Annotated in this window: 103 protein-coding genes, 1 tRNA gene, 1 other RNA gene, 1 riboswitch and 2 other annotated features (2 of these 108 running past the window's edge); of the genes, 10 read left to right on the top strand and 95 right to left on the bottom strand. The window is 49.4% G+C overall.

All coding sequences use genetic code 11. The features are described from left to right. From DWW13_RS01680 to DWW13_RS01665, 4 genes are all read right to left on the bottom strand, one after another. A protein-coding gene (locus tag DWW13_RS01680) for a pseudouridine synthase (protein WP_117801045.1) crosses the window boundary here: on the bottom strand, nucleotides 1–63 show its 5' end (the start). The gene continues 696 nt to the left of window position 1, outside the view; only the first 63 of its 759 coding nucleotides appear in the window; the start codon lies at nucleotides 61–63; its stop codon lies beyond the left edge, outside the window. Next, the gene (locus tag DWW13_RS01675; protein ID WP_117509156.1) at nucleotides 60–1,433 is read right to left on the bottom strand and encodes an RsmB/NOP family class I SAM-dependent RNA methyltransferase; all 1,374 of its coding nucleotides are present in this window, start codon (nucleotides 1,431–1,433) and stop codon (nucleotides 60–62) included. The genes DWW13_RS01680 and DWW13_RS01675 overlap by 4 nt, the downstream gene beginning before the upstream one ends. 24 nt (nucleotides 1,434–1,457) lie before the next feature. Further along, on the bottom strand, nucleotides 1,458–2,270 hold the full coding sequence (locus tag DWW13_RS01670; protein WP_055218019.1) for a GTP pyrophosphokinase: 813 nt from the start codon (nucleotides 2,268–2,270) through the stop codon (nucleotides 1,458–1,460). Between the two features lie 158 nt (nucleotides 2,271–2,428). Then, entirely contained in the window at nucleotides 2,429–3,889 is a 1,461-nt protein-coding gene (locus DWW13_RS01665) for an aminoacyl-histidine dipeptidase (protein WP_118719028.1), read from the bottom strand. A 76-nt stretch (nucleotides 3,890–3,965) separates the two neighbouring features. Here DWW13_RS01665 and DWW13_RS01660 point away from each other — a divergent pair, with 76 nt between their 5' ends. Continuing rightward, nucleotides 3,966–4,916: a nucleoside recognition domain-containing protein gene (locus DWW13_RS01660; protein ID WP_117801039.1), complete on the top strand. Its 951-nt coding sequence runs from the start codon at nucleotides 3,966–3,968 to the stop codon at nucleotides 4,914–4,916. Here DWW13_RS01660 and DWW13_RS01655 read toward each other — a convergent pair. From DWW13_RS01655 to DWW13_RS01640, 4 genes are read right to left on the bottom strand one after another with little or no spacing between them, the layout of a single operon-like run. Continuing rightward, nucleotides 4,890–5,513 (bottom strand): hypothetical protein, encoded by a 624-nt coding sequence (locus DWW13_RS01655; RefSeq protein ID WP_055265193.1) that lies wholly within the window; start codon nucleotides 5,511–5,513, stop codon nucleotides 4,890–4,892. The two genes, DWW13_RS01660 and DWW13_RS01655, sit on opposite strands and share 27 nt — an antisense overlap. An 11-nt stretch (nucleotides 5,514–5,524) precedes the next feature. After that, nucleotides 5,525–6,037: a pantetheine-phosphate adenylyltransferase gene (gene coaD / locus DWW13_RS01650; protein WP_055265195.1), complete on the bottom strand. Its 513-nt coding sequence runs from the start codon at nucleotides 6,035–6,037 to the stop codon at nucleotides 5,525–5,527. Continuing rightward, complete coding sequence (rsmD, locus tag DWW13_RS01645) at nucleotides 6,034–6,612, bottom strand: 16S rRNA (guanine(966)-N(2))-methyltransferase RsmD (RefSeq protein ID WP_022461889.1); 579 nt, start codon at nucleotides 6,610–6,612, stop codon at nucleotides 6,034–6,036. Before rsmD ends, coaD begins: the two co-directional genes overlap by 4 nt. Before the next feature lie 40 nt (nucleotides 6,613–6,652). After that, the gene (locus DWW13_RS01640) at nucleotides 6,653–7,054 is read right to left on the bottom strand and encodes a methylglyoxal synthase (RefSeq protein ID WP_022461890.1); all 402 of its coding nucleotides are present in this window, start codon (nucleotides 7,052–7,054) and stop codon (nucleotides 6,653–6,655) included. 296 nt (nucleotides 7,055–7,350) lie between these two features. Between DWW13_RS01640 and DWW13_RS01630 the strand changes: the two genes are divergently transcribed. After that, nucleotides 7,351–7,572: an alpha/beta-type small acid-soluble spore protein gene (locus tag DWW13_RS01630; RefSeq protein WP_022461891.1), complete on the top strand. Its 222-nt coding sequence runs from the start codon at nucleotides 7,351–7,353 to the stop codon at nucleotides 7,570–7,572. 112 nt (nucleotides 7,573–7,684) lie between these two features. Here the strand turns inward: DWW13_RS01630 and DWW13_RS01625 are convergent, their stop codons facing one another. The 4 genes from DWW13_RS01625 to DWW13_RS01610 form a co-directional block, all read right to left on the bottom strand. Continuing rightward, nucleotides 7,685–8,203, bottom strand: a complete 519-nt coding sequence (locus tag DWW13_RS01625; RefSeq protein WP_118719024.1) for a DUF6465 family protein — start codon at nucleotides 8,201–8,203, stop codon at nucleotides 7,685–7,687. 263 nt (nucleotides 8,204–8,466) lie between these two features. Continuing rightward, the gene (gene recG, locus DWW13_RS01620) at nucleotides 8,467–10,521 is read right to left on the bottom strand and encodes an ATP-dependent DNA helicase RecG (RefSeq protein WP_055265201.1); all 2,055 of its coding nucleotides are present in this window, start codon (nucleotides 10,519–10,521) and stop codon (nucleotides 8,467–8,469) included. 18 nt (nucleotides 10,522–10,539) lie between these two features. Continuing rightward, a complete protein-coding gene (locus DWW13_RS01615) occupies nucleotides 10,540–12,219 on the bottom strand; it encodes a DAK2 domain-containing protein (RefSeq protein WP_022461894.1) in 1,680 nt (559 codons plus the stop codon). 24 nt (nucleotides 12,220–12,243) lie between these two features. Beyond that, a complete protein-coding gene (locus DWW13_RS01610; RefSeq protein ID WP_022461895.1) occupies nucleotides 12,244–12,600 on the bottom strand; it encodes an Asp23/Gls24 family envelope stress response protein in 357 nt (118 codons plus the stop codon). Nucleotides 12,601–12,844: 244 nt separating this feature from the next. Here DWW13_RS01610 and rpmB point away from each other — a divergent pair, with 244 nt between their 5' ends. Next, nucleotides 12,845–13,030: a 50S ribosomal protein L28 gene (gene rpmB, locus DWW13_RS01605; RefSeq protein ID WP_022461896.1), complete on the top strand. Its 186-nt coding sequence runs from the start codon at nucleotides 12,845–12,847 to the stop codon at nucleotides 13,028–13,030. A 393-nt stretch (nucleotides 13,031–13,423) separates the two neighbouring features. Here rpmB and DWW13_RS18940 read toward each other — a convergent pair whose 3' ends face one another. The 11 genes from DWW13_RS18940 to ruvA form a co-directional block, all read right to left on the bottom strand. Continuing rightward, nucleotides 13,424–13,570, bottom strand: coding sequence for a hypothetical protein (locus DWW13_RS18940; protein WP_167622772.1), 147 nt, complete (start codon nucleotides 13,568–13,570; stop codon nucleotides 13,424–13,426). Between the two features lie 6 nt (nucleotides 13,571–13,576). Next, nucleotides 13,577–13,981: a GerW family sporulation protein gene (locus DWW13_RS01600; protein ID WP_117760321.1), complete on the bottom strand. Its 405-nt coding sequence runs from the start codon at nucleotides 13,979–13,981 to the stop codon at nucleotides 13,577–13,579. 3 nt (nucleotides 13,982–13,984) lie between these two features. Beyond that, nucleotides 13,985–14,968 carry a DUF2953 domain-containing protein gene (locus DWW13_RS01595; protein WP_118594755.1) on the bottom strand — a complete coding sequence of 328 codons (984 nt, stop codon included), beginning with the start codon at nucleotides 14,966–14,968 and terminating at the stop codon, nucleotides 13,985–13,987. Further along, nucleotides 14,965–15,294: a hypothetical protein gene (locus DWW13_RS01590; protein ID WP_022461899.1), complete on the bottom strand. Its 330-nt coding sequence runs from the start codon at nucleotides 15,292–15,294 to the stop codon at nucleotides 14,965–14,967. Before DWW13_RS01590 ends, DWW13_RS01595 begins: the two co-directional genes overlap by 4 nt. Further along, nucleotides 15,278–15,754: an NUDIX hydrolase gene (locus tag DWW13_RS01585; RefSeq protein ID WP_117508996.1), complete on the bottom strand. Its 477-nt coding sequence runs from the start codon at nucleotides 15,752–15,754 to the stop codon at nucleotides 15,278–15,280. Before DWW13_RS01585 ends, DWW13_RS01590 begins: the two co-directional genes overlap by 17 nt. 203 nt (nucleotides 15,755–15,957) lie before the next feature. Further along, on the bottom strand, nucleotides 15,958–17,316 hold the full coding sequence (locus DWW13_RS01580; RefSeq protein WP_179964624.1) for a peptidoglycan D,D-transpeptidase FtsI family protein: 1,359 nt from the start codon (nucleotides 17,314–17,316) through the stop codon (nucleotides 15,958–15,960). A gap of 55 nt (nucleotides 17,317–17,371) precedes the next feature. After that, nucleotides 17,372–18,886 (bottom strand): FtsW/RodA/SpoVE family cell cycle protein, encoded by a 1,515-nt coding sequence (locus DWW13_RS01575; protein WP_117508997.1) that lies wholly within the window; start codon nucleotides 18,884–18,886, stop codon nucleotides 17,372–17,374. 26 nt (nucleotides 18,887–18,912) lie between these two features. Next, entirely contained in the window at nucleotides 18,913–21,126 is a 2,214-nt protein-coding gene (locus tag DWW13_RS01570) for a U32 family peptidase (RefSeq protein ID WP_117508998.1), read from the bottom strand. A gap of 57 nt (nucleotides 21,127–21,183) precedes the next feature. Next, the gene (gene zapA, locus DWW13_RS01565; RefSeq protein WP_055226374.1) at nucleotides 21,184–21,615 is read right to left on the bottom strand and encodes a cell division protein ZapA; all 432 of its coding nucleotides are present in this window, start codon (nucleotides 21,613–21,615) and stop codon (nucleotides 21,184–21,186) included. 130 nt (nucleotides 21,616–21,745) lie between these two features. Continuing rightward, nucleotides 21,746–22,756 (bottom strand): Holliday junction branch migration DNA helicase RuvB, encoded by a 1,011-nt coding sequence (ruvB, locus tag DWW13_RS01560; protein ID WP_022461905.1) that lies wholly within the window; start codon nucleotides 22,754–22,756, stop codon nucleotides 21,746–21,748. Nucleotides 22,757–22,796: 40 nt separating this feature from the next. Beyond that, nucleotides 22,797–23,411 carry a Holliday junction branch migration protein RuvA gene (ruvA, locus tag DWW13_RS01555; RefSeq protein WP_118719022.1) on the bottom strand — a complete coding sequence of 205 codons (615 nt, stop codon included), beginning with the start codon at nucleotides 23,409–23,411 and terminating at the stop codon, nucleotides 22,797–22,799. 172 nt (nucleotides 23,412–23,583) lie between these two features. Here ruvA and DWW13_RS01550 point away from each other — a divergent pair, with 172 nt between their 5' ends. Beyond that, the gene (locus tag DWW13_RS01550; RefSeq protein WP_118600634.1) at nucleotides 23,584–24,672 is read left to right on the top strand and encodes a ribonuclease H-like domain-containing protein; all 1,089 of its coding nucleotides are present in this window, start codon (nucleotides 23,584–23,586) and stop codon (nucleotides 24,670–24,672) included. Between the two features lie 64 nt (nucleotides 24,673–24,736). Here the strand turns inward: DWW13_RS01550 and DWW13_RS01545 are convergent, their stop codons facing one another. The 11 genes from DWW13_RS01545 to DWW13_RS01495 all read right to left on the bottom strand — a co-directional run bounded on the left by DWW13_RS01545 (nucleotide 24,737) and on the right by DWW13_RS01495 (nucleotide 37,807). Beyond that, nucleotides 24,737–25,813, bottom strand: a complete 1,077-nt coding sequence (locus DWW13_RS01545; RefSeq protein ID WP_055226378.1) for a putative ABC transporter permease — start codon at nucleotides 25,811–25,813, stop codon at nucleotides 24,737–24,739. A 147-nt stretch (nucleotides 25,814–25,960) separates the two neighbouring features. Continuing rightward, complete coding sequence (locus DWW13_RS01540; RefSeq protein WP_117509002.1) at nucleotides 25,961–27,862, bottom strand: bifunctional 4-hydroxy-3-methylbut-2-enyl diphosphate reductase/30S ribosomal protein S1; 1,902 nt, start codon at nucleotides 27,860–27,862, stop codon at nucleotides 25,961–25,963. 32 nt (nucleotides 27,863–27,894) lie between these two features. Next, nucleotides 27,895–28,560, bottom strand: coding sequence for a (d)CMP kinase (gene cmk, locus DWW13_RS01535; protein WP_118719020.1), 666 nt, complete (start codon nucleotides 28,558–28,560; stop codon nucleotides 27,895–27,897). A 44-nt stretch (nucleotides 28,561–28,604) separates the two neighbouring features. Then, nucleotides 28,605–29,852 carry an NAD(P)/FAD-dependent oxidoreductase gene (locus DWW13_RS01530; protein ID WP_118719018.1) on the bottom strand — a complete coding sequence of 416 codons (1,248 nt, stop codon included), beginning with the start codon at nucleotides 29,850–29,852 and terminating at the stop codon, nucleotides 28,605–28,607. After that, nucleotides 29,849–30,823 (bottom strand): MurR/RpiR family transcriptional regulator, encoded by a 975-nt coding sequence (locus DWW13_RS01525; RefSeq protein ID WP_117509159.1) that lies wholly within the window; start codon nucleotides 30,821–30,823, stop codon nucleotides 29,849–29,851. Before DWW13_RS01525 ends, DWW13_RS01530 begins: the two co-directional genes overlap by 4 nt. Before the next feature lie 231 nt (nucleotides 30,824–31,054). Next, complete coding sequence (locus DWW13_RS01520) at nucleotides 31,055–32,464, bottom strand: oxaloacetate decarboxylase subunit alpha (protein WP_022462334.1); 1,410 nt, start codon at nucleotides 32,462–32,464, stop codon at nucleotides 31,055–31,057. A gap of 49 nt (nucleotides 32,465–32,513) precedes the next feature. After that, nucleotides 32,514–33,665: a sodium ion-translocating decarboxylase subunit beta gene (locus tag DWW13_RS01515; RefSeq protein WP_022462333.1), complete on the bottom strand. Its 1,152-nt coding sequence runs from the start codon at nucleotides 33,663–33,665 to the stop codon at nucleotides 32,514–32,516. A 33-nt stretch (nucleotides 33,666–33,698) separates the two neighbouring features. Further along, nucleotides 33,699–34,076, bottom strand: a complete 378-nt coding sequence (locus DWW13_RS01510) for a biotin/lipoyl-containing protein (protein ID WP_117509004.1) — start codon at nucleotides 34,074–34,076, stop codon at nucleotides 33,699–33,701. A gap of 14 nt (nucleotides 34,077–34,090) precedes the next feature. Then, complete coding sequence (locus tag DWW13_RS01505) at nucleotides 34,091–34,864, bottom strand: OadG family protein (protein WP_118659149.1); 774 nt, start codon at nucleotides 34,862–34,864, stop codon at nucleotides 34,091–34,093. Nucleotides 34,865–34,879: 15 nt separating this feature from the next. Further along, nucleotides 34,880–36,313, bottom strand: coding sequence for an acyl-CoA carboxylase subunit beta (locus DWW13_RS01500; RefSeq protein ID WP_022462330.1), 1,434 nt, complete (start codon nucleotides 36,311–36,313; stop codon nucleotides 34,880–34,882). A 270-nt stretch (nucleotides 36,314–36,583) separates the two neighbouring features. Further along, nucleotides 36,584–37,807, bottom strand: coding sequence for a 6-phosphofructokinase (locus DWW13_RS01495; RefSeq protein ID WP_055226388.1), 1,224 nt, complete (start codon nucleotides 37,805–37,807; stop codon nucleotides 36,584–36,586). Between the two features lie 268 nt (nucleotides 37,808–38,075). Here DWW13_RS01495 and DWW13_RS01490 point away from each other — a divergent pair, with 268 nt between their 5' ends. Then, nucleotides 38,076–39,458, top strand: a complete 1,383-nt coding sequence (locus DWW13_RS01490) for an MATE family efflux transporter (protein WP_118719016.1) — start codon at nucleotides 38,076–38,078, stop codon at nucleotides 39,456–39,458. Here DWW13_RS01490 and DWW13_RS01485 read toward each other — a convergent pair. Beyond that, nucleotides 39,443–40,678 (bottom strand): D-alanyl-D-alanine carboxypeptidase family protein, encoded by a 1,236-nt coding sequence (locus DWW13_RS01485; protein ID WP_226906314.1) that lies wholly within the window; start codon nucleotides 40,676–40,678, stop codon nucleotides 39,443–39,445. The genes DWW13_RS01490 and DWW13_RS01485 overlap by 16 nt on opposite strands. Before the next feature lie 278 nt (nucleotides 40,679–40,956). On the opposite strand from DWW13_RS01485, the gene DWW13_RS01480 reads away from it, so the two are divergent. The 4 genes from DWW13_RS01480 (at nucleotide 40,957) to DWW13_RS01465 (ending at nucleotide 45,354) form a co-directional block, all read left to right on the top strand. Then, nucleotides 40,957–41,496: a cupin domain-containing protein gene (locus tag DWW13_RS01480; protein ID WP_055226534.1), complete on the top strand. Its 540-nt coding sequence runs from the start codon at nucleotides 40,957–40,959 to the stop codon at nucleotides 41,494–41,496. A gap of 72 nt (nucleotides 41,497–41,568) precedes the next feature. Further along, nucleotides 41,569–42,642: an ABC transporter ATP-binding protein gene (locus tag DWW13_RS01475; RefSeq protein WP_118719014.1), complete on the top strand. Its 1,074-nt coding sequence runs from the start codon at nucleotides 41,569–41,571 to the stop codon at nucleotides 42,640–42,642. Continuing rightward, nucleotides 42,614–43,456: an ABC transporter permease gene (locus DWW13_RS01470; RefSeq protein ID WP_118666265.1), complete on the top strand. Its 843-nt coding sequence runs from the start codon at nucleotides 42,614–42,616 to the stop codon at nucleotides 43,454–43,456. Before DWW13_RS01475 ends, DWW13_RS01470 begins: the two co-directional genes overlap by 29 nt. Before the next feature lie 23 nt (nucleotides 43,457–43,479). Beyond that, nucleotides 43,480–45,354, top strand: a complete 1,875-nt coding sequence (locus DWW13_RS01465) for an extracellular solute-binding protein (RefSeq protein ID WP_179964625.1) — start codon at nucleotides 43,480–43,482, stop codon at nucleotides 45,352–45,354. 99 nt (nucleotides 45,355–45,453) lie between these two features. Here DWW13_RS01465 and DWW13_RS01460 read toward each other — a convergent pair whose 3' ends face one another. The 41 genes from DWW13_RS01460 to DWW13_RS01260 all read right to left on the bottom strand — a co-directional run bounded on the left by DWW13_RS01460 (nucleotide 45,454) and on the right by DWW13_RS01260 (nucleotide 90,693). Next, nucleotides 45,454–46,242, bottom strand: a complete 789-nt coding sequence (locus DWW13_RS01460; RefSeq protein ID WP_055226396.1) for a zinc dependent phospholipase C family protein — start codon at nucleotides 46,240–46,242, stop codon at nucleotides 45,454–45,456. A 33-nt stretch (nucleotides 46,243–46,275) separates the two neighbouring features. Then, nucleotides 46,276–46,899, bottom strand: coding sequence for an SMC-Scp complex subunit ScpB (gene scpB / locus DWW13_RS01455; RefSeq protein WP_055226398.1), 624 nt, complete (start codon nucleotides 46,897–46,899; stop codon nucleotides 46,276–46,278). Then, nucleotides 46,877–47,698: a segregation and condensation protein A gene (locus DWW13_RS01450; RefSeq protein ID WP_022462320.1), complete on the bottom strand. Its 822-nt coding sequence runs from the start codon at nucleotides 47,696–47,698 to the stop codon at nucleotides 46,877–46,879. Before DWW13_RS01450 ends, scpB begins: the two co-directional genes overlap by 23 nt. 15 nt (nucleotides 47,699–47,713) lie before the next feature. Beyond that, complete coding sequence (locus DWW13_RS01445; RefSeq protein ID WP_070103705.1) at nucleotides 47,714–48,514, bottom strand: metallophosphoesterase; 801 nt, start codon at nucleotides 48,512–48,514, stop codon at nucleotides 47,714–47,716. A 53-nt stretch (nucleotides 48,515–48,567) separates the two neighbouring features. Further along, a complete protein-coding gene (locus DWW13_RS01440; RefSeq protein WP_022462318.1) occupies nucleotides 48,568–49,302 on the bottom strand; it encodes a ribonuclease H1 domain-containing protein in 735 nt (244 codons plus the stop codon). Nucleotides 49,303–49,335: 33 nt separating this feature from the next. Then, nucleotides 49,336–50,619 (bottom strand): D-alanyl-D-alanine carboxypeptidase family protein, encoded by a 1,284-nt coding sequence (locus tag DWW13_RS01435; RefSeq protein WP_226906861.1) that lies wholly within the window; start codon nucleotides 50,617–50,619, stop codon nucleotides 49,336–49,338. Nucleotides 50,620–50,678: 59 nt separating this feature from the next. Beyond that, a complete protein-coding gene (gene cls, locus DWW13_RS01430; protein ID WP_117760330.1) occupies nucleotides 50,679–52,259 on the bottom strand; it encodes a cardiolipin synthase in 1,581 nt (526 codons plus the stop codon). A gap of 94 nt (nucleotides 52,260–52,353) precedes the next feature. Further along, nucleotides 52,354–52,530 (bottom strand): 30S ribosomal protein S21, encoded by a 177-nt coding sequence (rpsU, locus tag DWW13_RS01425; protein ID WP_004222305.1) that lies wholly within the window; start codon nucleotides 52,528–52,530, stop codon nucleotides 52,354–52,356. 205 nt (nucleotides 52,531–52,735) lie between these two features. Further along, complete coding sequence (alaS, locus tag DWW13_RS01420; RefSeq protein ID WP_118719012.1) at nucleotides 52,736–55,375, bottom strand: alanine--tRNA ligase; 2,640 nt, start codon at nucleotides 55,373–55,375, stop codon at nucleotides 52,736–52,738. A 78-nt stretch (nucleotides 55,376–55,453) separates the two neighbouring features. Then, a complete protein-coding gene (gene tyrS, locus DWW13_RS01415; RefSeq protein ID WP_055218066.1) occupies nucleotides 55,454–56,677 on the bottom strand; it encodes a tyrosine--tRNA ligase in 1,224 nt (407 codons plus the stop codon). A gap of 453 nt (nucleotides 56,678–57,130) precedes the next feature. Further along, nucleotides 57,131–57,775 (bottom strand): precorrin-8X methylmutase, encoded by a 645-nt coding sequence (locus DWW13_RS01410; protein ID WP_055218068.1) that lies wholly within the window; start codon nucleotides 57,773–57,775, stop codon nucleotides 57,131–57,133. 2 nt (nucleotides 57,776–57,777) lie between these two features. Continuing rightward, the gene (locus DWW13_RS01405) at nucleotides 57,778–59,289 is read right to left on the bottom strand and encodes a cobyric acid synthase (RefSeq protein WP_117760332.1); all 1,512 of its coding nucleotides are present in this window, start codon (nucleotides 59,287–59,289) and stop codon (nucleotides 57,778–57,780) included. A gap of 11 nt (nucleotides 59,290–59,300) precedes the next feature. After that, nucleotides 59,301–60,347 carry a threonine-phosphate decarboxylase CobD gene (cobD, locus tag DWW13_RS01400; protein WP_117760333.1) on the bottom strand — a complete coding sequence of 349 codons (1,047 nt, stop codon included), beginning with the start codon at nucleotides 60,345–60,347 and terminating at the stop codon, nucleotides 59,301–59,303. Between the two features lie 48 nt (nucleotides 60,348–60,395). Then, nucleotides 60,396–61,361, bottom strand: coding sequence for an adenosylcobinamide-phosphate synthase CbiB (gene cbiB, locus DWW13_RS01395; RefSeq protein WP_118719010.1), 966 nt, complete (start codon nucleotides 61,359–61,361; stop codon nucleotides 60,396–60,398). Continuing rightward, a complete protein-coding gene (locus DWW13_RS01390) occupies nucleotides 61,358–62,767 on the bottom strand; it encodes a cobyrinate a,c-diamide synthase (RefSeq protein WP_117760335.1) in 1,410 nt (469 codons plus the stop codon). Before DWW13_RS01390 ends, cbiB begins: the two co-directional genes overlap by 4 nt. Further along, nucleotides 62,764–64,743 carry a precorrin-6A reductase gene (cobK, locus tag DWW13_RS01385; RefSeq protein WP_117760336.1) on the bottom strand — a complete coding sequence of 660 codons (1,980 nt, stop codon included), beginning with the start codon at nucleotides 64,741–64,743 and terminating at the stop codon, nucleotides 62,764–62,766. Before cobK ends, DWW13_RS01390 begins: the two co-directional genes overlap by 4 nt. Further along, complete coding sequence (gene cobJ / locus DWW13_RS01380; RefSeq protein WP_022462307.1) at nucleotides 64,736–65,467, bottom strand: precorrin-3B C(17)-methyltransferase; 732 nt, start codon at nucleotides 65,465–65,467, stop codon at nucleotides 64,736–64,738. Before cobJ ends, cobK begins: the two co-directional genes overlap by 8 nt. Continuing rightward, the gene (locus DWW13_RS01375; RefSeq protein ID WP_118719008.1) at nucleotides 65,464–66,495 is read right to left on the bottom strand and encodes a cobalt-precorrin 5A hydrolase; all 1,032 of its coding nucleotides are present in this window, start codon (nucleotides 66,493–66,495) and stop codon (nucleotides 65,464–65,466) included. Before DWW13_RS01375 ends, cobJ begins: the two co-directional genes overlap by 4 nt. Before the next feature lies 1 nt (nucleotide 66,496). After that, nucleotides 66,497–67,255, bottom strand: coding sequence for a precorrin-4 C(11)-methyltransferase (gene cobM / locus DWW13_RS01370; RefSeq protein ID WP_022462305.1), 759 nt, complete (start codon nucleotides 67,253–67,255; stop codon nucleotides 66,497–66,499). After that, entirely contained in the window at nucleotides 67,256–67,948 is a 693-nt protein-coding gene (gene cobI / locus DWW13_RS01365; protein ID WP_022462304.1) for a precorrin-2 C(20)-methyltransferase, read from the bottom strand. It lies immediately after the preceding gene. Nucleotides 67,949–67,955: 7 nt separating this feature from the next. Next, nucleotides 67,956–69,128, bottom strand: coding sequence for a cobalt-precorrin-5B (C(1))-methyltransferase CbiD (gene cbiD, locus DWW13_RS01360; protein ID WP_055226415.1), 1,173 nt, complete (start codon nucleotides 69,126–69,128; stop codon nucleotides 67,956–67,958). Nucleotides 69,129–69,262: 134 nt separating this feature from the next. Beyond that, a complete protein-coding gene (locus DWW13_RS01355; RefSeq protein ID WP_117812893.1) occupies nucleotides 69,263–70,963 on the bottom strand; it encodes a MutS-related protein in 1,701 nt (566 codons plus the stop codon). A 53-nt stretch (nucleotides 70,964–71,016) separates the two neighbouring features. After that, nucleotides 71,017–71,850 carry a class B sortase gene (locus DWW13_RS01350; RefSeq protein WP_158565010.1) on the bottom strand — a complete coding sequence of 278 codons (834 nt, stop codon included), beginning with the start codon at nucleotides 71,848–71,850 and terminating at the stop codon, nucleotides 71,017–71,019. 52 nt (nucleotides 71,851–71,902) lie between these two features. Beyond that, nucleotides 71,903–74,545, bottom strand: a complete 2,643-nt coding sequence (locus tag DWW13_RS01345) for a SpaA isopeptide-forming pilin-related protein (protein ID WP_118594739.1) — start codon at nucleotides 74,543–74,545, stop codon at nucleotides 71,903–71,905. Further along, nucleotides 74,542–75,714 (bottom strand): hypothetical protein, encoded by a 1,173-nt coding sequence (locus tag DWW13_RS01340; protein ID WP_022462299.1) that lies wholly within the window; start codon nucleotides 75,712–75,714, stop codon nucleotides 74,542–74,544. Before DWW13_RS01340 ends, DWW13_RS01345 begins: the two co-directional genes overlap by 4 nt. Beyond that, nucleotides 75,711–76,244 carry a hypothetical protein gene (locus tag DWW13_RS01335; RefSeq protein ID WP_022462298.1) on the bottom strand — a complete coding sequence of 178 codons (534 nt, stop codon included), beginning with the start codon at nucleotides 76,242–76,244 and terminating at the stop codon, nucleotides 75,711–75,713. Before DWW13_RS01335 ends, DWW13_RS01340 begins: the two co-directional genes overlap by 4 nt. A 22-nt stretch (nucleotides 76,245–76,266) precedes the next feature. Beyond that, nucleotides 76,267–76,971 (bottom strand): SipW-dependent-type signal peptide-containing protein, encoded by a 705-nt coding sequence (locus DWW13_RS01330; RefSeq protein ID WP_022462297.1) that lies wholly within the window; start codon nucleotides 76,969–76,971, stop codon nucleotides 76,267–76,269. Between the two features lie 44 nt (nucleotides 76,972–77,015). Continuing rightward, on the bottom strand, nucleotides 77,016–77,585 hold the full coding sequence (locus DWW13_RS01325) for a signal peptidase I (RefSeq protein ID WP_022462296.1): 570 nt from the start codon (nucleotides 77,583–77,585) through the stop codon (nucleotides 77,016–77,018). A gap of 116 nt (nucleotides 77,586–77,701) precedes the next feature. Further along, nucleotides 77,702–78,571 (bottom strand): amidohydrolase family protein, encoded by an 870-nt coding sequence (locus tag DWW13_RS01320; RefSeq protein ID WP_022462295.1) that lies wholly within the window; start codon nucleotides 78,569–78,571, stop codon nucleotides 77,702–77,704. Nucleotides 78,572–78,577: 6 nt separating this feature from the next. Continuing rightward, complete coding sequence (locus tag DWW13_RS01315; RefSeq protein WP_022462294.1) at nucleotides 78,578–79,174, bottom strand: histidine phosphatase family protein; 597 nt, start codon at nucleotides 79,172–79,174, stop codon at nucleotides 78,578–78,580. Further along, complete coding sequence (locus DWW13_RS01310; RefSeq protein WP_118600614.1) at nucleotides 79,167–79,574, bottom strand: bifunctional adenosylcobinamide kinase/adenosylcobinamide-phosphate guanylyltransferase; 408 nt, start codon at nucleotides 79,572–79,574, stop codon at nucleotides 79,167–79,169. Before DWW13_RS01310 ends, DWW13_RS01315 begins: the two co-directional genes overlap by 8 nt. Next, nucleotides 79,571–80,347, bottom strand: coding sequence for an adenosylcobinamide-GDP ribazoletransferase (locus DWW13_RS01305; protein ID WP_118719006.1), 777 nt, complete (start codon nucleotides 80,345–80,347; stop codon nucleotides 79,571–79,573). The genes DWW13_RS01310 and DWW13_RS01305 overlap by 4 nt, the downstream gene beginning before the upstream one ends. Before the next feature lies 1 nt (nucleotide 80,348). Beyond that, nucleotides 80,349–80,870 carry a bifunctional adenosylcobinamide kinase/adenosylcobinamide-phosphate guanylyltransferase gene (locus DWW13_RS01300; protein ID WP_022462291.1) on the bottom strand — a complete coding sequence of 174 codons (522 nt, stop codon included), beginning with the start codon at nucleotides 80,868–80,870 and terminating at the stop codon, nucleotides 80,349–80,351. A 17-nt stretch (nucleotides 80,871–80,887) separates the two neighbouring features. Then, the gene (cobT, locus tag DWW13_RS01295) at nucleotides 80,888–81,937 is read right to left on the bottom strand and encodes a nicotinate-nucleotide--dimethylbenzimidazole phosphoribosyltransferase (RefSeq protein WP_022462290.1); all 1,050 of its coding nucleotides are present in this window, start codon (nucleotides 81,935–81,937) and stop codon (nucleotides 80,888–80,890) included. A gap of 35 nt (nucleotides 81,938–81,972) precedes the next feature. Then, a complete protein-coding gene (locus tag DWW13_RS01290; RefSeq protein WP_118719004.1) occupies nucleotides 81,973–84,204 on the bottom strand; it encodes a cell wall hydrolase in 2,232 nt (743 codons plus the stop codon). A gap of 81 nt (nucleotides 84,205–84,285) precedes the next feature. Beyond that, complete coding sequence (thrC, locus tag DWW13_RS01285) at nucleotides 84,286–85,770, bottom strand: threonine synthase (protein ID WP_117760348.1); 1,485 nt, start codon at nucleotides 85,768–85,770, stop codon at nucleotides 84,286–84,288. Nucleotides 85,771–85,979: 209 nt separating this feature from the next. Then, nucleotides 85,980–86,585, bottom strand: a complete 606-nt coding sequence (locus DWW13_RS01280) for a hypothetical protein (protein ID WP_055218094.1) — start codon at nucleotides 86,583–86,585, stop codon at nucleotides 85,980–85,982. A gap of 15 nt (nucleotides 86,586–86,600) precedes the next feature. Then, a complete protein-coding gene (locus DWW13_RS01275; RefSeq protein WP_173815153.1) occupies nucleotides 86,601–88,262 on the bottom strand; it encodes a 2-isopropylmalate synthase in 1,662 nt (553 codons plus the stop codon). A 100-nt stretch (nucleotides 88,263–88,362) separates the two neighbouring features. Further along, nucleotides 88,363–88,626 (bottom strand) — a binding site (T-box leader). A gap of 125 nt (nucleotides 88,627–88,751) precedes the next feature. Next, nucleotides 88,752–89,204 (bottom strand): extracellular solute-binding protein, encoded by a 453-nt coding sequence (locus tag DWW13_RS01270; RefSeq protein WP_158568304.1) that lies wholly within the window; start codon nucleotides 89,202–89,204, stop codon nucleotides 88,752–88,754. Between the two features lie 291 nt (nucleotides 89,205–89,495). Beyond that, the gene (locus tag DWW13_RS01265) at nucleotides 89,496–90,524 is read right to left on the bottom strand and encodes a LacI family DNA-binding transcriptional regulator (RefSeq protein WP_118600608.1); all 1,029 of its coding nucleotides are present in this window, start codon (nucleotides 90,522–90,524) and stop codon (nucleotides 89,496–89,498) included. A gap of 95 nt (nucleotides 90,525–90,619) precedes the next feature. Continuing rightward, nucleotides 90,620–90,693 (bottom strand) — tRNA-Pro (locus DWW13_RS01260). A 265-nt stretch (nucleotides 90,694–90,958) separates the two neighbouring features. Between DWW13_RS01260 and DWW13_RS01255 the strand changes: the two genes are divergently transcribed. Continuing rightward, nucleotides 90,959–91,315 (top strand): sporulation initiation factor Spo0A C-terminal domain-containing protein, encoded by a 357-nt coding sequence (locus tag DWW13_RS01255; RefSeq protein ID WP_022462283.1) that lies wholly within the window; start codon nucleotides 90,959–90,961, stop codon nucleotides 91,313–91,315. A gap of 158 nt (nucleotides 91,316–91,473) precedes the next feature. Here DWW13_RS01255 and ilvC read toward each other — a convergent pair whose 3' ends face one another. The 19 genes from ilvC to acsV all read right to left on the bottom strand — a co-directional run. Next, entirely contained in the window at nucleotides 91,474–92,493 is a 1,020-nt protein-coding gene (gene ilvC / locus DWW13_RS01250) for a ketol-acid reductoisomerase (RefSeq protein ID WP_022462282.1), read from the bottom strand. Nucleotides 92,494–92,650: 157 nt separating this feature from the next. Next, the gene (ilvN, locus tag DWW13_RS01245) at nucleotides 92,651–93,157 is read right to left on the bottom strand and encodes an acetolactate synthase small subunit (protein ID WP_055226439.1); all 507 of its coding nucleotides are present in this window, start codon (nucleotides 93,155–93,157) and stop codon (nucleotides 92,651–92,653) included. 121 nt (nucleotides 93,158–93,278) lie between these two features. Continuing rightward, nucleotides 93,279–95,081, bottom strand: coding sequence for a glycoside hydrolase family 2 protein (locus tag DWW13_RS01240; RefSeq protein ID WP_118719000.1), 1,803 nt, complete (start codon nucleotides 95,079–95,081; stop codon nucleotides 93,279–93,281). Between the two features lie 107 nt (nucleotides 95,082–95,188). Then, complete coding sequence (locus tag DWW13_RS01235) at nucleotides 95,189–96,133, bottom strand: AEC family transporter (protein ID WP_117760351.1); 945 nt, start codon at nucleotides 96,131–96,133, stop codon at nucleotides 95,189–95,191. Continuing rightward, entirely contained in the window at nucleotides 96,130–97,155 is a 1,026-nt protein-coding gene (locus tag DWW13_RS01230; protein WP_117760352.1) for an aldo/keto reductase, read from the bottom strand. The genes DWW13_RS01235 and DWW13_RS01230 overlap by 4 nt, the downstream gene beginning before the upstream one ends. A gap of 318 nt (nucleotides 97,156–97,473) precedes the next feature. After that, nucleotides 97,474–98,121: a histidine phosphatase family protein gene (locus DWW13_RS01225; protein ID WP_117509036.1), complete on the bottom strand. Its 648-nt coding sequence runs from the start codon at nucleotides 98,119–98,121 to the stop codon at nucleotides 97,474–97,476. A 5-nt stretch (nucleotides 98,122–98,126) separates the two neighbouring features. Beyond that, entirely contained in the window at nucleotides 98,127–100,571 is a 2,445-nt protein-coding gene (gene pheT / locus DWW13_RS01220) for a phenylalanine--tRNA ligase subunit beta (protein WP_117760353.1), read from the bottom strand. 31 nt (nucleotides 100,572–100,602) lie between these two features. Next, nucleotides 100,603–101,649 (bottom strand): phenylalanine--tRNA ligase subunit alpha, encoded by a 1,047-nt coding sequence (gene pheS / locus DWW13_RS01215; RefSeq protein ID WP_022461828.1) that lies wholly within the window; start codon nucleotides 101,647–101,649, stop codon nucleotides 100,603–100,605. A 165-nt stretch (nucleotides 101,650–101,814) separates the two neighbouring features. Continuing rightward, nucleotides 101,815–102,067: a binding site (T-box leader), on the bottom strand. A 72-nt stretch (nucleotides 102,068–102,139) separates the two neighbouring features. Beyond that, on the bottom strand, nucleotides 102,140–103,009 hold the full coding sequence (locus DWW13_RS01210; protein ID WP_055218106.1) for a YihY/virulence factor BrkB family protein: 870 nt from the start codon (nucleotides 103,007–103,009) through the stop codon (nucleotides 102,140–102,142). A gap of 114 nt (nucleotides 103,010–103,123) precedes the next feature. Then, entirely contained in the window at nucleotides 103,124–104,968 is a 1,845-nt protein-coding gene (locus tag DWW13_RS01205) for an alpha-amylase family protein (RefSeq protein ID WP_118718998.1), read from the bottom strand. A gap of 256 nt (nucleotides 104,969–105,224) precedes the next feature. After that, nucleotides 105,225–106,202 carry a LacI family DNA-binding transcriptional regulator gene (locus DWW13_RS01200; protein WP_055218363.1) on the bottom strand — a complete coding sequence of 326 codons (978 nt, stop codon included), beginning with the start codon at nucleotides 106,200–106,202 and terminating at the stop codon, nucleotides 105,225–105,227. 78 nt (nucleotides 106,203–106,280) lie between these two features. Continuing rightward, nucleotides 106,281–107,663 (bottom strand): SpoIID/LytB domain-containing protein, encoded by a 1,383-nt coding sequence (locus DWW13_RS01195; RefSeq protein ID WP_158579730.1) that lies wholly within the window; start codon nucleotides 107,661–107,663, stop codon nucleotides 106,281–106,283. A gap of 158 nt (nucleotides 107,664–107,821) precedes the next feature. Beyond that, nucleotides 107,822–108,022, top strand: a riboswitch (cobalamin riboswitch). Nucleotides 108,023–108,597: 575 nt separating this feature from the next. Further along, nucleotides 108,598–109,641, bottom strand: a complete 1,044-nt coding sequence (locus DWW13_RS01190; RefSeq protein WP_055218365.1) for an aldose epimerase family protein — start codon at nucleotides 109,639–109,641, stop codon at nucleotides 108,598–108,600. A gap of 70 nt (nucleotides 109,642–109,711) precedes the next feature. Beyond that, a non-coding RNA gene (gene ssrS, locus DWW13_RS01185) (6S RNA) lies at nucleotides 109,712–109,906 on the bottom strand. A gap of 104 nt (nucleotides 109,907–110,010) precedes the next feature. Continuing rightward, nucleotides 110,011–111,480, bottom strand: coding sequence for a stage IV sporulation protein A (gene spoIVA, locus DWW13_RS01180; RefSeq protein ID WP_022461834.1), 1,470 nt, complete (start codon nucleotides 111,478–111,480; stop codon nucleotides 110,011–110,013). A 171-nt stretch (nucleotides 111,481–111,651) separates the two neighbouring features. After that, on the bottom strand, nucleotides 111,652–112,503 hold the full coding sequence (locus DWW13_RS01175) for a bifunctional 5,10-methylenetetrahydrofolate dehydrogenase/5,10-methenyltetrahydrofolate cyclohydrolase (RefSeq protein WP_117509041.1): 852 nt from the start codon (nucleotides 112,501–112,503) through the stop codon (nucleotides 111,652–111,654). A gap of 87 nt (nucleotides 112,504–112,590) precedes the next feature. Next, nucleotides 112,591–113,223 carry a cyclodeaminase/cyclohydrolase family protein gene (locus tag DWW13_RS01170; protein ID WP_055218112.1) on the bottom strand — a complete coding sequence of 211 codons (633 nt, stop codon included), beginning with the start codon at nucleotides 113,221–113,223 and terminating at the stop codon, nucleotides 112,591–112,593. A gap of 61 nt (nucleotides 113,224–113,284) precedes the next feature. Then, nucleotides 113,285–113,956, bottom strand: coding sequence for a DUF3786 domain-containing protein (locus DWW13_RS01165; protein WP_055226447.1), 672 nt, complete (start codon nucleotides 113,954–113,956; stop codon nucleotides 113,285–113,287). Between the two features lie 94 nt (nucleotides 113,957–114,050). Continuing rightward, on the bottom strand, nucleotides 114,051–115,343 hold the 3' portion of the coding sequence (gene acsV / locus DWW13_RS01160; protein WP_118600600.1) for a corrinoid activation/regeneration protein AcsV. 633 nt of this gene lie beyond the right edge of the window; 1,293 of the gene's 1,926 nt are visible here — the last part of the coding sequence; its start codon lies off the right edge, out of view; its stop codon occupies nucleotides 114,051–114,053.

Raw genomic sequence — 115,343 nt, 5'->3', positions numbered from 1 at the left:
TACTTCCTGGCGTGTTCCCACACCCATGTCCGCCAGATATTTATCGAGTCGTAATTTACTCATACCATCCGCCATCCTGCATAATATTTATTCTTTAACGTTCCGTTGTTTATTTTTCCCCAGCCAAGTGGGAAATCATCCAGGCACACAAGCACCCAGTCCTTTTTCCCCTGACACTCTTCCTCGGAAAACGAGAGTGTCTCACCCTTTAAGTAGCGCATGACACGGTCATCTCCCTTGGGAATGGTCAAACACGAAACGTATTCTTCTTTTTTCAGATACGCCGCCAGCGCCTGGGACGGCTCGAAGCGGTTTTTCTTAACGGTGCCAAGCGAAAGTCCGGTCCGCAGATAGCGCAGACCCTTTGCCGCACAGACACCTTCCGGCAGAAAATAGAGCTGGTCTTTCACAAGGGCAAACGAACCATTCTTCCAGTCCATGCGCACGCCAGCAAGAAACTCTTCCGCCTCTTTCGGCAGCTTCTTTGTCGTTTCCAAAAGGCGGGAAGGCTGCCGTTTCCGGCTCTCTCCCTGCTTTTTCAGGAGCGCCACGAAATGGCCTTCTCCCTCCATCCGCTGCGGGAAAATATGAACGCACCGGGAAAGATCGCGGCCATTCACGGATACTCCCGGCGCAAACCCTTCGTAACCCGGGGTAATTTCCTGCACTTCCATATCCGGATGCGCATCCAGCAGCCCTGCGATGACCTCTTCGTTCTCCTTTACAGAAAACGTACAGGTAGAGTACAGCAGCTCTCCGCCCTCTGCAAGCATCTGATACGCCTGCTCGATCAGTTTTTTCTGGATCGGCACATAATGCTCCGGCCCATTTTCACTGTAGTAGCGCAGCATTGAGCTCTCTTTTCGGAACATGCCCTCCCCAGAGCACGGCGCGTCAAGAAGGATCTTGTCAAAAAAGGCCGGATACAAGGTTACTAATTTTTCCGGATCCTCGCTCGTCACGAGAAGACGTCCCACTCCCTGGATTTCCAGGTTGCGCAGCAGCGCCTTCGCCCGCGAATTGCTGATATCGTTTGCCAGCAGCATGCCGCCCTCACCGATCCGGCTTCCCAGCTCCGTTGCCTTTCCGCCCGGTGCCGCACAGAGATCGAGCACACGGTCATCCGGCTCAATTGGAAGGCGGGATGCCGGTGTCATCGCACTCGGCTCCTGCAGATAATACAGGCCCGCATAGTAATCGGCATCCTTTGCCGGATTGCAGCTCTCTTCATCGTAATAAAATCCATTGGGGATCCACGGAACCTTCTTAAGCGGAATATCGGTCCGCCTAAGAAACTCTTCTGTCGAAATTTTTCCGTTGTTTACCCGCAGTCCTCTATGTACCGCCTCGTCAAATGTCTTGCGGTATGCCTCATATTCTTCCTCACCGAGCAGCTGTTTCATCTCCTGCTCAAAGGCTTCCGGCAGTGTGATCATATCCGTTTATCCCCTTTTGTTCTAAAGTTCGTCTGTAATTGCCTGTGCGCGGTATCCCTCTGCAATCAGATCCAGTTCTTTGTGGAACCGTTTTAACTCCTGCAGATCGTTCTGCGCATAGATGTGATAAAACTCATCCTGAATTTTTTCTACTTCGCGTTTGTTCGTCACCTTGTAAAGATTCTCGATATTATTCAGGATATCCGTGATCAGATTCCGCTGTATCTGGGAGGAATTCTGTGCATCCATAATCTCACTCCGCACAGAGGACATCTCATTATCCAGCACAATAATCGCCTTTGCAGCTGCACTTAAGCGCTCCCGGATGTGATCCGGAATGTTTGCCTTATATTTGTACTGCAGCGAGTGCTCAATCGTCGCCCAGAAATCCATCGCCATCGTGCGGATCTGGATTTCCACCTGGATGCGCTTCGGGCCGTTCATCGTCTCCACGGTATAGTAAACAATGAGGTGATAGCTCCGGTAACCGCTGTCCTTCATGTGGCGGATGTAGTCTTTCTCGCTCTTAATCTCAATATCCGACCGCTTCTGGATCAGGTCGGCAACCTTTTCGATATCTTCAACGAACTGGCAGATGATGCGGATGCCCGCGATATCCTCCACCTGCTCCTCCATCTCTTCGGGCACAATGCCCTTTCTCTGCATTTTTTCCAGAATACTGGAAACACTCTTCACACGGCCGCTCACGCTCTCGATCGGTGAGTACAGCCCTTTTCCGTGGTGCTCCTTGATCAGATGCCGGAATTTCACCTGTAATTCCTTGACAGCCAGCTCGTATGGTTCCAGAATCTCATGCCATAACAGTATATCCATGTCCCCTAATCTCCTTTTTTGCTCCTGCTTTCAGCCATTTTTCTTATCGGATGGTAAACGCTTTGGAAATTCAATCCCCACCCTGTTACTTTATGCCTGTCTTTTCTGTTTTATGACTGTTTTTCAGAAACTTTTTTGAAATAGACACGGGCAGTTTTTTATGCCTGCCGTTTCGAAAGCTGCTCCAGAACGCGGCACAGGTACTGATACGTTCTCTCCACGGAGGAAATCGAAAGCCGCTCCTCGGTCGTGTGGATTGCTTTCATGTTCGGGCCGAAAGATACACAGTCAAGACCGGAAAGCTTTTCATAGAACAGACCGCATTCCAGTCCGGCATGAATCGCTTCCACTGCCGGTTTCTGTCCATACATGGCTTCATATTCCACCACCATCAGATCGCGGAGGGCAGAATCCTCTTTATACTCCCATGCCGGGTACGCGCCCTCTACGTGGAACTCACCGCCCAGGAAACCGATCAGATACTCCAGCTTGTCGGAAAGGGCTTCTTTTGCACTTCCCACGGAGCTCCGCACACTCGCACACGCATGCAGGTGATCCGGCTCTAATTTCAGAATACCGAGGTTCAGGGATGTTTCCACCAGTCCCGGGATCTGGCCGCTCATCTTCTGTACCCCGTTCGGAAGATTCATCAGGAAAAAGACGGTTTTCTGCAGGCTGACCGGATGAAGCGCCGGTGCAGCGCCCTCGCCTGTTTTCTCTACCGTAACGGTAATACCGTCATCTGTTCCGCTGTACTCTCTGCAAAGATTTTCGGTGAAGCGTGATGCTTCCTCTTTTAAGATCTCTTTCTCTCCGCCGTCGATGGCAAGAAGCATGCGGGTTGTCCGCGGAATGGCGTTGTCTTTTAAACCGCCCTCCAGCTCGATCAGGGCATAATCCATCTTTCCTGCCAGTTCGTACAGGAAACGGCCCGCCAGAATGTTGGAGTTGGCACGGTTTTTGTGGATTTCCGTACCGGAATGGCCACCGGCAAGACCGGAAATCGTCACTTCCATCTGCTCACCCATCACTTCGCTTCTGCGCACCGGCAGATCCATCATGGCTGTCATACCGCCTGCGCACGATACGGTGAGAATGCCTTCCTCTTCAGAATCCATATTTAACAGTGTTCTTCCCTTTAACTCATTCCCGTTTAATGCTGCTGCGCCGAGCAGTCCGATCTCTTCATCCGTCGTAATCAGTGCCTCGATGGCCGGAAGCTGCAGATCATCCGATTCCAGCACAGCCAGCATATAGGCAACGGCAATTCCGTCGTCTCCGCCAAGCGTCGTGTCCCTGGCATAAATCTCATCGCCGTCGATGTGAAGCTCAAGGCCGTCCTTCGTAAAATCGTGGCTGCTGCCCGGCTTCTTCTCGCAGACCATATCGCAGTGGCCCTGCAGAATCACGGTCGGAGCCAATTCACATCCCTTCGATGCCGGGCGGCGGATGATCACGTTGTTGGACGCATCCTGATACCAGGATAATTCATGGTCCCTTGCAAACTGAACCAGATAGTCGCTCACTTCTTTTGTGTTTCCGGAGCCGTGCGGAATGCGGCAGAGCTCTTCAAAATAATAAAATACCCGTTCCGGTTTTAATCCTGCTAATACGCTCATTTTTTCTTCTCCCATCTTCTTTTTTTCAAAGCTTCGTCATACTCTATTTTAGAAAGCGGGAGGAGGTTCGAACGTCATGAAAAAATCACTTTTATTTCTCTCTTCCCTGCTTCTTTTTTTCTGTCTTCTTATCTTTCCCGCGCGGACTTTTTTCTATGCCTGCGAGGGTGTCAATCTCTGGTTTCATACCATTCTTCCGTCACTTCTGCCGTTTCTGATTCTGACATCTCTTCTTCTGGAAACAGGAGCCGCGCGGCGGATCTCTGCCCGTGCAGAAGTTTTTTTTCAAACGGTTTTCGGTCTTTCCCCGGCTGGGTTTTATGCACTTTTTCTCGGTCTTTTCTGCGGTTTTCCCATGGGAGCGCGCATCACTGCCCAGCTCTATGAGGCAGAAGAAATTGACCGGAACGAAGCGTGCTATCTTTTAACCTTCTGCAGCAGTCCGAGTCCTGCTTTTCTGTCTTCCTATGTTATCTTAACTGCGTTTTCCGGACAGATCCATCCCGGGTTCGTCTTCGGCGTGCTCTACGGTTCCAATTTTCTAACTGGTTTTCTGTTCCGGCTTGTTTTCCGCCGCTTCCGCCTGCACCGGCACACCGCCCATCGGACACATTCCGTGGAAAAAAAAGAGATGTCAAAACAGACTTCCAAAGGAAACCTGCTGGACACCTCTATCATGAACGGATTTGAAATCATTACACAGCTTGGCGGATACATCATCCTGTTTTCCATTCTGTCCGGACTTCTGATGGATCTGCATCCGTTTGGTTCCGCCTCGCCCCTGCTCTGCGGCGTGCTGGAAATCACGACGGGAATCGCACAGCTTGCCGCGTCCTCTCTTCCTTACGCCGGAAAAGTCTCTGCTGTCCTTACCTGCGCCGCCTTCGGCGGTCTCTCTGTCGCTGCCCAGACAAACTGTATGATCCATAACAGCGGTCTGCCCCTCTGGCCTTATCTTGCCGGGAAGCTCTGCTGTGCTGCTTTCGCAGGAACGCTTGGTTTATTCCTCTTCGCTTTCCTCTTCTGATGCCGGATCATATTCCGGTACGACAACTTCTTCCTCTGGCTGCTCTTCTTCCGGAGCACCCTGCGGGGAGAGCTCACTTCTGTTCTGAACAACGGTATTGTAGCAGCTTGTCAGGGATTCTACAAAGCTGTTGTATTTCTCTCCTGCATCGTTTAATGCAGTCGTCATAATATTGCTTAAGTTGGCAAGCATATCATCGGTATATCCGATGGCACCGAGACGGATGCTGTTGGCATCGTTGGTTGCAGCATCCAGGATTTCCTGTGCCTGCTGGTTTGCATTGTTGACGGTCTCATTTGCCTGTGCGTATGCTGACTGCATCACTTCACTCTGCTCTACCATCTCTCTTGCCTTTGCCTGTGCCTCTGCAATGATGGCATCTGCCTTGTTCTGTGCATCTGCCAGAATCGCATCTTTGTTGCTGATGATCTTCTGGTACCGTTTGATCTCGTCCGGTGTTTTCAGACGGAGCTCACGGAGAAGCTCTTCTAATTCTTCTTTATTTACAACGATTTTGGTGGTAGACAGCGGCTGATATTTACAGCTCTCTACATACTCCTCAATTTCTTCGATGATCTGTTCAATTCTGCTGCTCATTTTAATTCTCCTTATCTTTTATCCTGCGGCATTCCTTCTGAATTTCGGGCGGCATACTTTGCGCGGATTTCTTTTTCCACAAAATCCGGAACAAATTTGTGAATGTCGCCGCCAAAAGCAGCTACTTCTTTTACTACCGTGGAGCTGAGGTACGCATACTCCAGCGAGGTAATCAGAAACGTGGTATCTACTTCCGGTTCCAGAACGCGGTTCGTCTGTGCCATCTGCAGTTCATATTCAAAGTCTGTGATCGCGCGGAGTCCGCGGACGATCGTATGCGCCTGGCATTCCTTCGCAAAATCAACAGCGAGCCCGCTGAAAGAACGGACTTCGACATTTGGAATGTCCTGGGTCGCTTTCTTTAGTATATTAACACGTTCTTCCACAGAAAACAACGGAGATTTTGAGGAATTATGTAAAACTCCCACGATTACGCGGTCAAAAAGCTTGGATGCACGCAAGATAACATCCAGATGACCATACGTTACAGGGTCAAAAGTTCCCGGGTATACGGCTGTCTTCATGATTCTTTTACTCCTTCGTGTTTGCTTTTCGGGGTAAGGAATACATGGACATTTGTCTTATAGATTTTTTTCTTCAGAATTTCGTATCCGGCATCCTCCGCCCAGTCGAAATCAGTATTCAGCGATGCTTCTACAATAATTAAGGTATCCTCACCGATAAAAGAGGCGTCGCGGAACGCATACAGCACGTCCTTTTCCAGTCCCTTATCGTATGGCGGGTCCATAAAAATGCAGTCAAAAGGCTCCTGTCCCTGAAGCGACTGCAGAGCTGCATGCGCTTCCATGGGCAGGAGCACTGCCTGCTGTTCCAGCTTCGTAAATTTTAAATTCTGCCGGATACAGTCTGCTGCAGCTTTGTTCTGCTCTACGAACCACGCGCGCTCGGCGCCGCGGCTCAACGCCTCGATTCCGATCGCCCCGCTTCCGGCGAACAGATCGAGAAAACGCGCATCCGGCAGATACGGCTGAAGCATGTTAAATAAGGTTTCTTTGATCCGGTCCGTCGTCGGCCGGGTCTGTCTGCCGGGAACCGTCTTTAATGGAAGACTCCGGCATTTTCCTGCTATTACTCTCATGTTGGTCTTATTTTCGTCCTTACTGTTTTTGTTTGATGGATCAGTCGGCTTTCAACTGCTCTCTCCAGTCCAAATCTCCTCTTGCAAGTCCCAAAATCAGAGACTCCGCAGTTCCGATATTTGTTGCAATCGGGATATTGTACTGGTCGCAGGTACGGATAATTTTGTAGACATCCGGCTCTTTCGGATTGATCATCGTCGGATTGTAAAAGAAAATTACCATATCCATATCGCCGCGTTCAATCATCTCGGTAAACTGTTTGTCTCCGCCTACGCTTCCAGGCAGAAACTTGTGTACATGAAGGTTCGTCACCTCTTCAATCCGCCGTCCGGTGGTTCCGGTGGCGTACACCTCATGTTTCATGAGGATTCCCTTGTATGCAATACAGAAATCCTCGATCAGACTCTTCTTGCTGTTGTGTGCTATGATTCCAATATTCATTACTGCAAACCGCCCCTTCTCCTGTTTTTACTACCATGTACAGCAATTATAACAAATTTATTTTCAATACGCAATTCTTTTTGTGAATTTTTTACACAATTTTTATATTTTTTTCTGCCGTTCCATTTTTCCTTCTTCTTTTACTTTCTCCGCTTTTCCGGAAAAAATACAGAATCTGGAAGTTTATTTTTGTTTTCTTTCCACATACTATGACCGTAGCAGAACAGATGAAAAACACATCCGGATCTGCTTCACAGCAGCTTTTAACAAGCACAAAGATAAAGGAGGGAATGAACATGGCGAATCGTTCATCGAATACCGCAGCAGTACCAGAAGCAAAAGGCGCTCTGGACAAATTCAAATTTGAGGTGGCAAGCGAACTCGGCGTGCCGCTCAGTGATGGCTACAACGGTAACCTGACTTCCAAACAGAATGGTTCTGTCGGAGGTTATATGGTCAAAAAGATGATTGAGCAGCAGGAACGCCAGATGTCCGGCGGTTCTTCTGGCCAGTACTAATCATCCCGGTATAACATCCTGATGCCGGAACAGGCATCAAAAAGCGTGAGCTCTTTTCTTTTCGGAAAAGCTCACGCTTTTTTCTTGCTCCTGCAGAGCTGGTACATAATACTTACAGATCAATGCTTCCGGTTACATCATCATTGATTACGTAGTAAGCAGTAAATTCCTCCGGTTTTACATAAACCTTCAGGCTCTTTAATTCCTCTGCCTTCTTGCCATATCCTTCGATCCAGATCTGCTGGATTCTCTCGTACAGATCTTTCTCCTTGATTTCTCTTCCGCCGAACTGCAGAATCATCTCCTGCTCCGCTTCTTTCTTTGCTGCTTTTGCAGGTGATTTTTTCTCTGCCGGCTTTTTCACTGCTGCTGGTTTTTTCGGTGCAGCCGCTTTCTTTGTCGTTGTTTTCTTTGCTGTTGTGCGGGTTGTTTTTGCAGCTTTTGCTGCCGGTTTTTCTTCTGCTTTTGCAGGTGCTTCCTCTGCTGCTGCAGTTTCCTTTACAACTTCTTTTGCAACTTCTTTTACAGCTTCTTTCTCTGCTGCGGTTGTTTTTTCTGCTGCTTTGGTCTCTACTTTTACTGTCTCGTTCTCTGCTGTCTTATCCTGGGCAGCTGGTTTTTTCTTTACCATATCTGTTTCCTCCCATTTAGACCGGCCCTGTATATTTTGGAAGAGCCGTCCTGCGAACTATCATTCAGGCGAACGCTTGACACTCACGGTCCGCACATTTTTTGATTCCTTGTTTATGATACATGAATTTTTTTGTCATTTCAAGTAATATCTGATTTCGCACGAATTTTCCACGAAATTGTACAGTCATTTTCCACACTATCCAATCAGGCTGTTATTTTTATCCGATTTTGCATTTTAAAGCCGGATTTTTTTGTAATTTTTCACAATCCAATGTCGTGGTTTTCCAGATCAAGATACGATTTCATTACCTTTTTCAGCAGTTCATGCTCCGGTTTTTCAAAATAAGGATCGTCGGCAAGCAGTTCTGAAGCCGCCTCACTCGCTTTCTGCAGGATATCGGCATCCCGGAAAATATCTGCCATCTGGAATTCCATATCCCCGCTCTGGCGCGTTCCCAGCAGATCGCCGCTGCCGCGCAGTTTCAAATCTTCCGAAGCAATATAAAACCCGTCGTTCGAATGGTTCAGGATTTCCAGACGTTTGGCGGTCTCCTGATCTTTGTTTCCGCGGATGAAAATACAGTAGGACTGATGCTCTCCTCTTCCGACACGTCCGCGGAGCTGATGGAGCTGTGCAAGGCCGAACCGTTCGGCATTTTCCACCATCATCACCGTCGCATTCGGCACGTTGACACCGACCTCCACGACTGTCGTCGAGACGAGTACCTGGATTTCTCCGCTGGCGAACCGCTCCATGATCTCGTTTTTCTGCGCCGCCTTCATCTGTCCGTGCAGCATCTCTACTGTGATGCCCGGCAGCTCTTTTTTCAGGAGCTGTGTATAGTCGGTGACGTTTTCCGCTTCCAGACCCTCGCTCTCCTCCACCATCGGGCAGATCACATACGCCTGACGACCCAGTTCGACCTGACGCGTGATAAAGCGGTAAGCTTTTGGACGGTAAGACGTATCCACCACACAGTTTTTGATCGGCAGACGCTTCGCCGGAAGTTCATCAATCACAGAAATCGAAAGATCTCCGTACAGAATGATAGCCAGGGTTCTTGGAATCGGCGTTGCACTCATAACGAGAACATTCGGCGGTTCCCCTTTTTCAGCAAGTGCCGTTCTCTGCCGGACACCGAAGCGGTGCTGTTCGTCTGTGATGACAAGCGCCAGATTTTTGTACTGTACCTTTTCCTGAATCAGTGCATGTGTGCCGATCACCATTTTGCAGCTTCCGTCTTCCAGACTGGCATAGATTTCCCGGCGTTCTTTTGCTTTCGTGGATCCAGTCAGAAGGCGGGGATTGTATTCCGTCAGATTGTTTTCTTTCAGCAGTGTGCAGAGCGATTCATAGTGCTGCCGCGCCAGAACCTCCGTCGGAACCATCAGCGCCGACTGGTAGCCGTTCTCAGCTGTCATAATCATTGCAAGGAATGCCAGAATCGTCTTTCCGCTTCCGACATCTCCCTGTACCAGCCGCGCCATGCGGGTATGGCCTTTTAAGTCCCGCTCCAGTTCGCCCCACACGCGCATCTGTGCATTTGTGAGACGGTACGGCATATTTTCGATGACTTCCTCCGTCTTCCAGACGGCGCGGATCGGGAACGCATTGGTAATTCCCTCCGTCTGCTCTTTTAACTGCCGCAGGGACAGGATGAAGAGAAAAAACTCTTCGAACACAATTCTGCGCCGCGCCGTTGCCAGATGCTCCTGGTCTTTTGGAAAATGAACCTCATGGAGGGCATAATTGATTTCACAGAGTTCATACCGGGCACGGATTTTCTCCGGCAGATAGTCCTGCGCAGGTGCGCATCGTTCCAGCACCTGTGCGACGGCCTTGCTCACCATCTTGTTCGTGAGACCGGCTGTCAGTCCATAAACCGGCTGAAGACTTGCCAGAAGCTCATGGTATGCGGCAGGAGTGAAGATTTCCGGCTGCTCCATCACGAGACGGCCTGATTTTTCCTGTATCTTTCCGCGGAAGATAAAAACACTGCCTTTCTTCAGCGTGCTCCGCAGAAACGGCATATTAAACCAGGTAAGCTGCAGCCGCACCGGCTCCTCGTAGAGTTCCAGGACAACGACGCTCTTTCTCTGGTTTCCTTTTACCGACGGACTGTGGACAATTCTTCCGTATACCGCATTCTTTTCCTCTTGTCTGCATTCGCGAAGGGGAACCGGCTCTGCATAGCAGTCATAATCTCTTGGATAATAATGCAGAAGCTGCTGCAAATTGTAGATTCCTACTTTTGCAAACAGCTTCTCCGTTTTTTCACCGATCCCCTTCAGTGTTGTCAGGGGTTCCGTATTCATATTTTTCTTTCCTTACTCTTATTCAACCGAAACGACACAGTAGTAAATCGGCTGTCCGCCATAGTTTACTTCCACATCGCAGTCCGGATATGCCTGCTCGATTTTTTCGCCAAGGCTTTCGGCATCTTCCTCACTCATATCTTCACCGTAGTAGATGCTGATCAGCTCGCTGTCCTCATCGACCATGGCGCGGATGGTTTCTTCTGCAACGGTAAGAATATCCTGTCCGACAGCGAGAAGTCCGTGATCGCCAAGTCCCATGATGTCGCCCTGATGGATCTCTTTCTCATCGATGTGGGTATCACGTACCGCGTACGTTACCTGACCGGTTTTCACCATCTGGATGCCCTCTGTCATGGCCTCCTCGTTCTCTTCTGCAGATTTCTCCGGCACATAGCTGATCATGGCTGTGATGCCCTGCGGAACGGTTTTGGTCGGAACAACGATGATATTTTTGTCCTCAGTCATGGCTTTTGCCTGATTTGCTGCGAGGATGATATTTTTGTTGTTCGGCAGAATAAAGATATTCTTTGCATTGACCTTCTCAATTGCAGTCAGCATATCCTCGGTGCTCGGGTTCATGGTCTGACCGCCCTCGATCAGGTAATCAACACCGAGTCCCTGGAAGATCTCTTTGATTCCCTCTCCGATGGACACGGCGATGAATCCGTTCTCCTTCGGCGGCTGTTTTGCTGCTTCTTTTCTCTTCTTATCTTCCTCTGCCTGCTGTGCTGCGATTTTTTCTGCGTTCTTGATCAGGCGCTCCTGATGCTCCTCACGCATGTTGTCGATCTTCATTCTGGTCAGCTGTCCGTACGTCAGCGCCTTGGAAATTGCTTTTCCAGGATCGTTGGTATGTACGTGTACCTTAACCAGCTCATCGTCTGCAACGAGAACGATCGAATCTCCGATTCCGTTCAGGAAATCTTTGAATGCATAAACCTCTTCATCCGGAAGCGGGTTTTCCAGCATAATGATAAACTCGGTGCAGTAGCCGAATTTGATTTCTTTTTCTGTCTCTTTGGACGGTCTGACAAATTCTGTCTTTGCTTCCGGCATCTCGAAATTCAGATCAATCTCTTTCCCGAGGAACGCGTCATATGCGCCCTGCAGTACGGTTAAGAGACCCTGTCCGCCGGAATCCACAACGCCTGCCTCTTTTAATACCGGCAGCATCTCTGGTGTCTGGGAGAGCACGTACTCTGCATGCGCGAGAACGTCCTCGATGAATGCGTTCAGATCTTCGCTTTCCGGTGCAAGCTCTGCTGCTTTCTCTGCTGCTCCCTTTGCCACGGTCAGGATGGTACCTTCTTTTGGCTTCATAACGGCTTTGTATGCAGTCTCGACTGCTTTTTCCATTGCCTCTGCAAGAATCTCTGCATTCAGCTCTTGATAGTCGCGGATCTTCTTGGTAAAGCCACGAAGGAGCTGGGAAAGAATAACGCCAGAGTTACCTCTGGCACCGCGCAGAGAACCGGAAGAGATTGCCTTGGAAAGGTTGTACATGTTCACTTCTGTGAGCGAGTTTACTTCCTTGACTGCGGACATGATCGTCAGCGTCATGTTGGTACCTGTGTCGCCGTCCGGTACCGGGAACACGTTCAGCTCATTGATCCACTCTTTCTTTACTTCCAGATTTTTTGCACCAGCCAGAAACATTTTTGCCAGTAAGCCGGCATCAATTGTATTTGTAGCCACTTTCTTCATTTCCTCCTATTACCATCAGTCGATGACGCGAACGCCTTCAACCAGGATGTTGATTTTTTCAATTTCCATTCCGGTGAACTCTTCCACCTTGTATTTCACATTATTGATCAGGTTATCTGTTACGGCAGAAATACTGACTCCGTAAGAAACAATCACGTGGAAATCCAGGGAAATTTTATTTTCCGAAATCGATACATTGATTCCGTGTGTCAGACTCTCTTTTTTCAGAAGTTTGACCAGTCCATCTTTCATGTTTACCGCTGCCATTCCGACAATGCCGAAGCACTCCACAGCAACGCTGCCCGCATACAGGGCGATTACATCCGGATTGATTACGATTTCTCCCAAGCCTGTATTCATACGACCTTTCATGCCTTGTATCCTCCAATTCCATCATACTATTCAAAACACATGGAGACAGGAATAACTGACTCCACTCTACGATACATTATAACCGCTTTTCCGCAAAAAAGAAAGTTTAAAATGAAAAACCTTCAAAATTCATATAATTTTTTCATTTTTTACTTGCAAAACCGGTATAGATCTGTTAGAATGACTTATGTTGTGAGTCTAAAATGCGTTTTGACTCAAGTACGTATGTCAAGGAGGTGCAATCATGGCAAAGTGTGCAATTTGTGAGAAGGGTGCTCATTTCGGAAACAACGTAAGTCATTCACATAGAAGAAGCAATAAAATGTGGAAATCTAACGTAAAATCTGTCAAAGTTAAAGTTGACGGTGTACCGCAGAAAATGTACGTATGTACTTCCTGCTTAAGATCCGGAAAAGTAGAGCGTGCATAAGTTGAATGGTTAAAAGGCCTTTCCAGTCCGGGAAGGCTTTTTTGCTGTTTAAAAATAGAATTAAGATTTTAAAAAAAGTTCTGGGAAGAGCAAACAGGACATAAGTTTTCGCTTATGCCCTGTTGTGCTCTATTTTTTATATTTTAAAAGGGAGAAAAAAATAGCGTGGTCTCTTAAGCTGAACCTGCCAACGATCCATATGCTTAGCAAAAGAAAAAGAGCATCCTACCGAAACTTTCATTCTGGTAAGACGCCCTCGTCTTGATCTATGATATTAGTATAGTTGGCTGATTCATTTAAGATGGACTTATTATAGCGCAGCTTTCTTCATTTTGCAAGTATTTCTCTGTACAAATCAGCCAGTTCATTTCCGATCTTTTTGTGCATCTTTCACTATTCCCCTGTATTGCAGAACAGATGATATCCCACGCACAGCAGCAGAGCGGCCGCAAGAACCGTAAGAAATGAGCTGCGGATCATCAGGCTGATGAGAAGCCCGACCCCCATCCAAAACAGCAGAAAACCTAAAATTCTGCACAAACGAGCTTACTCCTTATCCGCCTCTTGGTTTATTATATGCTCTACTTTCTCTGCGGTATACCCGTCCTCTTCCTTTTTGCCGGTAAAGCGGCTGATCAGATCCGGAGCCATGTCAATGATTTTGGTCACAGCATCCTGGTTTTTGATGTTGACCAGACGCGTTCCGTTTTTGCTGATGACAAGAACGGCGCTCGGAGAAATTTTTCCGCCCATACCGCCTCCTGCATTGTTCTTTGCATTTTCTGCGAATGCACCCGCTCCCACGCCGAAGGAAACGTCTACCAGCGGCAGAAGAATCGTATCCTCAATGTGGATCGCCTCACCTACGACCGTCTTTGTTGTGATAAAACTGTCCATTCCGCGGAACAGTGCTTCTACGGTATTCTGAAATGTGTTGTCCTTTTCTGCCATCTTTTAGGCCTCCTTGTGTTTGAAATGTCGTATGGTTTTCCGAAGATTCTGATCCCGGAATAATCGAAGTGCAATGCCGGCTGCTGTCACAGCCTGAAAACTTCCTTTCATCCGGACATCGCCCTGGAGAATTTCCTGTTCGAAATCCGGCTGGATGGAAAGGTCTTTCGGCAGTTTTCCATAAATCATACCCAGAATGCCGAGTGTCTCTCCGGTCAGTGCCGGATCGTTAAATCCGAACCGGACTGTGCCGGTTACTTTTTTCGGTGCTGCTTTCTTCAGGAAATAAAGCACTTCTTTCTTTGCATGGAGCAGCGCCTCACGGAACATCTTCGAACGGAAGAATTTTTTCACACTCTCCCACTTTCTTTTTAACCGTCTGCCTGCCTGGATTTTCTGCTCCAGTTTTTCAAGCAGACGGAACGGAAGTTCCAACAGCCGGAAAGCTGTCTGCAGCAGACGGCTGGCAAGATTCAGCAGTTTTTCCGGAAGATATTCGATCCTTCCGAAAAACCGTTCCAGAATGCTTTTTTTCGGCGCATCCGGTTCCTGCTCTTGCTCTGGCTGCTCCTTCTGTGCTGTCACCTTCTGCTGCTTTTCTTTCTGGTCCGGTGCTTTCTGCTCTGCTGTTTTTTCTGCTTCCAGCGCATTTTCTGTCTCATTTTCCTCCGTCCGGGGCACGGACGCTTCTCCCCGGCGGATCTTTTTCAGCCGCCGTTTCCATGTTTCCAGTGATGCCCCGAAAAGCAGAATCTGCGCCTCCGGCTTCTGTTCCTCATACGAGGCCGTCAGCGCGACAGCTCCGAAAAGCCACGATACTCTTCCGCTCGCTTTTACGCAGGCAAATCCCTCTTCTTCTTTCAGAACCTGCGCCCGGTAGCAAAAAGGAAGAAACAGGACGGTGCAGACGATAAGAAGCACGAGAAACAGTAAAACAAGGAGTAAAATCCCCAGTGCCTTCAAAATCATGAATAGTATATGTATCATTCACATCCCTCAATCCGGTTCAGCAGCCATTCCCGGATTTTTACTTCTCCGGTTTCCCGATAAGTTTCCAATGCGATCGCCTCCACAAGCTCAAAAGCTTCCTCGCGCGACACGGCAAGTCCGACAATCATCGGACAGTTTCTCCGCACGGCCGGCTGCAAAAGCAGATCCGCCGGAATTACATCCAGATTGTTCTGCTGATTGGAAGGCAGTGTGAGGAGCCAGACTCCCGGAACTGCTTTTTTGTTCTCAATCCGGCGCATCCATTTTTTCTGTTTCTTTTTTGCAGTATCCCCGACGTACAGATTTTTATACCAGTTTACCATATTTTCCCTGAGCCTGTGGCTGAACCTTCCATAAATTTGCTCTCTTCAGTTCCAGATACTCCTGATAGGCCTTTTCCAGAATCTGCCGTTCATTGGAAAACTTCAGCAGATGATATGCTTCGTGATACTTGTAATAGCCCGAATCCACAAAGTATTCTTCTCTCTGTGGACGGCTGTAGTAGCCGGATGAGACCATCAGATACCAGTGCACCTCTTTTTCCACGGTGTCCTCCGGAATGCTGAAGCTGTACTGGCTTTTTCCCACGTACTTGATGATGGTGCCGTGTACGCCGGACTCCTCATATACCTCGCGGACAGCAGTCTGTTCATGGGTTTCTCCCGGCTCAACGGTTCCTTTCGGCAGAACCCAGCCTTCATATTTGTTGCGGTAGCTTTTGTAAAGCGTCAATATTTTTCCACGGTAGATTACGATACCTCCGCAGCTTACTGCTTCGATCATACGTTTTAAGCTCCTTCTGGCTTTTTCCATTCCCTGACAGCTCTTTTCTTCCCGCTTGCCGCCAGATCTTCTGTTAAAAAGTATACCTCTTTTCCCGCCCCCGCGCAACCTTAAAACCGCATCCTTTTTCTAACATTTTTCTAAAAATTCAGAAAACGCGCCCGAACCCATCCTTTCCGGTTCGAACGCGTTTTTTTCATCGTTTACTGCTGTGCATAATATGCTTCAATTACCTGTCTTGCAATCGGTACAGCGACTTCACTCGAATATCCGCCGTTTTCTGCCACAACAGCAATGACAATATCAGGATCATCCGCATTGGAGAATCCGACAAACCAGGAATGCGGTGTCTCTCCGTCGCTTCCGTGTTCTGCGGTTCCTGTTTTACCGGCGATATTGTACGGCAGATCCGAAAGTGAAACTGCAGTTCCGCTCTGGACAACGCCTTTCATCAGCTCTGTCAGCGTATTGGCTTCGCTCTCGGACATTACCGTGCCAAGAGACTCTTTGTAAAAGGTTTTGACTGCCTGTCCGTCCGCAGACACAATGTTGTCCACATAACGCGGTTTGATCATTTCTCCGTCATTTGCAACCGCGGAGGCGATCAGTGCCATCTCCATCGGTGTTACCAGCGTATCACCCTGACCAATGGAGGTCTGCATCACAAGAGCATCCGCCGTTGTCGAATCAAGGTCGAAAGAACTTTTGCTGGTCGGAAGCTCCAGATCCAGACGGCTGTTCAGATACAGGGAATCCGCCAGCGAGCGGAAGGCATCTTTATCCAGCCCAAGGCCAATCTGTGCAAAGGCAGAGTTGCACGAATGTGCAAACGCACCTGCAAAATCTTCCGGTCCATGCACTTCACCGCCGGAGCAGTGAATCGTATAGTTTCCTGCTGTCAGCTCACCGTCACAGTCGAACGAAAAACCGTCCAGTGTGCCGTTCTGACGGAGATACGCAAGCGAAGTAACAATCTTGAACGTAGATCCCGGCGGATATCTTCCCTGCAGACCGCGGTTCAGAAACACGCCGCTCTCATCGTCTGCGTTCAGTGCCTCCCAGTCCTCATCAATCGTATTAGGATTAAAAACCGGATTGCTCACATTGGCAAGTACACGGCCCGTTTTTGCCTCCAGCACGACAACTGCACCGCGGTATCCGTCCAGTGCATCGGCCGCGGCCTGCTGGAGTGTTGTATTCAGCGTTGTATAGAGACTGTCTCCCGGGTTCTTCGCATCGCTGAATTCATTCTTTACCTGCTTTAACTTACTTGTATGGGACTCCATCAGCATATAGTTGTAGGAAGATTCGAGGCCGCTGTTTCCTTTTCCCGTGTAGCCAACCACCTGCGCAAACAGGCTGCCGAACGGATACGTTCTTACCTCATCCCCGTTTTCATCTGTCGTCGTCTTTGCCAGTTCCTGGCCGTCCGCAGAATAGATTGTTCCGCGGATCACGCGCTCTGCATAGTTATTCTGTCTCGTATTGTAAGAACTATTCAGAAATTCTTCTTTCCGCACGACATTAAAGTAAACGAGATACGCGATCAGCCCAAGAAACATGGCCACGAACAGGAACGAAACGATCAGATACGGCCCTGCGCCGTTGTTTGCCGCCTTACCAGTGGAGGCTGTTCTCGGTCTGCTCTTCGATCCGCCGTTCGAATTCATCCGGCTGCTCGCGGTACTTCTGGCGGGTTCCCTGTCCGTCGTTCCGGCTGCCGCTCTTCTTTCGTCTTTCGGTCTCTTCGTCCGGGCGTCGTTTTTTCTTGGCGCCTGGGTCGTTTTTCTGCTGGTTTCGTTTCTTCTTGTTTTGTCTTTTCTCAAGCTCCTCACCTTCGTCTTCCCTTAAGATGTACAATCCCTGAATGATCGACAGCATCAGCACCGTGGAGAACATAGAGCTTCCTCCATAGCTGACCAGCGGCAGCGTGATACCTGTCATAGGAATAAATTTAATGGTTCCTCCGATGGTGAGGAACACCTGTGTCGCATATTCCGTTCCAAGACCCATGGCAATCAGTTTGTAGAACCGTTTGCTCATCTTCATGGAAATATTGATAATCAGAAGGAATGTGGACATGCACAGCAGAATCAGGCAGATTCCGAAGATAATGCCCATCTCCTCACAGATCGCACAGAAAATAAAGTCTTTCGTTGCAACCGGGATAATGTCAGGCCGTCCCTCGAAAAGGCCGGTTCCGAACCATCCGCCGGAGCACATGCCGAAGAGTCCCTGTGCTAACTGGCTGCTGATATCCCAGTTTCCGATCGGATCCTGCCAGAGTGCCACACGGTTCCGTACATGGGAAAACAGGAAATACGCCACAACGCAGGCGGCACTCATTCCCGCAAGTCCCAAAAGCGGATATCTGGCTTTTCTCGTTGCCACATAGATTACAACCACGTACGCCATAAAGAAGACGAACGCAGTTCCAAGGTCGGTGGATGCAACAAGGATCAGCACATGAACTGCCGCAACGACCGTTGCTTTCACAACGTTTCCAAAGGAATTATCCTCGCGCAGCATGCCTGCCATAAAGAACACGAGTGTGATCTTGGCAATCTCGGAGAGCTGGAACGTAATGCCGTGGATTTCGATCGACAGCTTCGCACCGCCGGAAGTAAAGCCAAGCACCATAACGACGGAAAGCATAGCAATTCCGAGCACAGCGTAAATCCAGGTCAGATTTTTCAGAAACTTGCCCTTTCGGACAATGACCGGAATGATGAAGCAGAGCAGTGTGGATGCCGCCAGAATTTTGTACTGGGACATCGCCTTTGACACGCTCAGTCTCGTCAGAATAATCATGCTGATCGAGAGCAGCATACACATGTTGTTTACCAGGATCATCGATGCCTTCCGGTAAATCAGGCGGTACAGGATCTGTACGCCCAGGATATACGCCATCGTGAGCAGAAACATCTGAATCGTTGATACTTCGCCTTCCTGCAGGAACATCACGAAGAAACAGATGAAATTCATCAGAATGATCATGATGATCTGCCGCATCAGAATGTAATGGCGCTCATCCTCATCCCGCTCTTTGAGTGCAGCAAACGACTGCACGGTAAAACAGATCATGAGGAAGGTAATCACATATTTTGATAACTGAACAATGGTATTTTCCATAAATTCCCCTTATTTTTTCTCACCGTTTACTCTACTTTCCGGCGGAAATGGCCTTTGGTATATTCCTGTTCGGCCGGAACTGCGATTCCTTTACAGTACGTTCCAGCAAACGCAGCGGCGATTTCTTTTGTCTCCTCCAGTGTCTCGATGGTAAAATTCAGCCGCACCGCAGCCGGATGCATGGACCGGATCTCATCGGCTTCTTTTACCAGGCCGAGCGGAAGGCTGTTGTAGATCACACTGTAGCACGAGGTGCAGTAACTCTTCACCGGGAAGTATTTTCCCATCCGGTCTTTTAAGCGTACCAGAGAATAACTGTGATTGCAGCCGTTCAGGTTCTTCTGGACACACTGGGCGGAAACCATCATCGGAAGGTAGCCGTAGACCACCATTTCGCTGTTCGTATTGTCACGTTTTCCGATTTCCCGCTCGTTCAGCTCATACGGAACGGTATCACGCTGCACGCCCTGCTCCTGCCAGAATGCCTGCGCACGGCTGTTGTACGTGTAAACGCTGTAATCGAGCCGGATATCCTTTTCCATTCCCATCTCTTTCAAAAATGAAAAGCTTTCGAGATTGCGGATCAGGAAACCGCCAAGACCGATCTCCTTCAGACAGCGGAACGTGTCGCGGTATTCCTTCAGATCGCCTTCACGCACAACGTGCGGCAGCATCAGATAAACCTGTTTTCCCAGTTCTTTCGCCTGCAGGATTCCTTTTTCCGCCTGTTCTTCGAAGATTTCCCGTTTGAAGCATCCCATGCCGGCGTAGATCGTCGTGATCTCCGGAATCTCGAGCAGCGCATTCCACTGGGCTCTCGTCTCGGCAGATGCGGTCAGCTCCATTTTCTTTTCTGCCCTGTTCTCCTGGTCCGGTTTTCCAGATGCTTTTGCTTCCTGTTCCGGCTTTTCCGCTGCTTTTCTGCGGTATGGCTCTGTCATCTCTTTCACCAGCTGGTCCGAAACGCCTCTCCGCAGCTCGTTTAACGTCTGCATCGGCACGAAACAGTTGTCATCCATACAGACATCGAGTTCTTTGAAATAGAATGGTGTCTCGCCTGTCTTTTCCAGCTGTGTTTTTACGCGTTCCTCTGTCAGCGGCTGCTTCTTTGCCGGTTCTACCATGCCCGCCTCTGCTGTTACGCTGTATTTTCCGCTTTCTGCACTTAAGAACGCCGGCTGGCCCGGATACAGGGTCAGAAAGCCGGAAATCGGCTCTTTTGCCTCAGTCTCGATATAATCTCTCTGGATCTCATAAAAGAGCTGCTCATTTCTGCGCTGTTTCTTTTTATTTTCCTGCTCTTTTTCGTTCTTCAGCGCCATCATATCGCGTCCGTTTCTTACGGTATAATAGCTTTTGTTGAAACCGTCACGGTTATACAGCTCATACAGCTTTTTCATGTCCTCCGGCAGAACGTGGAAACGGGACGGCTTTTTTTCGTACAGATCGAGGTATTTGCGGTAAATGCTGACAACGCCCGCTGTATACTCCGGCTTTTTCATTCTGCCTTCGATTTTGAGGGACATAATCCCGGATTTTACAATCTCCGGCAGCAGTTCTACCGTACACATATCCTTCGGGCTTAACGGATAGCGGTCGCCCGGCTCCCCCATGCGGTGGTTGTCTTTATCGTACGCTTCGTACGGCAGACGGCACGGCTGCGCGCATCTTCCGCGGTTTCCGCTTCTCCCGCCGATCAGGCTGGAAAAAAGGCACTGTCCCGAATAGCAGTAGCAGAGCGCCCCGTGGACGAAGCATTCAATTTCAAGGTTGGTCGTCCGGTGGATTTTCTGGATCTCCGCAAACGAAAGCTCACGGGCTGGTACCACACGCGTCGCGCCAAGGCTCTCCAGGAAACGCGCTCCCGCAGATCCTGTCACTGTCATCTGTGTGCTCGCATGAATGTCGAGATCCGGGAACCAGGAGCGGACCGCCTTTAAAACGCCCATATCCTGGACAATCACGGCATCCAGTCCCTGCTCATAGTACGGACGCAGATACGGATACAGTTTCTCTTCCAGTTCCTCCTCTTTTAAGAGGGTGTTGACCGTCAGATACAGTTTCCGGTTCCGCAGATGGACGTAATCGATGGCTGAGAGAATCTCCTGCTCATCCAGATTTTTTGCATACGCTCTTGCGCCGAATGCGGCTCCGCCGAGATAGACGGCATCCGCACCGGCGGAAACCGCCGCTTTTAACGCTTCCATCGAACCGGCTGGTGCTAATAATTCTGTCTTCATCTTTATCTCCTAAAAACGGGCGATTACCTGTTCCGCAATCCCCCGTTTTTCCTTCTTTTACGCTTTTAATAAATCTTCCAGATCCTTATTTGCCTTATCAAGCTGCCGCTGCAGTTCTTCCATCTCGCCGCGCACATGTTCCAGCTCGATTCGTTTCTCTTCCAGCTCTTTTTTCAGATCGCCGGCCTGGATTTCCGCTGCGATCAGATCGTGCTTCATATCGTAGGTTTCCCGGTCTTTGGCTTCCATATCCTCTTCGAGGGTATCTACCTGGCTTTTTGCTTTGAAATAGTCGTCTGCAATGTTCAGTGCAAGCAGTGTGTGCTTCGTATCCACCGACAGGCGGTTGTATCCGGCTGACTGGGAAAGTTCGCTGATCTTCTGATTCAGATAAGCAGCTACTTTCTGCAGATATTCCGGGCTCTCATAGCCTCCCAGTGTGATAATTTTTCCATCTATTAAAACCTGTGTTGTATTTTTTACAGCCATTCTTTTGCTTTTCCTCCACTGAATTTAACCGGACCAAACTTCCGGCTAATATAACCTATCATATACCGAAAATGGAAGAAAAACAACCTTTTTCTGCAAAAAGCGACAGAAAATGAAAGATTCAGGGCTTTTACTCTTCGATCTTACGCGGTGCCTCCAGCCCCAGGTGGTGCCAGGCAAATTCCGTTGCCACTCTTCCGCGCGGAGTGCGGTTGATAAATCCGGATTTGATCAGGAACGGCTCGTAGACATCTTCGATGGTTCCGGCATCTTCTCCAATTGATGCTGCCAGGGTATCGAGTCCCACCGGACCGCCCTGGAACTTTTCCATAATGGTGGTAAGAAGCAGCCGGTCAGTCTGATCCAGTCCGTAACGGTCTACTTCCAGCAGATCGAGAGCAAATGATGCGACCTCTTTTGTGATTCTTCCATCGTATTTCACCTGGGCAAAGTCGCGGACACGCTTTAAAATCCGGTTTGCCAGACGCGGTGTTCCCCTGGAACGGCGCGCCATCTCAAGCGCTCCCTGCGGGTCCACCTCCACATTCAGTACTTTTGAGGAGTGCAGGATAATGTTGGCCAATTCTTCCTCCGTGTAAAATTCCAGATGGTGGATGACACCGAACCGATCGCGGAGCGGAGCAGTCAAAAGACCTGCACGCGTTGTTGCGCCGACCAGCGTAAACTTCGGCAGATCCAGGCGGATCGAGCGCGCCGAAGAGCCTTTTCCGATCATGATATCAATCGCAAAATCCTCCATCGCTGGGTAAAGAACCTCCTCGACCTGGCGGTTCAGGCGGTGGATCTCATCAACAAACAGGACGTCGCCCTCCTGCAGATTGTTGAGGATCGCTGCCATCTCACCCGGTTTTTCGATCGCCGGGCCGCTCGTTACCTTCATATGGGTTCCCATCTCATTTGCAATGATGCCCGCCAGCGTTGTTTTTCCAAGTCCCGGAGGGCCGTAAAACAGCACATGATCGAGAACATCACTTCGCTGTTTTGCTGCTTCAATATATACTTTCAGGTTCTTTTTCGTCTTTTCCTGTCCGATGTAGTCGTCCAGGTGCTGGGGACGGAGCGAACCTTCGATTTTCACGTCCTCCTCGAGAACGTCAGTTGTGATAATTCTTCTTTCCATCGTTATAAGGTTTCCTTCTTCCACAATTTAGGACCATCTGCTAAAATATATGCTTCAATGCCGCTTTCAGCACAGCCTCGCTGTCCATGCCTTCGGTGATTTCGACTTTCTTTACTGCCTGCAGTGCTTCCGTTCCGGAGTAGCCAAGCGCAGTCAGCGCCTGTACCGCATCCTGGAAGGCATCCGGTTCGCCTGCCTGCCGTACCGCCGCAGCCGCCTGATTTCCTGCCAGCTTCTGCTCGAACGCTTCCTGCAGGTCGAATTTGTCTTTTAATTCCAGAATCAGCTTCTGCGCGGTCTTCTTTCCGATGCCCGGTGTTTTGGCAATCGCCTGGACATCTTCCGAGAGGACGGCAAAGCGCAGATTGTCTGCAGTAAGCGTGGACAGCACCGCAAGCGCCGCTTTTGGTCCGATGCCGCTTACGCCGATCAGCATACGGTATATTTCAAGATCTTCACGGGACAGAAAGCCGAATAGGGAAATTCCGTCTTCCCGCACACTCATATGGGTATATATCTTTAACTCTTCTCCCTCCCGGATGCCTGCGTCGAACATACTCGCTGGAATATTCAGCTCATAGCCGATTCCATGGCTTTCGAGAATCATTTTTCCTTCCGAAAGAGAATCTACAGTTCCTTTGATAAATGCAATCATGTTTTTCCTCCAAAGCGCCGTTTTCTTTTTTCGAAAGCGAACGCACATTCTATTATAGCAGAACTTTTCTCATCACGCAACGATTAGTCGCTGTCTTTCTTGCATGTCAGATTTTTTCGTCTTATAATATCTTTAGATTCAAAAAAGTTTTTCAAAGGAGACAAAAAACCTTATGCAGATCATAGATTCTACCCCCGCTGCTCTCTCTGCCAATCTTCAGATGTATCTGAGAAACGGCGATGTCTTTTTCGATATTGAGACGACCGGCCTTTCCTGGCGTACCTCGCATCTCTATCTGATTGGTGCGCTGTTCTTTGACCCGGCCGCGGATGCTTTCACACTGCGCCAGTGGTTTCTTGATCGACCGACCGAAGAAAAAGAGATGCTTGTCTCTTTTTTCACGTTTCTTTCCGACGTGAAGCGGCTGGTGCATTTTAATGGAACGACATTTGATCTTCCTTACCTCACACACAAAGCACTGTTTTATCAGATGGAAGATCCGCTTTCGTCAATCGCATCCCTGGATCTTTATCAGGCACTCCGCCCGTTTCAGTCAATCCTGGGACTTTCTTCAATGAAACAGAAAAATGTGGAACAGTATCTCTCATTCCCACGGAAGGATCAACTTAACGGAAAACAGTTGATTTCTGTTTACCACGACTATCTTCAGACACTGGATGAAAAGAAACTGGAACTGCTTTTCCTTCACAATTATGAGGATGTCCTCGGCATGGGTTCTGTTCTGGAACTGCTCGCGCTTCCTGCCCTGTTTCACGGCGATTTTTCTGTCCAGTCGTGTCGTTTTACCGGACAGACACTGGAAGTTTCACTGCAGCCCGAGCGGGAAGTTCCGGTTTTCCTCTCCCGTGTCTGCGCGGATGGTTCTCTTACAGCCTTTGGTTCACGGGTTTCTCTCTCCCTGCAGACGCATACGGCGGAGCTGAAATATTTCTTCCCGGACTATAAGAATTACTATTATCTTCCGCTGGAGGATCAGGCTGTTCACAAGAGCGTTGGCGCGTTTGTCGATCCGGAACACCGTCAGAAAGCAAAGGCTGCCAACTGCTATCAGCGGCGGACCGGTACATTTCTTCCGCAGCAGAAAGAGTTTTTCACCCCGGCCTTCCGCGAGGATTTCAAAAGCCGCCCTTACTATTTTGAGTGGTCCGATGCCTTTCTTTCGCAGGAAAATCTCCTGAAAGAGTATCTCTGTTCCGAGCTTCAGCTCTTTTTCAAAGACGATAGCAAAACCAGAAAATAAAACAGCCGTACACGTTTTTGCATGCACGGCCGTTTTTCCGGGACTGTCCTTTCCAAGCAGTCCTTTATTTTTTCTCTTCTTTCTCTTCTACCTTTTTTTCTTCCTTTTTCAGAGAAGCATGATGCGTTCCCTGCAGATGCGGATAGGCGCGCAGATAACGTTTCGTTGTCAGGCGCATCAGCCAGTTGGTCGGAAGCTGCGGTTTTGTCATCTGGTCAAAGCGCTCCAGCAGCTCTTTAAGATCCGGCATCTTATCACTGCGCACATCAAATCCAAGTGCCGCAAACCGTTCTTTCTGCTCTGCTCCGAACTCGGTCAGGCGTTCCTTCTGCTCTGCTCCGAACTCCATCAGGCGGTTCTTCGACTCGAAAAGCGGATTTCTTCTTCCCTCGGCTTCTTTCCGCTCCTTCTCCAGCTTCTGCATCTGCTCCATTGCCTCAGACAGTGTCTGGCGCTTCTCGGCCAGATATTCTTTCATCTTATCTCTGGAATACTCTGCACGATACTGCTGTACTTTCGCATTCATCTCCTCGGCAAGCTGGTTAAAGCGGGATTTCTGCAGATATTTCAGAAATTCTCCCCACGTTTTCTCCAGACTGCGCATCTTCTGTCCCAGCTGGAATGCTGCGGCTGCGGAAAATCCAAAATCTACCAGATAGCAGACGGTAACAACGGAAACAATGATCTCTCCTGTAGTATCCGAAACAAGATTCACTACTTTCACGGCAATCGGCTGCAGAATATAGAACAGCCCCAGTGTAAAGAATCCCCAGGCAATCGAACTGCTGAGGCAGATCTTTCCCTGAAAATTAAACTTCTGATTGCTGTAGTCCCACCAGTGCGCATGAAAAATGGTCTCCATCAGCACGCCGGTTACATATTCCAGAACCGTCGCTACAATGACACCTCCGAAATACAGTGCCCAGACGTTCGCTTCAAACGGGCGCAGGATCAAGTATACCATAACAGCGCCGGTGCCGTACAGTGTCAGCAGCGGACCATTGACAAAACCGCGGTTGACCAGTTTTTTCTGCCGGATCGATACATAGGAACTCTCCCAGATCCATCCGCAGAAGCTGTACAGCCAGAACCATGCTAGAACGTGGTACAGATCCACACCCAGAATCTTCGTCTCCCACATAAACTTTCATCCCCTTTTTCTTTTCTGGTGCCAAAAACAGGATGATAAGAAAATACCGCAGGCAACAGGTTTCCTGTCTGTTCAGGAAACCCGGTTGTCTACGGCATTCTAATCATCCAACTGCAGCACCTGCAAGTTAAATTATTCTTACTCTTCTACTGGCTCTTCGTTTTCCAGAGCTTTCATGCTCAGAGAGATTTTTTTGTCTTCCTCGTTGAAATCAACTACTTTTGCAGTGATTTCCTGTCCGATTTTCAGTGCATCAGACGGTTTCTCAACATGCTCTCTGGAGATCTGGGAAACATGAAGCAGAGCATCTACGCCCGGCTCAAGCTCAACGAATGCACCAAAGTCAGTCATACGGGCAACACAGCCTTCTACTACGTTGCCTACAGCGTATTTGTCAGCAGCGTTCAGCCACGGATTCTCTTCCGGGAATTTTAAGGAAAGAGCAATCTTGTCGCCGTTGATGTCTTTGATCAGAACTTTTACAGTCTCACCAACTTTGAATACTTTTTTCGGGTTCTCTACGCGGCCCCAGGACATCTCAGAGATGTGAAGCAGTCCGTCAGCTCCGCCCAGATCGATGAATGCGCCGAAATCGGTAACATTCTTAACAGTTCCCTCTACAACATCGCCAACTGCGATGCGTGCGAACAGTTCTTCCTGCAGTTTCTTCTTCTCAGCAACGATGAGCTGTTTGCGGTCACCGATGATGCGTCTTCTTCTCGGGTTGAACTCGGTAATAACGAATTCAATTTCCTGATCTGCATATTTAGACAGATCTTTTTCATATACATCAGATACAAGGCTGGCCGGAATGAATACTCTGGTCTCCTCAACAACTACGGATAATCCTCCGTTCAGTACCTGTGTTACTTTTGCTTTCAGAACTTCATGATTCTCGAATGCTTCCTCGAGTCTCTTGTTGCCTTTTTCAGCAGCAAGTCTCTTGTAAGTAAGAAGGACCTGTCCCTCTCCATCATTTACTTTCAGAACTTTGACTTCCATTTTGTCACCTGGCTGTGCAACGGTGTGAAGATCGATGGAAGAATCGTTGGAATATTCGTTTTTGGTAAGAATACCATCGGCTTTGTATCCGATATTCAGGATAATCTGATCGTCTTTGACATCGATTACAGTACCCTCAACGACTTCTCCGTTTCTGATTGTTTTAAATGATTCATCCAGCATTTGTTCAAAACTCATTTCTGACATTTTTTGAACCTCCTCAATTATTTTATTCGGGGTGGATGCCCCAGCTGTAATACCTACGCGACCAAATGATTGAAAAGGCTTAGATTCCAAATCAACGAGTGTCTCTATAAAGTAAGTATTTTTACATTCTTCTTTACATATCTCATACAGCTTTTGCGTGTTTGAACTATGTCTGCCTCCCACGACAAACATGGCATCAACCTTCCTGGCAATTGCTCTCGCTTCCGTCTGTCTTTCCTCGGTAGCGTTGCAGATAGTCTTTAAAACAGTACTATCATAACTCTTTTTCAAAAAAATTTCAACTAAATCTTTAAATTTGTTGTAATTAAATGTCGTCTGTGCCACAATAGATATTGGTTTTCCATTTTCGGGCACAAAACTTTCCGCTTCTTCGGCGGTATGCATCACGGTAACCGGGCCGCTCGCCCATCCCATGATGCCCTGTACCTCCGGATGATCCGCGCTTCCGATGATGACGACGTGGCGGCCTTTTCTGCCCTCCTCGTCCACAATCCGGTGGATCTTCTTGACAAACGGGCACGTCGCATCTACAATCTTCATGCCGCGCGCTTCGATCTTTTCGCAGACATCCCGCGACACGCCATGCGACCTGATCACAACGGTTCCGCCGGAAAGCCCCTCTAGTTCATCTTCCGAATGGATCACCTGCACGCCGCGGTTTTCGAGATCCTCCACAACCTGTTCGTTGTGAATAATCGGCCCGAAGGTGTAGACCGGCTTTTCACCGCTCTCAATTTCACGGTATACCGTATCGACCGCCCGTTTGACGCCGAAGCAGAAGCCTGCACTTTTTGCAACAGTTACTTCCATCTGTTTTTCTTCTCCTCTTTTCTCTGCCGCGTTTACATGCGCTCGCGGGCAAGGCTTAAGATCTTTTCCACAACCTCATCGATCGTCATTTCAGAGCTGTCAACGAGTACGGCGTCTTCTGCCTGTACCAGCGGGGAATGCTCTCTGTGCATGTCCTGATAATCACGCTCATTGATATCTTCCTCGATTTTCGCAAGATCGGCTGTCTGTCCCTTTTCGGTCAGCTCTTTCCAGCGGCGCAGTGCGCGGACATGGGCACTTGCTGTCAGATAGACTTTCAACGGTGCGTTCGGCAGAACGGCAGTTCCGATATCGCGGCCGTCCATCACAAGATCCGTATTCTCCGCCATCTCCTGCTGCAGCTCCACGAGTTTTTTCCGTACTTCCAGATAGGCGCTTGTCGCGGATGCCATCTTTCCAGCCTCCTCGGTGCGCAGTCTTCCGGTGACATTGACGCCGTTTAAATAAACCTGCTGCTCTCCGTTTTCGTAGGAAATGGAAATTTTCACATCTTTGCAGGCTGCCTCAATTTTTTCCTGCTTTTCCGGTGCAATGCCAAGATCTGAAAAATAGATGCCCATGGCACGGTACATTGCTCCTGTATCAACGTAGACAAACGAAAGCTCCTTTGCCACACGTTTTGCGATTGTACTTTTGCCAGCGCCTGCCGGTCCGTCAATTGCAAGATTAAATCTCATCTTCTCTCTTCCTCCTGAAAATTCTAAAATCTGTGATCCATATTTTATTCCTGTTCTTCCTTTGCCCGGATCTCTTCGGCTGCAGCATGGGCACTTACCCAGGCAATCTGCAGATTGAAGCCGCCGGTCAGTGCATCGAGATCGAGCACTTCTCCTACGAAGTACAGACCTTCTTTTTTCTTTGCCTCCATCGTGCCCGGACGGATCTCTTTCACGGAAACACCACCCTGTGTGATAATTGCTTCACGGAAACCCCGTGTTCCGGTTACTGTAAACGGGAAATGCGTGATCAGCTCTTCAAAGTGCTGACGCTCCGCTTTCGATACGGCATTGACCTGTTTGTACGGGTCGATCCCGCCAAGAGAGAGCATCACCGGAAGCAGTTTCGCCGGGAACAGACTGTTGATCACGTTGCGGAACTGTTTGTTCCGGTTTTCCTCAAATTCACGCAGGATCCGCGCATCCAGCTGTTCTTCCGTGAGTGCCGGCTTCAGGTTCAGATATCCTTTCAGCGGCTGCTGTTCCAGTGCTTTTCCGATGTAGGAGCTCGCAGAAAGCCCCAGCGGGCCGGAAATTCCGAAATGTGTAAACAGCATCTCGCCGAATCCATCGAACAGCGTCTTTTTGCCGTTTTTAATCGTCATCGTCACATTTTTCAGGGAGAGTCCCTGCAGCTCACGGATGTACGCTTCCTCTGTTTCCAGCGGCACCAGCGCCGGGCGGAGCGGAGTGACGGCAAGTCCTGCCTCTTCTGCGAAACGGTAGCCGTCTCCATCCGACCCCGTCGTCTGGTACGACATACCGCCGGTTGCGACAACGACATCATTGTAAAAAAGCTCTTTCCCGTTTTCCAGGCGGATTCCTTTCACGCGGTCTCCTTCGAAAAGAAGCTCTTTTACTTTTGTATTCTTATGCACCTGAACATTTTTCCGTTTCAGTTCCGTCTCCAGCGCGCGGATAATATCCGAGGAGTGATCTGACTCCGGGAAGACACGGTTTCCGCGCTCCACTTTTAAGCGGACACCTGCCGCTTCGAAAAACTCCTGCACCTGGGCGCTGTCAAAGCTGTAGGCGGAGCTGTACAGAAATTTCGGGTTTGTCACCACATTCGTGAAGAACTCTTCTGTCGGGCAGTCGTTTGTCACATTGCAGCGGCCCTTTCCTGTGATAAACAGCTTCTTTCCCAGCTTTTCATTTTTTTCATAGAGATGAATCTCTGTCTTTTCGCCGGCGGCAAGCACGGCGGTCATCATTCCGGCGGCGCCTCCGCCGATTACTGCTGCTTTTCTCATGCTTTCTCCTTTACCGGCAGAGCTGCCTTTTTTCCGCCCATAGGACGTGCATCGTCCAGCCCGTTGATTTCATCGTTGCTGTAAACCTGGTACTCATCCCACAGTTTTTCCATGCTCTCAAGTGTCTTTTTCACATCCGCCTGGCGTTTCATGCAGAGCGCCACGACAAGCGCATTGATTACACTCAAAGGGGCCACCAGAGAATCGACGATCGATGCCATATCGCTCTTGGCAATCAGCGTACAGGCTGCATAAACATTCATCGGTGAATGCACACTGTCTGTGATCGTAATCACCTTCGCTTTGCGGCTGTTCGCAAATTCCAGTGCCTTCATCGTACGCATCGAATACCGCGGGAAGCTGATGCCGATCACCACATCATCCTCCGTGATGCGGATCATCTGCTCGAAAATCTCGCTGGAACTGTTTGTCTGTACCTGGCGCACATCCGGGAAAATCATATGGAAATAGAACGCCAGAAAGCTCGCAAGCGGCGCGCAGCTCCGAATGCCGACAATGTAAATTGTCCGCGCAGAAAGAATCGTATCCGCAGCGCGCTCAAAGGCGCTCCGGTCCACTTCTTCCAGCGTCATCTTGATTTTTTCAATATCCGACTGCAGGACGGTCTCCAGAATTTCTCCCTGCGGCACGCGGCCATACGTAAACTGCATCCGCTGCACTGAATTCAGACGATTCATCACCATCTCCTCCAGTGCGCGCTGGAACTCCGGATATCCCGCATAGCCAAGCTGCATCGCAAAGCGAACCGTTGTCGATTCGCTGACGCCGACCTGCTGTCCCAGGCGCGCTGCCGTCATCGATACGGCCTGGTCATAATGCGCCGTAATAAAATCTGCCAGCCTCTTCTGTCCTTTGCTCAACTTTCCGTAATTTTGATTCAGACGAATGAGGAGATTCTCGTTCGCTGCCTTCTGCTCTTCTGAAGAAGACTGTTCTTTTTCTTTTTTCATGTTATTTTCTTCCTGATTTGTTTTTCCGATCTGCAAATGCCATTCGGCATCCACATTTCTTCTTTTGGAGGCATCCTGATTCTTTTTCGGACACACCTCGATCTTTTGAATTATAACACGAATAAATTACTGGCGCAATGGCTGAAAAGCTGAAAAGGAAAGCCGGTGTTCTGCATTCCCTTTTTACGGGGAACACAGAACACCGGCTGATTTTTTTTACTCAGATTTTATTTAGACCGGATATGCGCCGTCTTTTTTGTCAGCGGCTGCCGGATCTACTTTTGTCTGCTGTGCTTCACGATATTTGAAGAAGTCTACAGCTACCTGCGGGAACAGAGCATAGGTTAATACATCCTCATCCTGCTGTTTCCACTGCTCGATCTCTTTCTCCAGTTTTGGAAGCTCCGGCTCAAGCAGGTCTGCGTAGCGGCAGGTGATCGGCTCGGTATCGCCGATGCATTTCTTCTGTACTTCCGGATTGAACGGTTTTACAGTTGCACCGTATTTTCCGGCAAGAACGTCTTTTGTCTCTTTCGTTACCATCTTGTAACGCTCGCCCATCAGGACATTGAATACAGCCTGGGTACCAACGATCTGGGAAGACGGAGTAACCAGCGGGCACTCGCCGAGGTCTTTTCTTACGCGCGGTACTTCTTCGAGTACATCGTAGTATTTGTCCTCTGCGTGCTGCTCTTTTAACTGGCTTGTCAGGTTGGAGAGCATACCGCCCGGTACCTGATACAGAAGAGTCTTGATATTTACGCCAAGGTTCTTCGGATTTAAGAGGCCTGTATCGAGCGCTTCGTCTCTCATCGGACGGAAGTAATCTGCGATCTCAGCCAGTTTGTTCTGATCCAGACCAGTATCGTATGGAGTGCCTTTGAAGGTTTCAACCATAACCTCAGTTGCCGGCTGTGAAGTACCCATAGCGAATGGAGACATTGCGGTATCGATGATATCAACACCAGCCTCTACTGCTTTCAGGTACGTCATGGATGCAACACCGGAAGTATAGTGGGTGTGCAGCTGAATCGGAAGATCGGTTGCTTCTTTCAGCGCGGTTACCAGCTCAGTTGCCTTGTACGGAACGAGCAGGCCTGCCATATCTTTAATACAGATGGAATCTGCACCCATCTCTTCGATTCTCTTTGCCATGGTGGTCCAGTAATCCAGGGTGTAAGCATCTCCTAAAGTATAGGAAAGTGCTACCTGCGCGTGGCCTTTTTCTTTGTTTGCTGCGCTGACAGCGGTCTGCAGGTTGCGCAGATCATTCATACAGTCAAAAATACGGATGATGTCGATTCCGTTTGCAATGGATTTCTGTACGAAATACTCTACTACGTCGTCTGCGTACGGACGATATCCCAGGATATTCTGTCCACGGAACAGCATCTGCAGTTTTGTATTTTTGAATCCGTCACGGAGTTTTCTCAGTCTCATCCATGGATCTTCATGCAGAAAACGTAAGGAAGCATCGAAAGTTGCACCTCCCCAGCACTCTACTGCGTGATATCCGACTTTATCCATTTTATCGATGATCGGAAGCATCTGTTCTGTTGTCATTCTCGTCGCGATCAGGGACTGATGTGCATCACGCAGAACAGTTTCCATAATCTTGACAGGTTTCTTTTCTACTGCCATTTCTATCCTCCTAAATTAAGTGTTTCTCACTTTTGTTTGTCTTAAGAAGTTATACACCGAAGATCGCCATGAAGGTACCGGCCGCTACGGCTGTACCGATAACACCGGCTACATTCGGTCCCATTGCATGCATCAGCAGGAAGTTCGTCGGATCTGCCTCCGCACCGACTTTCTGGGATACACGGGCTGCCATAGGTACCGCAGATACACCTGCAGAACCGATCAGCGGGTTGATTCTTCCGTGGGTTGCCTTGCACAGTACCTTTCCTAACAGGACACCGCCTGCGGTACCGAATACGAATGCGATCAGACCCAGGGCAACGATCTTTAAGGTGCTGACATTTAAGAATGCCTCAGCACTTGTGGATGCACCAACGGAAGTACCAAGAAGGATAACTACGATGTACATCATGGCATTGGAAGCTGTCTCCTGGAGCTGTTTTACAACGCCGCACTCACGGAACAGGTTACCAAGCATCAGCATACCTACCAGCGGAGCGGTAGATGGAAGGATCATGCAGACAACGATGGTGATAACAATCGGGAACAGGATCTTCTCGAGTTTGGATACGGAACGAAGCTGCTCCATTTTGATTTTACGCTCTTTCTCTGTAGTCAGAAGCTTCATGACCGGCGGCTGGATGATCGGCACCAGTGACATATAGGAATATGCTGCTACGGCGATCGGTCCCATCAGATGCTGCTGTCCGAGTTTATTCAGAAGGAAAATAGAAGTCGGGCCGTCGGCACCGCCGATGATGGAGATAGCAGCTGCCTCTCTTCCATTGAATCCCATGAAAATAGCGAAAAAGTACGCCAGATAGATACCAAGCTGTGCTGCAGCTCCCATGATGAAGCTGATCGGGTTTGCAATCAGCGGACCGAAGTCTGTCATCGCACCTACACCCATGAAGATCAGGGATGGGAGGATACTCCACTCGTCCAGAGTAAAGAAATAGTAGAACAGACCGCCCGCATGCTCAAGACCCTGTACGTCGGTATAAGGCTCAGCCATGATGTCCGGGTAAATGTTTACAAGCAGCATACCGAATGCGATCGGTACAAGAAGCAGCGGCTCAAATTCATGCTTAATCGCAAGATACAAGAAGAAGCAAGCCACTGCGATCATAACGTAATTGCCCCAGTCCAGATTAAAAAACGCCGTCTGGTGAAGCAGGTTGTTTAAAGTTTCAGTAATCATTTTTTCACCTCCGGTTTTTTCTTACAACGGGCATTAGTTCATGGTTGCAAGAACGTCACCGGATTCTACTGCATCGCCTACTGCTACATTGATGGTTGCTACTGTGCCATCCTGCGGTGCTACAACCGGGATTTCCATCTTCATGGCTTCCAGTACAAGAACAGCATCTCCTGCTTTTACAGCGGTGCCTGCTGCTGCTTCGATTTTGCAGATTTTACCAGGTACAGAAGCAGTAACCTCTACGCTGCCTGCTGCGCCTGCCGGAGCTGCTGCTTTCGGTGCTGCCGGTGCTGCTTTTGGTGCCGGTGCTGCTTTTGCTGCGCTGACAACTGGAGCTGCGCCTGCTGTGGTTCCTTCTTCTACAGTTACGTTATATACATTTCCGTTTACGGTAATGGTGTAGTTTTTCATTGAAAATTTCCTCCTTAAGCTCTTTTGCCTTTTCTGCGGATCGGACGTGCAACATAAGCATCTCCGGATGCAGAAGCCATATCTTCTTCATACATGGCGATTGCAGCTGTAATAACAGCCTGCAGCTCCATATCGTCTGCTTCCGGTGCTGTCTCTTCAACAACCGGTGCTGCGACAGCCTTTGGTGCTTCCTGTACAGGTGCTGCCGGTGCTTTTTTCTTCTTCTTGTCTCCCAAAATGTAATCAAACGAAGAAATAACGAAAATCAGGAAAATCAGCATAACAAATACGGTACCGATTCCGATGATGGTGTTCATGCCGGCCTGGCCGATCAGAACGCCCTTTGACTCCTCAACGGTGATGGTGAGGTCGGTCGGAACTGGTGTTCCGGTGCTGATGTTCCAGAATACGCGGACAATACCAGGATTTTTTTCAAATTCACCCGGAATTGTGCAGGTTACAAAATCTCCGTCTACTTCGAGAGTACCGTCTTCCAGGCTTTTTACCTCTCCGAGGTCAGCCTTTGCCTCTTCCCATGCCTCAGCTGCTCTTGCATAGAACTGCTGGTCGGAAGCTTCCATATTGGCAAGATCGTCATCGCTGTAGGTCATCAGGCTCTGTCCTACCCACTGAACACTGGAGGAGAGCAGAGAATCTACCGTAGATGCCTCAACCGGTGAATAAGCCGGTGTAGATGCCGCATCCGCAAAAACAGGAGCTACGGTCACAACCATGGTGCAGGCTGCGGTAAGGACGAGACTTACTAATTTTTTCCAGTTCTTTCTCATCGTATGCCACCTTCCTTAGACTGTTCCGTGTTTTCTGTCCGGTCTGTCTTCTCTCTTGGTATACAGCATCTCGAATGCGCCGATAACATATTTTCTGGTGTCTTCCGGCTCGATGATGGTGTCCACATAGCCTCTTCTGGCTGCGGAAGTTACATTGTTCTGAAGGGTTGCATATTCAGCTGCTTTCTCGTTGATGGTAGCAGCGTCAGATCCTTCGTACATGATCTTTGCTGCAGATTTTGCATCCATCATTCCGATTTCTGCGTTCGGCCATGCAAATACCATGTCTGCTCCGATGGATTTGCTGTTCATGACAACGTATGCGCTTCCGTATGCTTTGCCGACAACAACGTTTACTTTCGGAACGGTTGCGTTTGCGAAAGCTGCGGTCAGGGCTGCTGCGTTCTTAGCCATGGTTCTCTCAGAGCATTTGGTTGCCTTGAATCCGGTTACGTTTGTGATGGTAAGTACCGGGATGCAGAAAGCATCGCAGAAGTTTACGAAATCTGCTGCTTTTTTGGCTCCTCTTGCGCTTAAGGTTCCATCCATTTTCTCTTTTACAGTTCCGTCCTCGCCGTAGATTTCAGAGCGGTTTGCAACTGCTCCTACGGTTGCTCCGTTTAACTGGATGAATGCGGTTACAACATCTTTTCCGTAAGCGGCTTTGGTCTCAAAATAGATGCCGTTGTCGCTGAGCTGGGAAAGAAGGATTCCGGTATCGCCTGCGCAGTTTGCAAGGTCTGCACATGCACGGTTCAGATCATCCTCGCACTCGGTGTATGCTTCGTCCTCGTTGTTTGCCGGAAGCATAGATACCAGGTTTCTGATCTGTCCGAGGATTTCTTCCTCGGTTCCAGCAAAGTCAACAAGACCTGCTTCTTCGCCCTGGAAATCTGCGGATGCGGTATCACATTTGGATACGTGGTTTCCGTCCAGTGCGTTCGGGGAGTTTACGAAAAGTTTTCCGTTTTTAGACTCCATGAACGTGAAGTCTGTCATAGCCGGGATGAGTGCCATACCGCCGCCACATGTGCCAAATACTGCCGTGATCTGTGGAATCACGCCGGATGCCATTGCCTGCGCCATATAGATTTCGCCGAAACCGTTCAGAGCATCAGTTGCCTCCTGCAGACGCATACCGGCACAGTCTACCAGTCCGATGACCGGAGCACCTGTTTTCTGTGCAAACTCATACAGTCTCGCGATTTTTTTTGCATGCATTTCGCCGATGGTACCGCCCATCACAGACGCATCCTGGCTGTATACGTATACCAGGCTGCCGTTGATCACACCGTAACCAGTAATTACACCATCGGATGGTGTCTCCATGCCGGCCATGTTGAAATCTGTGCTTCTGGCAGTAACCTGTCCGCCGATTTCCACAAAGCTGTTTTCATCCAGCAAAGAGGCGATTCTTGTGCTCGCTAAACTTTGTGCTGTGTTACTCATTCTTCAAACCTCCATCTTTCTATTTTCATTATAAAATTTTAAACAAATTTTATACAAGTCTATCATATCTGTTTTTTCGTTTTTTTTCAATACTTTTTCTCACCTTTTTGACAGAAAATAGACAGAAAAATTTCAGATTTTTCCTATTATAAATGGAAGGTCAAACTTGATTTTTCCCGGCCTTTCCTTTTTCAAAAAGTCCTGTTTTCTTTCCGCATCGTACAAAAAAGCCGCCCGGCGGCGGCTTTTCTTACACGTTTTTCCTTCGGTTTAATATAGTTCAATGTGAACCGGAATTCCATTCTCATACTGCATCGCCGGTTCGCCAAGAATCAGCGGACGAAGATACGCCATCATCTCCTCGGTCACATCATGACCATCTTCTGTAATCCAGGAAAGCGGCACTTTCTTTTCTTTATTTGCCACTTCCGATACCGGAACGGAGGTATACTCCACGCGGTAAGGATCCGCGGAGATTCTTCGGATCGATGCCATCTGTCCTCCCTGTTTTTCCAGTGCACACTGGCAGGCTTTCATGCCGAGCATACGGGACTCCTCAAGATCGGTCGCACTCGCAAGATGAGCCGCGCACCGCTGCATCAGGTTCAGTTCAATCGATCTTACCTTACAGCCGATACGGTCACGCACCAGCTCTTCGAGTACTTTTGCAGAACCTGCAATGTAGCTGTGCCCAAACTGATCCTGTGCATCGCTCTGCACCTGCTCAGAAACATAGCGGCCCTCGCTGTCATGGATGCCCTCGCTGATTGCAACCAGAACACTGTCCTTCTGTTCCAGTTTTTCCTGCACATCCTTTAAAAACTGTTCGGTGTCAAAGACCGGCTCGCAAAGATAGATCAGGCTCGGCCCTTCTCCGCCGTTGACACGGGACAGTGCAGACGCTGCCGTCAGCCATCCTGCGTTTCTTCCCATGACCTCCACGATGGTCACAGCCTTCTTTTCATATACATGGCAGTCTCTCTCCAGCTCTGCAAAGGTTGCTGCCAGATATTTTGCCGCAGATCCAAAGCCCGGGCAGTGATCCGTTTCGACAAGATCATTGTCAATCGTCTTTGGCGCCCCGACAACAAACACATCGTCCACACCGTTTTCTTTGCAGTACTTTGACATCTTGTCTACGGTATCCATCGAATCATTTCCGCCGATATAAATAAAATAACGGATCTCATGTCTGCGAAAAATTTGAAGTATTTCTTCAAAATCCTCCTTGTTTTCTTCCGGATCGCCCAGTTTATAACGACAGGAGCCAAGCGCTGCTGCCGGGGTCTGCATCAGAAGAGAGATTTTTTCTGCTGAATCCAGTTTTTTTCCAAGATCAAGAAATTTTTCTGCAAGCACGCCTTCAATTCCATTTACCGCACCATAAATATGATCTACTTTTCCGGACAGTACAGCACAGGAAACAACTCCTGCCACCGTTGCATTGATCGCCGCGGTCGGTCCGCCAGACTGCGCTACTAACAGATTTCGCATATGATTTTCCTCCATCTATTCCCACTACTTTCTAAAAGTTTTTCACGAAATCACTTTCGCTTCGTCCTATAGCGTACCATATTTTTTTTCTTCCGTACACCCTGTTTTGCGTTTCCGGGAAAAGCCTGTAGACTTTCACAACGGATTGCAAAGTTTTTCGTTTTTTTCTTGCAGGATTGCCCTTAAAAAGCTATAATAGAAGCAATGTCCACGAAAAGGACGCAGAAAAATATACGTTTCATCAACAAAAAAACTGGAGGTTTTTTTCATGCAGACCAAGCAAGATGGCCGTCTCGGCACCGAAAAAATCGGGAAACTGATGCTCGAACTGGCCCTTCCCTCTGTCCTCGCACAGATTGTAAATGTACTATATAACATTGTAGACCGCATTTATATCGGCCGGATTCCTGATGTTGGTTCCCTGGCACTGACCGGTGTCGGCGTCACGTTTCCGATTATCACAATCATCTCCGCCTTTGCCGGATTCGCAAGTGGAGGCGGTGCTCCTCTTGCCGCCATCGCACTCGGACAGAAAAACCGGGACCGCGCAGAAAAAATTCTTGGAAGCTCCACTTCCCTGCTGCTCTTTTTCTCCGTGTGTCTGATGGCGTTTTTCTTTTTCTTTCAGACACCGCTTCTGTACCTCTTTGGTGCAAGCAGCAACACAATCCGATACGCTTCCACGTATATTTCCATTTATCTTGTCGGAACCGTATTTGTCGAGCTGGCTGTCGGATTGAATACTTTTATCAGCTGTCAGGGACACGCACGCACGGCCATGTGCTCCGTTCTCATTGGCGCTGTTATCAACATTGGTCTTGACCCGGTTTTCATCTTCGTTCTTCATATGGGTGTTTCCGGGGCCGCACTTGCTACCATTCTCTCCCAGGCTTTAAGTGCTGCATGGGTTCTTCGGTTTCTTACCTCAAAAAAATCAGGTGTCCGCCTTTCTCTTCGCACCATGAAACCGGATTTTTCCATTTTAGGCTCTGTCATGGCACTCGGCATCTCACCATTTATCATGTCTACAACGGAAAGTGCCATCACAATCGTCATGAACCACGGGCTACAGACGTACGGCGGCGACCTCTATGTCGGCTCGATGACAATTCTCCAGTCGGTGCTGCAGCTGATTTTCGTACCGGTCAACGGCTTTACGAACGGTGTACAGCCGATCATCAGCTACAACTTTGGTGCAGGCCAGTTTGACCGTGTCCGCCAGACAATCCGGCGCATGATCGCCATTACTTTTACTGCCGCTTTCGTCTACGTTGTATTCGCAATGCTTCGTCCGGCTCTTTTTGCCGGTCTTTTCACGACTGACCCGGAACTGATTGTCATCGTAGAGAAGGTACTTCCGGTTTACATTGCCGGCATGGCAATTTTCGGACTGCAGAGCGGCGTACAGAGTTCCTTCCTCGGTCTTGGCCAGGCGAAGATTTCTCTTTTTATTGCACTGCTCCGGAAAGTCATCCTTCTGATTCCGCTTGCACTCATTCTGCCGCATTTCTTCGGTGTCATGGGCGTTTACTATGCAGAACCGATCGCTGATGTATGTTCTGTTATCACTGCCGTTACGCTGTTTCTCTGCAATATCCGGAAAATTCTTTCAACAGAAACACTTGCAAAAGTGACTCATACCGAAGAATGACAAAAGAGGCGCTCTGCGACCTTTTCCATGCACCACCCATAATCAATTTTCTCGATCGTTTCGGCTGCATAGACGGGATATTCCGCGAGAAGAATCCCGTCGATCGAATACGTAACCGAACCGACCTTTTCTCCTTTCTTTACCGGGGCTTTCAAAAGCTCCGGTAAAAAAATGTCTTTTTCCGGTATTTCTGTCTCTTTCAGAAGAGCGGGAAGCGAGCGCGCCGGATCAAGCGCTGGGCTTGTAAGGGTAAGGCGGGCGCTGCTTTTTACCTGCAGCATCCCGTCGTAAACACCGTCTGCTACTTCAATCTGCCCTGGGTTCCAGCTATGGTCCAGCACGTCACGATACATATACGATTCCAGCCCGTAGTTTAAAAGCTTTGCGGCATCCGCCCATTTATAGTTTTTATGGCTGGGCCATCCGCACGCAAGCAACGACACAATCAGACGCTTTCCATCCCGCTCCAGCGCACCGGTATAACAGTAACCGGCTTTTGCCGTGAAGCCGGTTTTTCCCGAAACAGCTCCATCCATCTGATCCAGCAGTGCGTTGTGATTATAGCAGTTGAACATGTTTTTCTTTTCCAGATCCCAGAAGGTATAGGACCGCGTCTGCGTCACTGCGAGAAACTGGGCGGCTTTCGGTGAAATCCAGACACAGTATCGCATGATCCGTGCCAGATCAGCTGCTGTCGTGTGGTGATCTCCGCCTGCGTCAGAAGCATCGAGACCGTTCGGCGTCACAAAATGCGTATCTGTACAGCCGATTGCTGCGGCTTTTTCATTCATAAGCGATGCAAATTCCTCTACACTTCCGCCGATGGTCTCTGCAATCATTACCGCCGCGTCGTTATGCGATTCCAGCATCAGGGAATACAGAAGATCGCCAAGCAGAAACTGTTCTCCCTCCCTCACACCGAGATGTACTTTCGGCGCTGCGGCTGCTTTAGCCGATGCAGTTGCGACCGTCTGCTCTTGTCCGTTTTCCAGTGCCAGAATGCATGTCATGATTTTCGTTGTGCTCGCCATTGCCATAGGATCTGTCTCGCGTTTTCCGAACAGCACACGGCCGGTATCGCCATCCATCAGGCATGCCGCCGTTGCAAACAGCTGATTCGGCTCGCTCTCCTGCTCTGTCGCAGTCACGGACACACTTCCCAAAAACAGAAGCAGGATTCCCAGGAAAAAACCTGTCTTGTTTCTTCTTTTTCTGTTCAAAATCAGATCCCCCTTGTGTTTTTTCTCTTTAAAAACGGAAAAGCCGGACGCTCTTTTGGGACCGGCTTTTTGTCTGCTTCTTCTTCATTATATGAGGTTTCCTGCAAAATCATGGTAAAATTTCACAAAGTTATTGACACTGCGATCCATATCATGTATAATTCCCCGTGTTTGTATAGAATTACTAAACTTTTTGTTTATTTTTACTGAGATTTCCTGAGAATCCGTATTCAGCAAAAGGATCCCGGGAAAGACTTTGGATGCAGAAAGGATTTTTTATGGAAATCGGAAAAAAAATCAGGGAACTGCGGATGTGGAAAGGGCTGACGCAGGAGGAACTGGCAGATCGGAGCGAGCTGTCAAAGGGATTTATTTCCCAGCTTGAAAACGATGTGACCTCTCCCTCGATCGCCACGCTGGTTGATGTTCTTACCTGCCTTGGAACGGATCTAAAAACGTTTTTCGGCGAAGAGCAGGACAATCAGGTTGTCTTTTGCGAAGAAGATTACTTTGTAAAGACCGCTGAAGCGCAGGGCAACGAGATCGCATGGATCGTTCCGAATGCACAGAAAAACAGGATGGAGCCAATCCGGCTGACGCTGCAAAGCGGCGCGTGCACCGAGATTGATTCACCGCATGAAGGCGAGGAATTCGGCTATGTACTTTCCGGCCGTATTCTCCTTCATCTTGGAGATGAATGCCACAAAGTGAAGAAAGGGGAAAGCTTCTACTATCCCGCTTCCTGTAATCATTATCTGGAAAATCCGGGTAAAACACCGGCCATCATTCTCTGGGTCAGTTCACCGCCTTATTTTTAGATTTTTTACACCGCGTGATTTTCACGAGAAACGGTGTTCCAAATTTCACAACCCGAAAGGAGCATATTACACATGAGTACCAAATTACTTGATCTGGTCAACATCACAAAATCGTACGACGGAGTTACCATTCTGGATGATCTGAATCTTTATATCCGTGAAAACGAATTTCTTACCCTCCTTGGCCCGAGCGGCTGCGGAAAAACAACCACATTACGTATCCTCGGCGGTTTTGAGACACCGGATGCCGGAAAGGTTTTATTTAACGGACAGGATATCACCCAGCTTCCGCCAAACAAACGCCAGCTAAACACGGTGTTCCAGAAATATGCTCTTTTCACGCATATGACAATTGCGGAAAACATTGCTTTCGGGCTGAAAATCAAAGGAAAATCCAAAGCATATATCAATGACAAAATCAAATACGCATTAAAACTTGTTAACCTTGAGGGTTACGAAAACCGCTCCCCGGCGCTTCTCTCCGGCGGCCAGCAGCAGCGAATCGCCATTGCGCGCGCGATTGTCAACGAACCGAAAGTTCTCCTTCTGGATGAGCCGCTCGGCGCACTTGACTTAAAGCTCCGCCAGGACATGCAGTACGAGTTGATCCGTCTGAAAAACGAACTTGGCATCACCTTTGTCTATGTCACCCACGATCAGGAAGAGGCGCTTACCATGTCGGACACGATCGTTGTCATGAACCAGGGTTATATCCAGCAGATCGGCACACCGGAAGACATCTACAATGAACCGCAGAACGCATTCGTTGCAGACTTCATCGGTGACAGCAACATTCTCGACGGCATCATGATTGAGGACCGTCTCGTCGAGATTCTCGGTGCGAAGTTCGAGTGCGTTGATGTCGGATTCGGCAAAAACAAACCGGTCGACGTTGTGATCCGCCCGGAGGATATTGATCTTGTGAAACCGGAGGAAGGTACCATCCGCGGACGTGTCACCCATCTGATTTTCAAAGGTGTTCACTATGAGATGGAGGTTACGGTGAACGGTTTTGAGCTTCTCGTTCACTCTACCGATCTGTTCCCGGTCGGACAGGAAGTCGGCATCCATGTCGATCCATTTGATATCCAGATCATGAACAAACCGGAATCCGAAGATGAGGAGGCGGCAACTGTTGAAGAGTAATAAATTAAAGAAATGGCTGGCAGCACCTTATGCCGTCTGGGCTGTTGGTTTCATCATCATCCCGCTGATCCTGATTCTCTACTATGCGTTCACCGGGGAAGAAGGCGGCTTTACCCTTTCGAATTTTGCCTACGTTGCAACGAAGGAAAACATCAAGGCACTCGGCCTGGCTCTGTGGCTCTCGCTGCTCAGCACAGTCCTCTGTCTTGTCCTTGCTTATCCGCTTGCCATGATTCTGGCAAACCGGAACGTCAATCAGACCAGCTTTATTGTGCTGATCTTCATTCTCCCGATGTGGATGAACTTTCTGCTCCGCACGCTTGCATGGCAGACACTGCTTGAGAAAAACGGCGTCATCAACAGCATTCTCTCGTTTTTTCATCTGCCCGGCATTTCCATCATCAATACGCCGGGAGCAATCATTCTCGGTATGGTCTACAACTTCCTGCCGTTTATGGTTCTGCCGATCTACAATGTCCTGATTAAGATCGACCGCGATGTCATCAACGCAGCAAGAGACCTTGGAGCGAACAGTGTACAGACTTTTCTGAAAGTAACGCTGCCGCTCACCACGCCGGGTATCGTAAGCGGTATTACCATGGTATTTATCCCGGCGCTTACAACCTTTGTTATTTCCGACCTGCTCGGCGGAAGCAAGATCCTTCTGATCGGAAACGTCATCGAGCAGGAGTTCAAACAGACCAACAACTGGAATGCCGGAAGTGCACTTTCCACAGTCCTGATGATTTTCATCATCCTGTCGATGGTTCTGATGAACAAATACGATAAAGACGGGGAGGGAACGGCATTTTGAGAAAGAAACTGGAAAAAATTTACATGGCGCTCATCTTTATTCTTCTGTATGCGCCGATTGTCACCCTTGTGGTGCTCTCCTTTAATGCATCAAAAACGCGTGCCAAATGGGGCGGCTTTACGTTGCACTGGTACCGTTCACTGTTTGCCAATACAGAGATCATGAACGCGCTGTATACAACGTTAATCATTGCGCTTCTTGCCTCTGCGATTGCAACCATCCTTGGAACGCTTGCGTGCATCGGCATCAACAGCATGTCAAAAAAAAGCCGGACGCTTTTCATGGGTATTACGAACATCCCGATGCTGAACGGTGAGATCGTTATGGGAATCTCGCTGATGCTGCTCTTTATCATCTGCCGCATTCAGCTTGGATTCGGCACGATTCTGATGGCGCATATCACGTTCAATGTTCCTTATGTTATTTTGAGCGTTATGCCGAAATTAAAGCAGACGAACAAATCAACGTACGAGGCAGCCCTCGACCTTGGCGCTTCCCCTCTGTACGCGTTTTGGAAAGTCATCTTCCCGGACATCATGCCGGGTGTTGTTTCAGGCTTTCTGCTCTCCTTTACCATGTCCCTCGATGATTTCGTTATCACCTACTTCACCAAGGGACCGGGCGTTGATACGCTCTCCACAAAGATTTATGCCGAGGTCCGCAAGGGAATCAAGCCGGAGATGTACTCGCTCTCCACAATTCTTTTTGTCACCGTACTGCTTCTGCTGCTCCTTGTGAATGTGAATCCTTCTCCGAAGGAAGAAAAAGAGGAGGCAAAAGAGCGCGAGGCTATGGCGAAGAAGGGCATCCGTTTCCGCATCACGAAACGTGTGGTCTTCCGCCGGATTCTTCCGATCGCCATGGTGCTTGTCATCGGCGGCGGCGGTATTTACTACGGAAGCCAGAATGCTTCAGCCGGCGGCTCCCAGCAGCTGATTGTGTACAACTGGGGCGAATATATGGATTCTGATGTCATCGATATCTTTGAGGAAGAAACCGGTATCCACGTTGTTTACGAGGAGTATGAGACGAACGAAATCATGTATCCGAAGATCAAATCCGGTGCGATTTCCTACGATCTTGTCTGCCCGTCCGACTATATGATTCAGAAGATGATCCAGAACGATCTGCTGCAGCCGATCAACTTTGACCATATTCCAAACGCTTCCAACATTGGAGATATGTACTACGAGACTTCCGAGCAGTTCGACCCGGGCAATCTCTACTCGATCCCGTACTGCTGGGGAACAGTTGGTATTCTGTACAACAAAAAAATGGTAAGCGAGCCGATCGACTCCTGGTCTGTTCTGTGGGATACCAATTACCGCGACAGCATTCTGATGCAGGACAGCGTGCGCGATGCGTTTGCTGTTGCTTTAAAGGATCTGGGATACTCCTTAAACTCCACCAATATCAAGGAGCTGACGGAGGCGAAGGATCTGCTTGTGACACAAAAACCTCTCGTGCAGGCGTACGTTGTGGATCAGGTGCGTGACAAGATGATCGGAAATGAGGCGGCTATCGGCGTTATTTACTCCGGTGAAGCTATCTACACGAAGCGTGAAAACCCGGATCTGGAATACGTTGTTCCAAAAGAAGGCTCCAACGTCTGGATCGATTCCTGGTGCATTCCAAAAGATGCGCAGCATGTCGAAAACGCAGAGAAATTCCTGAATTTCCTCTGCCGGCCGGACATCGCACTGAAAAACTTTGAGTATATTACCTACTCTACGCCGAATGATGCGGCGCGTGAACTGATTGAGGATGACGATATCCGAAACAGTGAAATCGCCTTCCCGGATGAGGAAACGCTTGCACGGTGCGAAACCTTTACGTATCTTGGCGATGATGCCGATGAGGTTTACAACCAGCTGTGGCGTGAAGTAAAATCAAATTAAAGATCTGCTTTCGGACAAAAAAAGATCCCGGTCAGGAATTCTTAGGAAAGATTCCTGCCGGGATTTTTCTATTCTTACTGTTGCTCTCAAAAGTCTGTTTTAATCAAAATTGTGGTCAAAGCGCGGAGAAAGCGTTCCGTTTCCATGGAGCACTTCATCCAGCTTTACAAGCTCCTGCGGCGCCTCTGCAAGCGCTCTTTCGTACAGGTGGACAAGATTCCGTGTGCCCGCTTCGCATTCCTTCTGAGGCCTTCCAGGCATCACACGGCCGCCCATCGAATCATAGCAGCCGACCAGTTTCATCGCTCCAAGAAGAAGGCTTCTTACCGCACTGCTGCGGCAGATCGTGATTCTCGTCCAGAGCTTCATGCCCTTCAGGCATTCGACAATTTCTGTTTCCCCGATTTCCGGAAAACAGCGGTGGATGACCTTGTTGCCGTCGGTGTGCGGGCAGATCGGCGATGCCGGACGGTATACGAGCGGATCGAGGCCGTCCTCCAGCATGAAGTACTGGTCAAGGCTCGTCTCAATCTTTGCATGGGAAATTCCAGTGTGATCCACAAATTTCCCGATATACGGATGACACGTCGAATCGAGAAGGTAATGGCAGGCAAAGCCTAACAGATACGCTTCCATCGCCTCTGACGGGCTCTGCTGATACTTTTTCACCTCATCCTCGAACAGAACGGAAGCCGTCTGCTCATGCAGAAGCGTTCCGTAATCAGACACACGGTTTTTCGAGAACGGATGGTAATAAAAGAAGATATCCGGCCCGTGCAGTCCGATCAGATACAATTTTTTGTTTTCTCGAATGATCTTTTTCAAATTTGCCGGAAGCTGTTCATAGACTTCTCTTCCGAACCTGTCGTGTGCGTACGTAGTAGGCATATCGGTATCTCCCTTCTTTTTTCTCCTGCCGGATCAGACATCCAGCTTGATCTGCATTTCCTCTTCCACTTCTGCGCGGAAGTCCTCCATCTTGACCGGACTGATCTCCGGCAGATTGTCGGTGGAATCGACGCCGAAGTTCCGCAGGAATTCTTCGGTCGTGCCGAACACAATCGGGCGGCCCGGCGCGTCGAGGCGGCCAAGCTCCTGCACCAGATTGTACTCCACCAGTTTGTTGACCGCGTGATCGCTCTTGACGCCGCGGATCTTGTCGATCTCCTGCTTCGTGACCGGCTGCTTGTAGGCAATGATCGAGAGAGTCTCCATCATGACGTCGGTCAGAACCGCCTTCTTCGGCTGCATGGCGATGTTGACAAGATAATCATAATATTCCTGTTTCGTGCACATCTGATACGCATTTTCAAGCTCCACGATGTGGATGCCGCGGTCTTTCGTATTATATTTTTCCATCATATGGTTCAGAATCCTGCGGGTCGTCTCCGTGTCATGGCCGATCGCTTTTGCAATCCTTCCCAGCTCCACGGAATCTCCCATCGCAAAAAGGACTGCCTCGATGGCTGCTTCCGCCTCCTCGACCGAAGAGGGGCGTCTTGCCTCACCCAGGGCAGTTTCTTTATTCCTGTTCTGTTCTTCCATCTGTCTTGTCCTCACTGTCTGTCTCGTCTGTATACGGCACAACTACGGTGTCTTCATCCTCCAGGGATTCAATCAGGATATCCCCGAAAAGCTCCTCCTGGCTGATCCGGATTTTGCCGGTTTTCATCAGCTCCAGGATTGCAAGGAAGGTGACAATCACATGCACCTTGCCCGGCTGGGATTCCAAAAGGTCGCGGAAGCTGAAGCGGCGTTTTTTAACAGCAAACTGCTCGACATACGTCATCTTGTCCGGCAGGCTGACCTCTTCTTTTTCGATCTTTCCGAACTTGCTTCGGATCGGGTCGATCTTGTCCTCCTGGCGCTTTAAAATCATTTTATAGATCGTATGGAGCTTCGCGAGAGAAATCTGCGAGAGAAGCTCGGAGGTGTCGACCGGCGTCCTGTACTCCAGCACTTCTCTTGGAAGCGTCGGCTCCTTGTACACGGAACGGCTCGCCTCGTTCATGCGGTCACGCAGCTCGTACGACATGTACTTGTACATTTTGTACTCTAAAAGCTGCTGCACCAGCTCGGCTCTCGGGTCCTCTTCCTCGCCTTCCTCATTCACTTCTTTCGGAAGCAGCATGCGGCATTTGATATCCAGAAGCGTCGCCGCCATGACCATGAACTCGCTCATGATGTCGAGGTCTTCCCGCTCCATCTGATGAATGTATTCCAGATACTGGTCCGTAATCTCTACAATGGGGATATCGTAAATATCTATTTTGTTTTTATCGATCAGGTGAAGAAGAAGGTCCAGCGGTCCTTCAAACACCGGAAGCTTTACTGGTATCGCCATGTGCTCTGTTCTCCCTTACGTTTTCCCGATATCTGTAATAATCAATTCTCTTCTGTTCCAGATGCGGACCGGAATGGTGTGTTCGCCCGTTCCTGCACTGATGATCTGGCAGGTGCCGCCCGTCAGGAACAGCCCGCGGCAGTTTTTCGAAAAAAGGCGGAAATCCGGCGTCACAAGCCCCCGGTGCGCGCCAAGGCCCACCACGCCGCCGTGATAATGGCCGGAAAGCGTCAGATCGGCTCCATATGATGCATAGGAGCTGCGGTAGGCAGGGTGATGCGCCAGCAGAATGCCGTAGCGCGCCGGATCCGGTTTTCCAAGATGGTCCGTCAGTTCCGAAACCGGCAGCGGTCCGCGGTAAAAGCGGTTGTAATAGGTGCGGTCCATGGCATAGCCGTAGATCCGGACCGGACAGCCGCTGATGGTAAGATCCGCCGTCTCATTTTCCAGATAGCAGATTCCTGCCTTTTTCAGGCGCTCCCGGAGCTTTTCATACAGATCGCCGTACTGTTCCGGGTACAGCTTCAGACGGTATTCGTGGTTTCCGCAGCCATAGATTACCTGGTATTCCTCCGCAAGACGTTCCGCGAAACTCAGACCCGGGTCGAGGTTCTCCCCCGGCTTTGCCACAATCTGGTCCCCGCCGATGATGACAAGATCCGGAGCCGCCTCATCGATGACTGCCTTTAACACCGTGTTGTCCGGGCCAAACTCCATATTGTGAAGATCACTGATAAACGCCAGACGAAAACCGTTTCCTTCCAGAAATTTTCCATTTGACGAAAGTTTGTAATAGGTCGTTGTAAATTTTCTCATACCGTTCATTATACTTGATTTTTCGGTGTATGACAACCCGTTTTCCCTGCGGTTTATAAGCCCAGTGCCTGTTTTGCCAGCTGATCGGCTTTTTCGTTGTAGGTGACGCCGGTGTGGCCCTTTACTTTGCAGAAGCGGATCGCAACTTTGGCCGATGCCAGATCGTAAAAATTCCGGTAATCGATGGTTCCCTGTTTTTTCGCCTGCCATTCTCTCGTACACCAGCTTGCGATTCCCTGGTAATCATGATAGATGGCCAGCTCCGGAATATCATGTGTCAGGCAGTAAGCCATGGCCAGCTCTGCGCCCTTGATCTCGCCTGCTACATTCCGCATGGAGACGAGATCCGGGTCGCTGTATTCTTCTGCAAGATTCAACTCTTTTCCGTCCAGGAAGAGGACCACACCGCAGGAGAACTTTCCGAGCGCATGCTGATAGCTTCCATCCACGTATGCGACGGCGCTCCTGCCGACACCGGCGTATTCCGGGTCTTCGCATGGTTTTTCCGCCAGAATCAGGTGTTCCCAGTCCCAAGAAGAAGGATCGGGTGCTGCCGTGCTCTGTACTGCCTTTCGTTCCGGGGCAGCGAAATACGTTCCTTTTGTTTCCCGCAGCAATGGTTCCGGCATTTTACCGCCGCCCAGAAAGGCCTCTGCCTCCTCCAGACGCTCAAATCCCTTGTAAATTGCGCCAGGATAACCGTGTACCTGCGCTTTGCACGCATCCCATGTCCGGTAGATGCCCGGAACCTTTCCCTGTTTTACCGCATAGTAATTTTTCTTTGCCATGTTTTTCTCCTTTTCGCGCATGATACTCCGGCTTTATGCCGTCCCAAGAAAATATTGTTTCATCGTACATCCGAACAGATCCCACATGCCGGCTCTTGCCACGTCTGCTCCATATAAAATCGCAACGGAACCAAGTTCCTCACCGTCTGCTTTGTAAACAACTCTTCCGGCACACTCGCCTTTCTGGATAGGGGCCTGCACCTCTTCCGGCAGTTCCATCGTTTTTTCCACTTCACCGATCACCGTCCCGCCCGTCGCAAGATAGCGGAATTCTTCCGCATATTCCAGTTCTGCCGTATCCTGCTTTCCGTAAACAACCGAAAGTTCCGGCAGGGGATCGCGTTCCCGGTCTATGTAGATGCTGCAGGACGAAAACCCATACTGGAACAGTGACGCTGCATCTGCAAACCGCACCTTGTAGTCCGGTGCTCCCATCACGACTGCCAGCATCGTCAGATCATTTTTCTTCGCCACTGCCGAGACGCAGTACTTCGCCTTCGAGGTGCTTCCTGTTTTCAGTCCCACACAGCCCTCATAGCCGCGGATCAGCTTATTTGTATTGGTGAGGGTGAATGGTTTGCTTCCCTTCTGTGTGACATGCGTAATCTCTTCCATCCAGATAGAGGAATAGTTCAGGATCTGCGGAAAGCGCTCGATCAGCTCCCGAGACATTTTCGCCACATCTGCCGCTGTCGTGTAATGGCCGTCGGAATCCGTGAGGCCGCAGCAGTCCTCAAACTTCGTGTCGTTCATGCCGAGTTCTTTTGCTTTCTGGTTCATCCGGCTGACAAACTCGCTTTCTGTCCCCGCAATATGCTCTGCCATCGCTACAGATGCATCGTTTCCCGAAGCAACGACAATACACTTGATCATCGTCTCAACGGTCTGCTTTTCGCCCTCTTCCAGAAAAACCTGGGACCCGCCCATACTTCTGGCGTGCGCACTCGTCGTCACTTCGTCGGTCAGCTGGAGCGTCCCTTTTTCGAGCTCTTCAAAAATCAGCAGCAGCGTCATGATTTTTGTGATGCTCGCCGGGCTTCGCTGTTCCGACGCATTTTTCTCATACAGAACAGTTCCGGTCTGTGCCTCCATCAAAAGAACAGACGGCGAAGCCAGCCCAAGGTCCGTTGTCATCTCCGGTGCTGTCTCCTCCGTCTCTTCTGTTTTCTGTTCCGTTGTTTCGTTCTGCTGCTTGTCGGAAGATTCTCCATTCTGCTCTGCCGCAGTCACTTTCAAGGGCGCTGCAAGAAGCGCCAGGATCATCAGCAGGCTCCAGACGATATTTCGTGTTCTTCTCTTCATATTCCCTCGAAACATCTGCTCTTTCTTCCCTACAGGCTATGCAGACGACCGCAGAACTATGCTGTCTGTTCCGTTTACAGCAGCGGTGCCAGAAACTTCAGCGCACCGCGGAGTGCACGGACTGCAAAATTTTTCTTTCGGCAGTAGTCCATATTGATCTGCTCACACTGTTCAAACGTGATCAGCGCATCCTCTTTTACCTGGGCAACCGCACTGCTGCCGTACATCCAGACACCGCACTCAAAATGCAGGTACATGCTCCGGTAATCCATGTTGATCGTTCCGACCGTCGCAACTTCATCATCACAGACAAAGCTCTTGGAATGGATAAAGCCTGGCGTATACTGGTAAATCTGAACGCCGGATTCCAGCAGGATCTCGTAATTGGCCTGCGTCAGAATATAGACAATCTTCTTATCCGGGATGCCCGGCGTTACAATCCGCACATCGACTCCGCGCTTTGCCGCCATGCAGAGAGCGGTCAGCGTCTCGTTGTCCGGAATCAGATACGGGGTAAAAATATAAAGATATTTTTTCGCCTGTGAAATAATGTTCAGATAAACATGCTCGCCTACTGTCTCTCCATCCAGCGGGGAATCGCCGTACGGCTGCACAAAACCGTCTTTTTTAAACGCTTCCTCGTGATAGATTTCCGGCCGGTATGATTCGAAATCGCATTCCATACCGGTGATTGTGCTCCACATCTGCAGAAACATCACCGTAAAACTCCATACCGCCTCACCATGCAGACAGATTCCGGAATCCTTCCAGTGGCCGAACCGCTCCTTGCGGTTAATGTATTCGTCCGCAAGATTAATGCCGCCCGTGAAAGCCGTATGACCGTCGATCACGGCAATTTTCCGGTGGTCACGGTTATTTAAAATGACATTCAGCACCGGTCGGAACTGATTGAACGCCGCACACTTGATGCCCATCTGCTGCAGCGATTTATAATACTGATACGGCAGTGTCGTCACGCAGCCGAAATCATCGTAAATCAGCCGCACATCCACACCGGCGGCCGCTTTTTCCTTCAGAATCTCCAGCACCGTATCCCACAGATACCCCTCGCTGATGATGAAATATTCCATAAAAATGTAGTGTTCTGCCTTTTTGAGTTCCTCAATAAAGTGCTCAAACCATACATCTCCCAGCGGGTAATACTCTGTTTCTGTATTTTCATAAACAGGATAATGCGCATAATTGGTCAGATAGGAAGACTGCCCCGCTGCCAGGATATTTTCTTCCTCGAGCTTTTTACGCGTCTCTTCTTCCTCTCCAAGAACGCCTCCCTGCGAAAGCAGAACTGTATCGTAATGTGTACGGAATTTTCTTGCCACACTGGAATGGCCGAGAATGCCGTACAGGCAGATTCCGGTTACCGGAAGCGCCAGGATACAGACTGCCCACATCAGTTTGTAGCCGGGATTCATTTTCGGATTATTGATAATCGAAAGCACTGCAATCAGGGAAAGGATCGTGACCGCATAGTTGATGTAGACAGATTTTTCATTGAGCTGCATCACAATTCCGGCCAGCCAGCAAAATTCCAGAAGAAGTGCAACACCGATAATGACCATACGGCTGGTAAGCAGCTTCAGAATCTTTTTCACGATACGAAACAGCTTGTTTGCTATTTTGTACAAAATTCTCATTTGTCACCGCCTTGCTGTTTTGTCAAAACCTGCGACTTTAAGTTACAAGTATAAAAATCCCCGGCAAAACAGATCGCCGGGGATTTTTTGCACATTAATTATACTTACGTTTTCTGGCAGCTTCAGATTTCTTTTTACGACGAACACTTGGTTTCTCGTAATGCTCTCTTTTACGAATCTCCTGCTGAATGCCAGCTTTTGCACAGCTACGCTTAAATCTGCGTAAAGCGCTGTCCAACGTTTCGTTTTCTTTAACGATTACATTTGACATAGTCTCACACCTAACCTCCCTCCAGTTGTAGATTGTGCATAATACAACTGTATGGGTATTTTTTGCACTGTTCTTATTATACCAGAAAAATCTCGTACGTCAACAAGTTTTTTCATTTTTTTGCAAAATTTTTCCCTGCCGCCTGCCTGGCTCCTTTTTCTGCCCTGCAGGCGGCAGGATTTTGTGCTGTTTTTCCTGCTTATTGTTATGCGATCTGGCCTTCCAGTACCTCAGCAGCTTTTGCAACTGCTTCGTCGATCTTCTCCGGATTCTTTCCGCCGGCCTGTGCCATGTTCGGACGTCCACCGCCGCCGCCGCCGACAACGGCTGCCACTTCTTTGATCAGTTTTCCGGCATGTGCACCTTTCTTCATCGCATCATCGGTTACCATGGCAAGAAGGCTTACTTTACCGTCCTTTGCAGATGCCAGAACAACAACGCCGCTTCCCAGTTTTTCTTTCAGCTGGTCGCCAAGGTCACGCAGTCCGTTCATATCGACATCCGGTACGGATGCAGCGAGAAGTTTTACACCTTTGACTTCGGTTACTTTATCCATAACATCGCCGAGCGCTTCTTTTGCCAGTTTGCTCTTTAAGGACTCATTCTCTGCCTGGAGTGCTTTTGCCTCTGCCTGCAGATGAGCGATCTTCTCGAGGAGATCCGCCGGTGTTGTCTTTAAGAGAGCTGCTGCCTCATGTATTTTCTCTTCCTGTGCTTTATAATATGCAGTAACAGACGGTCCGGTCAGAGCTTCGATTCTGCGGACACCTGCTGCAACGCCTGCCTCAGAAACAAGTTTGAACAGTCCGATTTCAGCGGTATTCTTTACATGGGTACCACCGCAGAGCTCTTTGGAGAAGTCTCCCATGGAAACGACACGTACTTTGTCGCCGTATTTCTCACCGAACAGAGCCATCGCGCCGGATTTCTTTGCTTCCTCAGTATCCATGATGTCGGTTACAACCGGGATCTGCTCCTGAATCTTTTCATTTACCAGATTCTCAACTTTTTCCAGTTCTTCCGGTGTCATAGCCTGGAAGTGGGCAAAGTCGAAACGGAGTCTGGTCGGGGTTACGAGAGAACCTTTCTGCTCTACGTGTGCACCGAGAACAGTCTTTAATGCCTTCTGCAGAAGGTGTGTTGCGCTGTGGTTCTTCTCGATATTTTTTCTTGCCTCTTCGTTGACCTGAAGTGTAACTTCCTCGCCGTTTGAAATCATACCGGATTTCATGACACCGACGTGGCCGTATTTTCCGCCGCGGAGTTTGATGGTATCTTCTACTTCGAATACACCATTTGCTCCTTTGATGATACCGCAGTCGCCTTCCTGACCGCCCATGGTAGCGTAGAACGGAGTTTTCTCTACGAAAATGGTTCCCTTCTGGCCTTCCATCAGAGATTCTGCAATCTCAGTCTCTGTCGTCAGAACGGTTACTTTGGAGGTATCCTCCAGATGATCGTATCCGGTAAACTCAGTTGTTACGGACGGGTCGATCTCATCGTAAACGGTTGCATCAGCACCCATGTAGTTTGTTACTTCACGGCTCGATCTTGCACGCTCTCTCTGCTCTTCCATTGCTGCATGGAAACCGTCCTCGTCGATGCCGTAGCCCTTCTCCTCGAGGATCTCTTTGGTCAGATCCAGCGGGAATCCGTAGGTATCGTACAGTTTGAATGCATCCTGTCCGTCCAGAACTTTTTTGCCTTCGCTCTGCATTTTTTCTTCGAGCTCGGAGAGGATACGAAGTCCCTGGTCGATGGTTTTGTTGAACTGGGTCTCCTCGTTGTTCAGAACGTTGAAGATGAAATCTTTTTTCTCTTCAAGTTCCGGATATCCGTCTTTAGAGCCTTCGATTACGCTTGCGGAAAGGCGGGCAAGGAACAGTCCGTCAATGCCAAGCAGACGGCCATGACGTGCTGCACGGCGGATCAGACGGCGCAGTACGTAGCCTCTTCCTTCGTTGGTCGGCATGATTCCATCGGAAATCATGAATGTTGCGGAACGGATATGGTCTGTGATAAGGCGGATGGAAACATCGGTCTCATGATCTTTATCATACTCTTTTCCGGAGATTTCGCATACTTTGTTGCGGAGTGCCTGAATGGTGTCGACATCGAAGATGGAATCTACATCCTGTACGACAACGGCCAGACGCTCAAGTCCCATACCGGTATCAATGTTCTTCTGGATCAGGTCGGTGTAGTGGCCCTCGCCGTCGTTGTTGAACTGGCTGAATACGTTGTTCCATACTTCCATGTAACGGTCACACTCGCAGCCAACGGTACATCCCGGTTTGCCGCAGCCGTATTTTTCTCCGCGGTCATAATAAATCTCAGAACACGGACCGCACGGACCTGCACCATGCTCCCAGAAGTTGTCCTCTTTTCCAAAACGGAAAATACGGTCTGCCGGGATGCCGATCTCTTTGTTCCAGATATCAAATGCTTCATCATCGTCCTGATAGATGGATGGGTACAGACGATTCGGATCGAGCCCTACTACCTGTGTTAAAAACTCCCAGGACCATGCGATTGCTTCGTGTTTGAAATAATCACCGAAGGAAAAGTTTCCGAGCATCTCAAAGAAGGTGCCGTGACGGGCTGTTTTTCCTACATTTTCAATATCGCCGGTACGGATACATTTCTGGCATGTTGTTACTCTTCTTCTCGGCGGAATCTCTGCGCCTGTGAAGTAAGGTTTCAGCGGAGCCATACCGGAGTTGATCAGTAAAAGACTTTTATCGTTGTGTGGAATCAACGAAAAACTCTTCATAGCAAGATGTCCTTTGCTCTCGAAGAACTCAAGAAACATCTTTCGTAATTCGTTTACGCCATATTTTTCCATGACTGTTTGTCCTCCAAATAATTCAGTGTGTCCCGGAATTTCTTCCGGGAATCCATTCTTTTATAATAGCACACTTAATTATTTAACGCAAATTTTTTTGAAATTCTTCTTTCCTTTTTTCAGAACGATACCGTCCTCGCCGAAGGCTGCTTTTTCTACGGCATATTTCGGATCTGTGATTTTCTCACCGTCTACGGATACACCGCCCTGCTCTACGGCACGGCGTCCTTCGTTTCTGGTCTTTGCAAGCTCTGCTTTGACAAGAAGGGTTACGATATCGATTTTATCGTCCGTGAAATCCTCTGCAGAAATTTCACTGGTCGGCATATGCTCGGAGCTTCCGGTAGAGAATACGGCACGTGCGCCTTCCTGCGCTTTCTTTGCTTCTTCCTCGCCGTGTACCATGGAGGTCAGCTCATAGGCCAGGATCTCTTTTGCCTCGTTCAGCTTGCTTCCTTCCCAGGAATCCATCTCGTCGATCTGCTCCAGCGGCAGGAAGGTCAGCATACGGATACATTTTAAGACATCGGCATCGTCCACGTTTCTCCAGTACTGGTAGAAATCGAACGGGCTGGTCTTGTTCGGGTCAAGCCATACAGCGTTTCCTGCGGTTTTACCCATCTTCTTGCCCTGAGAGTCGGTCAGAAGGGTGATGGTCATTGCATAGGCATCTTTTCCAAGTTTACGGCGGATCAGTTCGGTTCCTCCCAGCATGTTGGACCACTGGTCATCGCCGCCGAACTGCATATTGCAGCCGTATTTCTGGAACATGTGATAGAAGTCGTAGCTCTGCATAATCATATAGTTGAACTCCAGGAAGGAAAGACCTTTTTCCATACGCTGTTTGTAGCACTCTGCACGGAGCATGTTGTTGACGCTGAAGCATGCACCTACCTCACGGAGCAGTTCTACATAGTTCAGGTTCAGCAGCCAGTCTGCGTTGTTGAGCATCATAGCTTTTCCCTCGCCGAACTCGATGAAACGCTCCATCTGACGTTTGAAGCACTCTGCGTTGTGGTCGATCTCCTCGCGGGTCAGCATTTTTCTCATATCGGTTCTTCCGGACGGGTCACCGATCATGGTGGTGCCGCCGCCGATCAGGGCGATCGGTTTGTTTCCTGCCATCTGCATCCGTTTCATCAGGGTCAGTGCCATGAAGTGACCTGCGGTCAGACTGTCTGCGGTGCAGTCGAATCCGATATAGAACGTTGCTTTTCCATTGTTTACCAGGTCTCTGATTTCATCTTCGTCGGTTACCTGTGCCAGAAGGCCTCTGGCGATCAGTTCGTCATAAATCTGCATTTTGTTTTTCTCCTTTTTTCGGTTGACTTTCGGGTATGTGTTACCGTCTGGGACCAAAGTTTTTTATACAAAAAGACTCCCGTCCTTTCCGATTCAAAGGACGAGAGCCCGTATCTCCCGTGTTACCACCTTACTTCACAGCTGTCTCACGGCAGCTGCCTTTGTCGGTATCCAAAACCTCTGAATACCCTGACGCTGTAACGTTCGTCTCTTACGTCGCAGCCTACTAAAAACGTGCATCATAGTTCTTCTGCCGCCCGTTTTATTCGGTGCGCAACTCCGGGATGTATTCGAATCGTACAGAACCTGCATGCGCCTCTCATCTGCCGGCTGCTTTCTGTCCGCGTTTTTGTACGTCTACTTGTTCCCTTCCAAGCCTTTTTCCATGTTCCATAGTATAAACGGTGATTCGAAATCTGTCAAGACTTCTGCTTTCCGTTTTTTCATCTATTTTTAATATCCGCGGTCCTGATCCATCATATACAGGAGTGCGTTGCAGATGCACGCCGCGATATTGCTGCCGCCTTTTCGTCCGCGTGCCACGATATACGGGATATTGGTCTGCATAATCAGTTCTTTGGACTGTACCACATTGACAAAGCCGACCGGAACTCCGATGATCAGCGCCGGTTTTATTTTTCCTTCCCCGATCAGTTCATAGAGGCGGACCAGTGCCGTCGGCGCATTTCCAACCGCAATAATCAGCTTTTTATCCAGCTCCGCTGCTTTTTCCATGCAGGCTGCCGCGCGGGTGCTTCCGGTTTCTTTTGCTCTTGCCGCAACATCTTCGTCTGACATAAAGCAGAGCGCTTCACCGCCGTGGCGCGCAAGCACCTTTTTGTTGATGCCGGATCTTGCCATCTGCGTATCCGTCACAATGCAGGCTCCCTCCCGGATCGCCTCGATGCCTTTTGCCACCGCATGCTCCGAAAAGCAGAGATTATCCGCATAATCAAAATCCGCACTTGTGTGGATACACCGCTTTACAACCAGTTCCTGATCCTCTGGAAACGTTCTTCCGTTTAATTCTTCCGTGATAATTTCAAAGCTTCTCTTTTCAATCTCGTGCGGGCTTACCTGCTCCAGTTCTATCTTCATCTTTATGCCCCTTCTTCCAGAATTTGATAAATCTTCTTCATGTCGAGATGCTCGCGCAGCGCATCTGCGAGAATATCGTACTGTGTCTCTTTGAATGTCTGGTAATCGACACCGTGAATCTGCTCCATGGCAATTCCCTTATTCTTTGCAAGTGCTTCCACGATCCGTTCGGCAACTTCTTCTTTGTCGAAAATGCCGTGCACATACGTACCGTACACATTTCCTTTCTGTGCACCGTCCAGCTTATCCGAATCAGCACGGTTCTGATCATCGATGAACGTGAATGCTTCTGTTTCTTCTTTCCGCACCGTTTCTCCCATATGGATTTCATAGCCCTCAATCCGGGTTCCCTCGATCCCGGCAAGAACGCCTTCTGTTTTTCCAAAAGCGCCCTCCGCGCGGGTTCTCGTCTTCTCACCGGCAAATACGGTATCCATCGGCAGGAGTCCCATTCCTTTGATCGTTCCGCCGGCTTCGACATGCAGCGGATCGCTCAGCGTATCTCCGAGCATCTGGAAGCCGCCGCAGACACCGAAAATTACTTTTCCGGCCGCAGCCGCCTTCAGTACGGCCGCTTCCAGACCATTCTGACGCATCCAGAGCAGATCCTCCATCGTGTTTTTCGTTCCCGGAAGCAGAATCATATCCGGATTTTTCAGTTCGGAGACAGAGCTTACGTAGCGGAGTGATACGCCTTCGATCCGCTCGAACGGGTTGAAATCGGTGAAGTTTGAAATACGCGGGAGACGGATGACCGCAAGGTCAATGAGACCGATCTCCTCTTTTCTGGTGAATCGCTCGGTCAGACTGTCCTCGTCTTCCACTTCGATGTGGAGATACGGCGCCACGCCGACCACCGGGATGTGTGTTTTTTCTTCCAGCATCACAACGCCCGGGTCCAGGATGGTTTTGTCCCCGCGGAATTTGTTGATAATCAGACCCTTGATGCGGTCGCGCTCATCCGGCTCTAAAAGCTCTACGGTACCGTAAAGCTGAGCAAAAACGCCGCCGCGGTCAATATCTCCGACGAGGAGCACCGGTGCATCCACAAGCTTTGCCATTCCCATATTGACGATATCATCGGCTTTCAGGTTGATCTCCGCCGGACTTCCGGCTCCCTCGATCACAATGATATCATACTGTTCTTCCAGTGCATGGTACGCTTTCATGATGTCCGGGATCAGCTCTTTTTTGTGGGAAAAATATTCCCGCGCACTCATGTTTCCCAGTACCTCACCGTTTACAATCACCTGCGAACCGGTGTCATTCGTCGGCTTTAACAGAATCGGGTTCATCAAAACGGACGGTTCGATCCCGGCCGCTTCCGCCTGCATGACCTGTGCACGTCCCATCTCAAGGCCTTCTCTCGTAATAAACGAATTCAGCGCCATATTCTGTGATTTGAACGGCGCCACACGGTATCCGTCCTGATGGAAAATCCGGCATAAGCCCGCCGCAAGCAGACTCTTTCCCGCATTTGACATCGTTCCCTGTATCATAATTACTTTCGCCATCGTTTTTCCTCCTAAAACCACTGCAGAATCTGTGAAACGGCTTCTGTCAGAATCTGGTTTTCTTCATGTGTGCGTACGGCTGCACGGTAATATCCGTCGGCAAGGCCCGAGTAGTTGGAACAGTCGCGGATCAGAATGCCGCCTTTTTCCAGCCGTGCGGCAAGTCCTTTCGGTCCCTCAAAGAACAAATAATTTGCACAGGAATCCCATACGGTAAGACCTGCTTTTTCCAGTTCTGCTTTCATCCAGGCGCGTTCTTTTCCGATCAGTTCCCGTGCTTCTTTGACGTAAGCATCCTCGTTCAGGGCGGCAAGGCCTGCCATCTGCGCCGGAATCGAAACATTCCACGACTGCATGCTGCGGCTGATCCGATCCAGCAGATCCTCGTCGCTGCAGAGCAGATAGCCAAGACGCAGGCCCGGCATTGCGTAAATCTTTGTGAACGCACGCAGAATCAGCAGATTCGGATATTCGTCCAGTTTTCCCTGCATCGTCACTTTTTCCGGCTCCGGCAGAAATTCTATGAAACACTCATCCAGCACCAGATAGATGTTACGCTCCCGGCAGTTATCCAGGATCTTTAAAAGAAGTTCCTGCGGAATCGTAAGGCCGGTTGGATTATTTGGATTACATAAAAAAACAAGATCCAGATCGTCGGTCAGATCATCGCAGAAATCGTCCTGTAAAAGAAAGCCTTTTTCCTTTTGCAGCAGATACATACGGATAAAACACCCTGCCGCTGAAAGCGCTGCTTCATACTCTGCAAATCCCGGCGCTGCAATCAGCGCTTTTTTCGGGCGGAGAGCCTGTGTCAGGGCAAAAATAAGCTCCGCGGCGCCGTTTGCAAACAGGATATTTTCTTCTGGAAGCTGCTCCTTTTCCGACAGTGCCCGGGTCAGGTCCCGGCACAGTGCGTCAGGATACTGTTCCACCGATTCCGCGCTCTTTCTCACCGCCTCTTTCACACTTTCCGGAGCTCCAAGAGGATTGACATTCACAGAAAAATCGACTCTGCATTTTTTCGTGTAAATGTCTCCTCCATGTGGATTTTGTCTCATACCATATGCCTTCCTTTCTCTTTTCCGTTGTGTTTCTATCTTCTCTTTTTACAGAAATAAAAAGAGCGCGCGGATTCCCGCAAAGAACACCAGTCCGAGGAACGAGGTCAGATACATCAGATGATTTGCTCTTTTGATATCTTCCGCCTCGACCGGGCGGATATCATCGCCGATCGTTGGTTTCTTTACGACTTTGCCGAAATACACGGCATCTCCGGCAAGCTGTACTTCCAGCGCCCCTGCCATAACTGCTTCTGTCTGCGCAGAATTTGGGCTGGCGTGGCAGTAACGGTCGCGTTTGTAAATTTTTTCTGCATTTTTCCAGTTCATGCGCTCGCATGCAGACGCAAGAATCATCAGCCATGCGCTGATTCTCGCCGGTATGTAATTGACGACATCGTCCAGCTTTGCCGCACACCGTCCAAAATACAGATATTTGTCATTTTTGTATCCCACCATGGAATCCATGGTATTGATGGACTTATACAGAAAGCCCAATGCCGGTCCGCCGAGGGCAAGAAAGAGGAGCGGTGCAATGACACCGTCCGACGTATTCTCCGCGATCGTTTCCACGGCAGCTTTCGTCACTCCTGTTTCCGAAAGATTTTCCGTATCACGTCCTACGATCATGGAAACCGCATAGCGCGCCCCCGGAAGATCGTTTTCTTTTAATTTCTGATAGACCTTCATGCTCTCATCCTTCAGGCATTTCGTTGCCGGAATCTGCCAGCACCAGAGAACCTCCAGAAGGAAGCCGATGACCGGATGAATTTTAAATGCCGCAAAGAGCAGCAGTGCCGGAACACCGTATCCCGCCAGACAGACGAGGATCACGAGAAAAACTCCTCCGGCAAGCTCTCCCTTTGGCGTTTTCGGAAATACCTTCCGCAGCCATTTTTCCAGCAGGGCAATGAGATTTCCGATCACACGGATCGGATGGTACAAAAAGGAGGGATCTCCAAGCAGCAGGTCCAATCCATAGCCCACAATCAGGGCTGCTAATGCTGTTTTCATCTTGTTTTCTCCTGTTCTTTCCGGTAAGAGACACACTGCTCCAGAAATTCCAGTGCGAGGTGCGGACTTGCCATATAGTAAAGATGCGGGAATCCCGCCATCATCCGTTTTGTCGCATGAATGCATTCCCAGTTCCGCTTCCGCAGCGGTTTTGCCGCATGCCATGCACTTCCGCAGTCTGTGCTGTCAAAGTAATGGAACTCATGGCCGCGCACCGGATTTCCGCCGTTCCGAAAGGTATCTTTCGTGTTTGGCGTGAGGGTGATATAGCCGAATCTTCCCAGCTTTTTTGTCCGGTAAACATTTCCCGGAACAGCCTGTACCATAGGATACACATTTCCATCCATATCCTCCATGGATTCTGACAGGTACATATAACCGCCGCATTCTGCAAGAACCGGCATTCCCTGACGGATGTTATCGCGGATCTTCGTTCTCATGGTCTGGTTTTCCGAAAGCTCTTCTGCGTGCAGCTCCGGGTAGCCGCCGCAGAACAGAAATCCGTCTGTATTCTTTGGCGGCTCCGCATCGGAAAGCGGCGAAAAATATTCGATTTTGGCTCCAAGTGACGCGAGAAGCTCCAGATTATCCCGATAAAAGAAACAAAATGCTTCATCCTTTGCAACGGCAAGAATCGGCTTCGCAGCACGCACCTTGGCGGCTGCTTCGCTTTCTGTCACCTTACGCAGGACTTCCGGCATTTTTCCCGAGAGCTCTTCTGCCCCTTCTGCAATCGCAAGAATTTTTTCAAAATCCAGTGTCTTCTGCAGTGTTTCTGCAAGCAGATTGACCTGCTCCTGCAGATTTTCCACCTCATCCGGCATCACAAGGCCGAGGTGGCGGCTTTCTAAGTGGCATTCCTTCAGTTCCGGCACAAAGCCGACACAGAAAATGCCAAGTTCTTTTTCCGCCATCGGCGCGATCTCCCGGTACAGCATCTCTGACATCCGGTTAAAGATTACACCGGCGATCCGGCTGTCCTCTTTGTACTGCAGGTATCCCTTGATAAAGGCAAGCGCTGAAACGCTCATGCCTTTGGCATCGACAACCAGAAGAACCGGCGTTTTTGTCATACCGGCGAGATCGTAGGCGCTGCCTTTGGTAGAAATTCCGCCAAGACCGTCGTAATACCCCATAACGCCTTCCAATACGGAAATGTCATGACCCGCTGCATGTTTGCAGAACAGATACTGTGTTGTTTCTTCCTCTGTGAAAAACGGATCCAGATTACACGACGGGGCGCCGATTACCTGTTCGTGAAACATCGGATCGATATAATCCGGGCCGCATTTAAACGCTGCGGGCTGCTTTCCCATCTGCTGCAGTGCACGGAGCAGTCCGCAGGTGATCATCGTTTTCCCGCTTCCGCTCCTTCCTGCTGCCAGCATGATTCTTGGTGCTTTCATTCTTTGGCACCTCCCTGGGCTGTAAAGATATAAACCGGATTCTGGGCAATCATCAGATGGCTTCTTCCGGCCTTTTTCGCATTGGAAGCCTGCAGGCAGACGATTTCCGGCTCTTCAAACGCAAGTTTTTTGAAACACGATGCTGCCTCCGCTAATGTTTCCACGGTTACTGTATTTAATACCACACGGATGTTCGGATTCTTCCGCAGGAGCAGTTCCAGAATCTCTTTTAAGTTTCCGGCAGACCCGCCGATAAATGCATGCGTCGGAACCGGGAGTGCTTCGAGTGCTTCCGGTGCAGTTCCCTCAATAATTTCCAGATGATCCACTGCAAATTTCTTTTTATTTTCCTGCAGAAGTGCAACGGCTGCCGGATTTTTTTCTATCGCATATACCTTTCCCTGTGCTGCACGAAGCGCCATCTCAATCGAAACAGAACCTGTGCCCGATCCAATATCATAGACAACAGAATTCAAAGAAAGCTGCAGATGAGAAAGAGACGCATTGCGCACTTCCCGCTTGGTCATCGGTACTTTGTCACGCAGAAATACTTCATCTGCCATGCCGGCTGTAAACTCTGGTTCCGGATTCGGGTTTTCAAACAGAAGAACCGCAAGCGGAGCAAACTCCATTTTAGCAAGTTCGAATGGGGTTCCTGTCACAATCTGTTCTTCCGGATACGACAGATCCGTTCCCACATGCAGCACAATCTGCTCCCAGCCGTACGAACTTAACGTCTGGCAGATTTCCCTGACACTGCCCTTTCCGCCGGCGATCGCCAGAGTTTTCCGGTTTCGGCGGACCGTCTCCAGAAAGTTGCAGTGCTGTCCGTGCAGGCTCACAAATGCTGCATCCTCCCAGGACACTCCGATTTTGGCACAGAAATAAACCAGCGAAGAAATTCCCGGCTCTACACGGACAGAAAAATCCGCATCTTCCGCAAGGACGGCCTGAAGTTTCTTTGCTCCGCTGTAAAAGCCGACATCACCCGACTGCAGAAGAACAATCTTTTCATATTCCGGGTGCGCCTTCAGATACTCGTAAATCTTTTCCGGGCTGTATTCTGCAAGCATTGGCTTCTGATATTTTTCTACTGCTTTTGTCATGCGTCCCGCACCGATCAGCACATCCGCCTGCTCACACGCGTCTACGAGCGCCAGCGTCATCTGTGCTTCTGCACCAGGTCCGATTCCGGCGATCACGACGTCCCGTTTCACGGACAGATCAAATTTTTCAACGAGATACCGCTTGACCTCGTCCTCCGAGAGTCCTTCTTCCTCTTTCGGACGGCCGATCAGAACGACACGGACACCGGCCTTTTTTGCTGCCTCAATTTTTTCTTCAAAGCCGCCGTTTCTTCCGGATTCCTTCGTTACCATCCATTCGGCATGGAACGACTGCAGCATTGCAACGTTCATGTCCATAGAAAACGGTCCCTGCATGCCTATGGTATGTGCGGCATCAAATCCAAGTTCCGCGCAGGATGCAATTACGCCTGGCAACGGCAGCACCCGGGCATACACACGGTTTTTATAATCCGGAAGCTCTGCAAATTTTGCGAGTTCCTTGCTTCCTGTTGTCACCAGAATCTTTCCCTCTGTGCCCGCCAGATACGATACCGCTTCTTCTGTCGTATCGACCATGACGCAGGATGGATCTGCCGCAAGCGACGGCCGCAGCAGCCGAAGATACGTTTTTCCTGCTTTTTCACATGCAGACCGGATATTTTCCGACACAAGATCGGCATACGGATGGGTTGCATCGATAACCATTTCCGGCTGTTCTTCGCCAAAAAGCTGTTCCATCTCTTCTTCTGTCAGTCTTCCGCTTCGAACCGTCAGGGCACCGCCCTCCTCGATCCGGCACTTGCCGTATTCTGTCGCCGTACAGGCAAGGGATGCAATCTCATATTTCTTCAGAAAACTGCAGATTTCCCGGCCTTCCGTCGTTCCGGCAAAGACGATTACTTTATTCATAGCGATATCCCCTCGGCGTTACCATGTGATCCCGGATTTCCTTTGTCTGACTGTTTCCGATAAATACCGTCGTAAACATATCCACTTTTGTATTGCGAAGTTCTGCAAGCGTCATGGTCCGGCTCGTCTCCCCGTCTCTTCCGATCTGGCTTACGATTCCGCAGACGGTTTCCGGCGCTTTGTAACGAAGCATCAGATCACACGCTTTTTCCAGATAATCCGCTCTCTTATGGCTTCCCGGGTTATAAAGACAGATGACAAAATCCGCTTCCGATGCCAGCAGAAGACGTTTTTCAATTTTCTCCCACGGTGTCAGAAGATCGCTCAGGCTGATCAGGGCGAAATCGTGGATCAACGGTGCACCAAGAACGGCAGCGCCTCCCGTTGCGGCGGTCACGCCTGGAATTACCTTAATTTCAATATCAGGCCATTCTTCCGAAAGCTCATACATCAGACCTGCCATACCGTAAACGCCGGCATCTCCGCTGCAGATCATAGCAACCTGTTTTCCCTCTGCCGCAGTTTCAAATGCTAGACGGCAGCGCTCCACCTCTTTCCGCATCGGCGTCGTCAGAAATTCTTTTCCTGCAAAATGTTCTTTTACCAGATCCACATAGACGGTATAGCCGATGATCACATCGCAGTTCCGCAGCGCATCCGCCGCCTCGATCGTCATTTTTTCATATGCTCCGGGGCCGATGCCCACGACAAAAATTGTACTCAAAATACTGCCCTCCAGTCCGCCGCAGCCAGTGCAACTGTTACACCGTCCGCTGCCTTTTTTTTCTTTATCAGTCTGCCGCCGGCAAGAACTGCGCTGCGCTCACAGACATTGTCAATTCCTGTAATCTTCTTCACAAACGGAGACGGCGTAAATTCCCCCTCCGCCGTTTCCAGTTCTTCTGCAGAAAAGGTCCGGTACTGCCAGCCATACTTTTCCACCAGCTGCAGAATTCCCGGCTCCTGCGCTTTCAGATCAATACTTGCCGCCTGTCGAACTGCTTTTGGAGAAATCCCGGCCGCCGCAAGTGCCGCAAGAACCTTTTCTTCAATCCGGCCGGCCGGTGTATTCTTCTTACAGCCGATGCCGACGGTGATCACCTTCGGGATCAGGTGAAGTGTTCTCTCATATGGCGAATCCTCTTCCGATGTGGTAATGCAGATTCCCATCGACGGTTTTGCCGCCTCTTCCGGGATCAGTTCCTCCGGTTTTGTTCCCTCCACCGGAAAACGGCTGCAGAATCCAACCGTTTTTCCGTCCACCAGAAGCGCCGCTGTCTCTTTTGCCAGCTCCATCTCACAAATTTCACAATGATTTTTTACAGCAAAGACATCGACCGCAAACTTGTGATTGACATCCGTTGCCGTTGTAATGACCGGAACCGCATCCGTTACAGCTGCAACTTCTTCCGTCAGCTCGTTTGCTCCGCCGATATGGCCGGAAAGTAATGAAATCACAAACTTTCCCTGTTCATCCATACACAGAACCGCCGGATCTGTCTTTTTACTTTTCACGTACGGTGCAATACTGCGCACCGCAATCCCGCACGCTCCGATAAACAAAATCGCATCCATTTTCTGAAACATGCGCTCTGTCCATGCAGGAAGCGACGGTGCAATCGCAGGAATTCCCGCTTCTTTCCCGTACTTTTCCAGTGCATATCCTTCACAGCTGTGTTTTTTCAGTGCCGCACAGAGTTTTTGATTCCAGACGCATCCGTTTCTTGTAAAACTTGCTATGGCTATTTTCATCTTATTTTTCTGCCTCTCGGAATTCGGTGGTAAACGCCGGATTGTACAGATCACTTCTGCGGTAATTTCCCTGGGAAACGGCATTTCCGATGATCATCAGCGCTGTCTTGGTGATCTGGTTCTTTTTCGCCGTCTCGGCAAGTGTTCCAACGGTGCAGACGAACGTCTTCTCCTCCGGCCAGGTTGCTTTGTAAACGATCGCTGCCGGAGTATCTGCCGTATAGCCGCCTGCAATCAGCTCACGGGAAAGTTCCTCTAAGAGTCCCGTGCTTAAGAATACAACCATCGTTGCCTGATGTGCCGCAAAAGACGCAATGCTCTCCCGCTCCGGAACCGGTGTTCTTCCGGCCATTCTGGTGATGACAACACTCTGGGAGATATCCGGCAGCGTATATTCCATTTCAAGGGCAGCAGCCGCTCCGCAGAAAGAGCTGACACCTGGACAGTCATCGTGAGCGATTCCAAGGGCATCGAGCGCATCAATCTGTTCGCGGATTGCACCGTACAGGCACGGATCTCCCGTGTGGAGTCTTGCCACAGTCTGGCCTTTGCTTTCGGCCTCTTTCATAACATCAATCACCTGCTCCAGCGTCATGGTTGCACTGTTATATACCACACAGCCCTCTTTTTTCAGATCCAGCAGTGCCGGATTGACAAGAGAACCTGCATAAATGATAATGTCCGCCTCACCAAGCAGCTTCTGTCCTCTTACCGTAATCAGATCCGGGGCTCCAGGGCCCGCTCCAATAAAATGTACCATCTATTTTTTCCTCTTTTCTTTTACAATAATCAGTGAATAGTAACTTGCCTGGTCCGGGATTTCTTCCGCGCTGAAATACTTCTGTTCCGTATCCATGCCGCAGTTTTCTACCATCACCGCCCGGCAGTTCTTTTCCTTCAGGAACTGTTTCACAGCCGGCATCTTTTTACCCGCTTTCATCAGAACCTTTGTTCCTGAAAGTTCCAGTGCATCTTCAATCTGATAAGACGCCGGAATCACATGCAGTTCTTCGGAATTTTCCACCAGTCCCTCGGAAAGAGATGCTGCTGCCGCGCAGAACGATGTAACACCGCTTACAATTCTCGCATCGTAACCGTCTTCCAGTACCCGTCTGTGTACATAAAGGTAGGTAGAATACACGGTTGGATCTCCGAGTGTCAGAAATACTACGTTTTTTCCTGCATCCAGCAGCTCCTCTATTTTTTCTGCACCGCGCCGGTGATTTTCCTCCAGTTCTTTGGCATTCTTTGTCATCGGCATTGGAATAGCAACGAGCTCTTTTTCTGCCAGTTCCGGCACTGCCTGAACAGCAATCTGGTAGGCAATGCTCTCTTCCGGTTTCTCTCCTGGTACTGCAATCGTATCATTTTCCCGGATCAGACGGACGGCCTTTAACGTCATAAGCTCCGGGTCTCCCGGTCCGATTCCTGTTCCAAATAAAATTCCTGTCATTTTGTTTTTACTCTTTTCTGTTTTCTTTTTCTTCCTGCTCCCGCAGGCGCTCCAGAAGTTCTCCCGCTCCCGGGGTTTCCCCGAGCAGGCCCTCATTGCTTGAAAAAACAATCGCCTCCGTCTGCACTCTGCCCTCAATATGGTAATTCATGTAAAAAGCAATTTTTTCTGTCACTTTTTCCATGGTCTCTTTCAGGCATCCTGCTTCCTTTAAAATCTGCACCGCTTCTTCCGTCGTTCCAGTCTCCAGCAGTTTTTTTGCCAGTGCAAGATCCGCCCCTGCACGCACCGCCTGCGCCGTAAGAAGCTCCGCACGGCAGTCTGCCTCGTGGGAATGGGTATTCATAATTCCGCCGGACACCTTGACAAATTTTCCAAGATGGGCCACAAAAAGGATGGCGTCAAAGCCGAGCTCAGCTGCAAATTCCAGTGTTTTTCCGACGTAATTACTGCACTTAACGGAATGGTCTGCACGGACCCACGGATACGTTTTTAAGAAGTCCTGTCCGTAATTTCCCGGTGTCACCAGAAGGACGCGGTCACCCTGTGCTTTCCGCATTTCCATCTCGACGCGGATCGTGGAAATCAGCGCCTCCTCGCTCATCGGCACTACAATCCCGCTCGTTCCAAGGATTGAAATGCCGCCGGTGATGCCAAGTCTCGGATTGAATGTATGCTTTGCCAGTTCTTCCCCTTCCGGTACGGAGATGATAACCTGCAGTGCGCGGAAATCATCGAGTTTTTTCTGAATCTCCTCCACATTCTCGCGGATCATCTGGCGCGGTACATGGTTGATCGCCGCGTTTCCGACCGGCTGATCCAGCCCCGGCTTTGTCACACGCCCGACGCCGAATCCTCCATCGATTACAATTCCCTCTTCTGTTCCAAACGTCACTTCCGCGTAAATCAATGCTTTATCTGTCACATCCGGATCATCCCCGCCGTCTTTTCGGACGGCACAGCTTACTTTTTCGGCACTTCTCCGGATATCCAGCAATTCCAGATTCAGAACAATGCCCTTTGGCGTATGGATTTTCACTTCCTGTATTTCTTTCCCGGAAAGCAGCATAAACGCCGCTCCCCGCGCTGCCGCTGCAGCGCAGGAACCCGTCGTATATCCCATGCGGAGTTTCTTGCTGCCGCGCATAATATATGCATCTTCCAAGCCTGTCCTGCTCATGTTTTTCTCCTTAACAGATCCGGCGGTTTTTCTGCCGGATCACGCGATCTATTTTATCATAACACACAATGAAAAAATGCTGAACCATTTTCGCATATTTTTTCAAAAAAGATCAATTTTTCCCGGCTGTTTTTCTATCTCAGAAACTTATTCTTTTCCCAGCTTCCTGTTGTTTCAAACTCCGCAGCTCTTCTTTCTGCCTGTTTCACAATTTTTTCATCAATTCCCATATTTCCAAGCAGCGCAATCGCATTCTTTCCTCTTGCCGGCCCCTGTTCCAGGCGATACGGGAAGGAAATACTCTGCGCGGTAATCTGCTCTTCAAAATGATAATTGGTGTAGAGATCTTCCAGCAGATACGTCAGTTCAGTATCATGTGTTGCTGCAAGACAGAGCACATTTGCACGGCGCAGGGCAGCAAGCACACTCTCTGACGCTGCAATCCGCTCCGTCGTGTTTGTTCCCCGCAGCACCTCATCAATGACGCACAGAAGCGGTGTTTTTTCACGGCTTGCCTCCAGAATCCGTTTTAAAGATTTTACTTCCACAACAAAGTAACTCTCTCCCTGTGCCAGATTATCGCGGAGTGCCATGGATGTCATGATCCGGCACACAACACCGCGGTACCGCTTCGAAAGACTCGTGTTCAGTGCCTGTGCCAGAATCGCATTCACTGCCATGTTTTTCATAAATGTGGATTTTCCCGACGCATTCGAGCCGGTCAGCAGAATTCCGCCCTCCGCATACAGACTGTTTGCCACCGGATGTGTCAGAAGCGGATGATAAAGCTCCTCCACATCGATCCGACAGCCCGCCTTTTTCTCATCCAGGAATTCCGGCCGGCAGTAATACGAAAGGCTCTCCCGGTACGATGCTGCAGACAGTGCAAAGTCCAGGAGTCCAAGATCCTCTGCCATCTGCAGAATCGCTTTTTCATACGATTTCACTCCGGAAACAACCGAAGAATACTCGATCAGATCCAGCAGAAAGAACGTGCGAAAGTATGCAAAAATCATGTTTGCTGCACCGCCCTGCGATTCTTTCGTATTCACAAGTGTTCTGCATTTTCTTGTAATCGGACGGAGTTGTTTTTCCTGTTCTTCCAGACGCTTCTGATACATTTCCAGTCCGGAAATTTTTTCTTTTCCAAGTTCCCTGGCTGTCCGCTGCAGCCGCAGGATACAGCCAAACGCTTTTAATGCACTCTCCAGCTTTTTGCTCTCCCTTCCATGCATCAGTCCGTTGCCGACCATAGAAGCAAACAGAACAGACACACCCAGCGGAGGCAGTACAAACAGCAGTCCAATTCCAAGCACAGCAATACCGGCCATCAGAAGATATTTCCCCTTCTCTCCCGGCTCCGCCTCCATCAGTACGGCTATTTCTTCTGTCGGCGGATTCATCTTTTCTTTTCCCATCAAAAGAAGTGCTTTCTGCACTGCTTCTCTGGCTTTTTGGTTCTCTGCAAAAAGCTTCATCAGCCGTTCCCGCTCTTCCCTGATTTCTGTTGTTGTGACCGGCATCCGAAGCGCCGTGTACAGATATTCTTCCCCGCACACCGACACTGTGTGGTCGACTGTGTCAAAAACCGCATCGAGATCCAGGTCATTCCAGGTAATCGCGTCCACGCAGAAGTTTTCCCCTGCTTTTCGTCTCAGACACGCTTCCAGTTTTTCTTTCTTTTCCCGTGCCGTCCGTTTCTCCTGCTTTTTTCCCCATTTCTTCCGCAGTTGTACCAGCTTCTTTTCCTGTTCATTTCTGTTATTCTGTACCATCCAAACTCCCAGCAGTATCAGAACCACAAAAATTCCTGCTGCCGTATACAGTTCTTTCATGTCTTATCGCCATCCTTTTTCCTGCTCTGTATCATAAGTCTTTTGATTCTGTCTTATTCTAGCACAGAACCCTCTTCCCTTCCAGATTTTGTTGCAAAAATCATCTCCACCGCCGCATGTACAGCCAGTCTCTGTGAACTGCTGCCGTCACCAATGCAGGTGGAAAGGGTAAGTATCTTTTGAACTTCCTTTTCCTCACCGCTGCCAAAGATCATGCTGTTTTCTTTTCTTTCCTGTACCCATGCATTCCAGTCCGCATCGCTCCATGCTCCCAGCCGGTAAACATCACTTTTGGCATCCGTCTCCTCCACACTCCAAATACGGCACTGCCATGCTTCACCCGGCAAATACAGGTACAGATACGGAAATTCCTGTTTCCACGACGCTTCACGATACTTTTTCAATCCTCCGAACATCGTTCCATCCCGCATATTATGCCCATATAAAATCGTGTGACGTTCAGAAAAATCCTCCGGTGTATCACACGGTGCAAAAATACTGCCGTAAATCCGCTCCCTGCAAAACGCATCGTGTGTCAGATAATATGCGTTATCCTGCCCGTGCGCAACCGGAACATCTAAGGCGCAGCCCGGAATCCAGAGCCACGCGCAGATTTCTCTATTTTTTGATCGAAGTCCTGCAAAATCAATTGTCCGAAACAGATTTTTGTCTGTACTGCCCGGTTCCTGCTCCTGCACTTCTTCGCTTTTTTCGTTTTCCTCTTTGTTCTCTTCTTTTTCTTCTCTGACATACATCTCCACCGCTTCTTCCTGTTCTTTTCGAATCTGCCGGCTTACCTGAATCTGCGGCAGATACCAGAAAAAAAGCGCCGCCAATGTCAGAACTGCAATCCCTCTTCTTTTTCTGCCGATTTTTTCTCTCTCCATTTTGTTTTCATTCCACCACCCGAACCGATGGTGGAATGTTTTTTCCATTTTGTTATTCAACCGGAATCCGGTTTTTTACAATACTGTTGTGTCCATAATCATCCCAGCGGTATTTCTGATTTTCAAATACAACCTCACTTTCTTTGGGATGTCCGCAAAGATTTACCGATACCGAAAAGACGCGCGCAGGATCTTTTCCATATGCCGGCTCTTCTAGTTTTTTCACGGTAACATTCTTCGTACCTGTCACCTGCATAAGCGAATACCGCAGCACCTTCTTCTCCTGTACCCGGTAATCGTTTCCTGCCGGAATTCCCCGGATCTGTACCGACTGTTCCGTGTAGCCGTCCTGATCTGTCGTTTTCTCCACCTGTGTTTTTGTAAACGTAAGATAGCATTGGTATGTATGTTCTTTTCCATACAGATCCTTTCCCTTCACGGAAAACAGAAACGTTGGATTTCCATGCGCCCATGTAATCTCATCCGCCTTAATCTTCTTTGTAATCGTCAAGGTTTCACATGCAAGATCCTTCATCGTCACGGTCTGCACTTCCTGTTTTGCCTCCAGCACAAACGAAACCGGTTCTGCCGCAAGGTATCCATCCGGCGCGGCCTCCTCCACAATGACATAAGAACCCGGCTTTAATTTTTCCAGTTCATGCGGGCCGCTTCCTCCTGAAATCCAGCTGTCCACACGGTTTCCATCCATATCTTTTAATACCAGCTTTGCGCCGGAAATTCGTTTTCCGCTCTCTGCATCTATTTTTTCAATTGTCAGATGTGTTCCATCATTTTCGACCGTCACCGACAGTTCCGATTTACCGTCAATTTTTCCGTTTTCTACCACAAATTCCCGGCATGTGCTGTCCAGCAGATAGCCCTCCGGAGATGCTGTCTCCTGATAGTACCAGACACCGTCCAAAAGTCCCGTCAGCTCAATTTTTCCATTTGCATCCGTCTTTTTTGTCTCATCAAAACTTCCATCTTTCGTCCAGATATGAAAGGCTGCTCCCTGAAGCACTTTTCCGTCTCCCTGACTTACTTTCTGCAGAATAAAACGGTTCTTCCAGTTTGTAAACGTCAGTGTGATCTGTGCGTTTTGTTCCCCGATCGTTATTTTCTTTTCCGTCGGATCCAGCACATATCCATTTGGAGCCGCCGTTTCCCGCACAAGATACGTTCCGTACTCCAGCCCGTCTTTGAACGCCTCTCCATTTTCATCCGTTTTCAGCACAGCTGCTACCGCCTGATCCGGAAACAGCACTGTTCCGTTTACCGTTGTAATTGCTCCGCTCGCAATCACCTGATATGTTGCACCAGAAAGTGCTTTCCCTGAGTTTTCTTCCGTCTTTTTTATCTTCAGTGAGCCTGTTTTTCTTGTGTTTTCTGCCTCCAGATGGATCGTCTGCATGCCTTCCTTGTCAATGGAAAATTCCTGCTCCCAGCTTCCTGCATAACCAGCTGGATTCTTTGTCTCCACAACACGGAATTTTCCATTTTCACTGTCTGTATCCAGAATTCCCTCCAGCAGATAAGAACCCGTTTTTTTCACCCAGTTCATCTTTTTGAATTCACTCCAGGTGTTGTTTTTCCAGCGGTACACGGTAAATTCTGCACCCGAAATAGCTTCTTTTGTCTCTGCATCCATTTTTTTCACTACAAGATCTCCTACTTTCGACAGATGACAGGGAACGTTCGCTGTGTAACCAAATTCCGAAGTATTCCACGGCACAACAGTTATTCCCGTTTCCCGGGATGCTCCATGCCAGTTGTTGTACGTACTGGAAGTATCGTTTACAAAATTATCCGGCCATTTTTTCGGTGCTTTTACTCCGCCGCCAGGACCAGTTACCGCGTCGTTAGTGCCTCCATCATAGAAAATCATCGTCTGGGAATTTCCTTCAAAGGTAACTGTAACCCAGCCTTCCGAATTTTCCGGAGTTGTTCCACCGTCCGGCTCAGAGCCGCGTCTTGCCGACCAGATCGCTTCTGTTCTGGCATCGTAGACGATTCTGGCATCTGCCTCCTTCGTCAGATAGATATGTTCTGTCTCATCAGCCAGATAAAAGCCCTGCTTAAAGTCCAGATCTGAAAGTGTAAAATACCCTTTCACATTCAGCGGATTTCCTTTACTGTCGTAATAAGCAAACCGTACCTTGATCCAGAGCAGACCTTTAATATCAATGACCGGCTTATTGTGGTCAATCGCCACGACTACCGCATCCACGTCCTCATACCCTGATGGTACAACCGTGTTCTGCCAGTCTTCCAGCCAGATCCGCATCGTTACATTTTCCCCGTGGCACTCTCCAACATTCGTATATTCCGCATACATTTTTCCTTTTTTCGACTCCAGCGGCGTGAAGGAACGGAGATTACTCCATCCCTTCACATCGGCCGCCGGCCACCATGTGGAACAGCATTTCGAATGGCTCTCTCCGTTTTTGCAGAACAGATTGTCCCAGGTACTTCCATCTGTACTTCCAAAACGGATTTTTGTCTCACTTCCGATCAGCGGGGTAAAATCATATCGGCCGTCAATAACAGAGTCCGATGATACAACTTCTCCGATTCCGGCTTTCGAAAGAGAAGGAAGACTCGTAAGACTCGAAGCCAGAACATCTTCCCGAAAACAAAATCCCAACAACAGCAGAATTCCTGCGAGAAACCAGAAGCTTTTCTTTGCTCTTTTCATTCTTCCCTCCTTTCAGACCGGCCCGCGGCAAGAAACAGGAAGGCTCCTGTCACGGCAATTCCAATGGGGACCGCTGCTGACGGATCGCGCAGACCTGTTTTTGGCGCGCTGTGCCAGATAGAGGGGCCTTCTTCCTGCGGCAGATCTTCTCCTTCGACAGAAAAAATCCATTTTACCCCGCTTTTCCGAAGTGCCCATTCATTTCCAAGTTCTGACGGCACACGGATTGAAAAACAGATTTCTTTCCGTTCATCTGGACTGCATATTCCAAGACTTTTTGCTGCCCATAGTCCCTCACTCTCTAAATCACCTTCATAAATCACGCTGTTTCCCTCTCGTATTTCCAGTTTCACCTTGGAAAGCAGTTCTTTTTCTGTTTCACTGAGTTCTTCCGGAAGTTCCGTCCGCAGAAAAAATTCTGCACGGCTTGCTGTCGTGTTCACCAGTGTGAACGTATCTTCCCATTCATCTCCCGGCATCAGCACTGGAAAGTTCCGAAAGAAATTGTCGGGTGCCAAGATCAGATTCCGCGCTGCTCCTTCGTACGAAACGGTGAGGAAGCTCTGCTGCGAAACCTCCGAAACGGTATTATCCGCCTCGTGGACACACTGTTCAATTTCCAGTTCTTCTCCCCACGGAGCTTCTGCCGTAAAATCCGGCGTCACATTCGCTGCCTGTACGGCCTCCGCCTGGATTTCAACGGACAGCACCTGTCCCTCCGCCTCACTGGTCCACGCAGATGGAATGGTGATTGTACGGAAAAAATCGACAGATTCCTGCTTTCCCAGCACTTTGGGATAATAATAATACTCTCCTGCTTTCAGCCAGACGTCCTCGATTCCCCCAAGATCCTCTTCCCCCAGACGGTAATCCTGCGTTTCTTCCGCATCAAACACAGGCTTTACGCGGACATAGCATGGTTCGGCATAATTGGTGATCCGCGGAATTTTTGAAATCACCTGGGAAGGCAGTACAATGCCGTTTTCCGGTCCCTCATACTTCTTTTCTCCATCCCCGTCTTCCTCATATTCCCAGATTCCAATATTTACATCTCCGACAGCTATTTTGTTAATGGTCTCAACACTGCTCCGGTAATATGCATACGTTCCGCTGATTCCCATCAGAAGACTCGCCGCCGCACATCCGATCCTGACGCGTTTTCCTTTCATGTCTGACCACCTCTCTCATAAGCATCCCATGCCTCCCGATAGCCGTGAAATACCATATTCCCCTTCTGGATCTGCACCGATTCCTCATAGACCGAAACCTCAAGTTCTTTCTGTTCCATTTCTTTTGCAACGCGGATTCCGGTAAACAATTCCGTCGTGCTTTCGCCTTCTGAAACCGGTTTTTTGTAATAATAGTAGTCATCTTCTCCTTTTACCCAGTTTTCCGTATCAAGTCCCTCAATCGCTTCAATTGGTTCACTGAATATAAGTGCCGCACGAATATAGCAGGCAACGGAACCTTCATTTCTGATTTTTACTCTCTTTACCACACTTTTCCCTGGCGGTACGGGCGTCGGTGTCGGAAATTCTTCATCGATCGTACTTGTATTATGTCCGAACACCATACGATTCCAGACACTCTCGTGATCTGTAAAATACGCCGAAGTTCCCGGCAGCAGCCAAATGGCTGCCGCCATCGTACACCCGGCCGCACCCGCAAGGAAAAACAGCCGTTTCGTCTTTTTCTTCATCTTTTGTCCCCCAGAAAACTGCTTAAATTCCAGGTGCTTCTGTCTGTTCCGGCTCCGACTGCGGTGCCGTTACCTGCCCCTTCTGCCCATTATTCTGATTTACATACTTCTCCCAGGCCTTTGCTGCCCGCTCGGCAGCCGTACTTCCCTCACCGGTATTCAGCGCCTGGATTGCATAATAATTGATCGGAATATCGACCTCTTTTTCATCCAGCTGCCCTTCCACGATATTAGCTGCTGTCACGCTCGTAAATAAAGGATCCGTCGTTTTGCCAGCTGCAAGCACTTCATTGTAGAGATATGTATATACCATCGAATTGTTCTGTTTTTTCTTGTACATCAGCACCCATTTTTTCGAAAGCTGATTCATCGAAAACAGTTCCGTATCGCCGGCTGCTCCGCCGTTTAAACGGTTTCCGGATGTATCTGCAACGATCACTTTTGCGATTGGTATGGAAACATCCATATAGACGTAAGAATCATTTTTACCTTTATTTTTGATACGCGGGTCCTTCGGAATCACCTGGGTCGGCACAATATGATTGGTCTTTCCGTCCGGATCCGGTGCGTACGATGGTTCATTTCCTTCGATATCTACTTTTCCCACAACAAACTGGTTCGTCACAGAATCCTTATCCGTCAGATACGCCAGTGTTCCGCCCGCTGCCAGGGCTCCTGTCAGAAGCAGTGATGCTGCCCAGAATACGATTTTCCGCTGTTTTTTCATAGATCAATTCCTCCTGTTTTCCTAAATAATTTTGCTAATTCTTTTTATAACTTGTTTTCCTGCATGATTTTTCTACCGTGCCAAAGCTGCCGGATTGTAAAAAGCATCACCGCTCCCACGGCCAGAAAAAAGAGTGTTCCTCTCTGCCGGAGCCAGACGATACCAAAGCCAAGCCAGGGAAGAGCTACGATCACATTCCCGATCACCTGTTTTTCCAAAACGATGCCTGCATCTTCCTCCGCGTTGGCATCCCCCTTAGTACAGTATCCTTCCTCGCTCTTTTCCACGATCCGGTGTGTCACCACCATATTTCCTCTCCGGTAGGTAATCACATCCCCCGGATTCCATTCCTTCTTCCGTCCATCCACAACCACAACAGATCCCGTCGGGATCTCCGGTTCCATGGAACCGGACAGTACGACATAGGCGCAGAAATACTGCATCAGATACCATCCCGCCGCCAGAAAAAGGAAGGAAAGAAAGCCCTGCAGCCCCAGTTTTCCTTTTGCTTTCATTTGCTCCCTTCCGTCGATGCGGATATCCAGACTGTCATTTTTGCACGCAAAAAACAGAGGATAGCATTTACCCTCTGTCTCAGAATATCCCTGTTTCATTTTCTCTAAAGTTCTTGTAAAAGTGATTTAAACTTACCATAGTCCGGGCGAAAGCGCAAGCATTGTCTGCCCGTTTAATTCTAAATTTTTTCTAAAGCCTGAAACGCAGAAAATTTTCAGAACTTTTCCCGGATCTTTTTTTCTCCAAACGCAAGCCGCTTTTCCAGCTCCTGCCCATTTTCTGCCCCAAGGATTTTTCGCATTACACTCTCTTCTTCCCGGATTCCTTTTCCGTGAAGTACGCCGTATGCGCCGGCATCACTTCCCGCCGCAAGCACAACGTCCTTTTCAAATGCGAGCTGCAGACCTTTTTTCTGCGTCTCAAAAATCCACGCCAGCGTTTCAGCCGGATATCTGCCGTTCTCCAGAAGATTCGAAACCGTCACAATTGTCGGCACCCAGATTGTTGCATGCTCTGCCATACAGCAGATGCTCTCTTCATTCTGAAAGTTCCCGTGTTCAACCGAGTCCACGCCTGCCTCTGCCGCATCCATCACAGCCTGTGCGCCGTTCACATGCGCCATCACAGAAAGCCCCGCATCATGTGCCGCAGCCGTCATTGCAAAAACCTCCTCCCTGGAAAGCGGCTCACTGGTCACATGCCCCTTTGTCGCGAAATCCAGGATTCCCGTCGTCATGATCTTGATAAAATCTCCGCCCGCACGGCGTACTTCACGCACAAGCGCACAATACTCTTTCCAGTCTGAAAATGCGCGTCCGACAATTTTTCCATAACGGCCCGCCCTGTGAATCGCAAAAACCGGTGTGCGGTATGTGATCCCGTACTCCGGCGCAAGGCTCCGTGCAAGAACACCCGCCCCGTACGGATCCCCGCCGTCACGCACATAGGAAATCCCTGCCTTCTGATACGCCGCCAGATGTTCCCGGATCAGATCCTCCCGCGGGCCGTTTTCATGCGCTGCCGCCGCCTTTTTGTAATCCACACCGTCCATAAAAATATGGGCATGGCATTCTGCTGTCACCATTTTTGTTTACCGCCTTATCTCCGATTCCACCACAGCTTCTCTACGGCCCATTTTCCAGTTCTGCTCCGAGAGATACAGATGATATCCACAGCCGTTTTCTACTCGCCAGTCATAGTAACTCTTCTGTGGCACGCCGTACTGCTCAAGGATACTCATGATCGTGCCTCCGTGTACCACCATCGCCACGTTGCGGTAATGGCGGCGGATACACGTATCCACCATCTTGTCAAAGCCGGCGATGCAGCGGTCCTTGAACTGCTGCGGGCTCTCACCGCCCGGAAAGGCAAGCGTCGCCATGGAATCAATCCACTCCTGGTATTTCGGATTATCTTTTAATTCCTGATAATTTTTGTTCTCAAACTCACCAAAATTGCACTCTGCAAATTCCGGGATTTTGACCTGTTTGGCGTACGGATACAGAATGTCTGCCGTTTCCAGACACCGTTTCAGCGGGCTGACGAACAGAAGCTCAACAGTATCCATCGTCCGCTGTTCCAGCTCTTTTTTCCCTTCCTCACACAGTGGTTCATCCGTCACGCCGATATACCGTCCTAATGTATTGCCATAGGTTTTTCCATGGCGGATCATTGCAATTTTAATCATGTTTTTCCTCACCTTTCAGCAGGATTCCGATTCCGCACACCACACGGGTTACCGAATCAGCCTTTGCTGCCAGCTCCGTACAGATGCGCCCCGTCTTTTCCCGCCATTTCCGGTCGAAGGGTTCGATCGGAACCACTCCGTAACCGAGTTCATTCGTAACAATGCAGATTTCCGGATTTTTCTGCAGCAGTTCTTCCAGTTCCGCTTCCGGTGCAGTCCCGGTCTCCTCTTCCAGAAGGAGCCATCTGCGGACCAGTTCCTGAAAATCATATACGCCGGAACATGCCGACAGCTCCTCTTTCGAAACTGCTGCCCCATCGGCCCATCCTGTTTCTTTTCCGGTCATCTTCTTTGCAAAGTTAAGCTTTCCCTGAAAAGCCCCTCCAATTACTAATTTCATTTCCAGTTCTCCATTCCAAGAGAAAGTACCACAAGAGACAGGAGCTGTGCCAGCTCACAGAGCGAAAGGAAATAGCCTGCGAGATCTCCTGTAATTCCTCCAAAATACTTACTGCTTTTCCATTTATAATAACAGAATACCAGTGCCGATACAACCAGTACATCCAGTGCCGCCCAGACGCAGAACGAAGCTGAGAGCGCCGTCACGGCAAAAATCGTCACAACAAGCACCGCCGCCGTTCTTTTTTTCTCTGCGCTCATGCCAAACGCTGCCGCTGTTCCTTTCGGATTGGCATTTGGAAAAAACACGATCGAAAGACCGCTGAACGATCTCGAAACTGCGAAGCCAAATGCATACGCCGGAAAAATCTTCCAGATAAGTTCTCCGGCTGCGCCCGCGTACAGTACAAAATACAGACATCCCATAATAATCGCAAATGCTCCGGCGTGCGGGTCTTTTAAGATTTCCAGTCGGCGCTGTTTTTCTCTCCAGGAACTTAACGCATCCATCGTATCCAGATAGCCGTCGAGGTGAATACCGCCCGTCACCAGAACCGGAACTGCCGTCAGCACTGCAGCCCGCAGCATGCTTCCCGCGCCAATCTGCTTCAGCAGCCAGAAAAGCACCGCCGAAACTGCACCAACAGCCAGTCCGACCCACGGAAAGAAACACAACGCATATTTCATGTTCTCTTTTTCCCAGTCTGCCGGCGGCATCGGGATTTTCGAGTACATGGCAAACGCCACTTTAAAGTTATTCCATATCGTTTTCATCTTATTCTTTTTTTATTCTGACGGGAATCCCATACACAACCTCGGTCACACAGTCCGCCATCTCTGCCAGACGTACATTAATGTTTCCCAGGATCCGCTGGTATTCCATCGTCTCCTCCTCATATCGGTATCCGTCCGAAAAAATTTCATTCGTCACCAGAACCAGATTCCGCGCCTGATGGGCCAGACGGGAAACGCCCGCAAGAATTTCCTCCTCCGCCCGCGCTTTTCCCGCCCCGGATGGATCAAATATCTCATTTGCCGTGAGATTCGACATACATTCGAGCAGCACATCGCTTCCCGGTTCCAGCTCCACTTCTTTTAAATTCGTATAACACTCAATCGTCGAAAACTTCTTTGCCGCGCGCATCTTCCGGTGGCGTGCAATACGCGCCTGCCCTTCCGCACCGAATGGCTGCATCGTTGCGATATAAACCCTCCGTGTTCCGCCAAAATCCAGAATACACTGCTCCGCATACGCCGATTTTCCGCTGCCGCTGCCGCCTGTAACCAGATGTATCATCGTTTCACCTGCCTTTTTTAAGTCAGCGGCACATACGTTTCGATCTGTGCCTCGTCAAATGTCGCCATGCCGCGGTATACGGCATTTGCCTGATCCAGAATCGGGAAAAGCATGATGGCGCCCGTTCCCTCGCCCAGACACATATCGCAGTGCAGGAAGGCTTCTTTTCCAAGCTCTGCAAGCAGCAGATGCGCCGCCGGCTCCTTCGATACGTGCGAAGCGATCATATAGTCCTTTGCAAACGGTGCAATCCGTGCAGCAAGAAGCGCTGCCACACAGGAAATAAAGCCATCCATCACAACCGGAACGCCATGTGCAGCCCCTGCAAGAAAGACACCCGCCATGCCGGCAATGTCAAAACCGCCGACCTTTGCCAGCACATCGATGGGATCGGACGGATCCGGCTGATTGATGGCAATTGCTTTTTCAATCGCTGCAATTTTCCGCGCAAGACCTTCACTCGAAAGCCCGGCGCCCCGTCCCGTCAGTTCCGGAACCGGCTGATTCAGGAAAACGGCTGCCATTGCACTGCTCGTCGTCGTATTTCCAATGCCCATCTCACCGGTTGCCATCAGCTGATAGCCCGCCGCAATTTTTTCTTCCGCCACGGCGATTCCTGTTTCAAGCGCACGAACGGCCTCTTCCCTTGTCATCGCCGGACCTTTTGCCATATTTTTTGTTCCATACGCAACTTTATACCGCGGAACCTTCGTATCGCGCGCCATTCCGATATCAATCGGAAACAGATCCGCATGCGCGCCGCGGCAGAGAATGGCTGCTGTCGCCTTCTCCTGCAGAAAATTTTCCGCAACTGTCGCTGTCACTTCCTGACCGCTCTGCGTCACGTTTTCTTCCACAACGCCATTGTCCGCACAGAACGTCAGAAGTGCTCTTTTTTCAATCGAAATCTCCTCTTTTCCGGTGATTCCGGCAATCTGGATGAGCACGTCCTCCAGCTTTCCGAGGCTGTGGAGCGGTTTTGCAATGCCGTCCCAGTGAGCCTTGGCACGATCCATCGCCTCTTTCGAAAGCGGATGGATCTGTTCGATTGTTTCCTGTAATGTCATCTTTTGTTCGCCCCTTCTTTCGATATGACGTCCGATCAGCTCTGTTTTTTCACCCAGTTCACAAAGAAAATATGGGAATCTTCCCGCGCTGTTCCGCTGGAAGTTGTCCATTTATAGGTGTATGTATATGTCACACATTTTTCTTTATCCATATTCAGATTTTTAAATGCTTTCGGAGTCATGAAATATAGATAATCAAAATCATCTCTCGTATCGCCAAAGCCCGGGATCACACGCTTTGTGCCGTTCTTCAGATATGCATCCATGATCGACTGGGATTCATCCACTGCACCGTAGGCTCCATTATTTTTCAGCTGATTGATAATCGAACTGCTCTGCTCCGCAATTCCCGTCAGATAGTTTGTCAGACTTCCGTTCCGCGCCGGTTCAAACTGCTGCTGTTTATAAATCGCGGTGCGGAGCGAAATATTCTGTGCCGCCATCCGGTTCCGGATGACCATCGCAACTGCCGTCATACCTGTTTTTCTCTGGACACCCGCCTCCGCACTGCAGATAGCCGCAAAGAAATCACGGTCACTCACAGACGGATCCGTGTAATACTGATGCTCCATCGTATAATATTTTCCGCTTACGCTGTCCTTTGCACGCACATACTGGCTTGAGCCGAGAATGCACACTCCGTTTTCGTCAAAGCTGTAGTACCAGTTGCTGCTGTTCTTTTTCAGCAGAGCGTAATACGATTTTACCATCTTTCCGTCGCTTCCAAAGTAATACCAGCCCGTCTGCGGATCACCGCTTACCATCCGTTTCTGTGCATTGAGCCACTGGTTCTTTGCCATGCCTCCCCAGTCTTTAAAGTAATAGGAAGCGCCGTTGATAGTCCGCTCTCCCGTCACCATCACGCCGTTGGCATCGGCATAGTAACTGTTGTTTAAATGCGTAAAGAAGGTATTGCGGTACATCGCACCATTTTCCCGGAAGTAATACCACTGGTTCTCTTTCGAAAGCCAGCCCGTCACCATCTTTCCATCCGCATCGGCATAATACATTTCACCGCCAAGCTGGAAAAAGGTACCACGGTACATGCCGCCCCAGCCCCGGAAATAATAATACGTACCATTGATTTTCTGCCAGCCGGTTACCATCTTTCCATCTGCATTCACACGATATGTATTGTTGTCATATTCAAAAAAGCGGTCAAAATACTGCTCTCCGTTTTCATCAAAATAGTAATATGTACTGCCCTGCTGCAGCCAGCCGACGGTCAGTTTTCCATCTGCAGCCGCATGGCATACACTCGTTCCGTTTTTGATGAATGCATTCTGATACATGCCGCCCCAGTCCTTGAAATAGTACCAGTCACCGTCGATCTGTTTTTTTCCGACAGCCATCTTTCCGTTCTCATCGGCATAGTAAAGTGCACTTCCTGTCGGTGCTTTGAAAAAGGTGCTGCGGTACATGCCGCCCCAGCTTCGGAAATAATACCAGGTTCCATCCTGCAGCAGCCAGCCGGTCGTCATCTTTCCATCCGTATCAACATGATAAATATTATTTTTATGCGTCAGAAAGGTGTTTTGTGCCATGCCGCCCCAGCTTCGGAAGTAATACCAGATCCCGTCAATCTGTTCGAACCCGGATGCCATTTTTCCATCCGCATCAACATAATACGTATTCTTGTCATACTCAAAAAAACGATTCCGGTACATCGCGCCCTGATCATCAAAATAATAATACACATCATCGATCAGTTTCCAGCCGGTCGCCATTTTTCCGTCCGCATCAGAATAATACGGTACATTTTTCACGGTGTAAAAGGCATCCCGGTAAACACCGCCCCAGCTTTGGAAATAATACCAGGCTCCATCAAGTTTTTTCCAGCCGACCGCCATTTTTCCGTCATTATTCAGGTAGTAACGGTTCTTGTCGTACTCTCTCCAGGCTCCTTTGACAATGGTACCATCCGGATCCTTAAAATACCAGATCCCGTTCTCATTCACCCATGGGTAATAGCTTCCAGCCTGCACGGATACCGCCGTCTCTTCGGGCTTTCCGCTCTGTACTTCTGCCGCCGGAAGATCCGAGGCGGCATTTTCCGCTGTCGAATCCGGCGTCTCCGTTTCTGTCATCTCCGGCGTATTTTCGTCTGTGGTTTCCGCCTCCGATGTTTCTTCTGTTTCTTCCTGTGTAACAGCAGAAGCCTCATTTACCAGACTCTGCTCTGTGCCTGCTCCAAATACGTTCGCAGCACTGACAGCGGTTGTCACGCAGGCTGCCGCCAGTACTCCCCTGATTACTTTATTTTTCATTATTTATTCTTCTCTCCCTGCAAAAACAGGCAAAGCCTGCTGTGTGCTCTGCCTGTTTTAAAATTCTGCTCCTGCTTTATCTTATTTCAAAAACGCCCGAACAGTCTCCGGCATCTGATCTACATCACACTCTGTCGTATGAAGCACCGGTGCAGTACGGATTTCTTCGATCGCACGCGGAATCTCGGTATTGGCAAGTGCAGACAGCTTGTCTACCTGCTCCAGTACTGGAAGGGTGTCATACTCCGGTGCAATCGCTGCAAGAACGCTGCTTGTAAATTTATACGGGCTTGCGGTAGATGCGATGACGGTCTTAGTTTCGTCATAGGTTTCCTCGCGGTATTTTCCGTATACAGCCGCTGCAACCGCGGTATGGGTATCAATCACATATCCGGTATCGCTGTACAGTTTTGCAATCGCGTCTGCTGTCTCCTGTTCGGATGCATAATTGCCGTAGAAGTCTGCCAGCTCTTTTTTCATCGCATCGGTGATCTCATATTTTCCGTCCTTTGCAAGATCCTGCATCAGCTCGCGGTCTGCTGCTTCGCTGTTTCCGGCGATGCGGTAGATCAGACGCTCCAGATTGCTCGAGATCAGGATATCCATGGACGGTGATGTTGTCAGAATAAAGTCTCTGTTTCTGTCGTAAACGCCGGTGCGGAAGAAGTCAAACAGAACTTTGTTCTCATTGGAAGCGCAGATCAGTTTTGCGATCGGCAGTCCCATCTGTTTTGCATAGAATGCAGCGAGAATATTTCCGAAGTTTCCGGTCGGAACGGTTACATTGATCTTTTCTCCGTCTGCAATCTCTCCGTTTTTCACCAGGTTTGCGTAAGCATATACGTAGTAGACGACCTGCGGAACGAGTCTTCCGATGTTGATCGAGTTTGCAGAGCTGAACTGGAAGCCTTTATCTGCCAGCTCTTTTCCAAGCTCTTTGTCGTTAAACATTTTCTTCACGCCGGTCTGTGCGTCGTCGAAGTTTCCGTGGATGGCAACAACGTGGGTATTTTTGCCCTTCTGTGTTACCATCTGTTTTTCCTGAATCGGGCTTACGCCGTTCTTCGGGTAAAATACAATAATTCTGGTGCCCGGCACATCTGCAAAGCCTGCCATTGCTGCTTTTCCGGTATCTCCCGATGTAGCAGTTAAGATAACGATCTCATTTTTCACGCCGTTTTTCTTTGCGGCGGTCGTCATCAGATGCGGCAGAATGGAAAGTGCCATGTCCTTGAACGCGATCGTTGCGCCGTGGAACAACTCCAGATAGTAAACACCGTCTGCTTTTGTCAGCGGTGCAATTTCCTCTGTGTCAAATTTTGCATCGTATGCGTTTGCAATACAGTTTTTCAGTTCATCTTCTGTAAAGTCGGTAAGAAAACGGCTCATTACCTCGTATGCCACTTCCTGATAGCTCATAGCCGCAAGTTTTTCCATGGGAACATCCAGTGCTGGAATGGAGGTCGGTACAAATAATCCGCCGTCGTCGGACAGACCCTTTAAGATTGCCTGGGATGCAGTTACGGTTTCTCCATTGCCTCTGGTACTTTTGTATAATACTTCCATGCTCTTTCTCTCCTTCACTTTGACTCCCGGCAGAGCCTCTCTAACTCCCGGCCGGATACGTTTCAGATTAGTTTTACCTGTACGCTTCCTCTTATTATAATGGATGAAGTATGAAAAAACAACAAAAATATACAAAAAATGACTGTGCACAAAAATGCACAGCCATTTTCCACCATTCTGCCAAAATATTTTTTGTCAGAATGTATGATTTAATTTTCGTCGGACTCCTCCGTTTTTGCTTCGCCGTCTTCTAACGCCGGAGCTTCCCTTTCTGTCTCCTCGAGTGCGAGTGCCTCTTCCTCTTTTTCCGCATTCTCTGCGATTTTATCTTCCGCCCAGGTCACAAACGCTGCCGCGTCTCCGATTTCAAAGCGTTTCTTATCGAGAAAGGTGCTTCTGCCTCCGATGGTGATGCGGATAAAGTTGTCAAACTCCGTCACCTTTGTCAGCTCTTCGAGCGGAATATCAGTGCTTCTGCCCTCTTTTTCGTATGTCATTGTGAGCACCTGCTCAGTAAAACGAAGGGTACGTTCTCCAAGGAGTCCTCTCTTTTTGCATTTTTTCATCTGTGAACGTGCCATCAGATTCGGCAGAAACGTACACAGAAGTGCCATCAGAATGGAGATTCCAAGATTGAAGAAGTCTCCCGGCATGATAAATCCCCGCGCTGCTGCACCGTAGATCATAAAAGCGATCGCAGCCACAACAGCAATCCCTGTAATGATCCGCAGTACCAGACGTACTTTTTTTATCTCGGTGCCGTAAATCTCCACAAACATTCCTTTGGTGTATTCAATTTTGTTTTTAAACAGCATATGCTCTCTCTTTTCTTATCGGTTGTTGATTGCAGTTACCAGCGCGTCGATGGAAGCGCGGATGATATCCGGATCTACGCCTGCGCCCCAGGAAAGGATTCCGTCCGGCTTTTTGATGCCGACGTAGGCAATTGCCTGTGCACTTGAGCTCTGCTCCAGCGCGTGCTCCGTATAGCTGACCAGATCATACTGCAGATTGTACTGCTGTTTCAGCGCGTTGCTGACAGCATTCAGACGGCCGTTTCCTTCTGCATATACAGTTGCATACTCACCGCCCTCGTAATTGGAGGTAACCTGTGCTTCAATTCTGCCCTCATCGAGCTGTTTAAAGTGAACGCCGTTGATGTTGTACGGTGTCGTTACGTTCTCGAAGGTATCTTTAAAGAGTTCAAAGATCTCATCCGGACGCAGCTCTTTATGCAGATGATCGGAAACGGATTTTGCGGTATAGCTCATAGCCTCGCGCATCTTCGCCGGCAGATTCAGGCCGTATTTCGTCTCCAGAATATAGCCGACACCGCCCTTTCCAGACTGGCTGTTGATGCGGATGACGTCTGCATCGTAGTTTCTTCCGATATCGGTCGGATCGATCGGCAGATACGGAACGGTCCAGGTATCCGGTGCTTTCTCCTCGATCCAGTGCATGCCTTTTGCGATCGCATCCTGATGGGAACCGGAGAAGGCTGCAAATACGAGAGATCCGCAGTACGGGCTTCTCGGGTTGATGCTCATACCGGTGAAGGATTCAAATGCATGGCAGAGTTTCGGCATATCGGAGAAGTCAAGCTCCGGATCGACGCCCTGCATGTACATGTTCATGCCGACCGTGATAATATCCACGTTTCCGGTTCTCTCGCCGTTTCCGAACAGCGTTCCCTCGATACGGTCTGCTCCGGCAAGGATACCCATCTCTGCATCGGAAACGCCGCAGCCGCGGTCATTGTGCGGATGAAGGGAAAGAACGACATTATCGCGGTATTTCAGGTTTTTGCTCATGTATTCCACCTGGCTTGCATAAACGTGCGGCATGGAAAGCTCCACGGTGCTCGGCAGGTTGATGATGGCTTTGCGGTCTGCAGTCGGCTGCCATACGTCGAGAACGGCGTTGCACACCTCAAGCGCATATTCCGGCTCGGTTCCGGTAAAGCTCTCCGGGCTGTACTCGAAGCGGTATTTCTCGCCGGCCTCTTCTGTCAGCTCTTTTAAGAGCTTCGCTCCCTCAACGGCGATTTTCAGGATGTCTTCTTTCGACTTTTTGAAGACCTGCTGACGCTGTGCATAGGAAGTGGAATTGTAAACGTGAACGATAGCATTCTTGCAGCCCTTTAATGCCTTGAAGGTCTTGCGGATGATATGCTCTCTCGCCTGGGTCAAAACCTGAACGGTTACGTCTTCCGGGATCAGATCCTGCTCGATCAGGGTGCGGAGAAACTCATATTCGGTCTCGGATGCTGCCGGGAAGCCAACCTCGATCTCTTTGAAACCAACTTCCACAAGAAGTTTGAAGAACTCTACCTTCTGTTCCAGGCTCATCGGAATGACAAGCGCCTGGTTTCCGTCACGCAAGTCAACGCTGCACCATACCGGTGCTTTCTCGATGCTGTCTTTTTTTGCCCAGTCCATGCACGGAACCGGCGGCATATAGTACTGTTTCTGATACTTCTTTACATTCATCATGATTTTCTCCTCTCAGAAAGTGAAATATAATTTATTCTGCCGACATAAATTCGGGATGAAAGCATAAAAAAATCTCTCATCTTCTGTGTCGGCTTCTGACACAAGAGACGAAAGACTTGCTATCTTACGCGGTACCACTCCTGTTTTACAGAGATTTTCTCTGTACACTCTGCGGATACGGATGAAACATCTGCATATCCTGCCCCTCTAACGGTGGGTTTCCGTCTGCACCTACTCTTTTTATTCTAAATTTGGGAGCAGCGGCTCTGAGGTCAGTTCCACGGAATTCGTCTGCTGTTTCGCATCACCCAACAGCTTTCTGGATTCGGAAGCTCCATGTAGTATTCCTCTTCTTTGCCTTTTTCCTAACTTGGCTCTTATGTTACCATTTTTCTCCATCTCTGTCAAGCGCAAAACGCAGGATTCCGTAAAAATACACCCGCCGGAAAGGAGGCTCCGGCGGGTGCTCTAATACATGATTTCGTTGTTTTATTTGTTGTACTCTTCCAGGTATTTCTGGTAATCCTCTACCTGTTTTCCGTGGATTTCCTTGAGCTCATCCAGTGTAGTCGGAACAGCCAGTCCTAAGTTGTCCAGCCAGTCTTTCCAGATCCACAGAGTCTCACATGCCGGCTCTGCAACGTCGCCCGGGATACGGTAAATTCCGTTGTCTCCGGATGCATAGAACATAACGCCAGGATCTACGCTGTTGTAGTAGTCAACCATGTTGGTGTATTTCTTCATATACGGAGAAACATCCACCAGAAGGCCTGCGTCTACCCATTTCGTATAGTCAGCTTCCATGTTCCACCACCAGATGATGTCCGGTCGCTGTGTCTCATCGCCCATCAGAAGGGAAATTTTGGATGTTGCATCCGACCAGCCCGGCAGTGCAATGATATCGATATCCAGGTTGCAGCGGTCCTCCATCCATTTCTGCATTTCGCTCTCTCCTTTCCTTCCGGCGATATAATGCATTATTTTGCACCATTATTTTTTAATGTGTGATATTAACAAGGTTTTTATTCTTGCGTTTTTGTTCAGTTTAGTTTTCCTTAAATGCACCATTTTGCATTACTAATTAGTGTTTTTCTACATGGCATTTATGCACGAATTTGAATCATTGCAAAAAGGGAGCCGGAAACGCCCCGGCAGACGGTTTTTCTTCTCGTCCGCCGGGGCGTCCCTAGCTTTCTTTCTTTGTTCACTTTTTCCTGTTTTTTCTATTTCTTTCTATCCCTGACGCTTGCACGAGGAACGGCGCACCACAACCTCCCCCGAAACGAGAATCCGCTCTTTCGGCGCTTCCGGGTGCTCCTCCCGCCATAAAAATTCATGCACCATACGGCGGCCAAGCCACTTCGTATCGACATGAACGGTTGAGAAGAACGGATACAGCATCCGGTCCTCATCATCATCAAATCCGGTCAGTGCCACATCCTCCGGCACGCGCACGCCGATTTTCCGGAAGGATTCTGTCAGTCTTTTGGCGATCATATCGTTGCCGCAGACAATCGCTTCCGGCAGTGTATCGTAGCTCGCCACAATCTTGTCAAAATTTTCCGGGTAATAAAAATGATCGCTCTCCATATTGGGGCGCACAAGCTCCTCCTCGAGCGGAATGCCCGCCTGTTCCATCGCTGCAAGGAAACCGACATACCGGTCATGCATCGACTCATACGTGCTGCTGTGCTCACTCAGGAAACCGATCCGCGTCATGCCCTGCCCGATCAGATGGGACGTCAGAAGACTCACCGGTTGCACACCGTCCACACGCACGATATCGCCCATCGGCCGCTGTTCGATACCGCAGTAATGGTCGAGCTGAAAAATGCGGTATCCCAGATTTACCAGTTTCTGCATATATTCCAGCGGCAGCATTTTAATGCAGAAGATCGCATCGATATTTTCATTCAGGCCGAGCGGCAGAATGCCGTTCTCCTCCTCCCGCTCCGTCACGACCGCAACGCGCGTCTGACAGTTATTGAGGCTCGCCTCCTCGGAGATGCCGCTCACGACACGGTCCCAATAAACAGCGGCATCCCGCGTACGCAGAACCATAATATTGTAATGCTTCTCCTGCGGTGCCCGAACTTCTTCCACATATACATTTTCGCCCAGATAGCCATTTCTTTTCGCCATCCGAAGAACTCTCTCCCGCGTCACCGGAGCTACCTTCGGATCATCCTTTAATGCCATGGCAACCGTATTCCGGGACAATCCCAGCTCCTTTGCCATACTCTGTATCGTTACTTTCCCCATAACTTCCTCCCTGTTTTTTCTGCGCAATTCATTTTTCTTCCGCACACGTCTTTGTCTGTAAGAAAAAAAGTGCCGTAAAACGACACTCTTACCGATCGGGGCAACAGGATTTGAACCTGCGACCTCACGGCCCCCAGCCGTGCGCGCTACCAAGCTACGCCATACCCCGTAATCATGTTTTCATTATACCAGCGAACTTCTGAAAAATCAATGTTATTTTTCCCTCTCCCGTTTCATTACATTCATTTCTTTATTTCGTGTCATATTCTCTTTTATTTTACTATATTGTCACTTTTTCTTTCTGAATATGTAATTTTTCGACGTTTTCCACGTATCATAAGTGAAAGGGGAAAATCGTATGCCATACAAACTTTCACCTCTGGCATGCCCGTCTGCAAAGACTATGTAAAAACTGAATAAAAGGAGACATCGTAATGGAAACTGAAATTTACTTTCTACTACACTCTTTAGGAATTGGTGCAAAATACCGCGGATTTCGCTATCTCGCCTATGGTATCGCTTTATGCATGGAAGACGAAGATTATCTCCTTCGGGTCAGCAAAACGCTGTACCCAAAGATCGCGCAAACGTTTCAGGTATCGTCCTCCTGCGTCGAACGAGACATCCGCACCGCTATTTCCGTCTGCTGGACCCGCGGAAACCGTGATCTGCTCTTTTCGCTTTCTGTGCATCCGGTTCTGACAAAACCGACCAATTCCGAATTTTTTGATATTTTAAGTTCTTATATCAAATACTACCGTGCTTTTCCTGCCTGTCGTCAGGAGGCATAAAAAAAACGAATACAGAAAAGATAACACTTCCGCGCCCTATCATATTGGGGGATATGCATGGCGCGGAAGTGTTTTTTCTATGATAAAACGATAGAACGAAAAAAGGAGACTGCCCGCAAAGGCAGCCTCCCGATATGGATCATTTGACAGCAAACCGATTAGTTGTTGATCAGTTTGTCCTCGTTGCTCCAGCTGTACAGTTTTCTGACTTCTTCTCCGACTTTCTCTGACGGATGCTCTGCAGCTTTTCTTCTCATTGCACGGAAGTGAGCCTGTCCGCCTGCTGGGGACATATCCAGAAGGAAGTCTTTTGCGAAAGTACCATCCTGGATATCGGAAAGGATCTTCTTCATGGTCTTCTTGGTTTCTTCTGTGATGATCTTCGGTCCGGTGATGTAATCGCCGTACTCGGCTGTGTTGGAGATGGAGTATCTCATTCCGGAGAATCCCGACTGATAGATCAGGTCTACGATCAGTTTCATCTCATGGATGCACTCGAAGTATGCGTTTCTTGGGTCGTATCCAGCCTCGCACAGAGTCTCAAATCCAGCCTGCATCAGGGCGCATACACCGCCGCAGAGAACTGCCTGCTCACCGAACAGGTCTGTTTCGGTCTCAGTTCTGAAGGTTGTCTCCAGAAGACCAGCTCTTGCTCCGCCGATTCCAAGGCCGTAAGCCAGTGCTCTGTCCAGAGCTTTTCCGGTGTAATCCTGCTCAACAGCAACCAGGCAAGGAGTTCCTTTGCCAGCCTGATACTCGCTTCTTACTGTGTGGCCAGGTGCTTTCGGAGCGATCATAGCTACATCTACGTTCTTCGGAGGTACGATCTGTCCGAAGTGGATAGCGAAACCATGAGCGAACATCAGCATGTTGCCCTCTTCCAGGTTTGGCTCGATATCTTTTTTGTACATTGCAGCCTGTTTCTCATCGTTGATCAGGATCATGATGATATCAGCCTGTTTTGCAGCCTCAGCAGCGGTGTATACTTTGAATCCCTGTGCCTCTGCTTTTGCCCAGGATTTGCTGCCTTCATAAAGTCCAATAATAACATCACAGCCGGAATCTTTCAGGTTCAGTGCATGAGCATGTCCCTGGCTTCCGTAGCCGATAATTGCGATTTTTTTGCCTTCCAGTAAAGAGAGATTACAATCTTCCTGATAAAAAAGTCTTGCTGCCATTTTATTTTCCTCCATATATATAGAATGTCTTGACCGGCGGCAGGTCGGTCAATTTATACAGCGAAAAGCATTTCTGCCTTTTGCTGTTTGTCAGGGAAATGAACTTTTCTATACAAAAACTTCATTCCTCTAGCAAACGTATGTAATGTGATCTGCGTTAATCGAGGTAACGCACATCGTGGACTCCTCTGGAGAGTCCTGTCACTCCTGTTCTGGCCAGTTCCAGGATTTCGTATCCCTGTACCAGATTCAGGAACCCTTCGAGCTTTGACTGGTTTCCGGTCAGCTCTACAATCAGGCTTTCCTGTCCCACATCCACGATTCTTCCACGGAAGACATCGGAGATGGCGATGACATTGCGGCGTTCATTTTCATTCACACGGATTTTGACCAGCATCAGCTCTCGTCTGACACTCTCGTCCGGCTTCAGCTCTTTGATATCCCGCACATCGACAAGTTTTGCCAGCTGTTTTTTGATCTGCTCCAGAATCATTTCATCACTGCAGTACAGAACAACAGTCATTCTTGTGTATCGCGGGTCTGCTGTCACACCGGCGGTGATCGTCTCGATATTGTATCCGCGTCGGCTGAAAAGACCAGCTACTCTGCTTAAAAGTCCCGGCGTATTATCCACCAGCAGGGATAATGTTCTTTTCTGTTCCATAAACACCAACTTTCCTCCATCCGCAGGCGCCGCGGATTTTCAGCAATTTCTTACAACTTCCAACGCCTTATCCAATATATTAGCAACTCATCCTCGCTTTGTCAACAAAAATTTTACCAAATTATTCTTTTCGGCAAAAATCTTTTGCTTCCTGTGGTTCCCATTTGCGCACCTTCCGGTCATACGTAAGGATGCCGTTCGACTCCTCCTCGACATCGGTAAGCTGTGTGTAGACTGCTGCGGCAAGTCCCTGTTCTGTGAGTTCTCTTATCTTTTCTGCCAGTGCATCCATCGCTTTCTGGTACTGTGCCTGGTTCTGGTATGTGCGGTAGCCGAACGATTTTTCGGAGTAGAGATGCTCCTGTACCGGATACGTATAGCCGCCGTATTCAGAAAAAGCAAACGCGCGCTCCTCCGGTTTTACTTTTAACGGACGAAAGTAATTGTGAAGGCTCTTGATGTCCCCCGCTCCCTGATCGTACCAGCCGCTCGCGTGGTCGATCTGCCGCGTCGGATCGAGAGCGCGCACCATTTCTGTCATCTCCCTGGCATCAAACTGTCCCCATCCCTCGTTGAACAGAACCCAGAGCGACACGCACGGTGCATTGTAAAGCTGATGAACCGTCTCGCGGCACTCCCGCTTCCACCACTCTCTTCCCGTTTTTGAGGTCCGCGAAAAGAGCGGATAACAGTTATCCCTGAATTCCGTTGTCACAAACGGCAGTACGGTCGGAAGGTACAAAAGGAACGTCTGGATCGACCGGCCGCCGCCGTTGATCATATCCTGCCACACCAGCATACCGATATGGTCGCAGTGGGAATACCATCTTGCGCACTCAACTTTCAGGTGTTTCCGGATCATATTGAAACCGAGGCGTTTGGCCGTCTTAATGTCATAAACCATCGCCTCATCGGACGGCGGCGTGTAGAGGCTTTCCGGCCAATAACCCTGGTCGAGGACACCGTTCTGGAAATACGGCTTTCCGTTTAAGAGAAGACGCGTGATTCCTTTCTCATCTTTTCCAATGCCGAATTTGCGCATGCCGAAATAACTCTCGATGCGGTCTTCTCCCGCTTCAATGGAAACCCCATAGAGATGCGGATGTTCCGGGCTCCAGCCTGCAAAATTACCGAGAATCAGCTCCGCCTCGTTTTCTCTCGTCTCCCGGACGCAGATCACCTTCGCATCCGGCGCTTCGCTCTCCCGCACCGTAATTTTTTTCGTCAGTCCCGCATCCGGTCCGTTGAGGAAAACCCGTACTTTTACGCTCGCCGTATCATATTCCGGCGTGATCACGATGCGTTCCAGATACGTCTCCGGCACCCATTCCATCCAGACGCTCTGCCAGATGCCGCTCTGCGCGGTGTAAAACATGCCGCCCGGGGTAAGGCTCTGCTTTCCGCGGCCCTTCCAGTCCGTGTCCGTCTCATCGCGCACCTTGACGGCAAGCTCGTTCTCTCCCGTTTTGAGATACGGCGTAAGATCCACTGAAAAAGAAAGATACCCGCCGAGATGGCCTCCGGCACGCTTTCCGTTGCAGTAAATTACCGCATCCTGATCCACGGCGCCGAACTGCAGCAGCAGCCGTTTTCCGGCAGGAATTTTGGGAAGCTGAATCGTGCGGAAGTACCACAGATATTCTTTTGGAAGCAGCTGCCGCTTCACGCCGGACGCATCGCACTCCGGGGAAAACGGAACGAGAATTTTTCCGTCCCGCTGTTCTGGCATTTTCTGCGTTTCCGTGAACGCATACTCCCACCATCCGTTCAGATTTGTCCAGTTTTCCCGGCGCATCTGCGGACGCGGATATTCCGGAAACGGGAGCTCTTCTTCCGGATTTTTCCCAAATTCCGTAGAAAGGCGGAATTTTTTTCCTTCCTTTTTTCCAATCTGTAATGCTTTGACCGCATTTTTGAAGTCCATTCTTTTCCCTCTTTTTCTGATTTTTATGATTGATAAAAGCGTGCCCGGACAAAATCCCGGACACGCTTTTGGTGTACTGAAAATCAAAGCGGATATTCGCAATCCGGTTAGATAAACGCCAGCGTTTTCATCAGATACAGCCAGAACGTCAGCGTAAAGGCACTGCCGCACGTTGTGAGCATAACGGTGTTTGCCGTCAGACTTCCCTCATGACCCATATTTTTCGCCATGATAAAACTGCTCACCGTCGTTGCGGAACCCAGCATCACAAGGATTGCCACCAATTTTTCCTGACGGAAGCCAAGTATCACGGCGATCGGCAGAAAGGCAGCTGCAAGACCGACCAGCTTAATCGCAGCTGCAGCAATCGACGGCCGGATATTCTTTGCCGCGCTCTTTGCCTCAAACGACGCACCCATCGCAATCAGGCCGAGCGGCGTTGCAAGTACCGCAATATTCTGCACCGTTTTCTGCAGAATCACCGGCTTTGGAATGCGAAGCACCGACCAGAGAAGTCCTGCAGCGATCCCGAGGATAATCGGGTTTGTCACGATATTTTTCGCCGTCTTTTTCACAAAATCTGCCGTGATCTCCTCCCGTTCCGGACGGAATACTGCAAGAACGACAACCGCCATGATATTATACAGCGGCACACTGCTGATGATCATCAGCGGCGCCATGCCGGAATTTCCGTAGATATTCTGGATAAAGGCAATACCAAGGATCGCCGCACTGCTCCGGTACGCCGCCTGGATAAATTCGCCTCTTGCACTTCTCTCTTTTAAGAGATGGGAAAGTCCCCATACCGCAAGAATTGAGAGCAGTGTTGCAAAGAAGCAGAACAGAACGAATTTGATATCCCACACAGCGGAGAAATCAGAATCCGACAGGTCCTGGAACAGCAGCACCGGGAGTGCGATTTTAAACACAAATTTGTTCATTTTGCTTGTGAACGATTCGTCCAGAATACCAACCTTTCGAAAGAAAAGTCCCAAAATCATTGTCAGGAAGATCGGCATCGTCGCGTTCAGGCTGAAGATCAGATTACTCATACCAGCGTTTTTCCTGCCAGTACATTTTTATAATCTTCGTAGTTCTCTTCGAGAAGCTTCGGCGTATTCAGACCGTAGGGACATTTCTTCATGCAGGCGCCGCAGTGGAGACAACCTTCGATTTTCTTCATCATCGCCTGGCCGCGCTCGGTGAGCTGGTTGGCGGACGGGGAACGGCGCAGAAGCAGGCTCATGCGCGCGCAGGTGTTAATCTCAATGCCTGCCGGACATGGCATACAGTAACCGCAGCCGCGGCAGAAGTTGCCGGAGAGCTCTTTCTGGTCTTTCTCGATGATCGCCTTGATTTCATCCGTCATGGCAGGCGGACAGGCAATGTAGCTTAAGAACTCGTCCAGCTCTTTTTCTCTCTGGACGCCCCAGATCGGAAGCACGTTGTCGTACTGGTCTTCAAAAGCATATGCAGCCGCGGAGTTTGTGATCAGCCCGCCCGAGAGCGCTTTCATTGCGATAAAGCCGATATTTTTCTCTTTGCATCCCTGTACCAGTGCTTTCTCACGGTCCGTTGCCAGATAGCAGAACGGGAACTGCAGCGTCTCGTAAAGACCGGACTCGATGATCTCCTCTGCCACGCTCATGCGGTGGTTCGTGATACCGATGTGGCGGATTTTTCCCTGTGCTTTTGCTTCCAGCATCGCCTCATACAGGCCGGTTCCATCTCCCGGCTTAGGACAGAAGGACGGATTGTGGAACTGATAGATATCGATGTAATCCGTCTTCAAAAGGGAAAGGCTTGTCTCCAGATCCTTCCAGAACCCCTCCACATCCTTTGCCATCGTCTTCGTAGAGATAAAGACCTTCTCACGCATTTTCTCAAACGCTGCGCCTAATTTTTCCTCGCTGTCGCTGTATGCACGCGCGGTATCAAAAAAGCGGATGCCTCCGTCATACGCTTTGCGCAGCAGATAAACAGCGTCTTCTTTCGTGACACGCTGTACCGGCAGCGCGCCGAAGCCGTTCTTGTTTACACAGATTCCTGTACTTCCCAGTGTTACCATGGACATACTTATGTTCCTCCTTTTTCGCTTTCATTGTTTCAACTCACAGTCGGTATTTCACGGAGTCTGACATGTCGAAAATAGTTCGACTGTGACTTGCCTCATGTCAGTGGAGGATACCGATTTCTCTCCGCCCGCCAATGCCGTTATGTTTCTTTTAGCAATTCATCCCACCGCTTCAGAAACGGGGGACTTCTTGTCTACTGGTGTTAAAATCCGTTATTTCTATAGTATCACACTTTCTGTCAGACGGCAAACGCGATTTAAAGAGGCAGGCACAAAGGGAAATACTTTCCTTTTATGTCTGCCTCTGAATATCATTTTTTATTTTACTTCTTTATAAAAGTTTACGCAGTCCGACGGATCATAATAGATTTTATTATCCGCAAGCAGCGTGGAAACACCGTTCTGTACTTCGATGATGCTGACCGCACAGTTGTACGGCACGCCGCCGTGCCAGAAGTCGTTCTTGTCTTCATAGACATTGCGCAGCAGCGCGCGCATGCAGCAGCCGTGGGTGGCGATCAGGATCGTCTTGTCCTGGAACTCCGGTTTCGCAGTCAGCTCATGATAGAACGCTTCTGCCCGGTCGCAGACCTCCTGGATTGTCTCTCCGTCTCCCGCCGGGCGGAAGTGGAACGGATCTCTGTAAAAATCGTCGAAGTGTTCAGACGGAATCTCAAAATTGTTTGCCCGGCATCCAAGCCCTTCCCAGGAGCCAAAGGAAAGCTCCATCAGGCGGTCGTCGGTCGTAAGCGGCACATTTCTGCCCGCAAGGACGAGCTCTGCCGTGTGCTTTGCGCGGCGCAGTGGACTGGAAATTCCAAGGTCAAACGGGATATTTTTCAGTCCTTCCGCCGTCACTTTCGCCAGACGGACACCGTTCTCATTCAGCTCGGTGTCCGTCTGGCCCTGCAGTCTGCCTTCTACGTTCCACGCGGTTTCACCGTGGCGCATGATATAAAGTTTCATAAAAATCAGCCTCTCAGTTCGATGTTGAACTCATTCTGCAGTTTCTTGCAGATCTTCTCGACAAATTTCTGTACTTTTTCGAAGTCAAATGCTTCTTCCTTCGGTGCAAAGGTGACGGTGAACGCCATGCTCTTCTTGCCTTCCGGAATCTGGCCGCCCTCGTAAACATCGAACAGACGGATCTCTTTTACGTATTTGTTTGCCTCGCGGATACAGTTCTCTACATCGCCGCAGCTGATGTTTTTGTCCATGACAAATGCCAGGTCACGTTTCTCCTCCTGGAATTTGGAGATCGGCTGGAAGGTGCGTTTTTTGCCGTACCATCTGGAGAGCTCTTTTAAGTCAAGCTCCATGATGTAAGCGGAAGCACGCATGCTCAGCTCGTTCTGGATATCATATGCTGCTTTTCCGAAGTATCCGATTTCTGTACCCTCGCAGAGTACTTTCACTGCCTGATACGGATGCAGGAAGGATTTCTGAACCGGCTCGTAGGTGAACTCAATGTCCATGCTCTCGGCGATGGTGTTGGCGATGCCCTTCATAGTGAAGAAGCTCTCGTTGTTTCCGAAGGTTCCGACGCAGAGAACTTTTCTCTCATCCGGGTAGGATGTCAGCGGCAGGGACTCCGGAATGTAGATGCTTGCTACCTCGAACAGTCTTCCTTCAAGGGTGCCCTGTTTCTCATTTCTGGAAATGGCATTCAGCATGGAAGCTGCCAGTGTGGTACGCATCAGGGACAGATCCTGGTTGATCGGGTTGATGATCTCGATGGCATTTCTCTCTTTTGCATCTGCCGGCAGTTTCAAAAGATCCAGATCTGCAGGGGAGAAGAAGGAGTAATGCATGCACTCGTAGATACCCATGGTGCATAAGGTATTCTTCAGTGCCAGCTCGCCTTTCTGCTCTTCATTGTAGCCGCCCATCGTTACCTGTGCAGCGGAAAGGAAGGTATCGGTTACGTGATCGTAGCCGTACATACGGATGACTTCCTCTGCCACGTCCGGATAGCGCTCGACATCGTTCTCTCCCTCCGGCAGCATATCCTCACGATAAGCCGGAACCTGGATGGTCAGCTCATCGCCGTTGATTTCCGGTGCAAAGTTCAGGTTTTTCATAATGCGGAGAATCTCTGCTTCCGGAACTTCGATACCGAGTACGCCGTTTACTTTGCTGACACTGACGGTCATCGGAGTCGGATCAATGGAGTTTCCGGTGTTCACATCGAAATGGGTACGGGAAACTTTACCGCAGCCAAGCTCTTCCATCAGATGCAGGGCACGTTTCATACCAAGTACGGTTGAATACTCGTCTACGCCTTTCTCATATCTTGCACTGGCATCCGTCGCTTTTCCAAGCGCACGGGCTGTCTTTCTGACGTTGTCGCGTGCGAATTTTGCGGACTCAAACATAACAGCCTCTGTCGTGTCGCGGATCTCGGAGTTTAAGCCTCCCATGACACCGGCAAGTGCAACCGGTTTTACGCCGTCGCAGATCACGAGGTTGTTCTCATTCATTGTGTATTCCTGCTCATCGAGGGTCACAATCTTTTCATTTTCTTTTGCTCTTCTGACACAGATTTCATTGCCTTCCAGATAAGAGCAGTCAAAAGCATGCATCGGCTGACCGATCTCTTTTAAGACGTAGTTTGTGATATCAACCACGTTGGAGATCGCGGACATGCCGACGAGTGCCAGACGGCGTTTCATCCATGCCGGGGACTCTCCGATTTTTACGTCATATACGTAATGAGCGCTGTAACGCGGGCAGAGTTCCGGAGCTTCCACGCGGACAGAGAAGCCTTCTTTTTCCACATCCGTCTCGTTGTAATCGGTTGCCGGCATTTTTAAAGGTTTTTCCAGCATCGCCGATACTTCTCTTGCGATACCGAGGATACTCTGGCAGTCCGGTCTGTTTGCAGTCAGGGAGATATCAAAGATCCAGTCGTCAAGACCTGTCAGCTCTTTGACATCTGCGCCAAGCTCGGCATCTTCCGGCAGAACAAGCAGTCCGTTGTAGCCTGCGCCCGGGTACAGATCCTCGGTAAGGCCGAGCTCCACGCCGGAGCAGAGCATTCCGCAGGACTCATATCCTCTTAATTTTCCTTTTTTGATGGTCATAACACCCTCGATGGTCTTATGATCTTTTGCTGTTGCATAAACAGAAGCGCCAGGAAGGGCAACCGGGAATTTTCCGCCGGTGCGCACGTTGTCGGCGCCGCAGCAGATCTGCATGGTGCCGTGTTCTCCTGCATTTACCTGGCACACATGAAGATGGGTCTCCGGGATCGGCTCGCAGCTCTCCACCAGCCCGACAACAACATTGCTGATGTCTTTTCCCACCTGATAACGCTCTTCTACTTCAAAACCGCCGTCGAACAGTTTTTTCTCCAGTTCTTCCGGGGTAACATCAATATCTACATATTCTTTCAGCCAACTTAACGGTACTAACATATTAAACCTCCAAATTCAAACTGTTTCGTCTTTATTTCTCGTTAATCTGATTTAAAACCCGCAGATCGGAACCGAATAACAGTTTGATGTTGTTGATTCCGTATTTCAGCATGGCGATACGCTCCAGGCCGATGCCAAAAGCGAAGCCGCTGTACTCTTCTGAATCAATGCCGCAGTTCTCCAGCACGCGTTTGTTTACGATACCTGCTCCAAGGACCTCGATCCAGCCGGTTCCCTTGCAGAGGCTGCATCCTTTTCCGCCGCAGGCGAAGCAGCTGCAGTCTACCTCAACGGACGGCTCCGTGAACGGGAAGTAAGACGGACGGAGACGGGTTGTGGTTCCCTCGCCGTAGATCTTCTGTACGAGTACGTCGAGCATTCCTTTCAGGTCGCAGAGGGTGATGTTTTTGTCGACAACGAGTCCCTCCATCTGATGGAACATCGGAGAATGGGTTGCGTCGTCATCAGACCGAAAAACACGTCCCGGGGAAAGGATCTTGATCGGCGGCTTTTTGTTTTCCATGACATGAATCTGGCCTGCCGATGTCTGGGTACGAAGCAGGAATTCCGGGGAGAGATAGAAGGTATCCTGCATATCTCTTGCCGGGTGATCCTGTGGTGTATTCAGTGCAGTAAAGTTGTAGTAATCGGTCTCGATTTCTCTTCCCTCGTATACCTCAAAGCCCATGCCTGCAAAGATGTCGATGAGCTGTTTGCGGATCAGGGTAACCGGATGAAGGTTTCCGATCGCTGTCTCTTCTGCCGGAAGGGTCAGGTCGATTTTCTCGGACTCATATTTCTTCTGCAGCTCGCGCTCTTTCATCTCCTCTTCCACTTTCTGGAAACGGCCAAGCGCCCACTCTTTTAACTCATTGACGGATTTACCGTAGTTTGCGCGCTCTTCCGGGGCAATGTTTTTCATTTCTTTCATCAGCCCGCTGATCTTACTTTTCTTTCCTTCCAGATACTCGCTCTTAAATTCATACAGTTCTTTGGAGCTTTTCAGCTCTTCCAGTCCATTTTCAATCTTCTGTTTTAATTCAGACAGATGGCCGGTTAATACACTTTTTTCCTGCATTTGACTCTCCTACTTTCTTTTTCTTGCTTGTTTGATGGTAAATGTGAAAAACAATCAGATACCCCGCTGCAAACAGCGGAGCATCTGATTTTCGTGGCAGTCGCCAGATATCCATGCAAGCATGGCTGCCTGGCTCGTTGCTCACGAAAAAAAGACCCCGCCCCACAAAGGGACGAGATCTGAAATTTCGCGGTACCACCCTGATTTCTGCAGATACTTCCTGCAGACACTCATAGCCGGTGCTGTAACGTACACCAAACGTCTGTCCCTACTTGCATTTCCAGTATCCTGCTATGCGTTCCGGACATCTGCTCCAATGCGAAATTTGAAATATTCCTGAACCTGAAGGAGCTTGCAGCCGATGACTCCCTCTCTCTGGCGGAAAAAATATTTCTCTGAACATCTTCACAGCATTTTTCCTGTTAGATTATCTATAAAACTTTCATAAACAATGTTTATTGTACCGTCTTGACCCCCGGATGTCAAGCCATTATTTTCCCGCTTCTTTATTTGTCTCTTTATTTTCCATAAAATGCTCGATCGCCGCGTTCTGCAGTTTCCGCAGTTTATCCTCAAAATACGCGTTGATCTCCGCGCCGATCAGAAGGATCCACATGCAGAAATACATCCAGATCATGATAAACACGATCATCGTCAGACTGCCGTACATATTGGACGCTGCAAGCGCGATGTCGAGGTACATGGAAAATGCAAGGGAAAAAATAGACCAGGCAAGGGATGAGATCAGTGCGCCCGGGCACTGGCTCTTAAAGCTCGCCTTCCGGTTCGGAATGCATTTATACAGCACCAGGAACAGAACCGCCAGCACGCCTGTCGTAATCAGGGTACGCATGCCCATGATAGAGGATGTCACGCGCGCCACCATCGGCAGATGTTCCGTCAGCTTATTCTGAATGCGGGTTCCGAAGACCAGAAGCACCAGACTGGTGAGGAATGCAGCGGCAAATATCAAGGTATATGCCATGCCCCGCAGCCGGTTGATGATGTAATTACGTGTCTCTGTTACGTGATAAATGCTGTTCAGCCCGTTTGTCAGCGCCGCAATGCCCTTTCCCGCCGACCACAGCGTTGTGATGATCGTAATCGGCATATAGGCAACGGACTGATAAAAGATCTCATTTACAATACCGCCCACGTAGCTCTGGAACTCCGTGGGCAGCATATTGATCAGAACGCTGTAAACATCGTCGCGTGTCAGCGGCGTATATTTTACAAGCGTAACAACCAGAAGAACAAACGGAATAAAGGAAAGAAGAATGAAATACGCGCTCTGCGCTGCATAAGCACCGACATGGTCCTCATTCAGGCGCTTCATAAAACCGCGGATTGTTTTTATCATCTGGCAAAACCGCCTTTTCTTTGTTTTCGTGAATCTATCCCATTATTGCACACATCTTGTATTGCAGGATAGCCTACAAAGCATATCATACTTTTCTTTCCTTCGCAAGGGATTTCAATCCCATTTGCGGTAATACCATGCGTAACCGCGGGCTGGAACCGGAACACCGCGCAGAACGCGTTTTTCGCCGGTAAACAGATCCTTCCAGGTGAACTCTCCCATATCGATCCATGCGGTACGGTCCTCGTTGCTGAAGTTGAAGATTCCCGTCACCATCTCATTGCCGGATTTTCTGCAGACGCAGAGAAGTGCGGTATCGTACGTTTCCTCGGTCCAGACATCCGCCTCCCCATCAAACGGACGATATTTGAATTTGAGCTCTTCCATCTTCTTCATCGAAGCAAAAATCCGATTCTGTACCGTTCCTTTTTTATCCTTCGCCGGTTCCAGATCCCAGCGGAAGTGGCCGCGGTGAATATAACGGCTGTCGGATCTGCGGTCGTAGTCCTCGCTCTCCTTGTAGGAGTAATCGTTGACCTGGCCGATCTCGTCACCGCTGTAGATGACCGGAATACCGGACTGGATGAAGAGGTATGCATTCAGCATTTCGATTCTCTGGATGGCCTGTGCCGTCTTCTCTTCATTCTGCTCAAAGCCTGCCGCCTCAAGACCGCAGAGAGAAGCCGTCGTTCCGCAGAGACGCGCATCCTGCAGAACAGGATCGTCGTTGTAGAGCTCTCCTCTTGCATCGCTTCCCTCCACATAGCCGCGGAAGTAATCATTCAGATATTTTTTATGCGGTGCCTCGGCGATGCCGAACTGTTTCAGCCATTCGTAATCGAGACCCCAGCCGATATCATCGTGGCATCTCAGATAGTTCAGGAAGACATAGTCCTTCGGCAGTCTCGTCACAATATCCATCTGATGTTTCAGCAGGCGGGTATCTGCCGTTGCAATGGTGTGCCAGGTGGATGCCATCGTCGTTACGTTGTACAGCATATGGCACTCCGGTTTTTCCAGAGTTCCGAAGTACGGAACAACCTTTTCCGGCTCCATGACAACCTCGCCGAGCAGCAGAACGCCAGGGCAGACGATCTCGGTGATCATACGCATCATGCGGACAATGGTATGTACCTGCGGCAGGTTACGGCAGGTGGTGCCGAGCTGTTTCCAGATGTATGGAACGGCATCGATGCGGACGATATCGATTCCCTGGTTGACGAGATAGAGCATGTTGTTGACCATCTCATTGAAGACAACCGGGTTCGCATAGTTCAGATCCCACTGGTATGGGTAGAATGTTGTCATGACAAATTTGTGACAGTCCTCTCTCCAGGTAAAGTTGCCCGGTGCCGTTGTCGGGAATACCTGCGGGCAGGTTTTCTCATATTCGGACGGAATGTCGTAGTTATCGAAAAAGAAGTAACGGTCCTGATACTCTTTTTCTCCGGCAAGTGCACGTTTGGCCCACTCATGATCCTCGGAAGTGTGGTTCATAACGAAATCCATGCAGAGACTCATGCCCTGGTCGTGGCATTTTTCAGAGAGTGCAGCCAGATCCTCCATCGTTCCAAGGGACGGCTGTACGGTACGGTAATCGGCAACGGCATAGCCGCCGTCACTCTTTCCTTTCGGAGTGGCAAGGAACGGCATCAGGTGCAGATAATTCACGTTGCACGCTTTTAAGTAATCCAACTTCTCCTCAAGGCCGCTGATGTTGTCTGCGAATGCATCGATGTACAGCATCATGCCGAGCATTTTCTGGCTCTTATACCAGTTCTTCTGTTTTTCTCTCTTACGGTCGAGTGCTTTCCATTTTTTATTCCGCTCTTTGTACCACTGCTCCATGCTCGCACAGAGCTCTTCAAATCTTCCCTGTCCGTTTGGATACAGCTCGCAGTAGAGCCATTTCAGCTCATCATAGTGTTTCTCGAGTCTTCTCTGATATTCCACTGTCATGTTGTTCGTTCTCCTTTATCTTATTCTTTATCCTGTCACAGCGTTCCGGCAACGGAAAATCTGTGTTACGTTTCTTTCACTTGCAGTATACCGTTGCCGCAATTATATGTCAACCGTTTACATACTGTATTTTTCAACAAATTTCAGCCTTTTTCTTTGTCTTTTTTTACCATTTTCTGTCTATCGTTTACTTTCTGGAACAGAAAAAGACTCCGCAGCTTATTTTTTCCGCGGAGTCTCTCTCTTTTTTTCTGTTTCACGCCGAACCACGCACCACAAGGCTCACCGGCATGGTCGTCACATTCGGCACCATCTCTCCCTTTCTTCTCCGGTCGATATACGCAATGGAAAGCTCCGACATTTCCTCAATCGGCTGATGGATCGTCGTGATGGAAGGCGTGGTAATCCCGGCGATCACAGTGTCATCAAACCCGATAACTTTAATATCCTCCGGCACCCGTTTTCCCATGGCGTAAAGGCGCTGGAGTACCTGTGCGGCAATCAGGTCACTGCTTGCAAAAATGCCGTCCGTCTCCGGGTGCTCCAGAAGGCCCTTTTCAATATAGGATTCATAGTGCATGGAGCCGTAGCTTAAGCGGTCACTCAAAAGAACTTCCCCTTCAATCCCCCGCTCCCGGCAGACGCGCAGGAATCCATCCGCACGCCGGTCCGCCGGCATATCTCTTCCGACGATTCCGCCGAAATGAAGCAGATGGCGGCAGCCGCAGTCCGCAAGATGCGATGCTGCAAGCGCTCCTCCCTGCTCGTTGTCACACTGGATCGTAATGGCCTCCGTATTTTCCTCTCGCTCGAAATTGACGATCGGAATTTTCAGATCATGAAACTTTTCAATCTGCACATCGCGGCTTGCCATCACAACGCCGGTTACACGGTTGGAGATGAACATATCGAGATATTCGGTTTCTTTCTCCGGCTGATCTTTCGAGTTGCAGAGCAGAATCTTGTAGCCCCGCTTTGCCGCCGCGCTCTCGAGTGCACTGATCATTTTACTGAAAAACGGGTGCGAGATGTGCGGAACGATAACCCCGATCGTATTGGAATGCGCTTTTGCCAGGGAACGCGCCAGCTCATTCGGCTGGTAATTCATCTCCTGCATCGCCTGCGTTACTTTTTTTCTTGTCTCTTCACTGATGTATCCGCGGTTGTTGATCACGCGGGAAACCGTCGTCGCCGTAACGCCGGCGCGTGCCGCTATGTCCTTGATTGTCGCCATGTTTCTCTCCTCGTCATTTTCTAACTGTTTTTCACTTTCGCCCATTATAGCACAAAAAATCTGTTTTCGGTGATTTTTTTAAAAAAGGGAACGGCAGTCGCCGATTTCGATGTTCTGGTAAAAATAGCGGAGAATCTCCTCATACGATTTTCCCTGCTCTGCCAGATGTTTCGCACCGTTCTGTGACATGCCGACGCCGTGGCCGTAGCCGCCGCCGTAAAATGTAAAGGAGACAGCCGTTTCCCCTTCTTTTTCCGGAACCACGATAAAGCAGGCACTCGGAAGCAGCTCCATCTCACAGCTTACAGTTCCGTCATTTTTCTGAATCGGCCAGCCTTTCGCCGAGAGGAACTTTCGGATCTGATACTCTCCCTCGATTTCCATGGATCCTTTTTTCCCCTCGATACGGACGGTTTCTGCCGCACCTCCCTCTGACCGCCGCCGCACCTCAATCCCCGTGATCTCCCCGATTTTCTGATCCGCTGCCCGTTCTGACAGCACATCCGCCGGAATCGTCACCTGCCAGCGGTACCAGCCGTCCTCCACTTCCAGACTTGTGCTGTCCCTTTTGGTGATAAACGATGCAAATGCCTCCTCCGTCTCCGGTTCCTGCTTCTCCCCGCCTACCGTCACGCTCTTCAGATATTCTGCCGTCTCCGCCGTATTCCACACTTCATCCGTACTCGTCTTCCCGCAGGAGGTTGAGAAAAAATACGCCTGAATTGGTTCCCCGCCGCAGGTGATGATTTTTCCTTCTGTCTCCGCCACCGCAGCGTCTGTCTCCGGCTGCGCTTCCATATTGTGGTAGACCTGGCTTTCCACGCTGTCGTCTACATCCGCGTGGTAGTTCTCCCACGTTTTTTCACGAATCCTGGCACACGCATACGTTCTCGCACAGACCGCCTGTGCTTTTAATGCCTCCTTTTCGTAGGAGGACGGCATCTCACTCGGCACGACATACCGAAGATACATTTCCAGATCAAGTTCATTTACAACGAGAAGTCCCTCTTCGCTTTTATAGATGACAAAACTTCCCGGATAAACCGTCTCGTCTTCCGGCTTTCCCGTCAGGGAAACCGCCGTTCCCGCCGTCTCATCGGCCGGCACCACATGCACAACTTCCCCGCATTCCTGTTCCGTCACACAGATCGTCTCCTGCGGGGAAGCTATGTATGCGCCGTCGTTCATGGAAAGGCTTGCGTTTCCACGCAGGGACACCTGTTTCTGTGCGTATCCCAGCTTTCCGCAGTCCGTCAGAAGGACACGAATCTGTACCGGTCCGGCTGCCGTTGTTTCTTTTTGTTCTTCCTTTTTACTGTTCAGAAAAGCCGCGTTTTCCTGTTCCATGTTCTGTATCGTCTCCTCCTGCTTTTTGCCTTCCATCGTCTCCGTCCTGCTTTCTGCTGTCGCTGTCTCTTCCGGCGCATCCAGACGGCGCTTCACAACAAACAATAACAGCAACAGGAGAATCCCCACTCCTAACAGTATCAATTCCAATTTATCATTTTTTCTCTTCATATCTCATTCTATGCACACGGCTTTTTGTCCGATTCCTTTTCTTTTTGCGATTTTTCCTTGACAAATACCGCCCTATGGTATATAGTACGGTTGTGTATAAATTTCATATCAACATCCAGAGTGCATCAAAAGAAGATCCGTCTTTTGGTGAGAGAGGGAATTCAGGTGAGATTCCTGGGCGATCCGGTCACTGTAATCAGGGAGTGAAGCATAACAAATCCATTGTATGTCCGCAACATATGAGAAGGAATGTGGAACGATGATCTGTAAGTCAGGAAACCTGCTCTGTATGCATAGGGTTGATGCTTCCGATGAAAGCTTCCATTCAAAGACTATTATGGGATATGGAATGTCTGAAAATTTTCGATTAGATTTTTAGAAACCTTCGAGCGAGATTTATGCATTGCATTAAACGGCCGGGTAAACCGTTTCAGATTCTGGTTTCGCCTGTTCTTAGTCAGGCGCCATCCTCCGCTTAAAGGTGTCTGCTATTCCGCTTGCAGGTTGATTCAGATGGCGAAGCGGTTACCCACCTCTGAAAAGAATATGACATAACTGGTAAGATTCTGTTGGATTCGAAAACAGGGTCTTTTCTTTTTCTGTTTTTTCAGAATTCGTTTTCTGCATATTTTCCCATAAAAAGGCTCCCCGCCTGCGCTCCTGTTTTCACAGGACGCTGCAGGAAGGGAGCTTTTTTATGCTGTTTCTATAGCAAGACCCGAAAATAATGCAAAAAAGGCAGTGCTGCAGAGCGCGAATTGCAAGGAACAGATTTGAAGGCGTACCGGGGTACGACGAAAATCTGTGACGCAGTAATTCACGCTCTGCGGTGCTGAATTTTTTGCATTATTTTCGAGGATTGCTATAAAATAGGATCTTAGAAAATGAATTTGTATACGGTTGTGGTGTCGTAAGTATCGCCTGCCTCGAGGATCGGTTTCTCCTCACCCTCCTGGTTGATGGCATTCGGCACATACTGAGATTCCAGGCAGAAGCCGTTGCGTTTGTCATAGAATACCCCATTCTTTCCGGTAACCGGAGCAATGAAATTTCCGGCGTAGAACTGAACGCATGGCAGATCCGTGAAGGCTTCCATGGTGATGCCGCTCTCTTTGCAGGATGCGACTGCCATCAGCTCAATGCTTCCCTCGACAGCCTTGTCCAGGATAAAGTTGTGGTCGTAGCCGCCGGTCAGTTTGAGCTGTTCGAAATCTGCTTCGATCTCTGCTCCGATTGCTTTCTCGCTGGTGAAATCCATCGGGGTTCCCTGTACCGGTGCATGCTCGCCGGTCGGGATGGATGCAGAATCGATCACCGGGCTGAACTGCTCCGCTTTTAAGACAAGTGTCTGGTTCTCAATAGATCCGGCATCGTGGCCTGCCAGGTTGAAGTAGCTGTGGTTTGTCATGTTGACAACGGTATCCTGATCGCAGCTTCCCTCATAGTGGATTTCTACGGCGTTCTCATCGGTCAGGGTATACGTAACGGACACTTCAAAGTTTCCCGGGAATCCCTGGTCTCCGTCCGGGCTCATCAGAACGAAGGTAACGGCGCTGTCATCCGCCTCTTCTACGTTCCAGAGGCGGTAATCGTATCCGTCCGGGCCGCTGTGCAGGTTGTTGTTGTTCTCATTTTTTGCCAGCTGGTATGTTTTTCCGTGCAGTTCAAATGCTGCTCCCGCGATACGGTTTCCGTTTCTTCCGATGGTGGCTCCAAAATGGCTTCCGTCGGTCTCATAGCCGGTTACGGAGTCAAATCCAAGGACAACGTCTCTCTTCTTTCCATCCTTATCCGGAACGAGAACCGATACCAGATGTGCGCCGTAATCGGTTACACTGATTTCCATTCCGTTTTTATTGGAGAGCGTGTAGAGCAATGCTTCTTTTCCGTCTTTTGTTGTTCCAAAACCCTGTTTTTTCATGTTCCTTCTCCTTTTGGTTGTATGTAACGTATAAAAGAGAACCATTTTCATGATTCTCTTTTTTCTCTTTTGTAACCCCGGAATGCCGTTTCCCATACTTTGACTCCTAGCAACGCAAGCTAGGTGGGTAGCCGCAGTCACCATTTCTGCCTTCCACTGACGTCTGTTTCCAGGGTGGCCTGACATCCACATGACAATAATAAGCCTCCCGTTTAAAGTAAATGTAGGTTCAAAATAATGAGATCATCGAACATTCCAGGAAGTTACATTTTTCTTCTTTTCTTTTCACAATTCGGATTATACGCTATTTTGGTTCGCTTTTCAAGTATTATTGCACAATTACTCAAAAATATTCGAACAGCTTTTGTATTAAATGATAATACACACCATTCCGCCCCGGCTGTCGTTGACAATTTTCTGCATGGAATCCTGGAGTTTTGCCTGGCCATCCTCGGTGATCTGGGCGATTTTGCTGCGGATGCCGTCGTCAACGAGCTGCTCGACGGATTTGCCGAAAATGTTGGTATTCCAGATTCCCTCCGGGCTCTTTGCGCTCTCTTTGATATAGGCGATCAGATCCTCCGCCTGCTGCTCACTTCCGACGATCGGCGCAATCTCCGTCTCGATGTTGGCCTTGATCATATGAATCGACGGGCTCACCGATTTAATTTTCACGCCGTATTTGTTTCCCTGATGGATCACGGCTGGCTCCTCCAGCTGAATCTCCTCCCTCCCCGGAATCACGACGCCGTAGCCGCATCCGCGCACCGCATGAATCGCGTCCTCTACCTTGCGGTACTCTTCCCGCTGTGCCGACAGCTCGCGGATCGTCTGCACCAGATCATACTCGCCTTTGATCTCCACGCCGGCAAGTACACTCAGCATTTCATAATAATACTGCTCTTTCACCTCAATCCGCACCTTCACCGTACCGCTCGCAAGATCCATCGACTGCAGCAGTGTCTGGCTGACATACTGACTGGCAATCGCTGTTTTTCCGCCCACTGCATCCTTCAGGCGCGTCTTTTCCCTGCACATCTCACGGATCTTCTGCAGCAGCTCTGCCTTCAGCGGATGGTCATCGGCAAGAAGCTCCACCCATTTTGGAATATAAAATTCCATCTGCTGAAGCGGAAACTCATACAGCACCTTTTCGAGCATATGCAGAATATCTTCTTTGCGGAGCTGGTCGCAGTTCACCGCCATCGCTGCCACGCCGAATTTTGTTTCAAGCTCCTTTACCTGCCGCTGTGTCTCCTCCCGGTACGGTTTTTTCGCATTCACAAGAATCAGGAAGGGCTTTCCCTGCTTTTTGAGCTCCGCAACGGTCCGTTCCTCCGCCTGCAGAAAATTCTCCCGCGGCAGCTCGCCGAACGATCCGTCGCACGTCACCATAAGACCGATCGTGGAATGTTCTGCGATCACCTTCTTCGTACCGATCTCCGCCGCCTCCCGGAACGGAATCGCCTGCTCGGACCACGGTGTTTTCACCATCCGCTCCTTCTCATTTTCCAGATTTCCCGCCGCGTCCGGCACCAGAAAGCCGACGCAGTCGATCAGTCGCAGCCGGATCGGATCGCCCTCCCCAAGCTGCAGCTCCACGGCGTCTTTCGGCACAAATTTCGGCTCCACCGTTGTGATCGTCTTTCCCTCCCCGCTTAAAGGCAGGGCATCCCGTACCTCCGCCTGTTCCTTTTCCGAAAGATACGGCAGTGCCAGCACCTCCAGGAAACGGCGGATCAGGGTGGACTTTCCCGTCCGTACAGGCCCCACCACTCCGATCAGGAACTGGCCCTTCGTTCGTTTCTGAATATCGCGGTATACTGAATATGCATCCATGCGCTATTGTCCCCCTTTTGATCTTTGTTGCTATGTACTGTTATATTCTATGAGCCGGCCCCCTCTCCTATCACCAAAACTGCACTGCCGCGCACGCAAAAAAGGCACCGCCGCCCTTTTTTCGGACGCACAGTGCCTTTTTTCTGTCACTTTCTTATCTTCAGCCTATGATCAGCTGTTTTTTCTCATGGCAGCCTCTACCACATGGCCGACCAGAACAGATGTGGTAACGGATCCTACGCCGCCTGGAACCGGTGTGATTGCCTCAACGATCGGCTCAGCTTTTGCGTATGCAACGTCTCCGCAGAGTTTTCCTTCTTCGTTTACGTTGATTCCGACATCAATAACGGTCTGGCCTGCACACAGGTAAGTATCATCTACAACACCTGCACGGCCTGCTGCTACGATCACGATATCTGCCTCTTTAACTACAGACGGCATGTCTTTCGTTCTGGTATGGCAGATGGTTACGGTTGCGTTTTTCTTTAACAGCATCATGGCTGCCGGTTTTCCTACAACGAGGCTGCGGCCTACGACAACGGCTTTTTTACCGGTGCAGTCGATGCCGTAGTGGTCGAGGATCTCCATGCAGGCCTGCGGAGTACATGGCGGGAAGCCCTGTTTTGTTCCGGCGAATACGCCTACCATGGAACCGTCTGTGATACCGTCTACGTCCTTCTCCGGGGAGAGTGCTTTGATGACTGCTGCCTCATCGAGATGTTTCGGAAGCGGACGGAAAATCAGAACGCCGTGGATGGAATCGTCTTTGTTTACTTTATCGATGGTAGCCATCAGCTCTTCCTGGGTAACGTCTGCCGGGAGAAGGAATTTCTCGTATGCAACGCCTAAGGTCTCACAGCGTTTGGTTGCTCCTCTTTCGTAGGAAAGGTCATCCTCTCTCTCTCCGACACGGATGATTCCGAGAGTCGGTTTTACTCCTTTTGCTTCCAGCTCTGCTACATTTGCTTTGATCTTCTCATTTAATGCTGCTGTTACTTCTTTTCCTAATAACTGTTTTGCCATTTTTTTATCCTCCGCTTTTCTTTTCGGTCAAAGAGAACTCCTTTTGCAACCCGCTTGCTGCCGGGAAGCTTCTCTGGCCGTTTGTTTTCAGGCTTTCAGTCTTCCCAGTACGTTCCGGAAAATCTCGTCTGCTTTTACGGTATAGACCGCAAGCATTTCATCGCATTTTCGATTCAGTTCTTCTGCATATTCCCGGTTTTTCATAGATTTCGTGTTGATATATACATTCAGGGAAGCACCCTCTAAGGCTGCTTTGCAGAATGCTGCGCCAACACCTGCGTCACTGATCGCAAGTGCAGAACCTTTTGCTGCAAATTCTACGATCAGGTCGATTGCTTCGCAGCATTTTTCCATAATTTCCATTGGAACAGAGCAGGCATCCTTCAGCACAATCTCCATGACTCTTGCTTTTTCTGCCTTCTCCTCCTCTGTCTCGCGCGGCATGCCGTATGCTTTGGAGAGCGGTTCGAACACTTCTGCATCGCGCTCGATCAGGTGAAGCAGTTCGTCCTGAAGCGTGGTTGCTTTCGCCATCAGCTCTTTCATTTCCTCTTCGACATCCGCATATTTCTTTTTACCTACTGTCAGCGCACCAACCATGTTGCCAAGCGCTGTGCCGACAGCGCCAACCAGTGCAGAAGCTCCGCCACCGCCCGGAACCGGTGCTTTGGAACCGAGCACTTCTACAAACTCATTGCAAGGTACTGTTGAAAATCCCATGTTATTTTCCTCCGCTTATTTTTTTCGATCCAGAAGCCATCCTGATGGCCTCAAACCATAACTATTTTGCAGCCAGAGCCTTCAGCATATCAATTGTGACATCTCCCACAACCGCCATATCCTCTCCCTGCGTAAATGCAGCCGGGAAATTGTCCGAAAAGAGGATCTGCGCGGACGGCGGAAACTCATCATCTCCTGCCCATAAAATCAGTCGTACAAAAAGCCCTTTCATAAACTCCAGCTCATATCCGACATCACCGGATGAAATCGCCTGAGCGCCGACACGTTCCATGATTTCACGGAATGCATCCAGCTTTCCGCCAAAGCCAAACGCAAGACGGAACAGGCATCTTCCCTGGAACTGTTTAAAATAAACTTCTCCCCACGGAATCTCCCGGTACGTCAAAAATTTTCCGGTAGACGGAGCAGCTCCGCCCTCTGTCAGATAACGCAATACCAAAATTTTTGCATTCGGTTTTTTCTCGAGTGGATACCAGCCAATTATCGGCGAAACGCTTCCATCATCTCCAATATGAAATACGTTGTACTCCGGCCACGAAATCCGGTAGGAAACACCCATCAGGGAAACGGTAAACTCCTGTTTTTCCGCATCATACGGAACGTCGCACCGGCTGGAAATCTCTTTTGGATCTGCATTCTGATACACTTCCAGATAATGCTCATACGGAATACGCTCTTTGCTGTCTTTTTCGTAATTTAAGTCTACTGCCATGTAAATCCAATTCCTCTCAAAAAGGTTCGCCACAATTCAAAGCAAAACCACATGTGTTTCACCTTGAATCGTAACAGCAAGTTCTGCTTCCGTTTTATGCTTCCACAGACGGGAACATCGTCGTGTCTGTGTGCGGCAGGAAGCACGCCGCTACAAATTCATCCATATAGGTTGGTACCGTAGAGAGTTCCAGATATGTCATGTTCCGGGCAACCTCATACGTTTTCTTCTCTGCTGCTGTCGATAAAAGCATTGAGTACGCACCGGTCAGGGAAGAGTTACCAATGTAATGGAATTTTTCCAGCGGGATGTCCGGAAACATACCGATGGTAACGGCATTTTTCATGTTGATGCCGCTTCCGATACCGCCCGCTACGTAAACCTCCTCGATCATGGAAACATCCATATCCAGATAGTTCAGCATCGTACGGATCGCTGAGAAAATCGCGCCCTTGGCACGGATAAAGTTGTCGATATCTACTTCTGTAATCTCAACGTCGCGGACGCTTCCGGCTTCCTCTTCAAAGGCGATGACATAGCTTCCCATGCCATATTTGTCGTGGCAGATCCGTCTGCCTTCCCGGATAAATTTTCCCTTCGGATTAACCATTTTCGCACGGAACAGCGCTGCAATTACATCGATGATTCCGGAACCGCAAAGACCAATCGGCTTCGTTCCCTCATCTCCGATAACATGGTACGAAGGTTCCATCGTCTCCGGATCGATCGTACATTTTTCAATCGCACCGTCGGTCGCACGCATACCACAGCTGATATCGCCGCCCTCAAAGGCCGGTCCGGCCGAGCAGGCACAGCTTACCATAAAGTCAGAGTTTCCAAATGCAAGCTCGCCATTGGTACCAAGGTCAATAAAAAGACTCATCTCCGGCCGGTTCCAGATCATGCTGACCAACGCGCCGGCAGTAATATCTCCGCCCACATAGCTTCCGATGTTCGGTGCCAGAATGATATGGGCGTCCGGATGAATCGCAAGATTGACGTCCGATGCAAACAGTGAGTTTGTTTTAAAGAAGGCAGGAATATACGGCTCCATCCGAAGCGGATCTGCATTGATGCCCATCATCAGATGCTCCATGGTAGTGTTTCCGGCAATCGCCGCACGGTAAATCTGCTGACTGCTGATTTTCGCTGCGCGGCACATGTTGGAAATCATCGGGTTTAAGGTTTCTTTGATGATTGCATTCTGCAGTCTTTCATGGCCTCCCGGTTTCTGGGATTCAATGATACGGTTGATAACATCCGCACCATACCGGATCTGTCCGTTTCCGGAAGAGGCTTTTGCCAGGATTTCTCCGCTCAGCATATCCACGATCAGTGCAGAAACTGTCGTTGTTCCGATGTCGACAACGAGACCACCGACCACTGC

The organism is Blautia sp. AF14-40, assembly GCF_003479665.1.
Taxonomy (GTDB): domain Bacteria; phylum Bacillota; class Clostridia; order Lachnospirales; family Lachnospiraceae; genus Fusicatenibacter; species Fusicatenibacter saccharivorans.
Note: the sequence above shows the minus strand (reverse complement) of the source record. Positions and strands in the feature narration are given on the sequence as shown.

Coding starts and splice junctions, on each gene's coding strand:
- DWW13_RS01670 (WP_055218019.1), bottom strand. CDS start 2,270: ATGGATATACTGTTATGGCATGAGATTCTGGAACCATACGAGCTGGCT.
- DWW13_RS01665 (WP_118719028.1), bottom strand. CDS start 3,889: ATGAGCGTATTAGCAGGATTAAAACCGGAACGGGTATTTTATTATTTT.
- DWW13_RS01660 (WP_117801039.1), top strand. CDS start 3,966: ATGAAAAAATCACTTTTATTTCTCTCTTCCCTGCTTCTTTTTTTCTGT.
- DWW13_RS01655 (WP_055265193.1), bottom strand. CDS start 5,513: ATGAGCAGCAGAATTGAACAGATCATCGAAGAAATTGAGGAGTATGTA.
- coaD (WP_055265195.1), bottom strand. CDS start 6,037: ATGAAGACAGCCGTATACCCGGGAACTTTTGACCCTGTAACGTATGGT.
- rsmD (WP_022461889.1), bottom strand. CDS start 6,612: ATGAGAGTAATAGCAGGAAAATGCCGGAGTCTTCCATTAAAGACGGTT.
- DWW13_RS01640 (WP_022461890.1), bottom strand. CDS start 7,054: ATGAATATTGGAATCATAGCACACAACAGCAAGAAGAGTCTGATCGAG.
- DWW13_RS01630 (WP_022461891.1), top strand. CDS start 7,351: ATGGCGAATCGTTCATCGAATACCGCAGCAGTACCAGAAGCAAAAGGC.
- DWW13_RS01625 (WP_118719024.1), bottom strand. CDS start 8,203: ATGGTAAAGAAAAAACCAGCTGCCCAGGATAAGACAGCAGAGAACGAG.
- recG (WP_055265201.1), bottom strand. CDS start 10,521: ATGAATACGGAACCCCTGACAACACTGAAGGGGATCGGTGAAAAAACG.
- DWW13_RS01610 (WP_022461895.1), bottom strand. CDS start 12,600: ATGAAAGGTCGTATGAATACAGGCTTGGGAGAAATCGTAATCAATCCG.
- rpmB (WP_022461896.1), top strand. CDS start 12,845: ATGGCAAAGTGTGCAATTTGTGAGAAGGGTGCTCATTTCGGAAACAAC.
- DWW13_RS01600 (WP_117760321.1), bottom strand. CDS start 13,981: ATGGCAGAAAAGGACAACACATTTCAGAATACCGTAGAAGCACTGTTC.
- DWW13_RS01595 (WP_118594755.1), bottom strand. CDS start 14,968: ATGATACATATACTATTCATGATTTTGAAGGCACTGGGGATTTTACTC.
- DWW13_RS01590 (WP_022461899.1), bottom strand. CDS start 15,294: ATGGTAAACTGGTATAAAAATCTGTACGTCGGGGATACTGCAAAAAAG.
- DWW13_RS01585 (WP_117508996.1), bottom strand. CDS start 15,754: ATGATCGAAGCAGTAAGCTGCGGAGGTATCGTAATCTACCGTGGAAAA.
- DWW13_RS01580 (WP_179964624.1), bottom strand. CDS start 17,316: ATGTTTCTTGGGCTGATCGCGTATCTCGTTTACTTTAATGTCGTGCGG.
- DWW13_RS01575 (WP_117508997.1), bottom strand. CDS start 18,886: ATGGAAAATACCATTGTTCAGTTATCAAAATATGTGATTACCTTCCTC.
- DWW13_RS01570 (WP_117508998.1), bottom strand. CDS start 21,126: ATGAAGACAGAATTATTAGCACCAGCCGGTTCGATGGAAGCGTTAAAA.
- zapA (WP_055226374.1), bottom strand. CDS start 21,615: ATGGCTGTAAAAAATACAACACAGGTTTTAATAGATGGAAAAATTATC.
- ruvB (WP_022461905.1), bottom strand. CDS start 22,756: ATGGAAAGAAGAATTATCACAACTGACGTTCTCGAGGAGGACGTGAAA.
- ruvA (WP_118719022.1), bottom strand. CDS start 23,411: ATGATTGCATTTATCAAAGGAACTGTAGATTCTCTTTCGGAAGGAAAA.
- DWW13_RS01550 (WP_118600634.1), top strand. CDS start 23,584: ATGCAGATCATAGATTCTACCCCCGCTGCTCTCTCTGCCAATCTTCAG.
- DWW13_RS01545 (WP_055226378.1), bottom strand. CDS start 25,813: ATGTGGGAGACGAAGATTCTGGGTGTGGATCTGTACCACGTTCTAGCA.
- DWW13_RS01540 (WP_117509002.1), bottom strand. CDS start 27,862: ATGGAAGTAACTGTTGCAAAAAGTGCAGGCTTCTGCTTCGGCGTCAAA.
- cmk (WP_118719020.1), bottom strand. CDS start 28,560: ATGAGATTTAATCTTGCAATTGACGGACCGGCAGGCGCTGGCAAAAGT.
- DWW13_RS01530 (WP_118719018.1), bottom strand. CDS start 29,852: ATGAGAAAAGCAGCAGTAATCGGCGGAGGCGCCGCCGGAATGATGACC.
- DWW13_RS01525 (WP_117509159.1), bottom strand. CDS start 30,823: ATGAAAAAAGAAAAAGAACAGTCTTCTTCAGAAGAGCAGAAGGCAGCG.
- DWW13_RS01520 (WP_022462334.1), bottom strand. CDS start 32,464: ATGGCAGTAGAAAAGAAACCTGTCAAGATTATGGAAACTGTTCTGCGT.
- DWW13_RS01515 (WP_022462333.1), bottom strand. CDS start 33,665: ATGATTACTGAAACTTTAAACAACCTGCTTCACCAGACGGCGTTTTTT.
- DWW13_RS01510 (WP_117509004.1), bottom strand. CDS start 34,076: ATGAAAAACTACACCATTACCGTAAACGGAAATGTATATAACGTAACT.
- DWW13_RS01505 (WP_118659149.1), bottom strand. CDS start 34,864: ATGAGAAAGAACTGGAAAAAATTAGTAAGTCTCGTCCTTACCGCAGCC.
- DWW13_RS01500 (WP_022462330.1), bottom strand. CDS start 36,313: ATGAGTAACACAGCACAAAGTTTAGCGAGCACAAGAATCGCCTCTTTG.
- DWW13_RS01495 (WP_055226388.1), bottom strand. CDS start 37,807: ATGCGAAATCTGTTAGTAGCGCAGTCTGGCGGACCGACCGCGGCGATC.
- DWW13_RS01490 (WP_118719016.1), top strand. CDS start 38,076: ATGCAGACCAAGCAAGATGGCCGTCTCGGCACCGAAAAAATCGGGAAA.
- DWW13_RS01480 (WP_055226534.1), top strand. CDS start 40,957: ATGGAAATCGGAAAAAAAATCAGGGAACTGCGGATGTGGAAAGGGCTG.
- DWW13_RS01475 (WP_118719014.1), top strand. CDS start 41,569: ATGAGTACCAAATTACTTGATCTGGTCAACATCACAAAATCGTACGAC.
- DWW13_RS01470 (WP_118666265.1), top strand. CDS start 42,614: ATGAGGAGGCGGCAACTGTTGAAGAGTAATAAATTAAAGAAATGGCTG.
- DWW13_RS01465 (WP_179964625.1), top strand. CDS start 43,480: ATGGCGCTCATCTTTATTCTTCTGTATGCGCCGATTGTCACCCTTGTG.
- DWW13_RS01460 (WP_055226396.1), bottom strand. CDS start 46,242: ATGCCTACTACGTACGCACACGACAGGTTCGGAAGAGAAGTCTATGAA.
- scpB (WP_055226398.1), bottom strand. CDS start 46,899: ATGGAAGAACAGAACAGGAATAAAGAAACTGCCCTGGGTGAGGCAAGA.
- DWW13_RS01450 (WP_022462320.1), bottom strand. CDS start 47,698: ATGGCGATACCAGTAAAGCTTCCGGTGTTTGAAGGACCGCTGGACCTT.
- DWW13_RS01445 (WP_070103705.1), bottom strand. CDS start 48,514: ATGAGAAAATTTACAACGACCTATTACAAACTTTCGTCAAATGGAAAA.
- DWW13_RS01440 (WP_022462318.1), bottom strand. CDS start 49,302: ATGGCAAAGAAAAATTACTATGCGGTAAAACAGGGAAAGGTTCCGGGC.
- DWW13_RS01435 (WP_226906861.1), bottom strand. CDS start 50,619: ATGTTTCGAGGGAATATGAAGAGAAGAACACGAAATATCGTCTGGAGC.
- cls (WP_117760330.1), bottom strand. CDS start 52,259: ATGAGAATTTTGTACAAAATAGCAAACAAGCTGTTTCGTATCGTGAAA.
- rpsU (WP_004222305.1), bottom strand. CDS start 52,530: ATGTCAAATGTAATCGTTAAAGAAAACGAAACGTTGGACAGCGCTTTA.
- alaS (WP_118719012.1), bottom strand. CDS start 55,375: ATGGAAAAATATGGCGTAAACGAATTACGAAAGATGTTTCTTGAGTTC.
- tyrS (WP_055218066.1), bottom strand. CDS start 56,677: ATGCAGATTTATGACGAACTGATCGCCAGAGGCCTTCTGGCACAGGTA.
- DWW13_RS01410 (WP_055218068.1), bottom strand. CDS start 57,775: ATGAAGATAGAACTGGAGCAGGTAAGCCCGCACGAGATTGAAAAGAGA.
- DWW13_RS01405 (WP_117760332.1), bottom strand. CDS start 59,289: ATGGCGAAAGTAATTATGATACAGGGAACGATGTCAAATGCGGGAAAG.
- cobD (WP_117760333.1), bottom strand. CDS start 60,347: ATGAGACAAAATCCACATGGAGGAGACATTTACACGAAAAAATGCAGA.
- cbiB (WP_118719010.1), bottom strand. CDS start 61,361: ATGAAAACAGCATTAGCAGCCCTGATTGTGGGCTATGGATTGGACCTG.
- DWW13_RS01390 (WP_117760335.1), bottom strand. CDS start 62,767: ATGAAAGCACCAAGAATCATGCTGGCAGCAGGAAGGAGCGGAAGCGGG.
- cobK (WP_117760336.1), bottom strand. CDS start 64,743: ATGAATAAAGTAATCGTCTTTGCCGGAACGACGGAAGGCCGGGAAATC.
- DWW13_RS01375 (WP_118719008.1), bottom strand. CDS start 66,495: ATGAAAATAGCCATAGCAAGTTTTACAAGAAACGGATGCGTCTGGAAT.
- cobM (WP_022462305.1), bottom strand. CDS start 67,255: ATGGTACATTTTATTGGAGCGGGCCCTGGAGCCCCGGATCTGATTACG.
- cobI (WP_022462304.1), bottom strand. CDS start 67,948: ATGACAGGAATTTTATTTGGAACAGGAATCGGACCGGGAGACCCGGAG.
- cbiD (WP_055226415.1), bottom strand. CDS start 69,128: ATGAGCAGGACAGGCTTGGAAGATGCATATATTATGCGCGGCAGCAAG.
- DWW13_RS01355 (WP_117812893.1), bottom strand. CDS start 70,963: ATGAAAGAACTGTATACGGCAGCAGGAATTTTTGTGGTTCTGATACTG.
- DWW13_RS01350 (WP_158565010.1), bottom strand. CDS start 71,850: ATGGAGAGAGAAAAAATCGGCAGAAAAAGAAGAGGGATTGCAGTTCTG.
- DWW13_RS01345 (WP_118594739.1), bottom strand. CDS start 74,545: ATGAAAAGAGCAAAGAAAAGCTTCTGGTTTCTCGCAGGAATTCTGCTG.
- DWW13_RS01340 (WP_022462299.1), bottom strand. CDS start 75,714: ATGAAAGGAAAACGCGTCAGGATCGGATGTGCGGCGGCGAGTCTTCTG.
- DWW13_RS01335 (WP_022462298.1), bottom strand. CDS start 76,244: ATGAAGAAAAAGACGAAACGGCTGTTTTTCCTTGCGGGTGCGGCCGGG.
- DWW13_RS01330 (WP_022462297.1), bottom strand. CDS start 76,971: ATGAAAAAACAGCGGAAAATCGTATTCTGGGCAGCATCACTGCTTCTG.
- DWW13_RS01325 (WP_022462296.1), bottom strand. CDS start 77,585: ATGAAACAGGGATATTCTGAGACAGAGGGTAAATGCTATCCTCTGTTT.
- DWW13_RS01320 (WP_022462295.1), bottom strand. CDS start 78,571: ATGGTGACAGCAGAATGCCATGCCCATATTTTTATGGACGGTGTGGAT.
- DWW13_RS01315 (WP_022462294.1), bottom strand. CDS start 79,174: ATGATTAAAATTGCAATGATCCGCCATGGAAAAACCTATGGCAATACA.
- DWW13_RS01310 (WP_118600614.1), bottom strand. CDS start 79,574: ATGAAATTAGTAATTGGAGGGGCTTTTCAGGGAAAGCTTAACTTTGCA.
- DWW13_RS01305 (WP_118719006.1), bottom strand. CDS start 80,347: ATGAAAACGATATGGAATAACTTTAAAGTGGCGTTTGCCATGTACTCG.
- DWW13_RS01300 (WP_022462291.1), bottom strand. CDS start 80,870: ATGATACATCTGGTTACAGGCGGCAGCGGCAGCGGAAAATCGGCGTAT.
- cobT (WP_022462290.1), bottom strand. CDS start 81,937: ATGACATTACAGGAAACAATCGAACAGATCCATCCGCTTTCGAAAGAG.
- DWW13_RS01290 (WP_118719004.1), bottom strand. CDS start 84,204: ATGAAAAATAAAGTAATCAGGGGAGTACTGGCGGCAGCCTGCGTGACA.
- thrC (WP_117760348.1), bottom strand. CDS start 85,770: ATGGAAGTATTATACAAAAGTACCAGAGGCAATGGAGAAACCGTAACT.
- DWW13_RS01280 (WP_055218094.1), bottom strand. CDS start 86,585: ATGCTGTTTAAAAACAAAATTGAATACACCAAAGGAATGTTTGTGGAG.
- DWW13_RS01275 (WP_173815153.1), bottom strand. CDS start 88,262: ATGATGAATGTAAAGAAGTATCAGAAACAGTACTATATGCCGCCGGTT.
- DWW13_RS01270 (WP_158568304.1), bottom strand. CDS start 89,204: ATGCAGAAATGGATGGAGGACCGCTGCAACCTGGATATCGATATCATT.
- DWW13_RS01265 (WP_118600608.1), bottom strand. CDS start 90,524: ATGGGGAAAGTAACGATACAGAGTATGGCAAAGGAGCTGGGATTGTCC.
- DWW13_RS01255 (WP_022462283.1), top strand. CDS start 90,959: ATGGAAACTGAAATTTACTTTCTACTACACTCTTTAGGAATTGGTGCA.
- ilvC (WP_022462282.1), bottom strand. CDS start 92,493: ATGGCAGCAAGACTTTTTTATCAGGAAGATTGTAATCTCTCTTTACTG.
- ilvN (WP_055226439.1), bottom strand. CDS start 93,157: ATGGAACAGAAAAGAACATTATCCCTGCTGGTGGATAATACGCCGGGA.
- DWW13_RS01240 (WP_118719000.1), bottom strand. CDS start 95,081: ATGGACTTCAAAAATGCGGTCAAAGCATTACAGATTGGAAAAAAGGAA.
- DWW13_RS01235 (WP_117760351.1), bottom strand. CDS start 96,133: ATGAGTAATCTGATCTTCAGCCTGAACGCGACGATGCCGATCTTCCTG.
- DWW13_RS01230 (WP_117760352.1), bottom strand. CDS start 97,155: ATGTCCATGGTAACACTGGGAAGTACAGGAATCTGTGTAAACAAGAAC.
- DWW13_RS01225 (WP_117509036.1), bottom strand. CDS start 98,121: ATGAAACTTTATATCATGCGCCACGGTGAAACCGCGTGGAACGTAGAA.
- pheT (WP_117760353.1), bottom strand. CDS start 100,571: ATGTTAGTACCGTTAAGTTGGCTGAAAGAATATGTAGATATTGATGTT.
- pheS (WP_022461828.1), bottom strand. CDS start 101,649: ATGCAGGAAAAAAGTGTATTAACCGGCCATCTGTCTGAATTAAAACAG.
- DWW13_RS01210 (WP_055218106.1), bottom strand. CDS start 103,009: ATGATAAAAACAATCCGCGGTTTTATGAAGCGCCTGAATGAGGACCAT.
- DWW13_RS01205 (WP_118718998.1), bottom strand. CDS start 104,968: ATGACAGTGGAATATCAGAGAAGACTCGAGAAACACTATGATGAGCTG.
- DWW13_RS01200 (WP_055218363.1), bottom strand. CDS start 106,202: ATGGCGACAATCAAGGACATAGCGGCACGCGCCGGCGTTACGGCGACG.
- DWW13_RS01190 (WP_055218365.1), bottom strand. CDS start 109,641: ATGAAAAAACAGGGTTTTGGAACAACAAAAGACGGAAAAGAAGCATTG.
- spoIVA (WP_022461834.1), bottom strand. CDS start 111,480: ATGGATGCATATTCAGTATACCGCGATATTCAGAAACGAACGAAGGGC.
- DWW13_RS01175 (WP_117509041.1), bottom strand. CDS start 112,503: ATGGCAAAACAGTTATTAGGAAAAGAAGTAACAGCAGCATTAAATGAG.
- DWW13_RS01170 (WP_055218112.1), bottom strand. CDS start 113,223: ATGGGATTTTCAACAGTACCTTGCAATGAGTTTGTAGAAGTGCTCGGT.
- DWW13_RS01165 (WP_055226447.1), bottom strand. CDS start 113,956: ATGGCAGTAGACTTAAATTACGAAAAAGACAGCAAAGAGCGTATTCCG.